The sequence below is a fragment of the Streptomyces sp. NPDC013157 genome (genome assembly GCF_042899865.1).
In the GTDB taxonomy this organism is placed as follows: domain Bacteria; phylum Actinomycetota; class Actinomycetes; order Streptomycetales; family Streptomycetaceae; genus Streptomyces.
In genome coordinates, this window is sequence record NZ_JBIBAK010000028.1 from 1 (window position 1) to 115343 (window position 115343).

At 69.8% G+C, this 115343-nt stretch carries 99 protein-coding genes and 5 pseudogenes; 60 read left to right on the plus strand and 44 right to left on the minus strand.

Going from position 1 to position 115343, the window contains the following annotated elements:
- Positions 1-328 precede the first annotated feature (328 nt).
- The gene (locus ACFY6U_RS48900) at positions 329-499 is read left to right on the plus strand and encodes a LuxR family transcriptional regulator (RefSeq protein WP_390049150.1); all 171 of its coding nucleotides are present in this window, start codon (positions 329-331) and stop codon (positions 497-499) included.
- 31 nt (positions 500-530) lie between these two features.
- Here ACFY6U_RS48900 and ACFY6U_RS48905 read toward each other — a convergent pair whose 3' ends face one another.
- Positions 531-1187: a DNA-3-methyladenine glycosylase gene (locus ACFY6U_RS48905; RefSeq protein ID WP_390049332.1), complete on the minus strand. Its 657-nt coding sequence runs from the start codon at positions 1185-1187 to the stop codon at positions 531-533.
- A gap of 462 nt (positions 1188-1649) precedes the next feature.
- Between ACFY6U_RS48905 and ACFY6U_RS48910 the strand changes: the two genes are divergently transcribed.
- Positions 1650-2915 (plus strand): TDT family transporter, encoded by a 1266-nt coding sequence (locus ACFY6U_RS48910; RefSeq protein WP_390049152.1) that lies wholly within the window; start codon positions 1650-1652, stop codon positions 2913-2915.
- 57 nt (positions 2916-2972) lie between these two features.
- Here ACFY6U_RS48910 and ACFY6U_RS48915 read toward each other — a convergent pair whose 3' ends face one another.
- Complete coding sequence (locus ACFY6U_RS48915) at positions 2973-5822, minus strand: multifunctional oxoglutarate decarboxylase/oxoglutarate dehydrogenase thiamine pyrophosphate-binding subunit/dihydrolipoyllysine-residue succinyltransferase subunit (protein ID WP_390049154.1); 2850 nt, start codon at positions 5820-5822, stop codon at positions 2973-2975.
- 223 nt (positions 5823-6045) lie between these two features.
- On the opposite strand from ACFY6U_RS48915, the pseudogene ACFY6U_RS48920 reads away from it, so the two are divergent.
- Positions 6046-6414: pseudogene (locus tag ACFY6U_RS48920) on the plus strand (DUF6884 domain-containing protein); the annotation flags it as partial.
- 140 nt (positions 6415-6554) lie between these two features.
- Here the strand turns inward: ACFY6U_RS48920 and ACFY6U_RS48925 are convergent.
- On the minus strand, positions 6555-7562 hold the full coding sequence (locus ACFY6U_RS48925; protein ID WP_390049156.1) for a GlxA family transcriptional regulator: 1008 nt from the start codon (positions 7560-7562) through the stop codon (positions 6555-6557).
- A 531-nt stretch (positions 7563-8093) separates the two neighbouring features.
- On the opposite strand from ACFY6U_RS48925, the gene ACFY6U_RS48930 reads away from it, so the two are divergent.
- On the plus strand, positions 8094-9581 hold the full coding sequence (locus ACFY6U_RS48930) for a CoA-acylating methylmalonate-semialdehyde dehydrogenase (RefSeq protein ID WP_390049334.1): 1488 nt from the start codon (positions 8094-8096) through the stop codon (positions 9579-9581).
- A 541-nt stretch (positions 9582-10122) separates the two neighbouring features.
- On the opposite strand, the gene ACFY6U_RS48935 is transcribed toward ACFY6U_RS48930, so the two are convergent.
- Entirely contained in the window at positions 10123-11241 is a 1119-nt protein-coding gene (locus ACFY6U_RS48935; RefSeq protein WP_390049158.1) for a fatty acid desaturase family protein, read from the minus strand.
- A 7-nt stretch (positions 11242-11248) separates the two neighbouring features.
- Complete coding sequence (locus ACFY6U_RS48940) at positions 11249-12304, minus strand: ferredoxin reductase (RefSeq protein ID WP_390049160.1); 1056 nt, start codon at positions 12302-12304, stop codon at positions 11249-11251.
- 86 nt (positions 12305-12390) lie between these two features.
- On the opposite strand from ACFY6U_RS48940, the gene ACFY6U_RS48945 reads away from it, so the two are divergent.
- The 3 genes and pseudogenes from ACFY6U_RS48945 to ACFY6U_RS48955 all read left to right on the plus strand — a co-directional run.
- On the plus strand, positions 12391-13530 hold the full coding sequence (locus ACFY6U_RS48945) for a helix-turn-helix domain-containing protein (protein WP_390049162.1): 1140 nt from the start codon (positions 12391-12393) through the stop codon (positions 13528-13530).
- A gap of 564 nt (positions 13531-14094) precedes the next feature.
- Positions 14095-14433: a thioredoxin family protein gene (locus ACFY6U_RS48950; protein ID WP_390049164.1), complete on the plus strand. Its 339-nt coding sequence runs from the start codon at positions 14095-14097 to the stop codon at positions 14431-14433.
- A pseudogene (locus tag ACFY6U_RS48955) lies at positions 14429-14596 on the plus strand (3-oxoadipate CoA-transferase); the annotation flags it as partial. The gene ACFY6U_RS48950 and the pseudogene ACFY6U_RS48955, both read left to right, overlap by 5 nt.
- A 108-nt stretch (positions 14597-14704) precedes the next feature.
- On the opposite strand, the gene ACFY6U_RS48960 reads toward ACFY6U_RS48955, so the two are convergent.
- Genes ACFY6U_RS48960 through ACFY6U_RS48975 form a run of 4 tightly spaced genes read right to left on the minus strand, consistent with a single transcriptional unit; the run spans position 14705 to position 19818 of the window.
- The gene (locus tag ACFY6U_RS48960; protein ID WP_390049166.1) at positions 14705-15520 is read right to left on the minus strand and encodes an ATP-binding cassette domain-containing protein; all 816 of its coding nucleotides are present in this window, start codon (positions 15518-15520) and stop codon (positions 14705-14707) included.
- Complete coding sequence (locus ACFY6U_RS48965) at positions 15517-17304, minus strand: dipeptide/oligopeptide/nickel ABC transporter permease/ATP-binding protein (RefSeq protein WP_390049168.1); 1788 nt, start codon at positions 17302-17304, stop codon at positions 15517-15519. Before ACFY6U_RS48965 ends, ACFY6U_RS48960 begins: the two co-directional genes overlap by 4 nt.
- Positions 17271-18215: an ABC transporter permease gene (locus ACFY6U_RS48970; protein WP_390049170.1), complete on the minus strand. Its 945-nt coding sequence runs from the start codon at positions 18213-18215 to the stop codon at positions 17271-17273. Before ACFY6U_RS48970 ends, ACFY6U_RS48965 begins: the two co-directional genes overlap by 34 nt.
- Before the next feature lie 10 nt (positions 18216-18225).
- Positions 18226-19818 carry an ABC transporter substrate-binding protein gene (locus tag ACFY6U_RS48975; RefSeq protein ID WP_390049172.1) on the minus strand — a complete coding sequence of 531 codons (1593 nt, stop codon included), beginning with the start codon at positions 19816-19818 and terminating at the stop codon, positions 18226-18228.
- A gap of 428 nt (positions 19819-20246) precedes the next feature.
- Between ACFY6U_RS48975 and ACFY6U_RS48980 the strand changes: the two genes are divergently transcribed.
- From ACFY6U_RS48980 to ACFY6U_RS48990, 3 genes are read left to right on the plus strand one after another with little or no spacing between them, the layout of a single operon-like run.
- Positions 20247-20864, plus strand: coding sequence for a TetR/AcrR family transcriptional regulator (locus tag ACFY6U_RS48980; protein WP_390049174.1), 618 nt, complete (start codon positions 20247-20249; stop codon positions 20862-20864).
- A complete protein-coding gene (locus ACFY6U_RS48985) occupies positions 20861-21658 on the plus strand; it encodes a sugar phosphate isomerase/epimerase family protein (protein ID WP_390049176.1) in 798 nt (265 codons plus the stop codon). Before ACFY6U_RS48980 ends, ACFY6U_RS48985 begins: the two co-directional genes overlap by 4 nt.
- A 31-nt stretch (positions 21659-21689) precedes the next feature.
- Positions 21690-21914: a hypothetical protein gene (locus ACFY6U_RS48990; protein ID WP_390049178.1), complete on the plus strand. Its 225-nt coding sequence runs from the start codon at positions 21690-21692 to the stop codon at positions 21912-21914.
- 169 nt (positions 21915-22083) lie between these two features.
- On the opposite strand, the gene ACFY6U_RS48995 is transcribed toward ACFY6U_RS48990, so the two are convergent.
- From ACFY6U_RS48995 to ACFY6U_RS49025, 7 genes are all read right to left on the minus strand, one after another.
- Positions 22084-24747 (minus strand): family 78 glycoside hydrolase catalytic domain, encoded by a 2664-nt coding sequence (locus ACFY6U_RS48995; RefSeq protein WP_390049180.1) that lies wholly within the window; start codon positions 24745-24747, stop codon positions 22084-22086.
- 63 nt (positions 24748-24810) lie between these two features.
- Entirely contained in the window at positions 24811-26163 is a 1353-nt protein-coding gene (locus tag ACFY6U_RS49000) for an MFS transporter (RefSeq protein WP_390049182.1), read from the minus strand.
- 257 nt (positions 26164-26420) lie between these two features.
- Positions 26421-28232: a beta-glucuronidase gene (uidA, locus tag ACFY6U_RS49005; RefSeq protein ID WP_390049184.1), complete on the minus strand. Its 1812-nt coding sequence runs from the start codon at positions 28230-28232 to the stop codon at positions 26421-26423.
- Positions 28233-28277: 45 nt separating this feature from the next.
- Positions 28278-29093, minus strand: a complete 816-nt coding sequence (locus ACFY6U_RS49010; RefSeq protein WP_390049186.1) for an SDR family NAD(P)-dependent oxidoreductase — start codon at positions 29091-29093, stop codon at positions 28278-28280.
- A 26-nt stretch (positions 29094-29119) separates the two neighbouring features.
- The gene (locus ACFY6U_RS49015; RefSeq protein WP_390049188.1) at positions 29120-30322 is read right to left on the minus strand and encodes a glycoside hydrolase family 1 protein; all 1203 of its coding nucleotides are present in this window, start codon (positions 30320-30322) and stop codon (positions 29120-29122) included.
- 488 nt (positions 30323-30810) lie between these two features.
- Positions 30811-31419, minus strand: coding sequence for a TetR/AcrR family transcriptional regulator (locus ACFY6U_RS49020; protein WP_390049190.1), 609 nt, complete (start codon positions 31417-31419; stop codon positions 30811-30813).
- A gap of 197 nt (positions 31420-31616) precedes the next feature.
- Positions 31617-32210 carry a TetR/AcrR family transcriptional regulator gene (locus ACFY6U_RS49025; protein ID WP_390049192.1) on the minus strand — a complete coding sequence of 198 codons (594 nt, stop codon included), beginning with the start codon at positions 32208-32210 and terminating at the stop codon, positions 31617-31619.
- A 97-nt stretch (positions 32211-32307) separates the two neighbouring features.
- On the opposite strand from ACFY6U_RS49025, the gene ACFY6U_RS49030 reads away from it, so the two are divergent.
- From ACFY6U_RS49030 to ACFY6U_RS49095, 14 genes are all read left to right on the plus strand, one after another.
- Entirely contained in the window at positions 32308-34626 is a 2319-nt protein-coding gene (locus tag ACFY6U_RS49030; protein WP_390049194.1) for a xanthine dehydrogenase family protein molybdopterin-binding subunit, read from the plus strand.
- The gene (locus tag ACFY6U_RS49035; protein WP_390049196.1) at positions 34623-35498 is read left to right on the plus strand and encodes an FAD binding domain-containing protein; all 876 of its coding nucleotides are present in this window, start codon (positions 34623-34625) and stop codon (positions 35496-35498) included. The genes ACFY6U_RS49030 and ACFY6U_RS49035 overlap by 4 nt, the downstream gene beginning before the upstream one ends.
- Positions 35491-35973, plus strand: a complete 483-nt coding sequence (locus ACFY6U_RS49040) for a (2Fe-2S)-binding protein (protein ID WP_390049198.1) — start codon at positions 35491-35493, stop codon at positions 35971-35973. Before ACFY6U_RS49035 ends, ACFY6U_RS49040 begins: the two co-directional genes overlap by 8 nt.
- Positions 35970-36587, plus strand: coding sequence for an SRPBCC family protein (locus ACFY6U_RS49045; RefSeq protein WP_390049200.1), 618 nt, complete (start codon positions 35970-35972; stop codon positions 36585-36587). The genes ACFY6U_RS49040 and ACFY6U_RS49045 overlap by 4 nt, the downstream gene beginning before the upstream one ends.
- 64 nt (positions 36588-36651) lie before the next feature.
- Positions 36652-37488 (plus strand): mycofactocin-coupled SDR family oxidoreductase, encoded by an 837-nt coding sequence (locus ACFY6U_RS49050; RefSeq protein WP_019074738.1) that lies wholly within the window; start codon positions 36652-36654, stop codon positions 37486-37488.
- A gap of 26 nt (positions 37489-37514) precedes the next feature.
- Positions 37515-38708 carry a cytochrome P450 gene (locus tag ACFY6U_RS49055; RefSeq protein ID WP_390049202.1) on the plus strand — a complete coding sequence of 398 codons (1194 nt, stop codon included), beginning with the start codon at positions 37515-37517 and terminating at the stop codon, positions 38706-38708.
- Positions 38705-38944 carry a ferredoxin gene (locus tag ACFY6U_RS49060; RefSeq protein WP_390049204.1) on the plus strand — a complete coding sequence of 80 codons (240 nt, stop codon included), beginning with the start codon at positions 38705-38707 and terminating at the stop codon, positions 38942-38944. Before ACFY6U_RS49055 ends, ACFY6U_RS49060 begins: the two co-directional genes overlap by 4 nt.
- A 124-nt stretch (positions 38945-39068) precedes the next feature.
- The gene (locus tag ACFY6U_RS49065; protein WP_390049205.1) at positions 39069-39758 is read left to right on the plus strand and encodes a TetR/AcrR family transcriptional regulator; all 690 of its coding nucleotides are present in this window, start codon (positions 39069-39071) and stop codon (positions 39756-39758) included.
- Positions 39759-39799: 41 nt separating this feature from the next.
- Positions 39800-40585 carry an SDR family oxidoreductase gene (locus tag ACFY6U_RS49070; protein ID WP_390049207.1) on the plus strand — a complete coding sequence of 262 codons (786 nt, stop codon included), beginning with the start codon at positions 39800-39802 and terminating at the stop codon, positions 40583-40585.
- Positions 40582-41358: an SDR family oxidoreductase gene (locus ACFY6U_RS49075; protein ID WP_381250565.1), complete on the plus strand. Its 777-nt coding sequence runs from the start codon at positions 40582-40584 to the stop codon at positions 41356-41358. Before ACFY6U_RS49070 ends, ACFY6U_RS49075 begins: the two co-directional genes overlap by 4 nt.
- Positions 41355-42194 carry an NAD(P)-dependent oxidoreductase gene (locus tag ACFY6U_RS49080; RefSeq protein ID WP_390049208.1) on the plus strand — a complete coding sequence of 280 codons (840 nt, stop codon included), beginning with the start codon at positions 41355-41357 and terminating at the stop codon, positions 42192-42194. The genes ACFY6U_RS49075 and ACFY6U_RS49080 overlap by 4 nt, the downstream gene beginning before the upstream one ends.
- Positions 42195-42232: 38 nt before the next feature.
- On the plus strand, positions 42233-43708 hold the full coding sequence (locus ACFY6U_RS49085) for an aldehyde dehydrogenase family protein (RefSeq protein ID WP_390049210.1): 1476 nt from the start codon (positions 42233-42235) through the stop codon (positions 43706-43708).
- Between the two features lie 160 nt (positions 43709-43868).
- Complete coding sequence (locus ACFY6U_RS49090; RefSeq protein WP_390049212.1) at positions 43869-44654, plus strand: carboxymuconolactone decarboxylase family protein; 786 nt, start codon at positions 43869-43871, stop codon at positions 44652-44654.
- Between the two features lie 156 nt (positions 44655-44810).
- Positions 44811-48503: a family 78 glycoside hydrolase catalytic domain gene (locus ACFY6U_RS49095; RefSeq protein ID WP_390049214.1), complete on the plus strand. Its 3693-nt coding sequence runs from the start codon at positions 44811-44813 to the stop codon at positions 48501-48503.
- Between the two features lie 57 nt (positions 48504-48560).
- On the opposite strand, the gene ACFY6U_RS49100 is transcribed toward ACFY6U_RS49095, so the two are convergent.
- Entirely contained in the window at positions 48561-49769 is a 1209-nt protein-coding gene (locus ACFY6U_RS49100; protein WP_390049216.1) for an MFS transporter, read from the minus strand.
- A gap of 95 nt (positions 49770-49864) precedes the next feature.
- On the opposite strand from ACFY6U_RS49100, the gene ACFY6U_RS49105 reads away from it, so the two are divergent.
- Complete coding sequence (locus ACFY6U_RS49105; RefSeq protein ID WP_390049218.1) at positions 49865-50437, plus strand: TetR family transcriptional regulator; 573 nt, start codon at positions 49865-49867, stop codon at positions 50435-50437.
- A gap of 488 nt (positions 50438-50925) precedes the next feature.
- Here ACFY6U_RS49105 and ACFY6U_RS49110 read toward each other — a convergent pair whose 3' ends face one another.
- Positions 50926-52104, minus strand: a complete 1179-nt coding sequence (locus ACFY6U_RS49110) for an amidohydrolase family protein (RefSeq protein ID WP_390049220.1) — start codon at positions 52102-52104, stop codon at positions 50926-50928.
- Between the two features lie 184 nt (positions 52105-52288).
- Positions 52289-52909 carry a hypothetical protein gene (locus tag ACFY6U_RS49115; protein ID WP_390049222.1) on the minus strand — a complete coding sequence of 207 codons (621 nt, stop codon included), beginning with the start codon at positions 52907-52909 and terminating at the stop codon, positions 52289-52291.
- 165 nt (positions 52910-53074) lie between these two features.
- Here ACFY6U_RS49115 and ACFY6U_RS49120 point away from each other — a divergent pair, with 165 nt between their 5' ends.
- The gene (locus tag ACFY6U_RS49120; RefSeq protein ID WP_390049224.1) at positions 53075-53659 is read left to right on the plus strand and encodes a TetR/AcrR family transcriptional regulator; all 585 of its coding nucleotides are present in this window, start codon (positions 53075-53077) and stop codon (positions 53657-53659) included.
- Between the two features lie 540 nt (positions 53660-54199).
- On the opposite strand, the gene ACFY6U_RS49125 is transcribed toward ACFY6U_RS49120, so the two are convergent.
- A complete protein-coding gene (locus tag ACFY6U_RS49125) occupies positions 54200-54667 on the minus strand; it encodes a hypothetical protein (protein WP_390049226.1) in 468 nt (155 codons plus the stop codon).
- 165 nt (positions 54668-54832) lie between these two features.
- On the opposite strand from ACFY6U_RS49125, the gene ACFY6U_RS49130 reads away from it, so the two are divergent.
- Positions 54833-55417: a TetR/AcrR family transcriptional regulator gene (locus tag ACFY6U_RS49130; protein WP_390049228.1), complete on the plus strand. Its 585-nt coding sequence runs from the start codon at positions 54833-54835 to the stop codon at positions 55415-55417.
- 269 nt (positions 55418-55686) lie between these two features.
- A complete protein-coding gene (locus ACFY6U_RS49135) occupies positions 55687-57063 on the plus strand; it encodes an alpha/beta hydrolase (protein WP_390049230.1) in 1377 nt (458 codons plus the stop codon).
- A gap of 91 nt (positions 57064-57154) precedes the next feature.
- Here ACFY6U_RS49135 and ACFY6U_RS49140 read toward each other — a convergent pair whose 3' ends face one another.
- On the minus strand, positions 57155-57799 hold the full coding sequence (locus ACFY6U_RS49140; RefSeq protein ID WP_316769265.1) for an XRE family transcriptional regulator: 645 nt from the start codon (positions 57797-57799) through the stop codon (positions 57155-57157).
- 195 nt (positions 57800-57994) lie between these two features.
- On the opposite strand from ACFY6U_RS49140, the gene ACFY6U_RS49145 reads away from it, so the two are divergent.
- The 15 genes from ACFY6U_RS49145 (at position 57995) to ACFY6U_RS49215 (ending at position 71348) form a co-directional block, all read left to right on the plus strand.
- Complete coding sequence (locus ACFY6U_RS49145) at positions 57995-58516, plus strand: flavin reductase family protein (protein ID WP_390049232.1); 522 nt, start codon at positions 57995-57997, stop codon at positions 58514-58516.
- A complete protein-coding gene (locus ACFY6U_RS49150; RefSeq protein WP_390049234.1) occupies positions 58513-59397 on the plus strand; it encodes an MBL fold metallo-hydrolase in 885 nt (294 codons plus the stop codon). The genes ACFY6U_RS49145 and ACFY6U_RS49150 overlap by 4 nt, the downstream gene beginning before the upstream one ends.
- A 1-nt stretch (position 59398) precedes the next feature.
- Complete coding sequence (locus ACFY6U_RS49155; RefSeq protein WP_390049236.1) at positions 59399-60619, plus strand: amidohydrolase family protein; 1221 nt, start codon at positions 59399-59401, stop codon at positions 60617-60619.
- A 109-nt stretch (positions 60620-60728) separates the two neighbouring features.
- Entirely contained in the window at positions 60729-61487 is a 759-nt protein-coding gene (locus ACFY6U_RS49160) for an ABC transporter ATP-binding protein (RefSeq protein WP_390049238.1), read from the plus strand.
- Entirely contained in the window at positions 61484-62353 is an 870-nt protein-coding gene (locus ACFY6U_RS49165) for an ABC transporter permease (RefSeq protein ID WP_390049240.1), read from the plus strand. Before ACFY6U_RS49160 ends, ACFY6U_RS49165 begins: the two co-directional genes overlap by 4 nt.
- A gap of 50 nt (positions 62354-62403) precedes the next feature.
- Positions 62404-63576 carry a hypothetical protein gene (locus tag ACFY6U_RS49170; protein ID WP_390049242.1) on the plus strand — a complete coding sequence of 391 codons (1173 nt, stop codon included), beginning with the start codon at positions 62404-62406 and terminating at the stop codon, positions 63574-63576.
- Positions 63576-64952: an FAD-binding oxidoreductase gene (locus tag ACFY6U_RS49175; RefSeq protein WP_390049244.1), complete on the plus strand. Its 1377-nt coding sequence runs from the start codon at positions 63576-63578 to the stop codon at positions 64950-64952. Before ACFY6U_RS49170 ends, ACFY6U_RS49175 begins: the two co-directional genes overlap by 1 nt.
- A complete protein-coding gene (locus ACFY6U_RS49180) occupies positions 64949-65734 on the plus strand; it encodes a creatininase family protein (RefSeq protein WP_390049246.1) in 786 nt (261 codons plus the stop codon). Before ACFY6U_RS49175 ends, ACFY6U_RS49180 begins: the two co-directional genes overlap by 4 nt.
- Before the next feature lie 11 nt (positions 65735-65745).
- On the plus strand, positions 65746-66177 hold the full coding sequence (locus tag ACFY6U_RS49185; protein WP_390049248.1) for a cupin domain-containing protein: 432 nt from the start codon (positions 65746-65748) through the stop codon (positions 66175-66177).
- Positions 66178-66179: 2 nt separating this feature from the next.
- On the plus strand, positions 66180-67721 hold the full coding sequence (locus ACFY6U_RS49190) for an amidase (protein WP_390049336.1): 1542 nt from the start codon (positions 66180-66182) through the stop codon (positions 67719-67721).
- Positions 67714-68478, plus strand: coding sequence for a cysteine hydrolase family protein (locus ACFY6U_RS49195; protein ID WP_390049250.1), 765 nt, complete (start codon positions 67714-67716; stop codon positions 68476-68478). The genes ACFY6U_RS49190 and ACFY6U_RS49195 overlap by 8 nt, the downstream gene beginning before the upstream one ends.
- Positions 68475-69542, plus strand: a complete 1068-nt coding sequence (locus ACFY6U_RS49200; RefSeq protein WP_390049252.1) for an acetamidase/formamidase family protein — start codon at positions 68475-68477, stop codon at positions 69540-69542. The genes ACFY6U_RS49195 and ACFY6U_RS49200 overlap by 4 nt, the downstream gene beginning before the upstream one ends.
- A gap of 225 nt (positions 69543-69767) precedes the next feature.
- Positions 69768-69971 carry a hypothetical protein gene (locus tag ACFY6U_RS49205; protein ID WP_316769242.1) on the plus strand — a complete coding sequence of 68 codons (204 nt, stop codon included), beginning with the start codon at positions 69768-69770 and terminating at the stop codon, positions 69969-69971.
- Positions 69968-70690 carry a molybdopterin-dependent oxidoreductase gene (locus tag ACFY6U_RS49210; protein WP_390049254.1) on the plus strand — a complete coding sequence of 241 codons (723 nt, stop codon included), beginning with the start codon at positions 69968-69970 and terminating at the stop codon, positions 70688-70690. The genes ACFY6U_RS49205 and ACFY6U_RS49210 overlap by 4 nt, the downstream gene beginning before the upstream one ends.
- The gene (locus ACFY6U_RS49215; RefSeq protein ID WP_390049256.1) at positions 70674-71348 is read left to right on the plus strand and encodes a formate dehydrogenase subunit gamma; all 675 of its coding nucleotides are present in this window, start codon (positions 70674-70676) and stop codon (positions 71346-71348) included. The genes ACFY6U_RS49210 and ACFY6U_RS49215 overlap by 17 nt, the downstream gene beginning before the upstream one ends.
- Before the next feature lie 145 nt (positions 71349-71493).
- Here ACFY6U_RS49215 and ACFY6U_RS49220 read toward each other — a convergent pair.
- A pseudogene (locus ACFY6U_RS49220) lies at positions 71494-72204 on the minus strand (acetyl-CoA C-acyltransferase); the annotation flags it as partial.
- On the opposite strand from ACFY6U_RS49220, the pseudogene ACFY6U_RS49225 reads away from it, so the two are divergent.
- From ACFY6U_RS49225 to ACFY6U_RS49235, 3 genes and pseudogenes are all read left to right on the plus strand, one after another.
- Positions 72203-73383, plus strand: a pseudogene (locus tag ACFY6U_RS49225) (aldehyde dehydrogenase). The pseudogenes ACFY6U_RS49220 and ACFY6U_RS49225 sit on opposite strands and share 2 nt — an antisense overlap.
- The gene (hpaD, locus tag ACFY6U_RS49230) at positions 73380-74381 is read left to right on the plus strand and encodes a 3,4-dihydroxyphenylacetate 2,3-dioxygenase (protein WP_390049258.1); all 1002 of its coding nucleotides are present in this window, start codon (positions 73380-73382) and stop codon (positions 74379-74381) included. The pseudogene ACFY6U_RS49225 and the gene hpaD overlap by 4 nt, the downstream one beginning before the upstream one ends.
- A 437-nt stretch (positions 74382-74818) precedes the next feature.
- Complete coding sequence (locus tag ACFY6U_RS49235; protein ID WP_390049260.1) at positions 74819-75532, plus strand: GntR family transcriptional regulator; 714 nt, start codon at positions 74819-74821, stop codon at positions 75530-75532.
- Here the strand turns inward: ACFY6U_RS49235 and ACFY6U_RS49240 are convergent, their stop codons facing one another.
- The 5 genes from ACFY6U_RS49240 to ACFY6U_RS49260 form a co-directional block, all read right to left on the minus strand.
- Complete coding sequence (locus ACFY6U_RS49240; protein ID WP_390049262.1) at positions 75533-76267, minus strand: SDR family NAD(P)-dependent oxidoreductase; 735 nt, start codon at positions 76265-76267, stop codon at positions 75533-75535.
- A gap of 73 nt (positions 76268-76340) precedes the next feature.
- Complete coding sequence (locus ACFY6U_RS49245) at positions 76341-77483, minus strand: thiolase family protein (RefSeq protein WP_390049264.1); 1143 nt, start codon at positions 77481-77483, stop codon at positions 76341-76343.
- A 24-nt stretch (positions 77484-77507) separates the two neighbouring features.
- Complete coding sequence (locus ACFY6U_RS49250) at positions 77508-79151, minus strand: class I adenylate-forming enzyme family protein (RefSeq protein WP_390049266.1); 1644 nt, start codon at positions 79149-79151, stop codon at positions 77508-77510.
- Positions 79148-80017 carry a fumarylacetoacetate hydrolase family protein gene (locus ACFY6U_RS49255; RefSeq protein WP_390049268.1) on the minus strand — a complete coding sequence of 290 codons (870 nt, stop codon included), beginning with the start codon at positions 80015-80017 and terminating at the stop codon, positions 79148-79150. Before ACFY6U_RS49255 ends, ACFY6U_RS49250 begins: the two co-directional genes overlap by 4 nt.
- A gap of 219 nt (positions 80018-80236) precedes the next feature.
- The gene (locus ACFY6U_RS49260; protein ID WP_316769190.1) at positions 80237-80779 is read right to left on the minus strand and encodes a flavin reductase family protein; all 543 of its coding nucleotides are present in this window, start codon (positions 80777-80779) and stop codon (positions 80237-80239) included.
- 351 nt (positions 80780-81130) lie between these two features.
- Between ACFY6U_RS49260 and ACFY6U_RS49265 the strand changes: the two genes are divergently transcribed.
- From ACFY6U_RS49265 to ACFY6U_RS49290, 6 genes are all read left to right on the plus strand, one after another.
- Positions 81131-81733, plus strand: coding sequence for a cysteine hydrolase family protein (locus ACFY6U_RS49265; RefSeq protein ID WP_390049270.1), 603 nt, complete (start codon positions 81131-81133; stop codon positions 81731-81733).
- 45 nt (positions 81734-81778) lie between these two features.
- Positions 81779-82639, plus strand: a complete 861-nt coding sequence (locus tag ACFY6U_RS49270; RefSeq protein WP_390049272.1) for a cupin domain-containing protein — start codon at positions 81779-81781, stop codon at positions 82637-82639.
- Positions 82636-83853 carry a DUF3500 domain-containing protein gene (locus tag ACFY6U_RS49275; protein WP_390049274.1) on the plus strand — a complete coding sequence of 406 codons (1218 nt, stop codon included), beginning with the start codon at positions 82636-82638 and terminating at the stop codon, positions 83851-83853. The genes ACFY6U_RS49270 and ACFY6U_RS49275 overlap by 4 nt, the downstream gene beginning before the upstream one ends.
- A gap of 31 nt (positions 83854-83884) precedes the next feature.
- A complete protein-coding gene (locus ACFY6U_RS49280; RefSeq protein ID WP_390049276.1) occupies positions 83885-84943 on the plus strand; it encodes an LLM class flavin-dependent oxidoreductase in 1059 nt (352 codons plus the stop codon).
- A gap of 23 nt (positions 84944-84966) precedes the next feature.
- Positions 84967-85854: an NADP-dependent oxidoreductase gene (locus ACFY6U_RS49285; protein ID WP_390049278.1), complete on the plus strand. Its 888-nt coding sequence runs from the start codon at positions 84967-84969 to the stop codon at positions 85852-85854.
- A 185-nt stretch (positions 85855-86039) separates the two neighbouring features.
- Positions 86040-87230, plus strand: coding sequence for a hypothetical protein (locus ACFY6U_RS49290; RefSeq protein WP_390049280.1), 1191 nt, complete (start codon positions 86040-86042; stop codon positions 87228-87230).
- A gap of 168 nt (positions 87231-87398) precedes the next feature.
- Here the strand turns inward: ACFY6U_RS49290 and ACFY6U_RS49295 are convergent, their stop codons facing one another.
- Both ACFY6U_RS49295 and ACFY6U_RS49300 read right to left on the minus strand, forming a co-directional pair.
- Positions 87399-88220 (minus strand): alpha/beta fold hydrolase, encoded by an 822-nt coding sequence (locus ACFY6U_RS49295; RefSeq protein ID WP_390049282.1) that lies wholly within the window; start codon positions 88218-88220, stop codon positions 87399-87401.
- 171 nt (positions 88221-88391) lie between these two features.
- Positions 88392-88610 (minus strand): annotated as a pseudogene (locus tag ACFY6U_RS49300) (acyl-CoA dehydrogenase family protein); the annotation flags it as partial.
- On the opposite strand from ACFY6U_RS49300, the gene ACFY6U_RS49305 reads away from it, so the two are divergent.
- Positions 88594-88863, plus strand: coding sequence for a hypothetical protein (locus ACFY6U_RS49305; protein ID WP_390049283.1), 270 nt, complete (start codon positions 88594-88596; stop codon positions 88861-88863). The pseudogene ACFY6U_RS49300 and the gene ACFY6U_RS49305 sit on opposite strands and share 17 nt — an antisense overlap.
- Positions 88864-88945: 82 nt before the next feature.
- Here the strand turns inward: ACFY6U_RS49305 and hmgA are convergent, their stop codons facing one another.
- From hmgA to ACFY6U_RS49335, 6 genes are all read right to left on the minus strand, one after another.
- Complete coding sequence (gene hmgA, locus ACFY6U_RS49310) at positions 88946-90283, minus strand: homogentisate 1,2-dioxygenase (protein ID WP_390049285.1); 1338 nt, start codon at positions 90281-90283, stop codon at positions 88946-88948.
- Positions 90284-90319: 36 nt separating this feature from the next.
- On the minus strand, positions 90320-91507 hold the full coding sequence (locus ACFY6U_RS49315) for a thiolase domain-containing protein (protein WP_390049286.1): 1188 nt from the start codon (positions 91505-91507) through the stop codon (positions 90320-90322).
- On the minus strand, positions 91504-92160 hold the full coding sequence (locus tag ACFY6U_RS49320) for a CoA transferase subunit B (protein WP_390049288.1): 657 nt from the start codon (positions 92158-92160) through the stop codon (positions 91504-91506). The genes ACFY6U_RS49315 and ACFY6U_RS49320 overlap by 4 nt, the downstream gene beginning before the upstream one ends.
- Before the next feature lie 58 nt (positions 92161-92218).
- Entirely contained in the window at positions 92219-92932 is a 714-nt protein-coding gene (locus tag ACFY6U_RS49325) for a CoA transferase subunit A (protein WP_390049290.1), read from the minus strand.
- A gap of 92 nt (positions 92933-93024) precedes the next feature.
- Positions 93025-94659 carry a bifunctional 3-(3-hydroxy-phenyl)propionate/3-hydroxycinnamic acid hydroxylase gene (locus ACFY6U_RS49330; protein ID WP_390049292.1) on the minus strand — a complete coding sequence of 545 codons (1635 nt, stop codon included), beginning with the start codon at positions 94657-94659 and terminating at the stop codon, positions 93025-93027.
- Complete coding sequence (locus ACFY6U_RS49335) at positions 94656-95666, minus strand: fumarylacetoacetate hydrolase family protein (RefSeq protein ID WP_390049294.1); 1011 nt, start codon at positions 95664-95666, stop codon at positions 94656-94658. The genes ACFY6U_RS49330 and ACFY6U_RS49335 overlap by 4 nt, the downstream gene beginning before the upstream one ends.
- Before the next feature lie 178 nt (positions 95667-95844).
- On the opposite strand from ACFY6U_RS49335, the gene ACFY6U_RS49340 reads away from it, so the two are divergent.
- A complete protein-coding gene (locus tag ACFY6U_RS49340; protein ID WP_390049296.1) occupies positions 95845-96642 on the plus strand; it encodes an IclR family transcriptional regulator in 798 nt (265 codons plus the stop codon).
- Positions 96643-96929: 287 nt separating this feature from the next.
- Here ACFY6U_RS49340 and ACFY6U_RS49345 read toward each other — a convergent pair whose 3' ends face one another.
- The gene (locus ACFY6U_RS49345; RefSeq protein WP_390049298.1) at positions 96930-98006 is read right to left on the minus strand and encodes a lipocalin family protein; all 1077 of its coding nucleotides are present in this window, start codon (positions 98004-98006) and stop codon (positions 96930-96932) included.
- 358 nt (positions 98007-98364) lie between these two features.
- Between ACFY6U_RS49345 and ACFY6U_RS49350 the strand changes: the two genes are divergently transcribed.
- Positions 98365-99030, plus strand: coding sequence for a TetR/AcrR family transcriptional regulator (locus ACFY6U_RS49350; protein ID WP_390049300.1), 666 nt, complete (start codon positions 98365-98367; stop codon positions 99028-99030).
- Between the two features lie 62 nt (positions 99031-99092).
- On the opposite strand, the gene ACFY6U_RS49355 is transcribed toward ACFY6U_RS49350, so the two are convergent.
- From ACFY6U_RS49355 to ACFY6U_RS49365, 3 genes are all read right to left on the minus strand, one after another.
- A complete protein-coding gene (locus ACFY6U_RS49355) occupies positions 99093-100166 on the minus strand; it encodes a lipocalin family protein (RefSeq protein WP_390049301.1) in 1074 nt (357 codons plus the stop codon).
- A gap of 834 nt (positions 100167-101000) precedes the next feature.
- Positions 101001-101621 (minus strand): TetR/AcrR family transcriptional regulator, encoded by a 621-nt coding sequence (locus ACFY6U_RS49360; protein WP_390049302.1) that lies wholly within the window; start codon positions 101619-101621, stop codon positions 101001-101003.
- Between the two features lie 593 nt (positions 101622-102214).
- Complete coding sequence (locus tag ACFY6U_RS49365) at positions 102215-102694, minus strand: MarR family winged helix-turn-helix transcriptional regulator (RefSeq protein WP_390049304.1); 480 nt, start codon at positions 102692-102694, stop codon at positions 102215-102217.
- A 112-nt stretch (positions 102695-102806) separates the two neighbouring features.
- Between ACFY6U_RS49365 and ACFY6U_RS49370 the strand changes: the two genes are divergently transcribed.
- The 4 genes from ACFY6U_RS49370 to ACFY6U_RS49385 all read left to right on the plus strand — a co-directional run bounded on the left by ACFY6U_RS49370 (position 102807) and on the right by ACFY6U_RS49385 (position 108991).
- The gene (locus ACFY6U_RS49370; RefSeq protein WP_390049306.1) at positions 102807-103562 is read left to right on the plus strand and encodes an SDR family NAD(P)-dependent oxidoreductase; all 756 of its coding nucleotides are present in this window, start codon (positions 102807-102809) and stop codon (positions 103560-103562) included.
- A gap of 466 nt (positions 103563-104028) precedes the next feature.
- Complete coding sequence (locus ACFY6U_RS49375; RefSeq protein WP_390049308.1) at positions 104029-106239, plus strand: MMPL family transporter; 2211 nt, start codon at positions 104029-104031, stop codon at positions 106237-106239.
- Between the two features lie 137 nt (positions 106240-106376).
- Entirely contained in the window at positions 106377-107039 is a 663-nt protein-coding gene (locus ACFY6U_RS49380) for an NAD(P)-dependent oxidoreductase (RefSeq protein ID WP_390049310.1), read from the plus strand.
- A gap of 437 nt (positions 107040-107476) precedes the next feature.
- Positions 107477-108991: an MFS transporter gene (locus ACFY6U_RS49385; protein WP_390049312.1), complete on the plus strand. Its 1515-nt coding sequence runs from the start codon at positions 107477-107479 to the stop codon at positions 108989-108991.
- Between the two features lie 138 nt (positions 108992-109129).
- Here ACFY6U_RS49385 and ACFY6U_RS49390 read toward each other — a convergent pair whose 3' ends face one another.
- The 5 genes from ACFY6U_RS49390 to ACFY6U_RS49410 form a co-directional block, all read right to left on the minus strand.
- Positions 109130-109846, minus strand: a complete 717-nt coding sequence (locus tag ACFY6U_RS49390) for a GntR family transcriptional regulator (protein WP_390049314.1) — start codon at positions 109844-109846, stop codon at positions 109130-109132.
- Positions 109847-109961: 115 nt separating this feature from the next.
- Positions 109962-110678 (minus strand): GntR family transcriptional regulator, encoded by a 717-nt coding sequence (locus tag ACFY6U_RS49395; RefSeq protein WP_390049316.1) that lies wholly within the window; start codon positions 110676-110678, stop codon positions 109962-109964.
- Positions 110679-110797: 119 nt separating this feature from the next.
- The gene (locus ACFY6U_RS49400) at positions 110798-112003 is read right to left on the minus strand and encodes an acyl-CoA dehydrogenase family protein (protein ID WP_390049318.1); all 1206 of its coding nucleotides are present in this window, start codon (positions 112001-112003) and stop codon (positions 110798-110800) included.
- Positions 112004-112327: 324 nt separating this feature from the next.
- The gene (locus ACFY6U_RS49405; protein ID WP_390049320.1) at positions 112328-113581 is read right to left on the minus strand and encodes a DUF3500 domain-containing protein; all 1254 of its coding nucleotides are present in this window, start codon (positions 113579-113581) and stop codon (positions 112328-112330) included.
- Between the two features lie 300 nt (positions 113582-113881).
- Entirely contained in the window at positions 113882-114070 is a 189-nt protein-coding gene (locus ACFY6U_RS49410; RefSeq protein ID WP_390049338.1) for a fumarylacetoacetate hydrolase family protein, read from the minus strand.
- Between the two features lie 804 nt (positions 114071-114874).
- Here ACFY6U_RS49410 and ACFY6U_RS49415 point away from each other — a divergent pair.
- Positions 114875-115126: a hypothetical protein gene (locus tag ACFY6U_RS49415; RefSeq protein WP_390049322.1), complete on the plus strand. Its 252-nt coding sequence runs from the start codon at positions 114875-114877 to the stop codon at positions 115124-115126.
- The last annotated feature ends 217 nt before the right edge of the window (positions 115127-115343 follow it).

Here is a 115343-nt window from a genome sequence, read left to right on the forward strand (position 1 = left end):
AGCCGACGACACCGTCCTGCCCACCGAACTCACCGCATAGCCTCAAAACGAGATCACCGAGTGGCCGTCGATACACCACTCCAGCGGACGTGACCGGCGTCGATTTGGTTCCCGGCCGCCTTTCGAAAGACGCGCCCATCCGGCGCCACCCCGAAGCGCTCTATGGGTTCGCGCAGCATGCGGACCAGGACAGGGGGAATCGGAACAGGTTGTGCGGCCTTGGCCATGGCCGCCTCAGGGAGTGGATCTCGTGGACGGGACCGTCGCGAAGGTAGATCTTGTGCTGCCCACTACCCGACGACGAGTACGTCCATCGTGCCCTCGCACGGTGGCGACTGCTGCTGTGCAGTCCAACAATGCGGAAGCCACCACCGAACTGTCCATCCCGGTGGGCACGGTCAAGACCCCACCTCGGCAACGTGAGACCAAGTCGTCCGCCCGAAACCGCGTGGAGATCGCCGCCTGGGCATGGGAATCCGGCCTCATGAACCGGCAGTGACCACGGCTTGTCAAGCGGGCTTCGTTGAACCTCAGCTGTCCGCCCCGAGTCGATGCCGGGCGCTGGGGTGCGCCCGGTAAGGGCTGACGCTCGGCTCGCCCAGGGTCCAAAAGCGCCACGGATACCCAGCGGCCGGGCCGCCGACGCCGGTCCGCGGCCCCGAACCGACATGCTCCCGGCACAGGCCCCCCGTCGGCCCCGCGAGGAACAGGTCGGCTGTGACGTCGCACGCCGACTGCCCGTCATGGCGCAGATCCACGACGCCCAGCGCCTGGGCGAGGTTGGCAGGGCCACGCGCCAGGTCCCGCGCCCGTAGACCAGGACGCCGACGCTGCCGCGCCAGCGCCGCACCGGCCTCGACCGCGCCCGCCCGGAGCAGCACCGAAGCGGGGCGCCGCCCCGGCCCGCACACCGCGTTCAGGCATCGATGGACCGCGTGCGTCCGGTAGACATAGAAGGTCCCCGGCTCCCCGAACTCCGCACGGTTGGTCGCATTCGGACCTCGGAACGCATGCGAGGCGGGGTCGTCGGGCCCCTCGTACGCCTCTACCTCAGTGATGCGCACCGCCGTCACACCGCCCTCGGAACGCGACACCACCAAGGCCCCCAGCAGTTCGGGAGCCACCTCCACGGCCGGCCGATCGAAGAACTCCCTGGACAACACAGGCGGCAACGCCGTGGCGCCCAACGGCTCTTCGAACACCGCCAGTTGCGTGTGACCGGTGCCGTTCGTGCTCCCCACCGACCGACTGTGTGCCATTGCCGCCTCCCGTCCAAGGACCAGGCCGCCGGACCTCGGCGCCTCACCCCACCTCAGCGGTGGCCCACCGCCTCGTCATGGCCGCACAAACGGCCACACGACGCTCGGAGAAGGACATCGAAGCAGTTCCCTGCGCCCGGACGGACGCACGTGGCCGTGCACGCCGCAGGCCGGACCGCTGGAGCAGAAGTACGGCACTGCCCGCCATGTCCCGGTGTGAGGCCGCTGTGGCACACGCTGTTCTGTGGCAGGAGTGGGAAGCCGCCATACCTTCGTGCCGAACGGGCCGACGGTCTCGGCCGCGACCCGCGAGCTGCTGGGCGTGGGCCGGCCGGCCGGCCGATCACCGATGGTGATGACCCGAGACGAGGAAAGAAGGCGTTCTACGCCGTGACACCCCACTCCCGCAGTACCCGAGCGGTCCCGTCCAAGGCCGACTCGGGCCTGAGGTGCCCCAGACATGCCCGTGCCCGGCAGCTGAAGGCGAAGGCGAGCAAGAGGGCACGTCCGCCGCTCGGTCCGAGCTGGTTCGCGGCCGTCATGGGCACCGGGATCGTCGCCAACGCGGCAGCCACCCTGCCGCGAACCTTCCCCGGCCTGCGGGACGCCGCCACGGTGGTCTGGTCGGCGGCTGCACTGCTGCTGGTCGTACTGACCGTCGGCTACGTCCGGCAAAGGACGCTGCGGGTGCACGTCGCCGATCCGATACAGGCCCAGTTCTTCGGGGCGCCGCCGATAGCGCTGCTCACGGTGGGCGCCGGGGCGCTGCTGCTCGGCCGACGGGTGATCGGAGCGTCGGCGGCGCTGGATGTGGACCGGGTGCTGTGGTCGCTCGGTACCGTGCTCGGTCTTGCCACTACCTGCACGGTGCCGTACCTCATGGTCACGCGGCACCGCTTCGCACCCGACGCGGCGTTCGGCGGCTGGTTGCTGCCCGTGGTGCCGCCGCTGGTCTCAGCCGCGACGGGCGCGCTGCTCATCCCTCGGACACCCGCCGGGCAGCCGCGGATGGCGATGCTGCTGGGCTGCTACGCCATGCTCGGGCTTGGGTCGGTGGCCGTGCTTCTGGTGCTGGCCATGGTGTACAGCCGCCTGATACACCATGAGGCGCCCGCCGGCGCGGTGGTGCCCACCGTGTGGATCGGGGTGGGGGCGTTGGCCCAGTCGGTGACCGCGCTGGGTACGCTCGCCACGGCCGCGCCAGGCGCGCTGCCGGCGTTGTACGCGCGGGGCGCCGCAGTCGTGGCGCTCCTGGGCGGGCTCGGTGTGTGGGGCTTCGCCATACTGTGGCTGGTACTCGCCACGGCGCTGACCGTACGAGAGATCCGAACGGGACTGCCCTTCGCACCCACTTGGTGGTCCTTCATCTTTCCCCTCGGAGCCTGCGTCACCGCGACTGGCGTCCTCGCCACCCGGACCGGCTCACAGCTGTTCGTCTGGACCGCCGTCTTCCTCTACGCCGTGCTCGTCGCCGCGTGGGCGGTGGTGGTCTGGCACTCACTGCGCCACGCCGCCGGCAACACGGGTGGACCGGAAGGCCCGGGGGACCCGGACAGCCCGAAGGAACTGGAAGAACCCGACGCGGCTCGCGAAGCCGTCACTGCGTCTCAGGCCGCACAACCGGCCTCGCTGATGACAGCCGTCGAGGACGCATAGCCGGACGGGGCGCGCTCACATGCGGAGGCGCCCCGTCCCTTTGTCGTCGGTGGATGCTCAGTGGAAGGCCGATGTCACCAGGGCCTTCTGCTCCATGGCATGCCGACGGGCGGAGCCGACGGCGGGGGCAGGTGCCTCCGGTCGGCTGACACACCCAAGGACGCGGTCTCCCAGCCGGTGCAGGCGCGGCCCGACGAAGAACCACGCTCCTTGGTTTTCGGGCTCCTCCTGCACCCAACGTACGTCCACACCGGCAGGAAAGCGGCTGAGTTCCGCCGCGAGCTCTTCCTCGGGGAACGGGTAGAGGCGCTCCACGCGGACGATCGCCGTGTCCGACAGGCCCGAGCTGTGCCGGTGGGCGTCGAGGTCGTAGAAGACCTTGCCCGAGCACAACAGCACACGCCTGACCCGGGCCGGGTCCACCGTGTGATCCGGTATCACCGGACGAAAGCCGCCATGTGTGAACTCGGCCAGCGTGGAGGTCGCGGCCTTCGTCCGCAGCATCGACTTCGGTGTGAAGACAATCAGCGGCCTGGTGTGGTCGCGCAGCCCCTGCTGCCTGAGGAGATGAAAATAGTTGCTCGGCAGGGAGGGCAGGGCGACGGTCATGTTGTCCTGTGCACACAGCTGAAGGAAGCGTTCGATTCTGGCGGAGGAATGGTCCGGCCCCTGCCCCTCCAGGCCGTGCGGCAGCAACAGCGTCACCGCGGAGCGCTGTCCCCACTTCTGTTCGGATGACGAGATGTACTCGTCGACGACCGTCTGAGCGCCATTGGCGAAGTCCCCGAACTGGGCCTCCCACAGCACCAGAGCATCGGGGCGCGCCAGCGAGTATCCGTACTCGAACCCCAGCGCCGCCAGTTCGGACAACATCGAGTCGTACGGTGCGAAGCCCTGGGCCCGCGGGCCGAGGGTGTTCAGCGGCGTGTGCTCCGCGCCGGTGCGCCGGTCGGTGAGTACGGCGTGGCGTTGGCCGAACGTGCCGCGACGCGAGTCCTGCCCTGCCAGTCGCACCGGAACCCCCTCCAGCAGCAGGGAGCCCATCGCCAGTGTCTCCGCGGTGGCCCAGTCGATCGCCCCGGTGTCGAGCATGGCCGTACGCCTCTGGAGCTGTGGCAGGACACGCGGGTGCACGGTGAAGTCTCGTGGCAGGTCGGTCTGCGAAGCGATGACGTGCCGGGCGGTCGCTTCGTCGATCGCGGTCACGGCCTGACGGTGGGCTGCCCGCTCCTCGGCGTCGCCGGAACGGAGGTCCTCGACGGCGTCGGAGGCGGGCAGGGCTCGGGTCTCGGCGAAGGCCCGCTCAAGATGCTCCTGGTAGTTCCGGTGTGCGCCTTCCACCTGCTGCTCGCCGACGTCCCCTCGACAGACCAGCGCCTCGGCGTACAGCCGGCGCACCGAAGCCTTGGCGTCGATGCGGTCGTACATCATCGGCTGTGTGATGGACGGGTCGTCGACCTCGCTGTGTCCGTGCCGCCGGTAGCAGACGAGATCGATCACGACGTCCTTGTGGAACGCCTGGCGGTAGTCGAAGGCCAGCTGCGCGACCCGGGCGACGGCCTCCGGGTCGTCACCGTTGACGTGGAAGATCGGGGCCTCCACCGACCTTGCGACATCGGTGGCGTACGTGCTCGAACGGCCGTTGGCAGGTGTGGTGGTGAAGCCGACCTGGTTGTTGATGATCACGTGGACCGTCCCACCCGTGCGGTAGCCGGGCAGCTGCGACATGTTCAGGGTCTCGGCGACCACGCCCTGGCCGGCGAACGCCGCGTCGCCGTGTATGACGACCGGCAGTACCGGGAAACGCTGGCCGCGGTCCCCGGCCAGGTCCTGCTTTGCGCGCACCACTCCCTGCGCCACCGGCCCCACGATCTCCAGATGCGACGGGTTCGCCACGACCGAGACGGCGATCGTGCCGCCTTGCAGGGCACGGTAGGTGCCCTCCGCGCCGAGGTGGTACTTCACATCCCCGGATCCCTGGACCGAACGGATGTCCACCGCGTCCTCGAACTCGTGGAAGATCTGCGCGTAGGACTTGCCGATGATGTTGGCCAGGACATTGAGCCGGCCGCGGTGGGCCATCCCGATGACGGCTTCCCCCACGCCTTCCTCGATGGCGCGGAGCAACAGGGCATCGAGCAGTACGATCGCCGACTCGCCGCCTTCGAGCGAGTACCGCTTATGGCCCACGTACTTGGTCTGCAGAAACGTCTCGAAGGCCTCTGCCGCACCCAACCGGTAGAGGATCTGCAACTGTTCGGCGCGGTCGGGCCGGCGCTGCGGTCCCTCGATCCGCTGCTGGATCCAGCGACGTTCGTGGGCGTCCTGGATGTGCATGTACTGAAAGCCGACGGTGCGGCAATAGAGCTCCTGCAGGCCGTCCAGCACGTCTTGAAGAGTCATCGCGACGTGCCCGGCGAACCCGTCCACGACGAACTTCTCTTCCCGGTCCACGTCGTGGAGTCCGAAGGCGGCGATGTCGAGCTCTGGATGTCCGGCGGCCGTCTGCGACGTAAGTGAGGACATGAGTGGGTCGGTGGCGGCCATCAAGTGGCCGCGCACTCGATACCCGTGGATCAGCGCCGCAACCCGGACCGCTTTGAACGCCGCCTCATCCCCGTCATCACCCCCCGTGGCCATGGCGGTACGTCCCTGTCGGCCTGTCAAGGAGGCCGGGGAGGCGAAGAAGTCCCTCCACGTCTGATCGACCGAGCCCGGGTCGTGCAGGTACCGCTGTCGTTGCTCGTCCACGACCCATTCATTGAGCCCGAATTCCAGTCGGTGGGCCATCGTTCGATCGGTGCGTGATTGCGACGTCACAGCTGGAACGCCTTCTTCCTCATTCGGAGCCGTCGGTGCCGGACGCGGTCGAGCTGTCATCCGCCTACGTGTCCAAGGACTTCGCATCCGTTGCGGAGGTCAACCCGTTCGCCCACGCCCTACTGACGACGCTAGGGTGCCGGGAGAGCTGAGCCAGAGAGCCAGACGGGCCGCAACTGCCTCATATCGGGACATCTGGCCGGGCGGCCGGTGTCCGCGTGGAATGCTGCCGCCGCACAGCCGAAGCGCAGGGTCATGGCATGTCCTGATCCGAGGGCTTCAAGTCCACTCGGCCTGAGAGCGCTGCTGTGTGAAGCCTGGTTGTGAGAAACGCAAGCCGCACCCCGCCCCTCTCACGGGCCGCTCGACAACCGGCCGTGCGCCGACACCTTGTACCCGGCTTGGTCGCCGCTGTCGCCGCGACCGCCGGCAACACCACCCACAAACAGCCAGGAGAGCAGCCATCGCCGCAAACGGCCATGTCGACTGTTTCCGACCGGAACTCGTTGTCATCCCCTGCGGTAGCCGCAAACCGGGATGGCCCGCGCGAGCGGCAGACATGTACCTCGGCTGTTACCACCGTGCGTGCCGCAAGGCAGCCGAAGCGCTGCAGCCCGAGCGTCTGCTCGTCCTCTCCGCGCGCTACGGCCTCCTGGACCTCGACCATGTCATCGAGCCGTACGACACCCCTGGTACGGCCGGTGCGACAACAGCCCGGCTTCTCCTGGAAAGGGTCGCACCGTCGTTCTCGGGCCGCCGTCGATCAGGGCCCTCCCGCTTCCGCGGTCTTCCACCGGCGACCAGCGCAACGGTCACGGACTACGCCGAGCCCGCCTCGGACGTGCCCACGCCGGTCGTCCGGAAACTGGCCCGGAACGCGCCAGGTGTCACACCCAGCTGCCGCACAAAGGCTCTGCGTAGCGACTCGGGCGAGCCGAACCCGGTGCGCCGCGCCACCACGGCCATGGGGTCATCACCGGTCTCCAGCAGCACCTGGGCCGCTTCCAACCTGATCTGCTCCACATACCTGGCCGGAGTGGTTCCCACCTCTTCGTGGAAGAGCCGGGTCAGATGACGGACGCTGAGGCCCGCCCCGCGGGCCATCGCCGACACTGTGTGGTTGGCCCCGGGCTTCTCGGCGACCGCGTCCAGGACCCGGCGGAGTATCTCCTGGCGGCTGTGCGGGGCCCGGGAGCGGACGCTGAACTGGGACTGGCCACCCGGTCGTTGCATGAAGACGACCATGTCCTTGGCGACCGCCCGAGCGACCTCCGCGCCGTAGTGATCTTCGACGAGCGCCAGGGACAGGTCGATACCGGCGCTGACACCCGCCGATGTCATCATCCGCCCGTCCCGCACGAAGATGGCGTCCGGCTGGACCTCCACGGACGGGAACCGCAGAGCCAGTTGCTGCGAGTTCTGCCAGTGCGTCACGGCACGACGGCCGTCCAGAAGTCCGGCCGCGGCCAGCAGAAACGCTCCCGTGCACACCGATGCCGTACAAAGGGCCTTCTCATTCAGCTGTCGGACGACATCCAGTAGGGCGTCGTCCTTGATCAGCGTCTCCCATTCCGGACCGCCCGGGATCACCAGAACGTCGCACGGCTCACGTACCTCATCGACACGCAGGTCAGCGATGAGGCGGGTCCCGGCGGAGGTGACCACCTCCGCCCCGTCCTCGGACGCGATCTGCACCTCATAGCGCCCGCCGAACTCGTTGGCCGACGCGAACACCTCGATGGGACCGGTCACATCGAGTAGCCGAACGCCCGGGAAGACGAACACGATCACGGTGAGCGGGCCCGTTCCTGGGCGCTTGTGGTTCATCGGATGCCTCCGGGCCGGGCGCGGTGCGGACACGGGCGACCTGTAGGGGGCGGCGAGTGTTCCAGGGGGGATCAGGGAGCCGATCACCGCCGGCCCGGACCCCGTTCGCAGGGTTTCCGTGCGTTCATTCTGCGCCTTCGACCAGAACCAGGACCACGACCGGCTTGCTCCCTGCTGGGAGGTGAATCCTCCCAGTCCGCCGCGACGTCGTCACGCCGCGTCCCCAGGCCGTATTCGAGCATGTGGCGAACAGGGCGGCACTCGGCAGGCGAGTGACCCACGCCACGACCGTACGGGACCTGAGGGAGGCACTTCGGGCCGGGAGGCTCCGCAGCGCCTGCACGTGCAAATCGGCTCGGTAGTTTCGATCTCAGCAGCCCTACCCGCACGGGCGTGGTGGGGCGTCCGCGTGGCCGCGGCTCCGGCCCGGCCGACCGCAGTCGAGGCCCGTGTGGTGTGCGACAAGAACCGTGCAGCCCGCCGCCGTCCCTCTTTGAAGGAGTTCCGCCGATGAAGACCGTCACCCACTAGATCGGTGGCAAGCCGTTCGGAGACGCTTCAGGCGCCTTCGGCACCTGGGGCCCCGTCACCGACCCCGCGACCGGAGAGGTCACCGGACAGGTCGCGATGGCCGGCGTCGACGAGGCCGACGCCGCGGTCGCCGCGGCGAAGGAGGCCTACGCCGACTGGCGCACGTCCTCGCTCGCGCAGCGGATCGCGATCCTCTTCCGCTACCGCGAGCTGCTGAACGCGCGCCGCGACGACCTCGCCGCGCTGATCACCGCTGAGCAGGGCAAGGTCCATGCGGACGCGCTGGGCGAGGTGGCCCGGGGCCTGGAGATCGTCGAACTGGCCTGCGGGCTCGGCATGGCGCTCAAGGGCGAGACGTCCACAGGGGTGTCGAGCCAGATCGACGTGGCGTCGGTCCGCCAGCCGCTCGGTGTGATCGTCGGCATCTCGCCGTTCAACTTCCCCGCGATGATCAGCATGTGGATGTTCCCCATGGCGATCGCCTGCGGAAACACCTTCGTCCACAAGCCGAGCAGCAAGGCCCCGTCCGCGTCCATGCTCCTCGCGGAACTCGCGGCCGAGGCGGGCGTGCCCGACGGGGTGCTCAACATCCTGCACGGCGACGCGGTCGCGGTGAACGCGCTGCTCGACCACCCGGACGTGGCGGCCGTGTCGTTCGTGGGCTCCACGCCGGTCGCCCGCCACGTCTACACCAGGGCGTCCGCCGGCGGCAAGCGTGTCCAGGCCCTCGGCGAAGCGAAGAACCACATGCTGGTACTGCCCGACGCCGACCTCGACGCGGCGGCCGACGCCGCCGTGACCGCCGCCTACGGCTCCGCGGGCCAGCGCTGCATGGCGGTCTCCGTGGTGGTCGCGGTGGGCTCGGCCGGGGACGCGCTGGTGTCCCGGATCGCCGAGCGGGCCACGAAGATCAAGATCGGCCCGGGCAACGACCCGACGTCCGAGATGGGTCCGCTCATCACCAAGGCGCACCGCGACGAGGTCGCGGACTACATCGCGGGCGCGGCCGCCCAGGGAGCCGACGTGGTGCTCGATGGCAGGGACTTCACCGTCGAGGGCCTGGAGAACGGGCACTGGATCGGTGTCTCGCTCCTCGACAAGGTCAGCACGTACTCGGACGCCTACCGGAACGAGATCTTCGGTCCTGTCCTGTGCGTGCTCCGTGCGGAGACCTACGAGGAGGCCATGGCCATCATCAACGGTTCCCCGTACGGCAACGCCAGCTCGATCTTCACCCGGGACGGCGGCGCGGCTCGCCGGTTCCAGCTGGAGGTCGAGGCCGGCATGGTCGGCGTGAACGTGCCGATGCCGGTGCCGGTGGGCTACCACTCCTTCGGCGGCTGGAAGGACTCGGCCTTCGGCGACCACCGCATGTACGGCAGCGAAGCCGTGCACTTCTACACGCGCGGCAAGGTCATCACGACCCGCTGGCCGGACCCGGCTGTGACGGCGGCCGGTGTGGACCTGGGCTTCCCCGCGTCCCACTGACCGCCGCAGGCCCGCACGCGCTGGTCGCGTCGGGTGGCAGTGCCGAGCCGCTCCATCAGCCGTGGTCCCCGCGTCCCGGTCGTCCTTCGGGACGGCCGAGGATCGCATCGTCCGCCACGCTGCGGCGCCGACTACAGGCGCTGCAGCGTGGCGGACCCCCTTCGGGGCGGCCGGGAATCGAAACGGCCAGGGCCCGCCCCCGTCCTACTTCGGCTCACCCGTCCACCCCGGCGGCAGCGCAGGAGCGGACGCAAGGGGCGGCGAGCATCGGTTCCGGCAGTGTCCACGTCACAGTCCATGCCCGAGTGCGCGTACGGACCCGACCACCGGCCCGACCACGGCAGGTCAGCGCACTACAACACCTCGCCGGGGGCTGTGTGCTGAGCTCCTGGCGCACGTCCAGGCAGCGCAGCAGGACACCGGGCTGCCCGGATCCCGTGGCGTACGGTCTGATGTCGCGGCCGCCCACCGTCCGCAACGGATCTCACCGAACCCGGTGGTGCCGCCGGTACGGCCGAAAGATCTGAACCCATACCGGGAATCAGGCCGCGACGAGCTCCTGCTCGCGCTCCGGCGTCTTGACCTTGGGCTTCTTGTTCGGCAGCGAGAGCCGGAAGACCTTGCGCCACGCGGAGAACACCTGCTTGGGCAGCGGCCCGGTGACGTACTCCAGCTCGTACTTTTCGAACAGCGCGCGCACCTTCACCGCGACCTCGGCGTACCGGTTGCTCGGCAGGTCCGGGAACAGGTGGTGCTCGATCTGGTGCGACAGGTTGCCGGTCATGAAGTGCATGGCCCTGCTGCCGCTGATGTTCGCCGAGCCCATCATCTGGCGCAGGTACCACTGGCCGCGTGTCTCGTCCTTGATCGACCGGCGCTCGAAGACCTGCACGCCCTCGGGGAAGTGCCCGCACATGATCACCGAGTGGGACCAGATGTTGCGGACCAGGTTCGCGGTGAACGTGGCGGCGAGCGTGGTGAGGAACGACGGGCCCGACAGCAGCGGGTGGATCACGTAGTCCTTGAGTACCTGCTTGCGGATCTTGCGGCCCACGGCCTTGGCCCGCGCGCGGAACTCCGGGTTCTTGCGGCGGCGCTTGTGCAGGTTCTTGCCGAGCTCCAGGTCGTACGCTGCGATGCCGTACTCGAAGAAGCAGGCGTTGATGAAGTTCCACAGCGGCTGGCCGAGGTGGAACGGGTGCCACTTCTGGTCCTCGTCGACGCGCATGATGCCGTAGCCGAGGTCGTTGTCCTTGCCGATCACGTTGGTGTATGTGTGGTGCAGCTCGTTGTGCGAGTGCTTCCACTGCTCGGACGGCGAGACGTGATCCCACTCCCAGGTGGTGGAGTGAATCTTCGGGTCTCGCATCCAGTCCCACTGGCCGTGCAGGACGTTGTGGCCGATCTCCATGTTGTCCATGATCTTCGCCACGGACAGCCCGGCGGTGCCGAGCAGCCACGCGGGCGGGAAGATCGAGAACAGCAGCACGCCCCTGCTGACCAACTCGAGCTTGCGCTGCGCCGAGATGACCTTACGGATGTAGGCAGCGTCTTTCTCGCCGCGGCCGGCGATCACCTCGTCGCGGATCGCGTCCAGCTCGCGGCCGAGCTCCTCGATCTGCTCCGCGGTCAGGTGGGCGGTGGGGTCGATGGCGGTCAAGGTGTTCCTACCGTTCGATGTCGCAAGGGCCCGCCGCGGCGGACACGCAGGTCTGGATGAGGACGCCCGGCTCGGCCTCGGTGATCTCGCCGGTGCGCAGGTCGCGGACGGCGCCCGCCTTGAGCGGCGTGACGCAGCCGAAACAGATGCCCATGCGGCACCCGGAGGGCATGAGCACGCCGGCCTCCTCGCCGATGTCCAGCAACGGCGTGGCGCCGTCCGCGTCGACGGTCTTGCCGGTGGCGCTGAACGTGACCTCGCCGCCGTCGCCGGCGACGACGATGCTGGGGCGGAAGCGTTCGGTGTGCAGGTGCTCTTGGACGCCGTGCTCGGTCCAGTGCTCTTCGGCGGCGTCGAGCAGGCCCGCGGGCCCGCAAGCCCAGGTCTCGCGCTCCGCCCAGTCGGGCACGAGTTCGTCGAGACGGGCGATGTCGAGCATGCCGTCTGTGTCGGTGTGCACCTCGGCGAGCCGCAGCTTCTTGTCCGCGACCAGGCCGTGCAGTTCGTTGCGGAAGATCACGTCTTGCGGCTGTGGCGCGCAGTGGACCATGACGACGTCGTCGAACTCGGTGTCGCGCAGCATGGCCATCACGGGCGTGATGCCGCTGCCGGCCGTCAGATAGAGCACCTTGGCCGGCTTGGTCTGCGGCAGCACGAAGTCACCGGTCGCCTGGTCGAGCTGGATCAGCGTGCCCGGAGTCGCCCTGCGGACCAGGTGGTTGCTGACCTTGCCGTCCGGGATCGCCTTCACGGTGATCGTGACGCGGCCGTCCTGACGGTTTGTCGGCGAGGTGATGGAGTAGGCACGCCACAGGCGCACCCCGTCGACGTCAACCCCGATCCGCACGTACTGACCGGCTGTGTGGCCGCGCCATCCCCGTCCCGGTCTGATCACGATGGTCGCGGCGTCACCCGTCTCGGGGTGCACGGCCTCGATGCGCCCGCGCAGGTCGGCGCCCGCACGCAGCGGGCTGACCAGGTCGAGGTAGTCCGACGGCAGCAGCGGCGTCGTGACCATCTCCAGCAGTTTCCACGCCCTGCTGCGGAGGGCTGTACTCGTCATGGCTCCAGCTTGCTGTGCCTCAGGGCGTAAGGTCCTAACCGCAGGGCGTAAATCTGGACGGCAGAATTGTTCGCAGGGAATAAGAAGTGAACCATGTGATCCGGAGGGCCAGCGAACTGGCCCTGGATGAGACGACGGTCACCGTACTTCGGGCTGGGCTGAAGGCCACCGCCGACGAGGTCGTCCAGGCGATCATCGATGAGGTCCCTCCCTACGCCAACGCCCTTACGGGCCACATGGGCGCCATCATCCGCCGAGCCGTCCGTACCGCCCTGGGGCACTATCTGGACCTCGCGAGCGGGAACGCCACGGGCGGCGACGGCGGTGACGCTGCCTACGAGCTCGGCCGCGGCGAGGTCCGGGACGGCCGTTCGATGGACGCCCTGCTCAGCGCCTACCGCGTCGGCGCCCGCGTGGCCTGGCGATGCCTGGCAGCGGGTGCCGTACCCGCAGGTCTGCCCGCCGCCGAGGTCGCCAAGTTCGCCGAACTGACCTTCGCCTACATCGACGAGCTCTCCGCCGCGAGCGCCGCGGGCCACGCCGACGAACTGGCCGCCCGGGGCAGAGCCCACGAGCGCCACCTGGAACACCTGGCCCGCGACCTCCTCGCCGGCGCGAGCCCGGACGTGCTGCTGGCTTCCGTTCAACGGGCCGGGTGGCAGCCTCCGGTTTCGCTGACCGCGGTCCTGCTGCCCGCCGCCCAGGCCCGGCCTGCCTACCGCACGCTCGACCCGAGCACCCTCGTCCTCGACGATCTGCCGGACGCCACCGGTGTGCTGCTCGTCCCCGATGCCGACCGACCACATCTCCTGCGGCAGCTCACCGAGCGCACCGCCGTGGTCGGCCCGCCCCGGCCATGGGCTCGTGCGTCCGCCTCGTACGCACGAGCCGCACGCGCGCGCTCCCTCTCCTCTGATATTCGCGACACCGAGGACCACCTGCCCGAGCTGGTGCTGAGCGCCGACGCGGACGCGTTCGCAGACCTGCGTGCCCGAGCCCTCGCACCGTTGCGGACCTTGCCCGTCGCGACCGCACGGCGGCTGGAGGATACGTTGCGGGCATGGCTGCTGCACCAGGGCAGACGGGACGAGGCGGCGGCGGCGTTGTTCGTCCATCCCCAGACAGTCCGGTACCGGATGTCGCAGCTGCGGGAGCTGTTTCCGGATCTCGCATCGCCACACCGGGTCCTCGAACTGACGCTGGCGGTCGGTCTCCGGGTCAGCTGACGCGTACTTCGACCGGCCACGACCGCATCCGCGAGCGGTCCAGGAATCGTGCCTCGTTCTCGGTGCCGTCAGCCGGCTCATGCGGCGCGGGAAGATCGGTATTGGCCAGCTGAGACCGGGGGTTGACGTGAAGACCAGACAAGGCCTCGGGAAGCCCGTCGGGGGGGGGGGGGGGCTCTGAGAAGCGCGGTGACAGATACGGCTCGACTGGATCCGGTGGACGACGCGCTCCGGCCCGCTCGTCGACGCGCTCATCGAGCATCTGGTCGATGAGCTGGGCCGCTACGCCGTGGAAGACGGCTTTCATGTCGTCGTGGAGGGCGCTGTCCTGGCACGAGCCGACCCACGGGCGCGCGGCGGGCTGCAGCCGGGTGACCGGCGGGGCGGCCAGGCCGGGTCACCAGGGGCGGGGGCCGGGCCGCTCCCGCCGGGGACCACCGTGGTTCTGCGACGGCCCCGTGCCTCCCTTCCGGCAGGTCAACCGGACGACCGACCGTGCCGGCCTGGCACACCGCACGAGGGATGATGGGGATGGAATGACGGAACGTGAGGTCAGGAGTATCCATGACGAAGCGGGTTCACCGACCCCGTGAGGACGCGGAGTTCGATTTCATCCTCGGGATGAGCGGAGTTCCGGTCCTCGCATACTTCACCGGGACATGGCCCAAGGCAATCGAGCCCTGCCGGGTGATGGACCTCGTCGTGGACGGCATCGCCGACGACTACACGGGCCGCCTGACGGCCGTCCGCGCCGACATCACGCGTTGTCCGGCCGCAACCGAGCGATACGGGATCACCGGAGCCCCGTCCTACGTCCTGCTGAAGGAGGGAGAGGCGGTGGCGCACGGCACGGGGCCCATGACCACCGCCGAGGTACGGAAGTTCCTGGACGGCCACCTCTGAGCGGCCGCTGCTCGTGCCCCAGTGCACCTATCCGCTCACCGGCCTCGGCTGCGTCAGCCGCGTCTACACCGACCACGGCGTCTTCGACGTCGGCCCCGACGGCGTACGCATCCGGGAGACGTACGGCGTCACCGCCGACGAACTCGCCGAGCGACTCGGCATCAGGCCGCCTTGCGGCCCGCGACACAATCCTGCTGAAAGCGCCGTGGCCCAAGGCGGCTTCCTGCCAACGGGTTCTGACGTGTTCGACTGATGCGGTACGGCGAACAGGTCACAGGCGTTGTCGCGCCTCGCGCCGCCGACGCTGTTCGGCCGGGTCCGCGACCGGCGCCGCGAGCAAGAGCCTTTCTGTGTAGGGGTGTTCGGGGGCCGTGGTGACCTGGGCCGCCGTCCCGGTCTCGACGATGTCGCCGTGGTGGATCACGCTCACGCGGTGACTGACGTGCCGGATGACCGCCAGATCGTGCGAGATGAACAGGTACGCGACGCCGGTGCGGCGCTGGATGCCGACGAGCAGGTCGAGGACGCGGGCCTGGGTGGTGAGGTCGAGTGCGGAGACGGGTTCGTCACAGACGATGAGCCGGGGGGCGGGTGCGAGGGCGCGGGCTATCGCCACGCGCTGCCGCTGGCCGCCGCTGAACTCCCGCGGCAGTCGCTGCGACGCGTCCTTCGGCAGCCCCACCTGGTCGAGCAGCTCCGCCACCCGGCGCCGGGCCTCACTCGTCTCGGTGCCCTGCACGATCAGCGGTTCACCGAGGATGTCACCGATGGTGAGGGCCGGGTTGAGGGAGGAGTACGGGTCCTGGAAGACGACCTGGATGTCCCGGGCCAGGGCACGGCGCTCCGCGCGCCCGGCGCGGGTGATGTCGCTGCCCCGGAAGCGGACCGTGCCGCCGCTGGGCGCGACCAGGCCGAGCACGGCCCGCCCGACGGTCGTCTTCCCGGAGCCCGACTCGCCGACGACACCGAGGGTCTCGCTCTGCCCCACGGTGAGCGACACGCCGTGGAGGACCTCGTGGGAGCGGGCTCTGAAGCCCCGCCCGGGGTAGGTGACGCGCAGATCGCTCACCTCCAGCAGTGTGGTCATCGCTTCTCCGTTTCGAGCGCGCCCGCCGGGGTGGCCGGCGGGTCGGTGCGAAGCGTGGTCTCGTCGAGGATCGAGTCGAGGAGCGTGCGCGTGTAGGGGTGCTGCGGTGCGCCGAACAGTTCTTCCGTCGTGCCGGTCTCGACGACCGTCCCAGCCCGCATCACGGCCACGCGGTCGCAGATGTCGGCGACCACACCGAAGTTGTGCGTCACGAGCAGGACGGCCATGTTCAGTTCCCTGCGCAGGTCGCGCAGCAGGTCGAGGATCTCCGCCTGAACGGTGACGTCGAGGGCGGTGGTCGGTTCGTCGGCGATGAGCAGCAGCGGTCGGCTGGCGACGGCGCCCGCGATGAGGACACGCTGTGCCATGCCGCCGGAGATCTGGTGCGGATAGGAGCGGAACGTGCGTCCGGGGTCGGGGATGCCGACCCGGGCGAGGAGTGCCAGGACCCGGTCGCGGGCCTCGCTCCTCGACATGGGCGTCGCCACGCGCACGCCCTCGACGAGCTGGGCGCCGACCGTGCAGGACGGGTCCAGGTTGGACATCGGTTCCTGGGGGACGTAGGCGATGGACGTTCCCCGTACCGCCCGCAGTTCGCGTTCGCTCAGGCCGAGCAGTTCGCGGCCGTCGAGGCGGATCGAGCCGCGGGTGACGACCGCCTCCGCGGGCAGCACGCCGAGTGCGGCGAACGCGGTCTGGGTCTTGCCGGAGCCGGATTCGCCGACCAGACCGAGGGTCTCCCCGGCCGCCACACTCAGGGTGACGCCGCTGACGACCTCCTTCAGGTCGCCGGCCGGTGTCGGGTAGGCGATCGCCAGGCCGTCGACGGTGAGCAGTCCGGAGACGGCGCTCTCGGTGGCCGGCGGCCGGTACGCGGTGGCGGTGACGATCCGGGCCGGCTTCGGGCGGCCGCCCTCCAGGGCGTCCCGCAGCGCGTTCCCGAGGAGCACGAGCGAGGCGGTGACGATCCCGAGGGCGAGGCTCGGCCACAGGAACTGCAGCGGCTCCTCGTAGAGGTTGCTGAACCCCTCGGAGATCATCGCGCCGAAGCTGGGCACCGTGTTCGAGCCGACGCCGAGGAAGGCGAGACCCGACTGGACGGCGATGGACGAGCCGGCGAGGAACGCGGTGCCGATGATCACCGGCCCGCGCACCACGGTGAGGACATGCCGGCGCAGGATGCGCCGGTCTGGGAGTCCGGAGACCCGGGCGGCGTCCACGTACAGCTCGTTCTTCACGCCGAGGACGAGATTGCGTACGAGCCGGTAGACACCCGGGGAGAGCAGTACGCCGAAGATGACCATGGTGGCCTTGTAGTCGCCCTTGGTCACCGGCATCAGCACGATGAGCAGGAGCAGCCCGGGGAAGGTCATGATCAGGCTGAACAGCCACTCGGCGACTCCGCGTACACGCCGCCCGAAGTAGCCGCCGACCAGACCGGACGTGATCCCGATCGCGAGGGCGATGCTCGTGCCGATGAGCGCCGAGACCACGCTCGTGTCGATGGAGTACAGGAGCCTGGCGAAGATGTCGCGGCCGCTCTTGTCGCCGCCGAGCAGATAGCCGTGGTCGCCGACGCCGGCGTTGACCGCGTCCAGGTTCGCCTCGTTGGCACCGTGGTCGCTGAGGACGGGGGCCAGCAGTCCGAGCAGGACGATGACGACGAGGAGGCTCGCGCTGACGACGGCCTGGGGGTCGGCGATCAGTCGCCGCAGGGTGGAGCGGCGCCGCGTGTCCGCATTGGGTGTGGTCAACTGACGATCCTCGCCTTCGGGTTGAGCCATCCGTTGAGGAGATCGACGACGAGGTTGACGGCCACGACGAGCAGCACACCGAAGAGGCTGATGCCCATGATGATCGGTACGTCGCCCTGCAAAGAGGCGTTGAACGCGTACTGACCGAAGCCCGGCAGGGCGAAGATCTGCTCGATGATCAGGGCCCCGCCGAGCATCTGGATGAACTCCAGGGACAGGACCGTGAGGGCCGGTCCGGCGGCGTTGCGCAGGGCGTGCCGCAGCACGATGGAGCGGGTGGGGATGCCCCGGGTGCGCAGGGTGCGGACGTAGTCCTTGCGCAGTTCGCCGATCATGGCGCCGCGGATCTGGGAGGTCAGACTGGCGACCCCGCCCATCATCAGGGCGACCACGGGAATGGCGATGGAACTCGCCCAGCGGGCCGGGTTCTCGCTGAAGTCCGTGTATCCGGTGGCCGGGAACACGTGCAGCCTGACGGCGAACACATAGACCAGCGCGATGGCGACGAGCAGGCTCGGGACGAGGTAGCCGGTCATCGCGGCGCCCTGCGCGAACCGGTCGACGGCGCCGCCGCGTGCGGCTGCGGCCACCCCCAGGGCGACGCTGATGACCGAGGTGGCCAGCAGCGCGACGACGACGATCGACAGGGTGACGCCGAGCCGGGCGGTGACCGCGGAGCGGACCGGTTCGCTGGTGAAGTACGAGGCGCCGAGATCTCCGCGGACGGCGTGCGAGAGCCAGTCGCCGTACTGCACCGCCAAGGGCCGGTCGAGGCCCATCCGGGCCTTCTGGGCGGCGATCTGCCCCGGGGTGGCGCCGTTGCCGAGGACACTGCTCGCCACGTCGTCGAAGGACGTGCTGAGCAGCAGGAAGGTGATCATGGTCACCAGGACCGCGAGCACGAGGCCCGCGGTCAGGCGACGCAGCACATAGACCGTCATGGGTGGCCGCTCACCCTCTGGACCGCGACGAGTCGGCGACGCCGAACTGCCGGACGGTGGACATCGTGGAGGAGCCGTCGCCCAGGTAGGTGATGCCCTTCTTGGTGGCCCAGTCGCTGCCCAGGTAGAAGACGGGCGCCAGCCACGCGTTGTCGACGCCGAACTCGTTGATCTCCCGGTAGATCCCGGCTGCCTTCGCCGGGTCGAGTTCCCGGGCGGCCCGTCCGAGGAGCTCGGTCAGCTTCGGGTCGGTGGTGTGGAACACATTGCGGAAGCCGGTGGGGGTGTAGAAGCTGCGGGTCATGACCGCGTCGGAGGCGAGGCCCTCCACGAGCAGGAACATGGGGTACTTGCCGGACGCGACGGCGGTGGTGGTCTGCTGGGCCGGCACCGGTTCCCAGGTGACCTTGATGCCGATGTCGGCGAGCGCCTGGGTGAACAGCGGCTCGAAGGACTTGGTGAAGACGAGGCTCGGCATGGTGACCTTGAAGCCGTTCGGGTAACCGGCCTCGGCGAGCAGCTTCTTGGCCCCGGCGACGTCGTAGGGGTACAGCTGGTTGAGCGCCTCGTCGTAGGCCTTGCTCTTCGGGTTGAACAGCTGGTCGGTGGCCTTGCCGGAGCCGCGCAGCACCTGCGTGACCATCTTCTGCCGGTCGAAGGCCATGTTGATGGCCTTGCGGACGCGCAGATCGCCGAGCGGCTTCAGCTTGGTGCCCGCCCTATCGGCCAGGACCAGGAAGGCGCCCGCGGTCGCCTGCACATGCGTGATCCGGAACCCGGCCGCCTTGAGCGCGGGCAGCTGGGAGACGTCGGCGGTGCCGGCGTTGGTCTCGCCCGCCTTGAGGGCGTTGGCGGACGCGGTCGGATCGGTGATCACCCGGATCTTGACCGTCTTGAAGGGGTACGCCTTTTTGTTCCAGTAGTCGTCGCGCCGGTTGAGGACGTACACCGAGCCGTTGACCGTGGTCTTCGGGTCCAGGGTGTACGGCCCCGAGCCGACCGGGTTCAGGGCGGTGCTCTTGTTCGCCATCGTCTTCGGGTCGCCGATCACACCGGGCGACGTCGACAGCGCGGCGAGCAGTGAGGCGTCGGGCTGCTTGAGCTTGATGACGACCGTCGAGGCGTCGGCGGCCTCGACCGAGGCGACGGAGGCCAACGACAGCTGGCTCTGCCCCGGCGTCGAGCGGATCCGCTCCAGGGTGGCCTTCACCGCGTTCGCGTCCACCGGGTCGCCCGAACTGAACTTCATGCTTGGGCGGATCTTCAGAGTCAGCGTGCGGCCGTCCTTGGAGTACGACCAGCTCTGCGCGGCGCCGGGGTGGAGTTCGCCCTTGTTGTCCTGGAGAAGGAGCGTGTCGAAGATCGAGTCCCAGACGTAGGTCTGCTGGCCCTCGACGAGCTGGGCGGGGTCGAACGAGTTGGGTGTGCCGAGGATGGACAGCGCGAGGGTCTGGCCTGCGCCGGAGTCCGACGCGGAGGTCGGGCTGCTGTCGCACGCCGAGGTGGCCGTGGCCAGCAGGGCGGCGACGGCGACGGCGGCCAGTGCCTGGGAGCGCTGTCGCGGCCGTGGCCCGGGCCGGGAAGGCGAGAAGCGGATGCGCATGGGTGGATTCCTTCGTCCTGGAACCTGGAGAGCCGAGGCCTTTGTCGGTGCGTCGGTAGGTCGGTGCGGTCATGCACGGGTGCACGAGCGGGGCGACACACGCGTGGGGGTGTGCGGCGGAGCCCTGAGTGACGTCGGCATGCGGTGGTGAACAGGGCCCGTTGCGCCGGTCGTTGATCCGCCGGTGCACCCTGTCACGCGAACAGTTACCACGTGGTCGAATTTCATTCGGAAGGTAAGCCCCGGCGGGAAGCGCGGGAAGAGTGGGGACCGCGTTCGTAACCAGAGCGTTATCCGGCGGGAACTCGCCACGTCCCGCCCCTTGCGCTCGGGGCCGCCGCCGCCCACACTCCGAGCAGGCCGCGAAATGTTAAGGGTTGGAAGGTTTTTGGAATGGTGATGCGGGATTCGGGAAGAGGAAGCGCACCGTGACCCCGGCCAAGGCCCGCGGCCCGTACACCAAGACCCCGGCGAGGCGGGCGGAGATCGTCCGGGCGGCGCGCGAGAGCTTCGCGGAACACGGGTTCACGAAGGCTTCGCTGCGGGACATCGCCGAGCGGGCCGGCATCACCCACGCCGGGCTGCTGCACCACTTCCGCACCAAGGACGACCTGCTCGCCGCCGTGCTCGCCGAACGCGACACCGAGGAACGGCGGTACGCCGAGTCGAAGGTCCCGGACATGGACCATCTGGCGCCGTACCTCGGCGACCTGCTGCGCCACCACCAGAAGGCCCCCGAGCTGATGCGGCTGTGGATCGAGCTCGCGGCGGCCGCCTCACGTCCGGAGCATCCCGCGCACGGCTACTTCGTGCAGCGCTACGCCTGGGGAAGCGATCAGTTCGCGCGGGGCATGCGCGGCAAGGCCGACCGCGGAGAACTGCATGAGGCGCTCGCCCCCGAACACGCCGCCACCCTGCTCCAAGCCGTGCTCAACGGCCTGCAGTTGCAATGGCTGCTCGACCAGGATCTCGACATCGTCGGCCCGGTCCGGGCCTTCATGAGGATGACCTTCCCGCAGGCCGCACCGCCAGAGGACGAAGAATGAGACCCGGCACTCTCGCCGTCCAGCTGTACAGCGTGATCGATGCCCTGGAGGCCGACCGCCCCGGCACGCTCGCGCGCCTGGCCGCGCTCGGCTTCCGTCACGTCGAGCCGTTCGCGCTCGGCCTGTGGAACACGCCTCCCGACGAACTGGCCGCCACCGCACGTGCGTTGCGCGCGGACCTGGACGAGGCCGGCCTCGGTGTCAGCTCGGTGCACATCGCCGTCTCGGCCGACGGCCAGGCAGCCGCGGTCGAGATCTGCCGCATCCTCGGCACGGACACCGCCTTCGTGCCGATTCCGTGGCTCGTCGACGGTTTCGACGAGCGGTCCCTGGAGAGCCACGACGGAGTGCGCGCCTTCGCCGGCCGTCTCAACGAGGCGGCACGGGAGATGGCAGGGGCGGGGATCCGGCTCGGCTACCACAACCACCACTTCGAGTGGGCCCGGCTGCCGGGCGGCGCCCACGCCTTCGACGTGCTGTGGGATCTGCTCGACCCCGAGGTCCTCGCCGAGGTCGACGTCTACTGGGCCGCCGTGGCCGGCCAGGACCCGGCCGAGGTCCTGGAACGTCTCGGAGAACGCGCCATGGCCGCCCACGTCAAGGACGGCCCCGCCACATTGGACACAGCGCAGACGCCCATCGGTACCGGGGACGTCGACATCCCGGCCGCGTTGCGCGCCGGGACCCATCTGCGCTGGCACATCACGGAGATCGACCGCACCGAAGCCGACCGCTTCGAACTCCTCACGGCCAACCGGCAAGCGCTCCTGGGGGGCGGCCTGACCGTCCCCTGACATCGTCGACCGCTCCGACGGGCGTAGGCTCGTGCCGGACTGGGCGCCGACCGGCGAGCGGTACCGGAGCGCCCCCCATCTCACCCCTGATGGTTCATGGGCCGCCTTCGCCGCCGAGTCGGGCGCGCGCCCGTCGTCGTGCCGGACTACCGGCTCGCACCCTGACACGGCCCGCAAATGGCTGCTCACTCACGCCGAGGAACTCGGCATCGACCCGCGCTGGGCCGTCGTCGGGGGCGAGAGCACGGGCGGCTGACTCGCCGCGGCGGGCGTGGACCCGTGTCGGGGAGATCGACCTGCTGGTTGCGCCCGACCGTCCCGTCACGGGGGAATCGTGGTGGGCCAGGGTGGCGGCGATGCGCGAGGCTCTGCCGGACGCCACGCCCTCCTTGGCTGCCGTCCGCGGGAAACGCGCGCCGGTCGGCTCAGCCTCCCTTCCCCACGCGGCGGGAGGCGCTGAACCTGCCGCAGGGCAGGGGTTCCACCGTGGTGCCGTCGGGGAAGACGACGCGTGCGGTGGTGGCCGGGGGGACGTCGACCGTGACGGTGAGTTCGTCGCCGTCCGTCCGCCACTCGACGGCGATCGTGCCCTGCGGGGACTCGTGCGTGCCCCGGGCCCACGGCACGGACGGGTGCGGGACGGGCGCGACCTCGAAGGACTCCCAGGCGACCGACCCCGGCGACTGCCGCAGGCCCAGGACGTGGGTGTGCAGGAAGCGGACCACCGCGCCCTTGCTGTAGTGGTTGAGGGATTCGTGCGCGGTGCCGGTGTCGTCGACGCCCTCCCAGTCCTCCCAGATGGTCGTCGCGCCGCGGTCGAGCATGTACAGCCAGGACGGCGCGGTGCGCTGGAGGAGCAGCTCGTAGGCGACGTCGGAGTGTCCGGTGTCGGCGAGGACGGGGAGCAGGTCGCCGGTCGCGAGGAAGCCGGTGCCGAGATGCGTGCCGGCCGCGCGGATCAGCTCGACCAGGCGCGTGGCGGCGGCCTCGCGCAGTGCACCGGGGACGAGGTCGAGCGACAGCGCGCGCACGTAACCGGCCTGGGTGTCGCCGACGGTGCGTCCGTCGGGGGAGAGGAACTCGGTGCGCCACGCGTCACGTACCCGCTCGCCGATCTCGGCGTAGCGGTCCGCGTCCTCGGTACGGTCCAGCACCCGTGCCACCTGGGCCAGGGTCACCGTCGAGCGGTACAGGAAGGCCGTGCCGATCTCGCCCTTGTCGGCCAGGAACCAGGCGACGGGATCGTCCTTGACCGGGTCGACACGGCTCCCGTCGGCCGCCCTCACCCGGGGCTCGGTCCACTCACCCCAGTGGAAGGAGCCGTCCCACAAGTACCGCTCGTGCGGCAGCGGTTCGGCCGAGCGCTCGGTCCGGGACCCGTGGCGGGCGGTGCGGGCGGTCATGAGCGCCCACTCCACCCAGCGGACCATCGCCTCCCAGTTCTCCGCCAGCACCTCCCGGTCGCCGTACGACTCGTACAGCTCCCACGGGACGGCGACGACGGCGTCGCCCCAGCCGGCCGAGCCGGTCATCATGGCGAACTGGTCGTCGAGGTGGTGTTTGATACGGCGTCCGTCGGGCGAGAAGTTGGCGATCCGGCCGTCGGGCAGCTGGTCGTCGCGGACGGAGCGCAGCCACTTGCGGCTGAAGCCCAGGACGTCGTACAGGCGTGTCGCGGTGGGGGCGAAGACCTGGTAGTCGCCGGTCCAGGCGAGCCGTTCACGGGTCGGACAGTCGGTGGGCACGTCGACGGCGTTGCCGCGGAAGCTCCATTCGGCGATCTCGTGGAGGCGGTTGAGATCCTCGTGTCCGCAGGCGAAGGTGCCGGTGCGGCGCAGGTCCGTGTGGACTACCCGCATGACGAGGCTCGCCGGGTCGAGCGGGGCGCCCTCGCGGCGGACCCGGACGTACCGGAAGCCGTGCACGGTGTGGCGCGGCTCGAACGTCTCACCGCCGCCCGCGGACACCACCTCGTCGCGCTGGACGAAGGGGATCGATGCCTGGCCCGGCCGGGTGGCGTCCAGGTGAGCGGTCGTCAGGTCGCCGTCGGGGCCGAGGTGTTCGCCGTGGTCGATGACGGTACGGGTCCCGGCCGGTCCGAGGTCGCTCAGAGTGATCCGGCCGGAGGCGTTCTGACCGAAGTCGGCGATCCAGAGCCCGTCCCCGATCCGCTGGACCGACTGTGCGGGGCGCGACTCCACGACCCGCACCGGCGGTGCCGGCGACCAGGTGATCGCGGGTGCCTCGACCCGGTCCACGAGGACGGGCCGTTCGGTGCCGGGCCCGACGCGGAAGTCGGTGGCCTGCCCGTCCATGAGGTCGGCCCGGGTGATGGCCGACTCCGCGCTCGTCCACGTCCCGTCGGTGCGGACGACCTGCCGTGTGCCGTCCTCGTGCACGAGGTGGAGTTCGGCCCGCGCGCCGGGCACCGTGCCCCAGCCGGCCGGTTGGCGGAAGGCGCCCACCTGGCCCCGGTACCAGCCGTCGGACAGCAGGACCTCGATCCGGTTGTCGCCCGTGACGACGGCGTCCGTGACGTCGTAGGCCTGGGCGTGGAGCGTACGGTCGTAGGAGGTGGCCCCGGGCGTGAGTTCGGCGGTGCCGGCCCGCTCGCCGTTGACGTACGCCTCGTACAGCCCGAGTGCCGTCGCGTACAGCCGTGCCGAGCGCACCCCGGCGCGCACCGGGAACCGGGCCGACAGCGCGTATGCGGGCTGCCTGCCGTATCCGCGGTCGCCGGACTCGGCGGGACTGATCCAGCGCGCCCGCCAGTCGGCGGCCAGCAGACCGCTCTCGAACGTGTGCCACCGCGACCACGGCGAACCGCCGTCGGCGCCGAGCGCCCGGACCCGCCAGGCCACCCGACGGCCGCTGTCCAGCGCCGCCCACGGCCAGGCGAGGAACCGGTGCCCGCCCACAGCAGTGGTCACAGCGGGCCGTGCCTCGCCGTCGACGGTGCACTCCACCTCGTACGCCACCGGGCGTGCCGCGTCCGATGGCGGCTTCCACGACAGCCGGGGCGCGGGCCCCGACACGGGGAAGCTGTCACCGCCGCTGTCGATGCCCAGGTCGTACGGTGCGTTGTGCATGCTGTGCCTTCTCCGAACTCGGTGGAACAGGATGTCTCTCGGGAGGCCGGCCCAGGGGCGGCGCTACCGGACAGACTTGATCTTGAACTTGACGACGAGGCCGCCGACCAGGGCCAGGACCGCGCCGATCAGGTAGAGCTGGGTGTAGTTCTTCTCGCCGCCGTCGCCGACGCCGAGGGTGATGACGAGCGGGGCGATCAGCGGGGCGACGGCGCTGGGGACCTTCTGCGCGAAGGCGACGACGGCGAGATAGCGGCCGGCCTCGGCCCGGTCCGGCAGGACGGCGAACACGATCGCCTGGTCGACGGCGCTGAACAACGCGATGGCGAACTGCATCAGCACCGCGCCGACGACCAGTTGGGCCAGCGAGTGGGCGAACGCCTCGGTGACCGCCCCGGCGACGAACACCGCGGAGCCGATCAGGGCGAACAGCTTGCGCCGGCCGAGCTTGTCGGAGAGGAAGCCGCCCCCGATGGCACCGCCGGCGGCGGCCATCACGCCCACGGTCCCGATGACCGCCACGATCCCGGCGACGTCCTTGACCGGCAGGTCGAGCCGCTGCGCGTAGAAGAAGGTGCCGAAGGTGGTGTTGAAGTACAGGCCCATGAAGAAGACGAAGCGGCCGAGCCAGTTCCAGCCGAAATCCGGGTACTTGCGCGGGTTGAAGCCGTAGCTGGCGACCACGTTCCGCAGCGTCACGCCGCCGGTGCGCACGAGCGCGCGGGAGTCGCCCTCGGGCTTGAACACCGGGAACAGGACCACCAGGGCGGCGCCCAGTACGCCCGGGACCAGGAACACCAGGAACGTGCTGGAGGCCACCCCGTACGCGAGACCGATGCCGATCACGGGGGCGATCTGGGTCATGACACTGGTCAGCGCCGAGACCCGGCCGCGCTGCTCCTCGGGCACCCGGTCCGCCTGGACGTTCTGGACGGCCTGCCCGGTCGTGGACCAGCCGATCATGCCGACGACCCATGCCAGGCCCAGCAGGAGGACCGACGGTGCGAGGGCCACTCCGACGAGCGCGACGGTGCCGAGCAGGGCGCCGCCGATCATGAAGGGGGTCCGGCGGCCGAGCCGGGAACGGGTCCGGTCGCTCCAGAGGCCGATCAGCGGGCTGAGGACCAGGTAGACGAACTGCGCGGACCCGGTGACGTAGCCGAGCTGTTCCTCGTGCCCGGGCGCCAGGTCGGAGATCCGCACCGCGAGCGAGTAGGAGAGGGGCACCATCAGGGCCAGGGAAGCGCCGAAACTGGCGATCATCAGCCAGAGGAGGTAGTCCCTGCCGACCTTCTGGAGCGGCGGTGCCTCGATCTCGGGCTCGGCGGGCGGCTCGGTGGGAGCCCCGGCGGCGTCCTGCGGCGACACCGTCAAAGGGGGCATCACCACGCTGACGTCTCGGTCGGCGTGAGGCATGAGGACTCCTTTGTCACATGGTCACGAGGGGTGGCGGCAGCCGGCGGCACGGTCGATGCCGTACCGCCGGGATCCCGGCTCGGGCGACGCCGGTGAGGGAGGGCAGGGGCCGCGGCGAACGCAGAACAGTGGTGGCTGTGGCGTTACGCCGACGGGTGCCGGGGTCGCGGCATGGGCCGCCTGCTCGGTCGCGCGGCGCAGCGGCAGCCCAGTGCTGAGCAACGGAAGCGCGATGCCGCGCGCCCCCCCCGTAGGTGTCAGCCGGCCGTGGCCTCGCCGGGCTTGCGGCCGCCCAGTCCGTGCCAGCGCCGGCGCAGGGCGGACGCGGCGGACTTGGGCTTGCGGTCGCGGGTGAACACGCCCTTCTTGTTGCCGTCGACGCGGTGGATGCCGGGCGAGGTCTGGAAGTCGGCGAAGTTCCAGACGTGTTCGCCGACGAACTCGGGGATGCGGTCGAAGACGCGGTGGTACATGGCGAGGAAGTCGCTCTGGTACTCCTCGCTCCAGGGGGTGTCCCAGACCGAGTGCAGGCCGGGCTGGGTGTCGGCGCCGTACTCGGACATCATGACGGGCTTGCCGAAGCGCTGGACCCAGCCGCGCAGGTCCTGCTCCAGATACCCCTCGGCGGTCGCGAGGTCGCCCGTGAAGAGGTACCAGCCGTAGTAGCGGTTGATGCTCAGCACGTCGAACAGGTCGCCGATCCGGTCGTTCTGCGGCGTCGCGAACATGACGGCGGCGTAGGTGAGGGGCCGGGTCGGATCGAGCTTGCGGGCCAGTTCGACCAGGGGCTCGAAGTAGTCGCGCGCGCCGTCCTCGTTGGAGGCCGGCTCGTTGGCGAGACACCACATCACCACGCTCGGGTGGTTCCTGTCCCGCTCGATCAGCTCCCGCAGGTGCTGGGCGTGGACGTCCCGTGTCGTCCCGCCGAAGTTCTCCGGCGCGAAGGTGGGGGTCGGCGGAACACCGGTGAGCCCGCCCTGGACCCCCAAGTTGAGGCCGACGGCGGCGGTCTCGTCGATGACGACGATGCCGTGCCGGTCGGCGAAGTCCAGGACTTCTTCGGCGTAGGGGTAGTGGGAGGTGCGGAAGGAGTTGGCGCCCGTCCACTCCATGAGCTGGAAGTCGTGGACGAGGTAGGCGTCGTCGTGGCCCTTGCCACGGACCGGTGTGTCCTCGTGTTTGCCGAAGCCGGTGAAGTAGAACGGCTCGCCGTTGATGAGGAAGTCGGTGCCCCGTACCTCGACGGTACGGACGCCGAAGGGCTGGGTGTAGCTGTCCACGGTCTCGCCGTCGACGGCCAGTTCCACGACGAGGTCGTAGAGATAGGCGGCGCCCGGCTGCCAGAGGGTGGCGTCCTCGATGCGCAGGACGCCCTCGGGGCCGTGGCCCTCCGCGACGGTCCGGCCGGCCTCGTCCACCGCACGCACCCGCACGGTGACGGTGTCGGCGTGCTCGCCGACGGTCTCCACGCGGTACTCGACGGTGCCGGCCGCGCCGTCCCGTCCGGTGACGACGGTGACGTCCTCGACGAAGGTCGTCGGCGTGCTGTACAGGCGGACCGGGCGCGCGATGCCCGCGTAGTTGTAGAAGTCGTGCAGATACGACTGCCGTTCGCGGCCGTCGGGGCCGGTCGTGACGGTGCCGGGCGGGATCGTCACGTTGGTCAGCCGGTTGTCGACGCCGACCGTCAGCCGGAACTCGGCGCCGGGTTCGACGACGCCGGTGAGATCCGCCTCGAACGGTGTGTAGCCGCCGGTGTGTTCGGCCACGAGCCGTTGGTCGACGTAGACCTGCGCGGCGTGGGTCACGGAACCGAAGCGCAGGACCACGCGTTCGCCGGTCCAGCCGCGCGGCACGCGCACGTCGCGCTGGTACCAGACGACTCCGACATGGTCACGGATCTCCGGGTCCACGAACAGGTCGTTGTAGCTGGCGGGCACGGGGACTTCGAGCGGTGGGGCGAGACGCGACACCCACGGGGTCGCGCCGGCCCGGGTGCCGAGAGCGAACCGCCACAGGCCGTCGAGGCCGACGAGGTCGCGGGTGGGGGTGGTGCGGGGCGAGAGCATGGGGTTCCTACCGGGTCGTCGGGGCGGTGGGGGGCGGTGCCGCGGTTACGAGGTCTCGCCGGCGTCGGCGAGGAGCGTGCTGCCCGTCATGAAGGCCGAGAGGTCGCTCGCGCAGAACAGCACCACCCGGGCGATGTCGTCGGGCACGCCGAGCCGGCCGAGCGGGCCCGGCTGCATCACGGACATGAAGGAGTCGGCGTCCACTCCGGCCGCGGCGGCCGCTGCCATGTTCCCCTCGGTCGGTACGAACGTCGGTGCGACGCCCAGTACGCGGATGCCGAACGGGGCGAACTCCAGGGCCAGTTGGCGGGTGAGGCCGCGTGCCGCGTGCTTGGAGCCGACGTACGCGGCGAGCCCGGGGGCCGTCCCGCGGAACCCGGCCGTGGAGACGACGTTGACGATGACGCCCCCGCCGCCGGCCTCGCTCATCCGGCGCGCGGCCTCCCGGGAGCCGAGGAAGACGCCGCGGGTGTTGACCGCGAACACCTCGTCGAAGGCTTCGGCGGACATCTCCAGCGCGGGCACGCTGGGGAAGATCCCGGCGTTGTTCACCCAGATGTCGATGCCGCCGAGCTCCCGGACCGCGAGGTCGGCGGCGGCCACCACGCCGTCGGGGTCGGTGACGTCCAGATAGGCGGCCAGGGCGCGGCCGGGGCCTCGGGCGCCGAGCTCCTCGGCGACGGCGGTGGCGAGGTTGTCATGGATGTCCGCGACGAGCACATCGGCTCCCGCCTCGGCCAGCCGCTCGGCGACGGCCCGGCCGAGCCCCTGGCCCGCGCCGGTCACGACGGCGCGCCGCCCGGCCAGGGAGACGAGTTCGGTCAGGGACTTGGACGAGACGTCGGGTACGGATATCTGCACGGTGTGTCCCTCCGGTGGAAGTGCGGTCAGATCCGGCCGCGGCGGGCGGTCTCGCCCAGCCAGAAGAGAGAGGGCTTGGGGCGGCGCTCGAACGTCTCGCGGTCGACCTCGACCAGACCGAAGGTCGGCGCCCAGTGGCCCCACTCGTAGTTGTCGAGCAGGCTCCAGTGCAGATAGCCGCGTACGTCCGCCCCGTCGGCGATCGCCTTGCCGAGGTGCTCCAGGGCCTCGCCCGTGTACGCGATGCGACGGGTGTCGTCGCCGGTGGCGATGCCGTTCTCGGTGATCAGGATCGGCAGGCCGCCGGTGACCTCGGCGGTGTGCCGCACCGCGATACCCAGGGCGTCGGGGCGGTAGGCGGTGCCCACGAGCGTGTTGTCCGGGTGCTGCGGGTGGGGCTCGATGCCGTCCAGATCGACCCACTGGCTCGAGTAGGACTGCACGCCCACGAAGTCGTCGCCGCGCGAGCCCGCCAGGTAGAGGTCCTCCCACACGTATTCGAGATCCCGCTTGTTGTTCTCCGCTCCGGGACGGGCCACGAAGGCGCGGTTGGCGACCGTCCAGCCGACCTTGGCGTCCGTCCGCTCGTGCAGCACCGTTCGCGCGGCCTGGTGCGCCTCGACGAGCCGCTGGCCGATCACCACGTCGGGGGCGGGCAGTTGCGGGCGCGGGCCCTCGTTGTCGAGGGTGGGGCTCTGCCACTCCCCGGCGGCCTGCGGGTTCTGGAAGGCCCGCGCCATGCCGATCATGATGGCCAGCATGTTCGGCTCGTTCATGGTGACGACCCACTCGACGCCTTCGAGGATCGGCGCGACCGTCTCGACGTAGGTCCGGAACCGGTCCACCGCACGGTCGCCGAGCCAGCCGCCTTCCTCCGCGAACCAGAGCGGGCTGGTGAAGTGGTGCAGGGTGACGACCGGTGTCAGGCCGAGTTCGAAGGCCGTTTCGATCATGCGCCGGTAGTGGGCGAGTTCGGCGCGCGAGACCAGGCCGGGGAGCGGCTCGATACGGGCCCATTCGATGCCGAAGCGGTAGGCGTTGAGCCCGGCGTCCGCGAGCAACTGCATGTCCTCGCGGTACCGGTGGTAGCTGTCGCAGGCGTCGCCGCTGCGCTCCATGCCCGGAACGCGCCCCTCGTTCGCCCAGAAGTCGCTGTTGAGGTTGTTGCCCTCGATCTGGTGCGGTGCGGTGGAGGCTCCCCAGAGGAACGCGGGCGGGAATTCGGTCATCGTCGACTGCTTTCCTGAGTGTCGGTGGTTCGGACCTCGTGGCACACCTGGGCCACGGTCCGGCCGTTCGGGCGCGGTGGGCAACGGCCCGAGCACGGAGGGGTGCTGAGGGTTGAGCGGGCTCTCCGGCAGAGCGGGTTGCGACCTTGCCGGTCCGTCGGTTCGTTGGTGCCAGGGGTGCGACCAACCAACTCTTACCGTGTGGTTAGTTTTCGTTGGGACGGTAGACCGGGATCGCAAGGGCGGGAAGGCTGCCGCTCGGCTTCGTGATCAGAACGTTATGTGGCGACGTCTCGGCCGGTGAGGGCTGCCGTCAGCCCGAGCGGGGCGGACGGAAGCGGTACACGTCCAACCCGTGGCGGCACCGCCGCTCCTGCGAGGAGCGCGGTTCGTGGCCGCCAGGTGTGAGTGAGATCCCCCGGGCCGCCCGCGAGGTCGTGCGCGGGCGGGCCTTCAGAGGGTGTGGGATGCGTTGCTCGGCGACGCGTTCACTGGTCGGCGCGGTCGCTCTCGAAGAGCAGGTGTACGAAGTCGGTGACCGGCCCGGCGATGTCGAGGTCCTGGTCCAGCACCCACTGCAGCTGGAGCCCATTGAGCACGGCGTGGAAGAGGACCGCCGCGCTCTCCGGACTGACGCCTTCGCGCAGCCTGCTGCGCGCGGCCTCGCTGTCGAGTCCCTCGGCGAACTGGGTGCGCCCGCGTTCGTAGCGCTCGACGAAGTAGGTGTGGGCGGGATGATCGGGCCGTGCGGCCGCGGCGGCGAGCTCGATCCACAGGCGCATCAGTTCGGGCGCCTTCTGGTGGTGGCGGATGAGCTCGCCGAGATAAGGGGCGAGCTGGTCCAGGCTGTCCACTGCTTCCAGGCCCTGCTGCCATTCCTCCGCGTCGCGTTCGGCGAGCACCTCGGCGAGGAGTTCGTCCTTGTTCCGGAAGTGGTGCAGGAGGCCGGCGTGGGTGATGCCGGCTCGTTCCGCGATGTCGCGCAGGGAGGCTTTGGCGTAGCCGTTCTCGGCGAAACTGTCGCGTGCCGCCCGTACGATCTCCGTCCTGCGGGCAGGTGTCTTGGCGTACGGTCCACGCGCTTTGGCCTGGCCCACGGTGCGCTCACTCTCCTCGACGAAGCCCGGTCCGGGACGGTCCTGCGCAGCTGCTGAGACCTTAAAGCTTCCCACATGGTCAAGATTCGCGTCTGCGCACCCTTCCCCAGTCTGCCGCGCGGGTCTAACGTCTGAACCGAAACCAACCGTGCGGTAAGAGTTGGCCGCCGAGTCGGTCGGGGAGCCGGCCGTGCCCTTCAGTCCTCGGCGGGGGCGCTTTCGTAGCGTTGGAGGAACTCTTCCACGAAATCGAGGGCCTCGGCATGCCGGGTGGTCATGCCCATCGTGTTCTCCATCATGAGGATCCGGCCGAGGGCGTTGGCCAGCATGAGCAGCACGGTGGGGGACACCCCCGGCGGCAGCTCGACGCCTGTCTCCGCGAGCCGTCGCGTGAGTACCTCCAGCTGTACCTCGCGGTAGCGCTCGGCGCGGGCGGCGAGTTCGGCGCGGATCGCCTTGCGGTGATTGGCCAGCGCGGTGAACTCCGTGGTCAGTGCGTTCCCCGGGTGACGGGTGACCTGCCACAGGGCGCGTATCGGCTGGGGGCCGTCCAGTCGGCGGGCCACCCGCTCCAACTCCTCGTCGCCCCGTCGTCGCAGCACCGCCAGGAAGAGATCGTCGAGGGTGCGGAAGTAGTACAGCACCAGCGCCGGGGCGACCTCGGCCTCGCGAGCCACCCGGCGCACGCCGACGGAGGCGTACCCCTCCTCGAGCATCAGCCGTTCGGTGACGTCGAGCAGGACCTGGCGCGTCTTCGAGTTCTCGGTGCCCATACGGCGAGGCGCAGTCATGCCGCTCATTGTCCTTGACGGCTCCGCGGGGTGCTGTTAAACAGTTGTTCAGCGCTCGTGTTAAACACTCGTTCAGCATGAACGGAGGGCACGGCTGATGGCTCCCTATACGGGCACCCGCACTCTGCGCGTCGAGGATCCGCGGCTGCTGACCGGCACCGGCACCTACGTCGACGACGTCGTACGGCCCGGAATGCTGCACGCCTGTTTCGTCCGCAGCCCCGTCGCACGGGCCCGCATCGCCGCGATCGACGTGTCGGAGGCGCTCCAACTGGACGGCGTGCACGCCGTGTTCGTCGCCCAGGACCTCAACCCCGGCGTACACGAGCAGTGGTACACGTTGAACGGGCGCGAAGATCCCGACACACCACGCCCGCCGCTGGCCGAGGACGAGGTGCGGTTCGTCGGCGACCCGGTGGCCGTGGTCGTCGCCGTGGACCGTTACAGGGCCGAGGACGCCGCCGAGTTGGTGGTCGTGGACTACGACGAGCTCCCGCCGGTCGTCGACTACGCCACCGCCCTGGAATCGACCGAGTCGGTCCACGCCACCCATCCCGGCAACCTGGTGGGCGAACTCGCCGGACGCCCGATGGAGGAACTCGCCCCCGTCTTCGAGGACGCGCCGCACGTGGTCGGCGTGACGATCCGTCAACAGGCGTACTGCCCGGTGCCGTTGGAGACTCGTGGCATTGTCGCGGAGTGGTCCGCGCCCGCCGGGGAGATGACGATCTGGGCGGCCACCCAGTCCCCGCACGAGGTCCGCTCCTTCTGCGCACGTCTGCTCGGTGTCGACGAGCACCGGGTGCGGGTGGTGATGCGGGACACCGGCGGCGGGTTCGGACAGAAGGTGCTGCCGCAGCGCGAGGACATGTGCGTGATGCTCGCCGCCACCAAGCTGCCCGCCGCGCTCAAATGGATCGAGGACCGTCAGGAACATCTCATGGCGGCCGGCCAGGCCCGCCACGAGCACGGCGAGGCGAGACTGGCCCTCGACGACGAAGGCCGGATCCTCGCCGCCACCCTCGACCACGTCCAGGACGCCGGCGCCTACCCGACCCCGTCCCCCGTCCAGAGCGGCCTCGCTGTCGGCCTGCTCTTCCCCGGTCCCTACCGCATCCCGCAGGGCACCTTCCGCTCCCGGTTCGTGTTCTCCAACACCAGCGGCCGAGTGGCGTATCGCGGCCCCTGGCAGTTCGAGTCGATGGCCCGCGAGGTCCTCCTCGACACCGCCGCCCGCCGCCTCGGCATGGACCCGATCGAGCTGCGCCGCCGCAACATGCTGCGCCGCGAGGATCTGCCGACGGCGAACTTCAACGGCATGCCCTACGACCACATCACCCCGTACGAGACCTTCGAGCAGGCCCTGGAGATGCTCGACTGTGCGGCGTTCCGGTGCGAACAGGAGCAGGCCCGCGCCCAGGGCCGCTACCTGGGCGTCGGCACCTGCACCTACGTCGAACCGACCGCCGGGGCCACCCCGTTCCACGGCACCGAGGGCGCGACCATCCGCATCGAGCCCTCCGGCAAGGTCAACGTCTACGTCGCCGGGGGATCGTGCGGCAACAGCCTGGAGACGACCGTCGTCCAGCTCACCGCCGACGCGCTCGGCGCGGCCATCGAGGACGTCAGCACGATCCAGGGAGACACGGCACTCACCCCGTACGGTGCCGGAACCGGCGGCAGCCGGTCGGGTCCCATGACCGCCGGCGCGATCGCCGAGACAGCGGCCGGATTACGGGAACGCATCCTCGCGATCGCCGGACACAGGCTCGAAGTCGCCGTAGAAGAACTGGAGTTGACCGGCGGCCGGGCATCAGTGAAGGGCGCTCCCGAGAAGGCGCTCACCCTCGCCGACATCGCCGACCTCGCCTACTTCCAGCCCCACGCCCTGCCACCCGGCATCCCGCCCGGCCTGGAGGCCAGCGGCCGCTACCGCACCCCGCACCTCATGATCTGGGCCAACGCCACCCACCTGTGCACCTGCGAGGTGGACGTGGTGACCGGCGCGGTGAAGCTGCTGAGGTACATCGTCAGCGAGGACTGCGGACCCATGATCAACCCCGGCGTGGTCGAGGGACAGATCTACGGCGGCACCGTCCAGGGAATCGGCGGCGCCCTCTACGAACACCTCGCCTACGACGGCGACGGCAACCCCCTCGCCACCACCTTCATGGACTACCTGCTCCCCACGGCCACCGAGGTGCCCGTCATCGAGCTCGGCCACATCGAGACACCCGGCCCAGGACCCGGCGGCCACAAGGGAGTTGGCGAGGGCGGCGCGATCGGATCCGCCCCGGCCGTGGTGAACGCGGTCGCCGACGCCCTCGCACCGCTGGGCGTGGAGATCGGCCGGCTGCCGCTGACACCCGCATCGATCGTCGAACTCGTGGAAGAGGCAGGGGCGGTGACCCCATGAAGCCGGCGGCCTTCGACTATCACGCCCCCACCACCACCGAGGAAACGGTCGCGCTGCTCGCCGAGTCGGGCGACGAGGCGAAGCTCATCGCCGGCGGCCAGAGCCTGGTCCCCATGCTGGCGCTGCGCCTCGCGGCCTTCGCGCACCTCGTCGATCTGCGCCACGTGGACGGACTCCGGGGCATCGAGCACCGTGACGGGACGGTGCGTATCGGTGCCACGACCACCCAGGCCACTCTCCAACGCTCCGAGGAAATAAGGGACTTGGTGCCGCTCCTCGCCCGGGCCACCCCGCTGATCGGCCATTTCCAGATCCGTAGCCGCGGCACCGTCGGCGGCTCGCTCGCCCACGCCGACGCCGCGGCCGAGTACCCGGCGGTGGCCCTCACCCTGGACGCCGAGTTCGAAGTGCTGTCGGTGCGGGGGCGCCGGGCCATCCCCGCCGCACGCTTCTTCACCGGGACCTGGACCACCGCCCTGGCCGAGGACGAGCTGCTCACGGCCGTCACCTTCCCGGTCTGGCGGCGGCCCCGGGGCTTCGCGATCGAGGAATTCGCCCGCAGAAGCGGGGACTTCGCACTCGCCGGTGCCGCCGTCGCCGTCGGCCTGGACGCCGGCGGACGGGTCGACCGGTGTGCCATCGGCCTGTTCGGACTCGGTCCGAGCGCATGCCGGGCCCCCACGGCGGAGGCCGGGACCATGGGTCGCCAACCCGCCGAGGACATGGCCGACGACATCGCACACCGAGCCCTGGCCGACCTCGACTCCATCCCGTCCGACCTGCACGGATCGGCCGGCTATCGCAGGCGCGTCGGCGCGGCCATGGTGGCCCGCGCCTGGCGGCGCGCCGTACGGGAGGCGGTCCATGGCTGACGACGTCGACATCCGGATACGGGTCAACGGCCTCCCACGCCGTGCCATCGTGCCGCCCCGGCTCACCCTCGCCGACTTCCTGCGCGTCAACTGCGGCCTCACCGGCGCGCACTTGGGTTGTGAGCACGGTGTCTGCGGCGCCTGCACGGTGCTGCTGGACGGCGAAGCCGTGCGCGCCTGCCTGGTGTTCGCCGTACAGGCCGACGGAAGCGAAGTCACCACCGTCGAGGGGATTGCCTCGCCCGACGGTGAACTGTCCGTCGTGCAGGCCGCGTTCCGTGAGCACCACGGGCTCCAGTGCGGGTTCTGCACCCCGGGCTTCGTCGTCTCGGTCACCGCCTTTCTCGCCGAGAACCCCAAACCCACCGACGAGGAGATCCGCGCCGCCCTGTCCGGCAATCTGTGCCGCTGCACGGGCTACCAGGGGATCGTGGCCGCCGTCCGGGCCGCCGCCGACCGCGAGGACTCCGTATGAAACTGGAGAACAGGCTCACCGTTCCCGCGTCCGTGGCGGAGGCCTGGCGGGTCCTGCTCGACATCGAACGCGTCACTCCGTGCGTCCCCGGTGCGACGCTCACCTCCCGCGACGGCGACAGCTTCCAGGGCCGGATCAAGGTCAAGCTCGGCCCCGTCAGCCTGACCTATCACGGCACCATCACGTTCCTTTCGCGGAACGAGGCGGACAGGACAGTCGTGCTGGAAGCCGGCGGAAGGGAGATCCGCGGCAACGGGACGGCCAGGGCGCGGGTGACGTGCCGACTGGTCGCGTCGGGCACGCACTCCACCGACGTCCTCGTGGACACCGACCTCGCGATCACGGGCAAGCCCGCCCAGTTCGGCCGCGGCACCCTCGCCGAGGTCGCGGGCACCCTCGTCGGGCGGTTCGCCGAGAACCTGGCCGCCGAACTCGCCGTAACCGAGCCGGATCCCGTGGCACGTCCCTCCGGTCCCGTCGTCGCCGAACCCATCGACCTCATCGACGCCGCCGGCGCCAGCGCCCTCAAGCGCATCGCACCGCCGGCCACCGCACTCGCCGCGCTGCTCCTTCTCGTGCTCCTGGTACGCGGCCGCCGACGCACCGACCGGTGACCAGGCCTCCCCGCCGTCGTCACCCCGCCCCAACCCGTCCCTTACTCAGGAAGCGAGGTCACTCATGCCCGGACGAGTAGAAGGCAAGGTCGCCTTCATCACCGGCGCCGCCCGCGGTCAGGGCCGCAGCCATGCCGTACGGCTGGCTGAGGAAGGCGCCGACATCATCGCCGTCGACGTGTGCAAGCAGCTCGACGGCGTCACGTTCCCGATGTCGACCCCCGAAGATCTGGAGGAGACGGTCAACCAGGTCCAGAAGCTGGGCCGTCGGATCCACGCCGTACAGGCGGACGTCCGCGACCACGACGCGCTCAAGGCCGCCGTGGACGACGGCGTCGCCGAATTCGGCCGGCTGGACATCGTCGCGGCCAACGCCGGCCTCGGCAGCGACGGCGCCACGCTCGACGCCATGGAGGAGAAGACCTGGCGCGACATGATCGACGTCAACCTGACCGGCGTCTGGTTGTCCGCCAAGGTCTCCATCCCGCACATCGTCGCGGGCGGACGAGGCGGCTCCATCATCCTGACCAGCTCCGTCGGCGGCCTCAAGGGCTACGCGAACATCGGCCACTACATCGCCGCCAAGCACGGCGTGGTGGGTCTGATGCGCACGATGGCGGGAGAGTTGGGGGCACACAACATCCGCGTCAACACCGTGCACCCCACCCAGGTCAACACCCCGATGGTGATGCACGAGGCCACCTACCGCATGTTCCGCCCCGACCTGGAGAACCCCACCGTCGACGACTTCGCGGCGGTGTCCCAGGGCATGCACATGCTCCCCACCCCGTGGGTGGAGCCGCTGGACATCAGCAACGCCGTGCTCTTCCTCGCCTCCGACGAGGCCCGCTTCGTCACCGGCGTGACCCTGCCGATCGACGCCGGCGCCCTGCTCAAGTGAGCCGCACACCACAGGGAGATGCGTCCATGACCACTGTCGACACCGTCTACTGGGACCCCTACGACCCGGCCCTCGCCCGCGACCCCTACCCCCTCTACGCACGCATGCGCGAGGAGGCGCCGCTCTACTACAACGACCAGCACAAGTTCTACGCCCTCAGCCGTCACGCCGACGTCCAGCGCGGCCTCGCGGACTGGCAGACCTACTCCTCGTCCCGCGGCGACATCCTCGAGATCATCCAGGCGGACATCGAACTCCCGCCCGGCACCCTCATCTTCGAGGATCCGCCCGTCCATGACATCCACCGCAAGCTCCTCGCCCGGGTGTTCACACCCCGCCGCATCGCCACCCTGGAGCCGCGTGTACGGGCCTACTGCCGGCGCGCACTGGAGCCGGTGACCGGCGCCGAGCGGTTCGACCTCGTCGAGGCCGTCGGCGCCGAGATGCCGATGCGGGTGATCGGCATGCTGCTGGGCATCCCGGAGGCGGACCAGCCCGCCATCCGTGACTACACCGACGAGACGCTGGGAACCGACGGCGGCGGGAAGATCAACCACGAGGACATCCTCAGTACGGACGCCTTCAAGGACTACATCGAGTGGCGCAAGCGGCACCCCTCCGACGACCTCATGACCGAGCTGATGACCGCCGAGTTCGAGGACGAGAACGGCGTCACGCGCACACTCACCGACGAGGAGGTCCTGACCTACTGCTCCGTGGTCGCCGGCGCGGGCAACGAGACCACGGGCCGGCTCATCGGCTGGTTCGGCGCGCTGATGGCCCGATACCCGGAAGCCCGCCGGGAGTTGGCGGCCGACCCCACCCTCATCCCCAACGCCATCGAGGAGATCCTGCGCTTCGAGCCGACCGGGCCGTTCACCGGGCGGTACGTCACCAAGGACGTGGAGCTGTACGACCGCACGGTGCCGGCCGGCAGCGCCGTCCTCTTCATCCAGGCCGCCGCCAACCGCGACCCGCGCCGCTTCGACGACCCCGACCGTTTCGACATCCACCGCGTCACCCAGCACATGAGCTTCGGCGTCGGCGCCCACTACTGCCTGGGCGCGGCCCTGGCCCGGCTGGAGGGCCGGATCGCGGCGGAGGAGATCCTCGAGCGGTTCCCCGGCTGGGACGTCGACTGGGACCACGCCGAACTGGCGCAGACCTCGACCGTGCGCGGCTGGAAGACCCTGCCGCTGGTCGTCGAAGGAGTCCGATGACGACCGAGCGGTGGAACGTCATCGTCGACACGCGGATGTGCGTCCGCACCGGGCTGTGCGCCGCCTCCGCGCCCGAGCACTTCGAACTCGACGAGAACGGCCAGGGGCATGCGAGGTCCGCCACCCTTCCGGCATCCGAAGAGGTGCTGGAGGTGGCCGAGTCGTGCCCGATCGAGGCCATCGGTATCCGGGGTGCGGACACCGGTGAGCGGGTCTTCCCGCCGCCGGGCTCCTGAACATTTCTCCAACTGACTGACTGCTAAGGCAGTTGACTTCACGCCACGACGAATCTAGATTCCTGTCATGCGGAAATGATGTTCTCGAATCTGTGTAACACAGCTCTCCAAGGGGTCTGGTGTCGTGGTTCAACCGTCCGTGAAGGAACAGATCGTCCTGGCCGCCGAGCGGCTCTTCGCCGAGCACGGCCTCGACGGGGTGTCTCTGCGTCAGATCAGCGCGGCGGCCGGGAACGGCAACAACACGGCGGTGCAGTACCACTTCGGCACGAAGGAACACCTCGTCCAGGAGATCTTCGAGTACCGGCTGCCGGAGCTGAACGAACGACGCAGGCTGCTGGTCGCGCGTCGGCGCCCGGACGATCTCAGGACCTGGGTGGAGTGCCACCTCCTGCCCGTCCTGGAACAGGGCGAACAGGAGGGCAGTCACTACCTCAGCTTCGTCGCGATGCTCCAGCAGCACGGCCGCCGGGACGTCTTCGAACGCCTTTCGGCCGAACTCGGCAAGCCCACCAACGACTTCGTCGAGCGGATCGGCACCCTGCTGCCGCACCTCCCCGAGCCGTTGCGCGGCCACCGCATCTCGCAGGCCCTGGCCTTCGGCGTGCATGCCGCCTCCGAACGTGAACGCACCCGGGCCCGCGGCGGGCACGTGCTGTCCTTCGCCGTCCATGTCGGGGACCTGCTGGACGGCCTGGTCGGCTTCCTCCAGGCCCCGGTGTCCTCGACGACCTCGTCCGTGATCGGCGAGACCGAGACCGGGACCGGGACCGGGGCCGGAGCGAGTGAACCGGCCCTGCCGCTTCATCCCTGAACAGCCGCCCTCCCACCCGCGAGCGGAGGAACGACGTCGCGATGAGTATCGATCTGCACAACGCCGTGGCGGTGATCACCGGCGCCGGCAGCGGGATCGGCCGTGCCGCCGCCCACGCCTTCGCCCGGCGCGGCGCGCGTGTCGTGGTCACCGACCTCGTCGGCGAGCGCGCGCACACCGTGGCCGGTGAACTCGGTGACCGGGGCGCCGCCGCGGAGTGCGACGTGACCAGCCTCGACGACCTGCAGGCGGTGCGGAAACTGGCCCTCGACCGCTTCGGCCGCATCGACCTGGTCATGAACAACGTCGGCATCCTGGCCGTCGGCCCCGTCGAGGACATTCCCCTGGACGCGTGGCAACGCGTCGTGGACGTCAACCTGTTGGGCGTCGTCCGCAGCAACCTCGTCTTCCTGCCCGTGTTGTTGGAGCAGGGATCGGGTCACGTCGTCAACACCGCTTCCACGGCAGGCCTGTTGCCCTACGGATTCGACCGCCTGCCGTACACCGCGACCAAGCACGCCGTCGTCGGCCTGTCCGAGGCGCTCGCCCTGTACCTGCGCCCGCGCGGCGTCGGCGTCTCCTGCCTGTGCCCGGCCGGCGTCGCCACCAACATCGTCGAGCAGATCAGTTTCTACGGGGAACCGGCACCGCCCCGAGGCCCCGACTTCCCGGTCCTGGACGCCGATTCGGTCGGCGAACTCGTCGCCGAGGGCGTCACCCACGACCGCTTCCTCATCCTCACCGCACCGCAGGCCGCCGACGAACTGCGCGAGCACGGTGCCGATGTCGACGCCTATCTGTCCCGTCTGACGAAGGATGCCCCATGAGCAGCACACTCGACCGGCTCCGCCTGGACGGCAAGGTCGCCGTCGTCACCGGCGGTGCCGGCGCCATCGGCCAGGTCTACGGCCGGGCACTCGCCGAGGCCGGCGCCGCCGTCGTCCTCGCGGACCTCAACGGCGAAGGAGCCGAGCAGGCCGCCAAGACACTGGCCGGCGACGGACTGCGCGCGCTCGGCGTGCAGGTCGACATCACCGACCGCGACTCCGCGGCCGACCTGGCAGCGAAGACCACCGACGCCTTCGGCGGCATCGACATCCTGGTGAACAACGCCGCGTTGATGGCCGAGATCCCCCAGGTCGACATCCTGGACCTGCCCACGGACTGGTTCGACCGCGTCATGCGCGTCAACGTCCTCGGCGCCGTCATCTGCGCGGGCGCGGTGAAGGCCTCCATGGTCGAGCGAGGCGGCGGACGCATCATCAACCAGGTCTCCGCAGGCGCCTTCATGGGCGGCGGCATCTACGGCGTCAGTAAACTCGCCCTGGTCAACATCACCGTCGGCCTCGCCCGCTCGCTCGGCCCACTCGGCATCAACGTCAACGCCATCGCACCCGGCCTGGTCGAGAACGAACCGGGCCTGCGCAGCCTCCCCGCCGACCACCCCGCACGCGCCGCTCTCACGGCCGCCATCCCGGGCAAGAAGTCCGCGCCCGCCGAAGACCTGCTCGGCACGCTGCTGCTGCTCGCCTCCCCGGCAGGCGAGTGGATCAACGGCCAGGCCATCAGCGTCGACGGCGGCTGGGTCACCCGGCTATGACGCGCGCCGGGACACGGGTTGGTTTCATCGGACTGGGCAGCCAGGGCGCGCCGATGGCCCGCCGTATCGCCGAGGAGTCGTTCCCCCTGACGCTGTGGGCGCGTCGCCGTACGTCCACGGAAGCCTTCGCCGGTACGGCCGCCACGGTGGCGGCAACACCGGCCGAGCTGGGGGCGGCGAGCGACATCGTGTGCCTGTGCGTCGTGGCGGACGCGGACGTCGAGGACGTCCTCCTGCGACCCGACGGCGTACTGACCGGCATGGCTCCCGGCGGGGTCGTCGTCCTCCACTCCACCATCCATCCCGACACCTGCCGACGCGTCGCCGACGAGGCAGCCAAGCGGGAGATCGCCGTGGTGGACGCTCCGGTCAGCGGCGGAGGCGCAGCGGCCGCGGAACGCAGGCTCCTGGTCATGGCCGGCGGACAGAAGGCGGACGTCGCCCGCTGCCGTCCGGTGTTCGACGCCTTCGCCGACCCGGTCATCCACCTCGGACCGCTGGGCAGCGGCCAACTCGCCAAGCTGCTCAACAACTTCGTGTTCACCGCCCAGGTCGGCCTGGCGCTGGACACCTTCTCCCTCGCCGACGGGCTCGGCATGGACCGCGCCGCGGTCGCACAGGTGCTCGCGCACGGCACCGGCGGCAGCCGCGCCGCGGCCGTCCTCGCCGCTTCCGGCTTCAACACCGACGGGCTGCGCCGGGCCCTGCCGCTGCTGCGCAAAGACGTCGGCCTCCTGCTCGACGTCGCCGACACGGCCCGCGCCCCCCGGCCCCGGACGCTCGCGGACCTCACCACACACACCCTGTCGACGCTGGACCGGAGTCCGGCGCCCTGACCACCGCCCCACCCGGACGACCCCAAGGCGGCACCGACATGACCACATCCCTGTCCCACGACCTCGGCACCACCGGCCCCCTCGTCGACGGCACCTGGCTCGACACCACGTCCGCCGGCCGGCAGGACCACATCAACCCCGCGACCGCCCGCGCCAACGGCACCGTCCTGCTCGCCGGACCACAGGAGGTCGACACGGCCGTCGCTTCGGCGAAGAACGCCTTCCCCGAGTGGCGGGCGATGTCCCCGGACCGGCGCCGCCGCATCCTCCAGCGCGTCGAGGAGCTGATGCTGGAGCGCGTGCCCGAACTCGGCCGGCTCAACACCCTCGAACTCGGCGTCCCCTTCCGTACCTCGGCGGGGCTGGCCCACCTGTCCGCAGGGTGGTTCGGCTACTACGCCGGCTGGGCCGACAAGCTGGAGGGCGCCACCATCCCGCCCAGCCCGCGCATGGTGCCGGGTCTCGACTACACCGTCCCCGAGCCGTACGGCGTCATCGGGATCATCCTGACCTGGAACGGCCCGATCATGTCGGTCGGCATGAAGGTCGCCCCCGCGCTCGCCGCCGGGAACTGCGTCGTCGTCAAGTCCCCCGACCTGGCCCCGTTCACCGTGGCCCGGTTCGCCGAGATCGCCCTGGAGGCCGGGCTGCCCCCGGGCGTGCTGCACGTCCTGCCCGGCGGCCCGGAGGCCGGCGAGCGGCTGGTCCGCCACCCCGACGTCGCGAAGATCTCCTTCACCGGCGGCATCCCGACCGCGAAGAAGATCCTCGACGCGGCCCGCCACACCCTCAAGCCCGTCCTGCTCGAACTCGGCGGCAAGACAGCCGACATCGTCTTCCCCGACGCCGACCTCGAGGAGGCCGTCGCCGAGACCGTCCGCTCCTGCTACACCCTCTCCGGCCAGGGCTGCAACCTCACCACCCGCATGCTGGTCCACCGCGAGGTGTACGACCAGGTGGTCACCGCCACAGCTGAGGCGGCCGGCGCCCTGCGCGTCGGAGACCCCTTCGACCAGTCGACCGCCCTCGGCCCGGTCGTCGGCAGGGCGGCCCACGAACGCGTCCTCGGCATGATCGAACGCGCCGCCAATGACGGCCGTGTCATCGCCGGCGGCCACGCCACCGACCCGTCCACGCTGCCCCCGGACAACCGCGACGGCTACTTCATCGACCCGACGGTCCTCGCCGACGTCGACCCGCACAGCGAGGTCGGCCGGCACGAGGTCTTCGGCCCCGTGCTGTCCCTGATCCCCTTCTCGACCGAGGACGAGGCGGTCGAACTGGCCAACTCCACGCCCTACGGCCTCGGCACCGCCGTACACACCCACGACGTGTCCCGCGTCCAGCGCATCGTCCCGCACCTCGAGTCGGGCACCGTCCTCGTCAACGGCGCCTCGGGCCAGCCGCCGGGTGCCCCGTTCGGGGGCTACAAGCAGAGCGGCTACGGGCGTGAAGGCGGCAAGGAGGGCCTCTACGAGTTCCTCCAGACCAAGAACGTCTTCATCCGCGCGTAAGGCGGCGCGCCATCCGGCCGCAGGAGGCCTGGATCGCCGACTCGTCGTTCCGGCAACGGCCTCTCAGCGACTCACACGCCCCTCCTCGTTCCGCCCAGCGTGCCGTGTTCCCGAGCCACATCCGGCCCGCCAGGGCCACCTCACAACCTACGGAGGCCTCATGGACGACACCCAGGCGGACCGCACCCTGGCAGAGGTCCTGCCCGCCCACGAACCACCCTCGGCTGCCACCCCGTTCGGCCGCGCCGCACGGGACTTCCTCTACGGCGAGGTCTGGTCACGCCCCGGTCTGAGCCGCCGGGATCGCCGCTGGGTCACCCTCACGTGCGTGGCCGCCGCCGACTCGCCCCAGCCCATCGAGGACCACGTCCACGCGGCACTCGCGAGCGGCGACATCGGCCTCGAGGCCATGCTGGAGTTCGTCCTGCACTTCGCGGTGTACTGCGGCTGGCCCAAGGCGTCCCACGTGGAGGGGGCCATCGCCCGGCAGTGGGACCGCATCCACCGCGAACGCGGCGAACAGACCCCTCCCTGGCCGCAGTTGGGCGACGACACCCTCGGTCCCGCAGCCTGGGACGAACGGCTCGCACGCGGCGTGGAGGAGTTCATCGACGTCAACCTCACGCCCGCACCGCCCCCGAACTCGCCGTACCGGCACGCCGGCATTCTCAACTTCGTGTTCGGGCACGTCTGGCAGCGCCCCGGGCTGACCCGGCGCGAGCGCCGGATCGTCACGGTCGCCAGCGTCGCCCTCGACGACTCGCCCGTCCCCCTCCAGACGCATGTCAGGGCCGCGCTCCACTCCGGAGACCTCGGCAAGGAGGAGATGGACGAGATCGTGCTGCAGTTCGCCGCGTACTACGGCTTCGCCAAGGGGGAGGCCCTCGCGGACGCGGTGGAGACGGCGTGGGCGTCCAAGGCCGACCTGGCCGGGCGGACGCACTGACCGGCTTCCGCACCGTGAGCCGTCGCTCCAGACCATTGTGTTTTGTCCGAACCCGTTCGTAAGCTTTCCGCATGGAAGGTATTGAAACGTTTCAATGCCTTGAGGGGGAGGGACACCCCTGTTTCCGGCGCTGTGCCTACGAAGGGAATCTGAGCCGTGACCGAGGAGAACAGACGTGCGCTGAGCCGCCGGCACATGCTCGGCATCATGACGGCCGCGGCGGCCGGGGCCTCGCTCCCGCTCGCCGCCGCGCCCAACGCCGAGGGAGCGGGCACGGCTGCATCGCGCGGGCACCGTGCCGCACCGGCGGACTTGCAGGTCAACTCGCGGGTCGCCCCCGTGGGAACGGAGACCCCACCGGCGTTCAGCTGGCTGCCTCCGGTGGCCGGACAGACGGCGTACGAGATCCAGGTCGGTACCGGGCCGGGCAGGGCCGACGTCTGGCGCAGCGGCAAGGTGGCGAGTTCGAACAGCATCGAGGTGGCCTACCAGGGCGAGCCGCTGGACTCTGGGCGAGCCTACTTCTGGCGGGTGCGGGCCTGGGACGAGACGGGAGCCACCGGCCCGTGGAGTGAGCCGGCGACGTGGGAGACCGGCCTGCTGAGGGGCGAGAAGGACTGGTCGGGTGCGCGGTGGATCGGCGGACGCGAGACACGGGACCACGACTGGAAGGACCTGACCGGAACCGTCGTCTTCCGCGGCGGCCCCGACACCGCCGGCGGGCTGGCCCTGCTCCTGCGCGCCGAACCCGTCGGCAAGACCTGGGGCGAGGGCCTCAACTGGACCGTCCGGCAGAGCGGCGACGACATGCAGCTGGTCATGAGGACCAGCCACTACGCCGGCAACACCTGGGTGGACGACGGCACTTCGGAGCCGGACTGGGGCGTGGACCACTACGACCCGCAGAGCGAGACCAACCCCACCACCGCGGGCACCCGCAGCGTCCCGGTCGGCACGGTCACCCTCCCCGCCTCCACCGGACTGACCAAGGACACCTGGGCCACGCGTGACCACACGGTGGTGGTCGCCGTGACCGGCCTCACCGTGACCACCACCGTGAACGGCGTCGAGGTCGACAGCCGCACCCTCACCGGCGACCAGATCCGCCGTCACGGCAGCTTCGGCTTCGCCGGCGGCACCAGCGCCACCGTCCGCAGCGTCAAGGTGACCGGTACCGGAGCCTCCGACTTCTCCGTCGACCTCACCACGGGCGCGAACCCGTTCGAGAACGGCATCGGCACTCTCGCCGGCCTCACCTTCCCCCCGAAGAACCCGTTCATCCCGTCCAAGAACAGCGTGCTGCCCATCGCCAACCCGGCACCCGTCCTGCGCCGAGCGTTCGCCCTTCCCGAAGGCCGCCGCATAGCCAAGGCCCGGCTGCACCTGAGTGCGGCAGGCAACGTCACGTTCACCGTCAACGGCGACCCGATCACCGTCGACGGCGAGCGGGCGACCACGGGCCGGACCAACGTGCCCAGACTGCTCACCGACCAGAGCACCTACGACCGCACGGTCCTCTACGACACCTTCGACGTGACCGAACTGCTCCACGCCGGACGGGAGAACGTCGTCGCCGCGGAACTCGGGCGCGGCTGGTACGGCCTGACGACGCCCCAGGAGTGGTACTGGCAGCTCGCGCCCTACGCCGGCCAGCCGCGCCTGCGCGCGAAGCTCGTCGTGACCTACACCGACGGTTCCGCCACCACGCTGATCACGGACAAGGACTGGCTCGGCGCGGACGGGCCCACGACGTTCGACTCCGTCTACTCGGGCGAGAAGTACGACGCCCGGCGTGCGGAGGAACTGGGGGAGTGGCGCTCGGTCGGCTACCGCGCCGGTCGCGAGTGGCGCCCGGCCACCGTGCTGATCCCGCCGGGCAGTTGCTCGGGCCCCTCACCGAAGTACCACGGCGCGCTGCCCGCCACGACGATTCCCGACGGCTTCAGATCCGCCGTCATGAGGGCGCACGAGGCGGAGCCGGTGCTGGTCGGCCAGACGCTGCGCCCGGTCTCCCTCACCGAGACGGCCCCCGGATCGGGGACCTGGGTCCTGGACTACGGCCAGATCCTCACCGGCCTCGTCCGCCTCCGGCTCACCGGCATACGCCAGGACAAGGAGGGCCTCACCCTGCGGATGCGCGGCGGCAACCGGATCAGCGCGGGCGACGGCACGGCCGCCTCCCCGCTGTCCGTCGAGGAGGAGAACTTCCAGCACGACGCCAACCTCCAGACGCACTACTACACCCTCGGCGAGCGACCGACGCAGACCTGGGAGCAGCAGTTCAGCCACTTCGGCTTGCGCTACCTGGAAGTGATGAACCTGGAGGCGGTCCTGGGACGGGCCCCCGACCTGAAGCGGGACGCGGACCTGCTGACCGTAGGCGTCGCGCGCACCGGTTTCGCCCGCACCGGCACCTTCACCACGGACAACGCCCTGCTCAACCGCCTTCAGCGCAACCTGGAGTGGGCCGAGCAGAACAACCTCGTCCAGAAGCCCACCGACACCCCGTCACGCGAGAAGAACGGCTGGACCGGCGACGCCATGGCCAGCTCCGAGTCCGAGTCCCTCACCTGGGACGTCAACGCCGTCCTCACCACCTACCTGCGCCACTTCCCCGACAACCAGATCTCCACCGGCCAGCTGCCCATGTTCGTCCCCGTCGCCAAGGGCGGCTACGGCTACGACCGCACCCCCGGCTGGAACGCCACGTGGAAGGCGGTACCGGCCTGGGACTCGGCGTACTTCGTCATCCCGTGGGAGCTGTACACGTACTACGGCAACAGCAGCCTCTTCGCCGAGCTCTACGACCACCAGGACACGCTCCTGACGTACTACGAGACGCTGTTCACCGCCGAGAACGACTACAAGTTCGAGGCCTCGCTCGGCGCCTACTCCGGTACGGAGAGCCCCGGCAGCAACGCCGTCATCAGCCTCGCCTTCTACATCCGCTTCTGCGACTACATGGACGAGGTGGGCCGCAGGCTCGGGCGCACCGAACGCGCCGCCCACTACGCCCAGTTGGCGCACACGCTCCGCAAGGCGTTCATCGCCAGCTACTGGGACACGGCACAGGGCCACTTCACCCAGGGCAGTGTCTCCAGCGAGAACGCCCTGGCCATCGCCTTCGACCTGGTTCCCGGCTCCGACCTGGACACCGACGACCCCCGCCACCTGTCCGGCACCAAGTCGCTCGCCGAGAACAACAAGGCCCTCGCGAAGCTCCTCGCCGACCGCATCGTGGCGGCGGACCACCATCTCCAGAACGACATGTACGGCTCGCGCTACGAGTTCAACATCTTGAGCGAATACGGCTACACGGACGTGGCGTTGAAGGCGGTCACCCAGACCGGCATCCCCGGCTACGTCTACCAGATCGCCAAGGGCGCCACCTCGCTGTGGGAACAGTGGACCGACCGGCTCTCGGTCGACCACCACTACCGCTCCAACGTGGCCACCTGGTTCTACCAGAGCCTGGCCGGCATCAAGCCCACCTCGACCGCCTACCGGACGCTGCGGATCCGCCCGTACATCCCCTCGACCCCGGTCAACAGCCGGGTGCCGGAGAACACCGACGACACCGACCTGTCTCCCGCGACCCTCGACCACGTCAGTGCCTCGATCGACACCGTGCGCGGCACGGTGTCCTCGGAGTGGGGACGCCGCCCGGACGGCCGGATCGACCTCGCGGTGACCGTCCCGTACAACACCGAGGCCGAGATCTGGGTGCCCACCCAGGGCAAGCCCGTCAGCGCGCCCCGGGGTGCCGCCTTCGTCCGTGACGACACCTCGGGCGGCGCGCCCTACAAGGTCTACCGGGCGCATGCGGGCTCGTACCGCTTCAACGCGTGACCTGGCCGGTTCCCTTCTGCGTAGGTCCCGCAGAAGGGAACCCGGCAGCAAGGGTGTTCACCGCGTTGTGCCGATCGGCTGGAGCTGGGCGTCCCGGTCGTCCTGCCGACCGGGACGGCCGACCGGATATGCGGCGAGGGCGAGGAGTGCGGCGAGGGCGATGAGGCCGCAGACGGCACCCCAGCCGAACTGGACGTAGGCACGGGTGCCGAGCCATGATCCGGCACTGCCGCCGAGGAACGTGCAGGTCATGTAGCCGGTGTTCAGACGGCTGCGGGCCTCTGGCCGCAGGGCGAAGATGCGGGCCTGGTTGGCGACCTGGCCGCACTGCACCGCCACGTCCAGCAGGAGCAGTCCGGCGGCCAGGGCCACGAGTCCCGCCGCTCCGCCCAGTGAGCCCCCGGTGAGCACCGCCGCCGCGGCGAGGGCGCCCAGGATGCACCACAGGTTCACCCGGTCGGCACCGAGCCGGTCCACCCAGCGCCCGGCCGCGGGCGCGCAGAACATGCTGCCCGCCCCGATCAGGGCCAGCAGGCCCACCGCCTGTGTCCCCATGCCGTACCGGGGGCCGGTCACCAGGAGGGCCAGGGCGGTCCAGGCGGCGCTGAACCCGCCGAAGACGGTGAACTGGAAGAGCACGGAGCGCTGAAGCTCCTTCTCGGTGCGCAGCATCCGCAGAGTGTCGGCGAGCAGGGTCGGATAGCGATCGTGCACGGCCGGGACGTCGTTGGGCAGGGCGAGGCCGAGGACGACGGCGAGCAGCCCGGTCAGCACGGCGGCGACGAGGTACGGAGCGCGCCAGCCCAGGTGCTCGCCCAATACGCCGCCGAAGGTGCGGGCCAGCAGGATGCCGCCGATGAGGCCGGCCTGCAGGGTGCCGATCACACTGCCCCGTCGATCGGGCTCGACCAGACCGGCCGCCATGGGCAGCAGGAGTTGCGGGACCACGGTCGCGATGCCCACCACGGCGCCGGCCGCGAGAAGCGGGCCGGTGGCCGGGGCTAGACCGGCGACCAGGAGGGCGAGGCCGGTCGTGGCGAGCAGTCCGGTGACCAGCGGGCGGCGGGGGAGGCGGTCGCCGAGCGGCACCAGCAGGAAGATGCCGACGGCGTAGCCGAGCTGGGTCACCGTCGCGACGATCGCCGCAGTGGCCGGGGCGACCCCCAGTCCGTCGGCGATGAGCGGGGTGAGGGCCTGGGGGAAGTAGACGTTCGCGACGCCGACACCACAGGCCAGCGCCATCAGCAGGGGCAGCTTGCGAGACATCGTTCCTCTCAACCGAACGAACTGGATGGTTCGATTACGAGGCTGACATGTCGGCCTTGGATTCGTCAAACGAACCAGTTCGTTACCCTTGATGCATGGCATACGACTCCACGGCGACCAAGGAACGCATCCTCGCGGCGGCGACGGCGGAGTTCGCCGCCCATGGGGTCGCCGGTGCCCGGGTGGACCGTATCGCCGCCGGGGCCAAGGCCAACAAGCGTGCGATCTATGACTACTTCGGGGACAAGAACAAGCTCTTCGCCGTCGTCCTCGAACGCGTGCTGGCCGACCTTGCCGAGGCCGTCCCCCCGAGCGACGACCTGCCCGGCTATGCCGAGCGCCTCTTCGACTACCACCGCGCTCACCCGGAGGCGCTGCGGCTGGTGATGTGGGAGGCCCTGGAGATCGGCGAGCAGCCCGTCCCGGCGGAAGAGGCCCGCACCCGCCACTACCAGGACAAGATCGACGCCGCCGAGTCCGCCGGTCCGGGCGGCGACGCGCGTACCCGCGTGTTCTTCACCCTCGCCCTGGCCGGCTGGAGCATCGCCATGCCCCAGCTGCGGCGGATGGTTCTCGGCCCCGACTACAGCCTCGACGACCTCCGCGTGGACGTCGCCCGGGCGGTACGGACCTTGCCGACAGATGCGGCGCCTCCTGGCTCGGCGTAGCAGTTGGGTTGGCAGGAGTGGTCCGCTTCGTCGGGCAAGAGGGAGTTGGCTGGTGTGTTCCCCAGGCCCTCCGTCTCGGCCCGCCTTGTCCTGCCCCTGCCGCCCCACTGTGCGTCGCGCGTGCGCAGCCCGTTGATCAAGGTGGCCATGATGCGCGCGCCGGTAGCACCGAAGAGATGTCCCGGTGCGACGGCTCACCGTGCACGTTGAGCCTGTCCAGCGGATGCGGACCAGATACGTGGCGAGGGTGATGAGGGTGCAGACGGCACCCCGGCCGAGCTGCCATGATCCGGCACTGCTGCTGAGGAACGTGCAGGTCATGTAGCCGGTGTTCAGACGGCTTGATCCGCTGCAGGAGAATCGGCATGGCTGCAAGGTCGGCGCACACCGACAGGGGGCAGCCGTAAGGGATGCGCAGGTCGGTCTGTGTCGAGCGGCGGCCCTACGGCGCGTCCTGCGGTCCGGGTGGGCCCGCCCCCCGGGTCAGTTCAGGTGGCCGGTTGCGACCGGTCCACTCGACGGCCCGCCCGGTACACCGCCCGGACGTCCCGTATCGCGGTGATGTCGTGCGCCGGGTTGGCGCCGACGGCCAGCAGGTCGGCGTCGTATCCGGGTGCGAGCCGTCCTTTGCGGTGCCCCAGGCCGCAGGAGTCGGCCGCCAGTGAGGTCACGGAGGCGAGTGCGGCGGTGTTGGTGCCGACCCGCGAGGCGAAGTAGACGAGGTCCCTGGGCAGGACGTCGTGCGGCTTGAACGGGCCGACCCCGGCGTCTGTGCAGCAGACGACGCGCACGCCTCGCGCGTGCATGGCCGCCATGTTCTCCCACATGGGTTCGAGCACCGCCAGCACCTCGGCGGGCATCCCGTCGATCGGTTCGACGACGGTGCAGCCGACGAACACGCCCGCCTCGGCCATGGCGTCGACGGTTCGCGGATCGGGGCGCACCCCGGAGCGGGTGATGAAGGTGCAGTGTTCGATCCCGTCCACGCCGGCCGTGACCGCGTCGGCGATTCCGGCCGCACCGTGGGCGTGCGCCGTGACGCGCAGGCCGAGTTCGTGCGCGGTACGGGTGATGGCCCGCAACTCGGCCAGGGTGTACTGCGCGCTGCCGGGGTCCGAGCCGGCCGTGGTCATGCCGCCGGTGGCCATCACCTTGATGAGGTCGACTCCGTGCCGGGCGCGTTGCGTCACCGCGCGGGCGGCCTGCTCGGCGCCGTCCGTCTCGCCGCCGAGATACCAGCAGTGCCCGCCGGTGCGGGTGATGGGCGGTCCCGCGGCGAGGATGTGCGGGCCCTCCACGTACTCCTGCCGCAGGCGCAGCGCCAGATACCCGCGATCGCCCAGGTCACGCACGGTGGTGATGCCGGCGCGCAGGGCCTGGGCGGCATGGGTGCGCATGCGGGCCAGGACCGTCGCGTCGTCGTCGCCGAGCATCTGCTTCTCGGTGTGGCCCAGGGGGTCGAACGCCAGATGGCTGTGGGCGTCGACCAGTCCGGGCAGCAGGGTGACGTCGCCCAGATCGGTCAGCGGCACCCCCTCGGGCGGGGCGGCGCCCGAAAGGTCGACGCCGGTGATCGTCCCGTCCGCGACGAGGATCATGACGGGGCCGTCGTGCACGGTGTGTCCGTCGAAGAGGCGGTGGGCGCGGACTGCTGCGCGGCGCTTCATGGTGAGGGTCTTTCCCTTCGCAGGTCGGCAGGGCCTGGAGCGCCGGGGACCGTGCCCGGTGTCGGATGACGCGGTGAAGCGGTCGGGGCGGACCGGGGGGGTATCGGCCCGCCCCGACCAGCGGGGCACAGGGGAGACGCACCGCGGTGCGGTCCGTGCCCCGCGTCGCTGGCGCTCGCGCCGGTCACACGGCGAGCGTGTCCCTCGGGGCCGCGTCGTCCTCCTTGCGTCCGCCGCGTCGGCCGAGCTTCTGCGCGATCTCGGCGCGCTTGTGGGCGCGCCTGGCCTTCGCCTCTTCCTTGCGGATCCGCTCGGCGGCCTCCTCCATGGCCTTCAGCTCAGCTCGTACGGAGTCGGTGGGGCGGCGCTCGAGGACGGCGTCGTAGCGCATGGCCAGCAGGTCCAGGGCCTGGGTGTCGCTCTCCCTGACCTCGGCCATGAGGGCCGTGCCGCCGGGCGGGACGTGCTGGACGAAGGTGCCGACGGCGGTGGTGGCCTCCTCGGCCCGCTTGTAGTCGTAGCCTCCGCCGATCAGCGCGCCGACGCCTACACCCATCAGGACGCCGAGAGGTCCGCCGAGGATGCCGACCAGCGAGCCGACCAGCCCGCCGACCGCCGTGTTGCGTCCCTCCTCGGTGTCCAGTCCCTCCGGGACACGCACCGCGCCGTCCTCGAGGCGCTCGATCAGCACGGCGGCACGGACCTCCGTCGTGGCCGGGCTGAGGTACTTCAGGTCGCTGAGCGCCTGGTAGGCGGTCGCACGATCGGCGAAACGCAGGGTGACGGCGTTCTCGTTCACGGACATGAGCTCTCCTTCGGTCGGCGGACCCGCAAAGGGACCAGGTCTGGCAGGGGAGGGCCACGGCGCCTGCTTCGGCGGGACTTCCGTGGCCATCTGTGAGACAGTATGTATCGAAGAGAGGTTGTGAGTCAATGCGTCTCACAAGTCGCCCGAGGAAGAGGTGTTCCGATGCTCCGGACCAACGACGACCCCCGCGCTCTGCGCAGCCGCGCCGCCGCCCTGGCCGCCGCCACCGAACTCCTCGTCGAAGGCGGCCCCGAGAACGTCACCCACGCCACCGTCGCCAAACGAGCCGGAATCGGCCGCGCCACCGTGTACCGGCACTGGCCGGACCAGCAGGCCCTCCTCCTCGACGCACTCGCGGGCGACATCCGCCCCCTGCTCTCCTTCGACGACGGCCCCGTCCGTGACCAGCTGGTGACCCAGGCGGGACAGATGGCCCACCGTCTCAACCAGCCAAGCGCCGTGTCGATCCTCGCCACGGTCATCCAGCGGGCCGAGCGGGACGAGGGTGTGCGGCGCCTCCGCGAGGAGATGTTCGGCCGGGCCGACGAAGACCTCACCCGCGCGCTGGCCACCGCCGTCGAACGCGGCGAACTCCGCCCCGGCGCCCAGGACCACGCCAGGGATCTCGTCGCCCGCATCATCGGACCCTTGTTCTTCGAGCGCTTCCTGCACGGCGTGCACCTTGAAGAGGACCTGGTGGTCGGTCTGGTCGACGCCGCGCTCGCGCCCTGGCTGCCGAACGCGTGACCGCGTCCGGCATGGTCCGACGCCGGACGCTCACCGGAGCGGCTGCCGACTCGTCCACGCCGCTCATGTTCGCTTCGGCCACCTCGCCCGAGCCGCGGGCCGGACTCCGTATGGTGTCCGCGCATGCTCGGCGCGGGGGGCGGCGCCCCGGGCACAAGGCGCCGATCGGCACCGTGCCGTCCTCGGCCCCTTGGTCGTTTCGCCGGACCGTGCTCGGTGGCCGGTTGACCGACTGCACGACCGGTGCCGCCGCTTCTGTGGCGACCTGTCGGCCGGCGTCGTGGGCGCCTGCCGTGCAGAGTCGTCGCGGGTCACTCTCGACGACGCCGGCCGCACGTTGGCGGCGTCCGCGGTGACGTGCACGGTCCGCGTGACCACCGGGGCCGCACGGAGCAGGCCCGTCAACGATCACGGTCCGGAAGGTGAGCGGGTGCCGTGGGAACACGCGGGGTGAAAGCGCGGTGAGGGTGACCCGTATCGGGTTCACCCTCACCATGCGGGGTGGGGGAGGTGCCCCGCGTCTGTGGCCCCCCGCCCCGGCTACGCGGCGCTCATCCGCCTCGGCGCCGTCGCGCTGTCCGAGGGCCTCCGTGCGGCTTCGGCGCGCTCGCCGTCGAACCAGTGCGTCGCCGCTTCCTCCCCGGTGCCGTCGTCGGCACCTTCCGTCGCGTGCAGACCGCCGCGCAGGGAGTCGGCCGGGAGACGCTTGAGGGTTGCGCCGTACCACAGTGCCAGCATGTCCAGGGTGTCGGTGCCGGTTTCCCTGACCTCGGCGAGGATGACCGTGCTGTCAGCCGGGGCGTGGGCGATGCAGGTGTCGGCTGCCGCCGCCCGCCCGGCCGCACCGTTCACGCCTTCGGTGACGCGCACCGCGCCGTCCTCCAGGCTCTCGATCAGTACGGCACCAAGGACCTCGGTGTCGGCGGCGCTGAGGTTCGTCAAACCGCTCAGTGCCTGGTAGGCGGTGGCGCGGTCGGCGAAGCGAAGAGCGATGACGTTCTCGTTCATGGGCGTGAACCGTTTCCTCGGACCCGGCGGCAGACCCACGGCGGACCTGCGACTGACGGTGCTCGATCGGCAAGGCGGTTGCCCGCCCGGCTGTGAGACAGTATGTATCGAAGAGAGGTTGTGAGTCAATGCGTCTCACAAGTTGCCCGAGGAAGAGGTGTTCCGATGCTCCGGACCAACGACGACCCCCGCGCTCTGCGCAGCCGCGCCGCCGCCCTGGCCGCCGCCACCGAACTCCTCGTCGAAGGCGGCCCCGAGAACGTCACCCACGCCACCGTCGCCAAACGAGCCGGAATCGGCCGCGCCACCGTCTACCGGCACTGGCCCGACCAGCAGGCCCTCCTCCTCGACGCACTCGCGGGCGACATCCGCCCCCTGCTCTCCTTCGACGACGGCCCCGTCCGTGACCAGCTGGTGACCCAGGCGGGACAGATGGCCCACCGTCTCAACCAGCCAAGCGCCGTGTCGATCCTCGCCACGGTCATCCAGCGGGCCGAGCGGGACGAGGGTGTGCGGCGCCTCCGCGAGGAGATGTTCGGCCGGACCGACGAAGACCTCACCCGCGCGCTGGCCACCGCCGTCGAACGCGGCGAACTCCGCCCCGGCGCCCAGGACCACGCCAGGGATCTCGTCGCCCGCATCATCGGACCCTTGTTCTTCGAGCGCTTCCTGCACGGCGAACGGCTCGACGACGGCATCGTGGCGGGCGAGGTCGACAGCGCCCTGGCTCCCTGGCTGCCGAACGGGTGACAGGCCGTCAGGAGACCATCACCCGGCTCGCCGTCCCCACCGCCCCCGACATCCACGGCTCGTCGACACCCCGCGGCCCGCACTCCCGCCACTCTCGCCTTCGTACGGCTGGGTCAACGTGCCGCGTCACGGCGGTACCCCGGCGCCGGGCCCGCACGGGACTCGGGAGAAGCTGGGGATCAACGGTGTCTCACACCCCCCAACGCCAAAGGAGAGAACCGAAGATGACGAACCGTCCGACGCGAGGGAATCCGTCCCGCAGGACTCTGATGAGCGCGACTGTGCTGAGCGGTCTCGCCCTGGCCGCGGGCACCACCGGGACCGCGCGGGCGGTGTCCGCCGACGAGCAGGCCCCCACCGGCCGGGCGGCAGCTCCCGAGTCGTACACCGCGATACCCGTCGCCCCTGGTGGCGGCCCCGCCCCCACCGACCGTGTGCACGTGCTCAGGATCGGCCCCCGGGGCGCGGCCACCGTGCTGGTCCTGGTGCCGGGGATGTTCGGGGCCGCCAATGACTTCCGGCTGATGGCGAGGGATCTGGTCGCGTCCGTGCCCGGGGTGCAGGTGTGGGCGTTCGACCGTCGGGAGGAGAGCCTGGCCGATCGGGCCGGGTTCGGCGGCTCCGACCCCGCCGCCTACTACCTCGACGGTCACTACCGATCCCAGGACCCGGCGGCCTCCGCCTTCGCCGCCGGGTGGGGGCTCTCGCTCACCCTGCGCGACCTGCGCACGGTCGTGCTGGCCGCCCGGGCCGGCGGTACCCGACGGGTGGTGCTCGGTGGGCACTCCTGGGGTGCGACCACCGCACTGGCGTACGCCGCCTGGGACTTCGCGGGGAGCCCCGGGTTCCGGGACCTGGCCGGGCTCGCCGTGATCGACGGCGGGGTGCTCGGGGCGTTCGACGGGACCGGTACACCCGTGCAGGACTCGCCGGAGGAGGTCCGGCAGCGGCTCGCGGCGATCAAGGGCGGGGCCGTGTTCGACATGACCCTGAGCGGGGTCGGGCTGGGCAGCCGGGCCGAGAGCACCCAGATCTGGTACCAACTCGCCGGGTGGTACGCCCGCAAGGACCCGGGCGGCCGTTCCGTGCTCCAGCCCCGGCTGCCGGACGCGCTGCGGCCCTCGTTCCCGGTGAGCAACGCGGCCCTGCTCGGCCTGCTCGTCGACGCGGGGTTCGGCTGGCCCAACGACATCACCGTCCACTCCGGCCACTTCGCCGAGAGCGCGGACAGCGATGGCGTACGGGGGTGGGTCGATGACGGGATCACGCCCCTCTCGCGCGTCGCCGAGGCGTACGCCGGTCCGGTGCCCGGTGTCTGGGAGTGGTACTGGCCCGCCCGGCTCTCCGTGGACCTCGACGTCACCGACGTCTACGCCGACACCGACCTCACCCGCTCCCTGGACCTGCGGTTGCACCACGGCGCCGGCATCGACGTACCGCTCTACGCCTTCGCGACCAGCTACTCCAAGGGCACGGTCCTGGAGGGCGCCCGCAAGGTCGCGGCCGGCTCCCGGGTGCCGTACGGCGTCTACGAGTCGGACAACGGCATGAACCACCTGGACCCGCTGTTCGCCGCGACAGACCACAACACGGCTACCCGCGGCCTCGCGGAGTTCCTGCGCACGGAACCCTCCACGCCCCGCTGAGGCGAGCCGAACCGGGACGACGCGGGCGTCCCTTCCCTCAGCCGGATGCCCTGCGGTCGGACGCCTGTGAACGCGTCCGGCCATGTCTGCGTCAGGGATGGCGGTCGGCTTCGCCCGTCGCGTTCTGGACGGTGAGGAGCCGTACCCGTGAACCGTCACCGACGGCGCGCCAACGGTGGGGAGTCCCTCCGCGGTAGTAGATGCTGTCTCCCGGCCCGAGCACGTGGAGGCGGGGCCCGTCCGCGGTCTGCAGGTCGATCTCGATCTCGCCGGCCACGACGTAGACGAACTCGTCACCGGGGTGGTCGAAGTACTCGTCGAACCGCTCTCCGACCCCGGTGTACTCCACGGGGTGGACGGAGTAGGCGGGGGCCCCGAGCATGCGCGCCGTTCCGCCGCCGCGGTTGGCCACGGGCAGCCCCTCGCCCGAGCGCACCAGGTGAACGGAGTCGGCCGAGGTGCCGGGATGCGGCACCGCCGCCACGGTCATGAGTGCCTGCTGGGTGGTACCGAGGGCGCGGGCGATGCGGTGCAGGGATGACATGCTCGGGCGGGTCAGCCCCCGCTCCAGCTGGCTGAGGAACGGGTGGGAGAGCGCGGCGCGCTCGGCCAGTTGGACGAGGGTCAGGCCCCGCTCCTTGCGCAACTTGCGGATCGCGCTGCCGAGTTCGGCGCGCAGAGGTGCGTCCGTGTCCCCGGCGGCGGGCGACGTGCTGTGGGCGGGTTGGGCGGGCATGGCAGGAATCCTAAGGGGCGAGGTCGGCGGGCCGTTGAGGTCCCGGAAGCGGCCAGGGAGAGGTTTTACGCCGGTGAAACACCGGGGCTCTACGCTCAATGTTGATGACACGAACATTCTAGATGTCGTCGAGTCCATCGAGTCGCACGGGTCGTACGTGCCTCCTCGTCCCGCCCAGTCCCTAGGGAGCCCTCCATGGCCGCGGCCACCTCCGACCGTTCCGTCGCCTGCCCGCCGGACTCCGCCTTCCTCGACGCCATGTCCGCCCTGGCCGGGGGCGTCTGTGTCGTCACCGCCCTGACCTCCGAGGGGCGCCCGGTCGGCTTCACCAGCACCGCGGTGATGAGTCTGAGCCGCGAACCGCAACTGCTGGCCATCGGGGTGGGCCGCGGCGGCCGTTCGCTGCCCACGCTGCTCGCCGGCGGCCGGTTCGCGCTGAACATCCTGCACTCCGGCGGCGAGCATGTCTCCCGGCGCTTCGCCGACCGCACCGCCGACCGGTTCGCGGACCTGGAGTGGTCGGCCGAGGCGCGCGGCGGGCTGCCGCTGCTGCTCGCGCACAGCTCGTACGCGGTGCTGTGCCGCGTCGTACGCGACCTCCCGGCCGGGGACCACCACCTGATCGTCGCGGCCGTCGAGGACGTGGTGACCGGAACCGGCGGACCGACCGCACTCGTGCACCACGACCGCCGCTACCACGCGCTCGGTGCCGCGTGAGCGGCCCCGAGTGGTTCCGGGTCGCCGAGACCGGCCCGGGCGCCTTCGTGATCGGCGAGCCCGGCCACGTCAACAGCTACCTTCTGCTCGGCGACGAGACGGCCCTGCTCTACGACACGGGCATGGGCATCGCCGACATCGGCGAGCAGGTGCGGCGGCTGACCGGGCTGCCGATGCTGGTCGTCAACTCGCACCATCACTTCGACCACCGCGGCGGCAACGCCTCCCTGGCCGCGTACGCCGAGGACATCGCCGTGCACGCCGACGGAGCCGCCCTGCACACGGCTCCGGCTCCGTACGAGTGGCTGGAGGCGTACGCGCACCTCGCGCACGACCTGCGCAAGCGGTACGCGGAGTTCCACGCCCTGGACACCGGCGGTTTCTTCCTGACGGACTCCCGCGTCGAGGTACGGCCGGTCCCCGACCTGGCCGACTGGCGCATCGAGGCCGTACGCCCGACCCGCCTGCTGCGCGAAGGAGACGTCCTCGACCTGGGCGGTCGGCGCCTACAGGTCCTCCACACCCCCGGGCACTCCCCGGACGGCATCTGCCTCTGGGAGCCGGAGACCGGGCTGCTGCTGGCCGGGGACACGCTGATCAGCGGTACCTTCTTCGCCCATGTGCCGGGCGCCGACGTGGCCGCCTTCGCCGACTCGACGCGCCGCCTCGCGGAGTTGCCGGTCACCACCGCGCTGCTCGGCCACAACCTGCGGCACCGGGAGTCGGCGGACTTCGTGGGCCGGGTCGCCGAGGCGTTCGCGGCCGTACGGGACGGCCGGACCCGCCCGTACGCCTCCACCGACATGTTCGGCGTCCCTGTACGCCGTCATGACTTCGACGGTTTCGCGGTGCTCACCGCGCCGCACGGAACGGACCGCTGACATGCCGCCTCTGCTGCTGCGCGGCGCGCGGCTGCCCGACGGAGACGTCCGTGACCTCCTGCTCGACCCGGACAGCGGTCTCGTCGCCCGGGTCGCCCCACCCGGCCTGCTTCCCCCCGGCCCCCAGGAACTCGATCTGACCGGGTATCTGCTCCTGCCCGCCCCCGCGGAACCGCATGCCCACCTGGACAAGGCCCTGACCTGGGACCTGGCGGGTGCCCTGCCCGGAGACCTGCCCTCGGCCGTCACCGCCTGGCGCGCGTACGCCGAGCGGGTCACCGAGGAGGACGTGTTCCAGCGCGCCGGGCGGGCCGTCGACGAGCTGTGTGCGAACGGCGTGACGGCCGTCAGGACCCACGTGGATCTCCTGACGAACGACGGCGGCCACACCACCGGTGATCCGCTTCGCGGACTGCGCGCCCTGCTTCGGCTGCGCCGACAGCTCCGGGGGCGGGTACGGCTCCAGATCGCCGTCCTGCACATCGACGCCCCCGACGAGTTGCTGCACCAGGCGCTCGACCTCGGCGCGGACCTGCTGGGCGGCTGCCCCCACCTGTCCGCCGACCCGACCGCGTCCGTGGAACGCACCCTGCGCATCGCCGCCGAGCACCATGTCGGGGTCGACCTGCACGCGGACGAGACCCTCGACCCGGGCGCGGGGGACCTGCGCTTGCTCGCCCGTGCCGTGCGGGAGCGTGGCTTCGTCCCGGGCGTCACCGCGAGTCACTGCGTCAGCCTGGGCGTGGTGGAGCCGGACGAGGCGGCCCGTACGGCCAAGGAGGTCGCGGCTGCCGGGATCGGCGTGGTCGCCCTCCCGCTGACGAACCTCTACCTCCAGGGCCGCGGCCGCCCGTCGTCCACCCCGCGCGGGCTCACCGCCGTACGCGCGCTGCTGGACGCGGGCGTGAGGGTCGCGGCCGGTGGTGACAACATAAGGGACCCGTTCAACCCCGTGGGCCGGGCGGATCCTCTGGAGACGGCGTCCCTGCTGGTCACGGCCGGTCATCTCGCCCCGGACGAAGCGCTGTACGCGGTCACCGCGGGCGCCCGCACCGTCCTCGGCCTGCCTGCGGCGGGACCGCACGAGGGTGCTGTCGCCGATCTTCTGGCGGTGCGTGCGCAGACCGTGTCGGAGGCTCTCGGCGCGTCCTGTCCCGAGCGGCTCGTCTTCGCCGGCGGGCGGCTGGTCAGCCGTACGTCGGTGGTCCGCGAACTCTACTGAGGCCGGCCAACGCCGGGTCCTGACGAATGGATACGGCCGTGACACTGGCCGGAAACAATCAATGTTCATGCTATCAACATTCCGCACTGTGGCACTGAAGGGAGCTGATGTGCCGACCATCGCTGAAGAGACGCTCGACGCGACGCTGCGATTCGAGAGCGTCGACAAACACTTCGCCAACGGGACCACCGCCCTGACCGGCCTCGAACTCTCCATCGCCCCAGGTGAGTTCGTCGCCGTCGTCGGCCCCTCGGGCTGCGGCAAGTCCACCCTGCTCCGCCTCGCCTCCGGCCTGGACACCGCTTCCGGCGGCACGGTCCACGCCCCCACCGACTCGGTCGGCTACGTGTTCCAGGACCCGACCCTGCTGCCCTGGCGCACCGTCCTCGCCAACGTCGAACTCCCCGCCGAACTCACCGGGACCCCCAAGTCCGAACGGCGCGAGCGGGCGCTGGACGCCCTTCGGCTGGTGGGTCTGGAGGGCTTCGAGAAGCAGTTGCCGGGGCAGTTGTCCGGAGGCATGCGGATGCGTGTGTCCCTGGCCCGCGCCCTCATGGCGCGGCCCTCGCTGTTCCTCCTCGACGAACCGTTCGGCGCCCTCGACGAGATGACCCGCCTGCGTATGCAGGAGGAACTCCAGCGCATCTACGCCGAGACCGGCTTCGCCGCCCTGTTCATCACCCACTCGGTGACCGAGGCCGTCTTCCTGGCCGGCCGGGTCGTGGTGATGTCGGCACGCCCCGGGCGGATCACCGCCTCCTTCGACGTCCCCTTCTCTCATCCCCGCCCGGCCGGGCTGCGCTACGACCCCGAGTTCGGCCGTATCGCCGGCGAGGTCTCCGTCGCACTGCGTGGAGGGTTCCAGTGAGCGCCGACGTCACCGCCCCGGCCGAAGTGGCCGTAATGGCACCGGAGTTGACGAAGACCGCGCGGCAGGCCCGTCGGCGCCGGATCCGGCCCGCCACCGTGCTCACCCCGCTCGGCTCGCTCGGCGCGGCCATCGGCGTCTGGTACGCCGCGAGCTACCTGCTGCTCAGCCCCGACCGTCGCTTCCTCGTCCCGCCCCCGCAGCAGGTCCTGACCGTGTCCTTCCTCGACTGGACCCATCTGCAGCCGATGCTCCAGGCTCTGTGGCTCACGGCGCAGGTCGCGCTCGTCGGGCTGCTCATCGCCTCCCTGCTGGGGGTGACGGCGGCGGTGCTGATGAGCAGGGCCCGCTGGCTGGAGCGCTCCCTGTACCCCTACGCGGTCATTCTGCAGACCGTGCCGATCCTCGCGATCGTGCCGCTGATCGGCCTCTGGTTCGGCTTCGGCTTCACCAGCCGGGTGGTCGTCTGTGTTCTGATCGCCCTCTTCCCGATGATCGCCAACACCTTGTTCGGCATCCAGTCGGTCGACCGTGCCCACCACGACCTGTTCACCCTCCAGCGGGCGAGCCGCTGGGCCCGGCTGCGCAAGCTCGAACTGCCCGCCGCCCTCCCCTCGGTCTTCACCGGTCTGCGCACCTCCTCCGGCCTGTCCGTGATCGGCGCGATCGTCGGTGACATGTTCTTCAAGCAGGGTGAACCCGGCATCGGGACCCTGCTCGACGTCTACCGCTCCCGGTTGCAGTCCGAGGACCTGTTCGCCGCGATCATCCTCGCCTCGCTCTTCGGCGTCGCGGTCTTCGCCGTCTTCACCCTCGTGGCCCGGCTCGCCGTGGGCTCCTGGCACGCCTCAGCCGACCGGCCGTAGCCCGCTCCCGCCTCTCCCTCCTCCTCGCCCGTCCCTCAGGGAGTTCAGTCATGCCCTCTTCCGCCAGACGCGTCGCCGTCGTATCCGCTTCCTCCGTGATCGCCCTGGTATCGGTCACCGCCTGCGGCGGTGGCTCCACGGCCTCCACCGGCTCCGCCGACAAGCTCCAGGCGGCTCCCGCCGCGCAGAACCTGGCCGGCGTCTGCCCCAAGACGGTCGTCGTCCAGGTCGACTGGGAGCCCGAGGCCGAACACGGCCCCCTCTACAACCTCGTCGGCCCCGGGTACACCGTCGACACCGCCAAGAAGCGGATCACCGGACCCCTGGTCATCGGCGGCAAGGACACCGGCGTCGACATCCAGATCCGGGCCGGCGGCTCCGCCATCGGCTACCAGACCGTCCCCTCGCAGATGTACGTCGACAAGAGCATCACCCTCGGCACGGTCACCACCGACGTGGCGATCACGGCGTCCGCCAAGCAGCCGGTCACGGCCGTCGCCGCACTGATGAAGAAGAGCCCGCAGGTCCTGATGTGGGACCCCGCCACCCACCCCGACTGGAAGACGATCGCCGACATCGGAAAGTCGAACGCGAAGGTCGTCTACGTGGACGGCAGTACCTACGCCTCGCTGCTGGTCTCCAAAGGCCTGATCAAGAAGAGTCAGCTGGACGGGAGTTACGACGGTGCGCCCGCCCGCTTCGTGTCCAACCCGAGCATTGCCCAGCAGGGCTTCGCCACCGCCGAGCCGTACATCTACCAGCACGAGGTGTCGGCCTGGAAGAAGCCGATCAGGTACCAGCTGCTCGCGGACGTCGGCTACAACGTCTACCCGGAAGCCCTCTCGGTGCGCAGCGGCGAGCTGAAGTCGCTCAGCCCCTGCCTGAAGAAGCTCGTTCCCGTCCTGCAGCAGTCGGCCGCCGACTTCGCGGCCAAGCCGTCGGCGACCGTCAAGCTCATCGCCGACCTGGTCCAGCAGTACAACACCGGCTGGGTCTACTCCGAGGGCACCGGCACCTTCGCCGCGAAGCAGATGGTCAAGCTCGGCATCCTCGGAAACGAGGCCGACGGAAGCGTCGGGAGCTTCGACACGAAGCGCGTCGCCTCCGCCCTGAAGACCTTCACCCCCCTCGTCGAGCAGAGCGGCGCCAAGGTCAAGGCGGGACTGACCGCGCAGGACCTGGCGACCGACGAGTTCATCGACCACTCGATCGGACTGAAGTGATGACGACCGCGAACCTGTCCGCACTCACCGAACCCGCCCACGACGTACCGGCTCCGGGCATGACGGAACGCCGGCCCACGCCGGGGATCGAGGAGTTCTGCGCCGAGGCCACCGAACTCCTCGGCACCGCCGGGGTGATCCGCGACCCGGCGGCACGGGAGAAGGCCTCCTGCGACTGGGCGCACATGTCGCCCATCCTGTCCGCGCGACTTCCCGCCGGACACGCCGAGGCCGTCCTGCGCCCCACCGCGCACGAGCAGATCCCGGGCATCCTGGCCCTGGCCCACCGCCACCGCATCCCCCTCACCCCGCGCGGCAAGGGCACCGGCAACTACGGCCAGGCGATCCCCCTGTACGACGGCGCAGTCCTCGACCTCACCGGCTGCGGCCGGATCCTCGACGCCGGCGACGGCTGGATCCGCGCCGAGGCCGGGGCGAGGATGTCAGACCTCGAAGGCCACGCCCGCACCCTGGGCCAGGAGCTGTGGATGTTCCCGTCCACCTTCGGCACCACGGTCGGCGGCTTCCTCTCCGGCGGAAGCGGCGGCACCGGGTCCCTCGTGCACAAGACCAACAGCGATGGTTTCGTGCAGGAGCTGACGGTCGTGCCCTGCACGGCGAACGCCGAGCCCTGCACCGTCCGGGACGCGGAGGCACTGCCGTACATCCACGCCTACGGCACCACCGGGATCATCGCCACCGCGACCGTACGGCTCCAGCGCGCCCGCACCTGGACGGGCCTGTTCGCGGCCTTCGCCGACTGGGCGTCCGCCACCGCCGCGCTGTCGGCACTCGTACGCCTCGAACCGGCACCGCGCCTGGCCTCGCTGGACGAGGCCGGCCTCGTGGGGGTCTACCGGCCCGACCCGGCGCTGGACCCCACGGCCCTGAGTGTGCGCGCGATCATCGAGGAGGAGGCCGTAGACCAGGCACGGGCGATCGTCCGGTCGCACGGCGGCAGCGTCCTCGACATCCGGCCCGCACCGGACGGCCCGGCGCTGATCAGCTCGATGTCCTTCAACCACCCCACGTACCACCTCATGACGGCCGAGGACGGCTGGTTCCATCTGGAGATCGGCGGTGACGTCCTCCTCGGTGACACCACCGAGATCCGGAAAGTCTTCCCGGACACCCTGCTCCACCTGGAGGGCATGCGCTCCGGCACGGTCGGCATGCTCATGGCCCGCTACCAGGACGAACAGACCGTCTACGACGGCACAGCCGCCCTGGAAGCCCTGGGCGTCCGGGTGCACAGCCCGCACAACTGGTACGTCGACCGCCGTCTGGACATGGTCCGGGAGACGGCTCTTACCACCGACCCGCTGGGCCTGCTCAACCCCGGCAAGATTCCCGCCACTTCGCAGGAGACGCCGTGACCTTCACCCGTTTCATCGACCTCAGCGGCCCGGAGATCGAGCGGTTCGGCGAGGAGACCGTCGCCGTGCTGCCGGTCGGCGCGATCGAGCAGCACGGGCCCCATCTGCCTGTCGCCACCGACTACTACATGGCCGAAGCCGTCGCCGAGGGCGCCGCCCGGCTCGCGGGGGAGAGCTGCGACATCACGCTGCTGCCGGGCCTCGCCTACACCAAGTCCGACGAGCACGCCTGGTCCCCGGGCACGCTGTGGCTCAGTGCCCGCACCCTGCTGTCCGTCCTCGACGACCTCGGCCGCTCCCTGGCCGCAGGCCCCGTACGCAGACTCGCCTTCCTCAACGCGCACGGCGGCAACAGCGCCCTGCTCGGTGTCGCCCTGCGCGAACTGCGCACCCGCCACGGCCTGCGCACCTTCCTGCTGCACGCCTCCCTCCCCGCCGACCAGGGCGGCACGTCCCCGGCCGCGGAGTTCGGCATGGGCGTGCACGGCGGACACAAGGAAACCGCCGCCATGCTCCACCTCCACCCGGACCTGGTGGACATGACACAGGCGCGCCGCAGCGTCCCCGAACACCTCACCGCGTACGAGCACATCGGCTTCGGCAAGCCGGTGTCCTTCGGTTGGACGAGCGACGACTTCGCCACCGGCAACGGCCTCATCGGCGATCCCACGGGAGCCACGCCCGAACTGGGCCGCAAGCTCCTCGACGCGTCCGTCTCCGCGGCCGCCGCCGCGTTGCGGGAATGCGCGCGCTTCCTGCCCGACCGCCCCTTGACCTCCTGAGGGAGCCCTCCATGGCCACCCCCCCGCTCCACACTCCCCTGCGCAACGTCACCGCCCACCACATCACCGCCGGCGACACCGTCAAGCTCGCCGTGCTCACCGGCCCCCGGGACGGCTCGCCCACGACGGTCGTCTTCGAGGTCTGGGAACCGGGCGGCGCCCAGCCCCTCAACTGGCACCCCGAGTCCGTCGAGACGTTCGTCGTGCTCGCCGGCCAGGGCCGCGCCGCCAGCGACGAGCACGAACGCGACCTCGCCCCCGGTGACGTCCTGGTCCTGCCCGTCGGCTCCAAGCACCGCATCGTGAACACGTCCGCCACCGAACGCCTCTACACCCTTACTGTGATGGCCCCCGACGAGGGCTTCGCGGATCTCATCGAGCGTGGACCGGTCGCCGCCCTGGACGAGCAGGATCTGGCCGTCCTGCGAGCGGGAACGCCGTGAGCATGGATCTCCTCGCCGCCTTCTGGGCCTACGAACAGGCGCTCGCCGCCAACGACCTGACCGGGCTGGACCACTGGTTCCTCGACGCGCCCGACACCCTGCGCGCCGAGGGCGACAACGTCCTGGTGGGCCACACCGCCATCGCCGACTTCCGGCGGGGGAGGGGAGGGGCTCCCGCCCGGGTGGTCGAGCGGGTGCACGTGGTCCGTCCGGCGGCCGAGGTCGCGGTCGTGACCGCCGAGACACGGCGGCAGGACGGTACACGCGGGCTCCAGACGCAGGTGTGGCAGCACACCGGCGCCGGGTGGCGGATCGCCGCCGCGCACGTGAGCGCCGTATCCGCGCCGACGCCGGACGACCGCCCGGACCCGGCGGTGTGGCGGGTCGCCGACGGGCCGCTCGTGGCGTCCACCGGACAGGGCCCGGTCGCCCATGTCCGCCTCGCGGTGAAGGACCTGTTCGCGGTGGCGGGACAGCGCGTCGGCGCGGGCAACCCCGCCTGGCTGGCCGAGGCCCGCACAGAGCCCGAAAACGCAGATGCCGTGCGGCAGTTGCTCGACGCGGGTGCCGAACTCACCGGCATCGCCCAGACCGACGAACTCGCCTTCAGCCTCGCCGGCACCAATCCGCACTACGGCACCCCCGCCAACCCCGCCGCACCCGGCCGGATCACCGGCGGCTCCAGCAGCGGCCCGGCCGCCGCCGTGGCCCGCGGCTGGGCGGACCTGGGGCTGGCCACCGACACCGCCGGATCGATCCGCGTTCCCGCCTCCTACTGCGGCCTGTACGGCTGGCGGCCCACCCACGGCGCCACCCCCGACGGGGGCCTGCTGGCGCTGGCCCCCTCGTTCGACACCGCCGGACTCCTGGCCCGCGACCCCGTCCTGCTGCGGACGGCGGCGGAGGCGCTGCTGACACCGGGTGACACCACCGCGCCGATCACCCAGTGCAGGGTGGACGAGGAACTGGTCTCGCTCGCGGAACCCGAGGTCCGCGCCTCCTTCGAGGCCGCCTGCCGGGCACTGACCCTGCGTACGGCGCTGCCCCTGGCGCATGCCCGCACCGGAGCCGCCGAGCACCTGCAGGAGTGGTTCGCCGCCTTCCGCACCGTCCAGGCCGCTGAGGCCTGGGAGCAGCACGGCGCGTGGATCACCCGTCACCCGGGCGCGCTCGCCCCGGACGTCGCGGCGCGCTTCGAGAACGGACGCCGGGTGAGCGCGGCCGAGCGGGCGCAGGCGGAACAGGTCCTGTCCGACGCGCGGAAGGCGCTGGACGCCGTACTTCCGCCCGGGACCGTCCTGCTGCTGCCCGCCACGAGTGGCCCCGCCCCGCTCGCCGACGCGCCGCCCGAGGAGGTGGAGGCCGTCCGTGCCGCCACCCTCCGGCTGACCTGCCTCGCCTCCCTGGCCGGACTCCCGGCGGTCGTCGCCCCGCTGCTGCGGGTGCGCTCGTTGCCCGTGGGGCTGTGCGCGCTGGGCGCCCGGGGCACCGACCGAGCCCTGCTGGACTTCATCACCGATTCGAGGAACCCCGCGCATGCCTGAGGCCCACGGCCTGATCGGGCCCAACTCCCGCAACGTCTGGCGGTCGGACGGCAAGACCGTCGTACTGGCCCGCCCTCACCGTGACCCGCACCCGGTCACCGTCGAGGCCCTGCCACAGACGGTGACCGCCGACCTCGCCGCGACCGCGCTGATCGTCGTCGACATGCAGAACGACTTCTGCTCGCCCGACGGCTGGCTCGCCTCCATCGGCGTGGACGTGACCGCCGCGCGTGCCCCCATCCCCGTCATCGCGGGCCTGCTGCCCCCGCTGCGCGGCGCCGGCGTCCCCGTCATCTGGCTCAACTGGGGCAACCGCCCCGACCGGGCCAACCTCCCGCCCGGCGTACTGCACGTCTACGACCCGGACGGCATCGGCGGCGGCATCGGCGCCCCGCTCCCGGGCGGCCGGGTACTGGAGCGGGGCAGCCCCTCGGCCGCGATCGTCGCCGGGCTGGAGACCGCGGACGGCGACCTCCACGTCGCCAAGTACCGGATGAGCGGCTTCCAGGACACCGAGCTGGACAGCGTGCTGCGCAACCTGCGGGTCGACACGCTGCTGTTCGCCGGCGTCAACGCCGACCAGTGCGTCCTGGCCACCCTCATGGACGCCGCGAACCTCGGCTACGACGTCGTCATGGTGGAGGACGCGGTGGCCACCACCTCGCCCGCGTACTGCATGGACGCCACCCTCTACAACGTCCGCCAGTGCTTCGGGTTCACCCTCACCGCCGGAGCCCTGCGGGAGGCCCTGAAGTGAACCTCCTCCAACCCGGACTCGGCCTCCTGGACGGTGACCACTACCTCGCCGCCGACCCGACCCGCGTGCACTGGGGCCTGCTGCCCAACGCCACCGCGAAACCGGCGCTGACCGTCCGCTCGGGCGAGACCGTCACCTTCGACACCATCAGCCACGAGGGCATCCTCGAGGACCAGGGCCGCGATCCGGCCGCCTTCTTCGGGTCGTCCGGCATCGCCGCGAACGGCCTGCTGCACGACGCCGTCGAACTGGCCGCCTCCGCACGCGAACACCTGCCGCTCATGCACGGCCCGCACGTCGTCACCGGGCCCGTGGCACTGATCGGCGCCCGGCCCGGCGACGTACTGGAGGTCGAGGTCCTGACCCTGCTCCGCCGCGCTCCCTACGGAGTGATCAGCAACCGGCACGGCAAGGGCGCCCTACCCGGCGAATACCCGCAGACACCTCTGGGCGAGCCGGTCAGCCTGGTCGCCACCGTGGGCGAGGACGGCCGGGGGCGGCTCCCGGTGGGCGACGGCCGCCAACTCGCCTTCCCGCTACGCCCGTTCCTGGGCATCATGGGCGTCGCCCCGGCCACCGAATCCCCCGTCCACTCCGTCCCGCCGGGCCCGCACGGCGGCAACATCGACGTCCGCCACCTCGGCACCGGCGCCCGGCTCTTCCTCCCCGTCCAGGTCCCCGAGGCCCTCTTCTACGTCGGCGACCCGCACTTCTCCCAGGGCGATGGCGAAGTCGCCCTCACCGCCTTCGAGGCCCCCCTGCGCGCCACCCTCCGCCTCACCGTCCACACGGACCCGGCGACCCGCTCCCTGGCCGCCCGGCTGCGCGCACCCTTCGCGGAAACGCCGTCCGAGCACATCGTGCTGGGCCTCGACCGCGACCTCGACGAGGCCCTGCGCAACGCCGTACGCGACGCACTCACCCTCCTCACCGACCGGTTCGGCATCCCCGGCCCCGTCGGCCTCGCGTACCTCAGCGCGGCCGCCGACTTCCACGTCTCCCAGGTGGTCGACATCGTCAAGGGCGTCCACGGCCGCATCTCCAAGGCGGACCTGATGTGCTGAGCCGTTGTCGTCCCCGGGGTGGGCCGACCAGTGCTACCGGTGAGTTTGGCGTATGAAGTTGAGCGTTGTACTTATTGAGCTCCGTCTTCCGGTATAGCGTGACTGTGAGCGGATGATCAACATCCTCATGGCCCACGCTCCAGACACACCGGCCCGGTGCCGGCGGGGTCGGGTCCGGCGTACTGACCCGCGTGAGTCTTCGACAGCTTCCTGGGAGCACACGGTATGAAGATCTGGATACGGTTGGTCGTCGGGGTTCTGCTGCTCTTCTTCGGTGTGGTGTGGAGCCTGCAGGGATCCGGGGCGGTCGGCGGCAGCGGCATGTCCGGGCAGGCCCAGTGGCTGGTGATCGGGGTGTTCGTGGCCGTCGTCGGCGCGATCCTCCTCGTCGGCGGAGTCAGGAAGCTGCGGGCGGGAGAGAGGGCTTGACCGAGAACGCGGACCGCGAGGGCAGGCCGGTCGGGCGACGGGTCATCCTCGGCATCCTCGGACTCGGCGCCGTCGCGGTGCCCGTCGGCGGGCGCCTGCAGGATGTGACGGACGGCCTGCTCGCCACGGTGAGCAGCAAGGACCCCACCGGCCTGACCGGGCTGCTGCCGGGCGGCGGGGGTTTCCGCTTCTACTCCGTGGCCGACAGCATCCCGCATCGCTCTTCCGCCGACTACCGGCTCACGGTGAACGGCCTCGTCGACCGCCCGGCGACCTACACACTGGAGCAGCTGAAAGCCATGCCGCGCACCCGTCTGGTCCGGGACGTCCAGTGCGTCACCGGCTGGCGGGTGCCGCAGACGCCTTTCGCCGGGGTGCGGCTGTCCCACCTGCTGGCGACGGCCGGGGTGAAACCGCAGGCGAAAGCCGTGCACTTCACCTGCTTCGACGGCGTGTACACCGAAAGCCTCACCCTGGAGCAGGCGCGGCGCCCCGACATGCTCGTCGCCTACGAGATGCAGGACAAGGCGGTCACCGCCGCGCACGGCGGTCCCGTACGGCTGTATGCCGCGCCGATGTACTTCTACAAGTCGGCGAAGTGGCTCGCCGGGATCACGGTCACCGACCGGGTCATACCCGGCTACTGGGAGCCGCGCGGCTACGACATCGACGCGTGGGTCGGCAGGTCGAACGGACGCGACGATGACTCGACCGGCTGAACCGTCCGAGCTGATACGGCGCTTCACCGCCGCGGAGCGCTGGATCCACCGCACCACGGCCGCGCTGATGGGCACCGCCCTGGTCACCGCCGCCTTCCTCTACCTGCCCGCACTGGCGGAGCTCATCGGCCGGCGAAGCCTGCTGGTGACCGTGCACGAGTGGGCGGGCGTCATCGTGCCCGTTCCGCTGCTGGCCGGGCTGGTCTCCCGGGCCTTCCGCGCCGACCTCGTCCGCCTGAACCGGTTCGGCCCACACGACCGCGGCTGGCTGCGGGCGACGCTGCGCCGGCGTCCTCACCGGTCGGGGAAGTTCAACGCGGGTCAGAAGCTGTACGCGGCAGTGATCTCCGGAGCCGTGTTGGTGATGATCGGCACCGGCCTCATCATGTGGTTCCCGCGTCTCACCCCGCTGTTCCTGCGCACGGGGGCGACGTTCGTCCACGACTGGCTGGCCCTGCTCATCGGTGCCCTGGTCTGCGGTCATATCTGGATGGCGTCCAACGACCCCGAGGCGCGCACCGGCCTGCGCACCGGCCTGGTGTCCCGCTCCTGGGCCAGGCGCCATCACCCTCTGTGGGAAGCCGAACAGCCCGGCGAGCAGCAGCCCGCGCAATCCGTCGGCGCAGCTGCCGAGAACGACGACGGGCCCCTCGACTGAGAGGGGACCCGGTTGCCGAAGCGACCGGCCTGCTGCGGCGGACCGGTCGCGTCGGCCACGACGGCCAGGACCCGACCGACTTCCTCCTCGCGTCCGTCCGAGGCCGGTCGGGCCGACAGGCGACCCCACGCAGGCTACGGGCCACTCAGCTGAGGCGTTCCAGCACCATGGCCATGCCCTGCCCGCCTCCGACGCACATGGTCTCCACGCCCCACTGTGCGTCGCGCGTCCGCAGCCCGTTGATCAAGGTGGTCATGATGCGCGCGCCGGTCGCACCGAACGGATGTCCCAGCGCGATGGCCCCACCGTGCACGTTGAGCCTGTCCAGCGGTATGCGGAGTTCGCGCTGAGAGGCGATGACCTGAACGGCGAACGCCTCGTTCATCTCGAACAGGTCGATGTCCCCGACCGACAGGCCGGCGTGCGCGAGAGCCCGTCGGGTGGCCTCGACCGGCCCCAGGCCCATGATCTCGGGGGACAGGCCGGACACACCGGTGGCCACGATCCTGGCCAGGGGAGTGACGCCGAGCTCCCGCGCCCTGACATCGCTCATGATGACCACGGCGGCGGCTCCGTCGTTCAGCGGGCAGGAGTTTCCGGCGGTGACCGTGCCGCCCGGCCGGAAGGCCGGCGCAAGACCTGCGAGGGCCTCGTACGTCGTGCCGGGGCGCGGGCTGTCGTCGGTCGCGATCACCGTGCCGTCGGCCAGCCGGACAGGGGTGATCTCGCGGGCGTGGAACCCGGACTCGACGGCCTCGGCGTACGGCTGCTGGCTGCGCAGGGCGTAGCGATCCTGCTCCTGACGGCTGATTCCGCGGAGGCCCGCCACGTTCTCGTACGACTCGGGTCTGCCGATCACCCAGGCCAAGGGCCAGGCCCGGCGCGCCGCGGAGAACTTCCGCTACTTCGCCGACGTCATCGTCGCGCTCGGAGGGGAGGCCTTCCGGCAGGGAGAGGAGCAGTTCAGCTACGTGGTCCGCACCCCGGTAGGGGTCGCCGGCCTGATCACCCCGTGGAACACCCCGTTCATGCTGGAGAGCTGGAAGCTCGCGCCGGCCCTCGCCGCCGGTTGCACGCTCGTCCTCAAGCCCCCCGAGTGGACGCCGCTTTCGGCTTCGCTCTGGCCGGAGATCTTCGCCGAGGGGGTGTGCCGGCCGGAGTCGTGAACATCGTCCACGGCATCGGTGAGGAGGCCGGGCAGGCCCTCGTCGACCACCCGGACGTACCCCTGGTCTCCTTCACGGGCTCGACCGACACGGGGCGCCACATCATCCGTTCCTCGGCCGAGCACCTGAAGACCACGTCGATGGAGCTGGGCGGCAAGTCCCCGGTCGTCGTCTTCGCCGACGCCGACATCGAGGCGGCCCTGGACTCCGTGGTCTTCGGCGTGTTCTCGCTCAACGGCGAGCGCTGCACGGCGGGTTCCCGGGTGCTCGTCGAGCGCCCGCTGTACGAGGAGTTCACCCGCCGCCTCGCCGAGCGCGCCGAGCGGGTCAAGGTGGGCCTGCCGTCCGACCCCGCCACCGAGGTGGGGGCACTGGTCCACACGGAGCACTACGAGCGCGTCCTGAACTACGTCGAGATCGGCCGGAAGGAGGCCCGGCTGGTGGCGGGCGGCGTACGCCCGGACCACCTCACCGAGGGCAACTATCTCCAGCCGACCGTGTTCGCCGACGTGTCCCGTGACGCCCGTATCCTCCAGGAGGAGATCTTCGGCCCCGTCGTGGCCGTCGCGCCCTTCGACGACGAGACCGAGGCGATCGGGCTGGCCAATGCCACCCAGTTCGGCCTGGCCGCGTACATCTGGACCTCGGACCTCAAGCGCGGCCACCGCATCGCGCACGCCGTCGAGTCCGGCATGGTCTGGATCAACTCGCGCAACGTACGCGATCTGCGCACCCCCTTCGGGGGAGTCAAGGCCTCCGGTGTGGGCCGCGAGGGGGGCGCCCACAGCATCGACTTCTACACCGAGTCCAAGATCGTCCACGTCGCGCTCGGTGACGTCCACACCCCTCGATTCGGAGCCGCCTCATGAGCACCCCGGCACCCGACGTCGTCCGCTCCGCCTACGCCCAGCTGGCCGTCACCGACCTGGCCAGGGCCCGCTGGTTCTGGGTGGACATGCTCGGATTCCACGTCCAGTACGAGGATGCCGACTCCCTCTACCTGCGCGGGACCGACGAGCTCACTCATCACTCGCTCGTGCTGCGCAAGGGTGAGATCGCCGCTCTCGACCACATCTCCTACCGCGTCAGCACCCCCGAGGACGTCGACAAGGCGGAGAAGTTCTTCCGCCAACTCGGCCGTCCCGTCAAGCGGTTGAAGAAGGGCGAGGGCACGGTCGGAGTCGGGGAGGCCGTACGCGTCGTCGACCCGCTCGGCTTCCCGGTCGAGTTCTTCCATGAGATCGAGCGTGGTGAGCGCCTGATCCAGCGGTACGACCTCCACCGCGGCGCCCAGATCGCCCGCCTCGACCACTTCAACATCTGCACCCCTGACATCCCCGCCGCATACGCCCACTACAGGTCCCTCGGCTTCGGCTGCTCGGAGACCATCGAGGGTGACGAGCACGAGCTGTACGCCGCCTGGATGTACCGCAAGCAGACCGTCCACGACGTGGCCTTCACCGGTGGCGCGGGCCCCCGCCTGCACCACCTCGGGGTGGCCACCCACGAGTCCCACCAGGTGCTGCGCACCGCGGACATCTTCGGCGCGCTGCACGCGGAGAAGCACATCGAGCGCGGGCCCGGCCTGCACGGTGTCTCCAACGCCTTCTACGTCTACCTGCGCGATCCCGACGGCCACCGGGTGGAGATCTACACCTCCGACTACTACACCGGCGACCCGGACCACGAGACGTACCGGTGGAACGTCCACGACGACCGCCGCCGTGACTTCTGGGGCAACGCGGTGATCGAGTCCTGGTTCAAGGAGGCGACCCCGGTCCTCGACCTCGACGGGCGGCAGCAGCCGGTGAGCAGCTCCCTGCTGGACGAGTCCGCCGTCCAGGTGGGGGCCGACGGACTCGGCTGACCGCGTGGAACATCAAGGCGATCGAGGGCGCCGGACTGTTCAAGCTCTTCGTGCCGAAGCGCTATGGCGGGGCGCCGACCCGCCCGGAGGCTGCCCGGTGTTCCCGGTGCGCGATACGGAGATCCGGCCAAGTTCCTGTGCCGCAAGGCCGCGGGTGGTGAACGCGGGCACGCGGCAGAGGAAGCGGCGGGTGCGTCGCCGTCTCTGCGCCCGCGGTGTGGGCGGCGGCGAGTTCGGTGAATGCGGCCACCGCCGGCCGACCGTGCCATATCGTCGCCACGTGGGCCCGAAGAGACCGGTAGTGCCACATGGAAACGCGGAGCGAGATCACAGTGTGGTCGGCGGGAAAAAAGCCGAATAGTTCGAACGAATTACAGTGCCGAAAAGTTGGCTGCGGAGCCGTCCGGTATGCACGGATCTTCGTTTATAATACAGCCATGACGATGATGGGGGACGGCAGGCAGAGCAAGGCACGGTCGATGAGCGACAAGGCCTATGAGACGCTCCGCGAGGCCATCGTGAGCTGCGAGCTGGCGCCGGGGACATGGATCAAGGCGGCCGAGCTTTCGGAGTCGCTCGGCCTGGGCCGGACGCCGACGATGCAGGCGCTGCAGCGCCTGGAGGCGGCCGGGTTCGTCCGTCCGGTGAAGCGCAAGGGCTGGCAGGTCACGCCGATGACGCTGCAGAGAGTCCACGACATTGTCGAAGCCTTCGAACTGACCGCCCCTTCGCTGGTGGTGTTGATCATCCGCAATGCTACTGACGAGCAGATCGCCGCGTTGGGTGAAAAGGTGATCAGGTCGGCACCGGGGCGTCCCGCGATTGAAGTCAAGCCTGACTTGAAGGCAGCCCCGGTCCGTTATCTCGTGCAGATTTGCGGCAATCCGGTAATGACGGAAATGGTGCTGCCCTTGGCGACGCATATGGAACGAGTTCTCAGTTTCGGACTGCTGCATGATGATAATCTTTTGGACCCCACTTACGTCCGCTGGCGCAACGTCCTTTTGGACGCTATGGCGGCCCGCGACGAGAAACGTGCACGCGAGGCGGTCCTCAAAGTGATCCACGTCGGCGCGACGGAGATCAACCGGATTCTTCAGGGCGCGGAGTCCATCCGGTCGGTTCCCCTGCACATCGAACGTGCCTCCTGATCAGATCGAGATCCCGCCGTCGACGGGCAGGACGACGCCGGTGACGTACCCCGCTTCACGGGAGGCGAGGAAGCCCACGGCGGCGCACATCTCGGAAGCGTCACCGAACCTGCCCAGCGGGATGCCCGCCGCCAGTTCGGCCTTCTTGTCCTCCGGGATGGAGGCGACCATCCGGGTCTCGGCGTTGGGGGAGATCGCGTTGACGGTGACCCCGAACCGGGCCAGTTCCTTGGCCGCCGTCTTGGTGAATCCGATGATCCCCGCCTTGGCGGTGGCGTAGTTCGCCTGACCGGTGTTGCCGTGCAGGCCCGTGTAGGAAGTGACGTTGACGACGCGGCCGTAGCCCCGGGCTCGGAAGTGCGGAACGCAGGCGCGGGTCAGCCGGAAGGTGCCGCCGGCGTGGATGGCCAGGACGCTCTCCCAGTCGTCGTCCGTGAGCTTCCACAGGACCTTGTCGCGCAGGATTCCGGCGTTGTTGACGACGACGTCGATCCGGCCGGTCTCGGCGATGATCCGCTCCACGGCCTTGTCGATGTCCTCGGTGCTGCTGACGTCACCGGGAACGGCCCGTGCTCCGACCTCGGCCGCGGCCTTGCGGACCTCCTCGCCGTCGTAGTCGATGAGGAAGACGTCGGCACCGGAGTCCGCGAAGAACCGGCCGAGTTCGAGACCGATACCTCGCGCGCCGCCGGTCACGATCACGGACTGGCCGGTGAAGTCGAAGGACAGGTTCATCGCGAGTTCTCTCCTGAGAAGGGGGGCTTCGTGCTGTTCGTGTGGTTCCTGCAGTCCGTAGGGGTTCACGCCGTCAGACAAGTTCGAGAAGCGTCGCGTTGGCCTGGCCCCCGCCCTCGCACATCGTCTGCAGGCCGTACCGGATGTTCTCGGCGCGCATGTGGTGAAGCATGGTGGTCATCAGCCGGGCCCCCGATCCGCCCAGAGGATGGCCGAGTGCGATGGCGCCGCCGCGAGGGTTCACGCGGGCCATGTCCACGTCGAACTCCGCCGCCCAGGCCAGCACCACCGAGGCGAAGGCCTCGTTGACCTCGAAGACGCCGATCTCGTCGAGGCTGACTCCCGACTTGGCCAGTACCTTGTGTGTCGCCGGGATCGGGCCGGTCAGCATCGGCATCGGCGCGGAACCGGTGACGACCGCCGTGTGGATGCGGGCGAGAGGCGTCAGCCCCAGAGCGGCCGCCGCCTCGCTCGTCATCATCAGCAACGCGGCCGCTCCGTCCGAGATCTGCGAGGAGTTGGCGGCGGTGACGCGGCCGTCCTCGCGGAAGGCCGGGCGGAGCGTGCTCAGCTTGTCGAGGGTCCCGCCGCGTCGTATGCCCTCGTCCGTCGTGACCATCGTGTCGGCCGCCACGATGGGTTCGATCTCTGTGGTGAACAGTCCGGCATCCGTGGCGATGGCCGCGCGCTCGTGCGAGGTCAGCGCAAACTCGTCGAGCTGGGTCCGTGACAGCCCCCACGCGTCGGCGATCATCTCGGCGCCGATGCCCTGGTTCGGGAACTCGGCACCGTAGCGCTTGGTATATCGCTCACCCAACGGATTGCCGGTCGCGGCCGCGGACCCCATGGGAACCCGGGACATGTTCTCCACACCACCGACGACGACCACGTTGTAGTAGCCGGCTATGAGTCCCGCGGCTCCGAAGTGCACGGCCTGCTGCGAGGAGCCGCACTGACGGTCGACCGTGGTCCCCGGTACGGACTCGGGCCAACCCGCTGACAGAACCGCGGTGCGGGCGATGTCGAAGGTCTGCTCCCCGACCTGGCTGACACATCCCCACACCACGTCGTCGACGAGCGCCGGGTGGATTCCCGTGCGTTCGACGAGAGCTTCGAGGACGTGGGCGGACAGGTCGGCCGGGTGGATGGACGACAGCGCACCGCCGCGCTTCCCCACCGGGGTGCGCACGGCGGCGACGATGACGGCGTCGTTCATGATCTGCTCATTCCTTCTCGGTCCTCACCGCAGCTCGCGCCGCAGGATCTTGCCGGCCGGGCTCCTGGGCAGTTCGTCGACGATCTCGACGACACGGGGGTACTTGTAGGCCGCCAAACGCTCCTTGCAGAACACGATGAGGGCGTCCGGACTGGTCGTTCGCCCGGACTGCAGGGACACGAACGCCTTGACCGTCTGGCCGCGGTATTCGTCCGGGACGCCGATCACCGCGGCCTCACGGACGGCGGGGTGGCCGAGGAGGACGTCCTCCACCTCCCGGGGCCACACCTTGTAGCCGGAAGCGATGATCATGTCGCTCTTCCGCCCGACCAGGTAGAACCAGCCGTCCTCGTCCATCATGCCTAGGTCACCGGTGTGGAGCTCGCCGTCGACGAGCTTGTCCGCCGTCTCCGCCGGCTTGTTCCAGTAGCCGGGGGTGACCTGCGGACCGGAGACGACGAGTTCGCCGGTCTCTCCCGGCGGCAGCTCCGTGCCGTTGTCGTCGATGATGCGCACGGACGTGTTGAAGACGGGCACGCCGACCGACAGAGCTCGCGTGTCGGGATCGACGGGCGCCGACACACCCAGCGGCACGGCGTGTGTCGGCGAGGTGGTCTCGGTCATCCCGTAACAGTTGTGGATGTCCATCCCGGTGCGGGCCAGGATTTTCTCGCGCAGCTGAGGTGCGATCGGTGCGCCGCCGGAGTAGACCACCCGCAGCGACGCGAAGTCGTCCTTTGTCGCTCCGGGCAGTCCGGAGAGATGGTTGAAGGCGGTGATGGCGCCGACGGTGAACGTCGGCCGGTGCTCGCGGATCGCGTCCAGGACGACCCTACCGTCGAAACGGTGAGCGAGCACGAGTTTCGAGCCGATCACCAACGAGACGCAGACGTGCCCGACGAGCCCGGTGATGTGGAACAGCGGAGCGATACCGAGGACGACGTCGCCCTGGCTCAGCTTCATCCACTCGCGGTAGGTGTGGGTGTTGAAGGCCAGGTTGCCGTGAGCGTTGATCGCCCCCTTCGGTACTCCGGTCGTGCCGGAGGTGTAGGTCAGGACCGCCGCCTTCTCGGCGTTCACGCTGACTGGTTCCGGCTTGCGGTCACCGTGTCGGGCGAACACGTCCGTCAGCCGGAAGGCCCCGGAGACCGCCGGCTGCTCCGCGACGGGGATGACGCGCTCGTCGTCACGTTTCTGGTCGTCGCGTGCGGAGGCCACGAAGACCTGCCGTACCTCGGTCTGCCCGCCGTCGAGCACCTCACGGGCAACCGATACGTACAGATCGTCAAGGCTCAGCAGGGCCGTCGCGCCCGAGTCCCTGAGCAGGTGGGACAGCTCGCGCGCCTTGTTCATGGGGTTGATGAGAACCGCGATACCACCGGCTTTCCAGGCGGCGAGGAGGCCGACCACGAACGCCGGGTTGTTCTGGGTGTAGAGCGCGAACCGGTCGCCGGCGACGAAGCCGCCCTCCGCCAGGGCCATCGCCAGGGCGTCCGAGCGCTGGTCGAGGTCTCGGAAGGACACAGCGCCGTCGAAATAGGCGATCGCGGTTCTGTCGGGGAACCTGGAGACGGTGGTCGCGAACAGTTCGAGCATCGACTCGGACTCGGGAGTGATCTGCCTCGGGAGATCACCGGGATACGTGTTCAGCCAGGGACGCCGGTTCACCGCGCGTCCTCCGGTGCCGCCACGACTTCGTTCCGGAGGACCCCGACGCCCGACACTTCGATCTCGGTCACGTCGCCGGGGGCGAGGAAACGCGGCGGCTTCGCCGCCAGTCCGACACCGCCAGGCGTTCCGGTGGCGATCACGTCGCCGGGGGTCAGGGAGGTGAACCCGGTGACGTACCCCAGAATCGCCGTGAAATCGAAGACGAGCTGGTCCAGCGTGGCGTCCTGCCGCAGCTCGCCGTTGACCCGGGTGGTGAGCCGCACCGATCCGAGGTCGTCGAACTCGTCCAGCGTGACCAGGTACGGACCGAAGGAACCGACGCCGCGGAAGTTCTTGCCGGGCAGCCACTGGCTGTTGTGCAACTGCCAGTCCCGTGCGCTCAGGTCGTTGTAGGCCGACAGTCCCGCGATCGCCGCCCGGGCGTCGGCGTCCGTCTCGATCACCGACACATGACGGCCGATGACGATCGCGACCTCTCCCTCGTAGTCCAGCTGCCTCGTGTTCGGCGGATGGACGACGGGCTGTTCGTGTCCGACCTGGGTGTCGGCGAACCGGCTGAAGACGGTGGGGTGTTCGGGCTTGTCGACGTGGCCGGTCTCGTCGCGGTGGTCGACGTAGTTGACGCCCACGCACAGGATCTTCGCCGGGTCCGGGACAGGCGGGAGGAACTCGATCTCGGCCAGGGAGTGGGTGGCCTCGCGGCCCGCGCTGAGCCGCTCCAGCCGCCCCGTGAGATCGCGTTCCAGGAGCTCTCGGATCGAGGTGGCCTCCCCGCCGAGCGTCTCGGCGCCGTCGATGACGCCCTCGGCCGAGAGAACGCCGAACGACACCTTGTCGCCGATGCGGTACGTGAGCAGCTTCATCGGTGCTTCTCCTCATGGATTCCGGCGCGCGGTTGCGCCGTGTCGAGGCCGACGCCTTCGACGGGGGACCGCCCGTTCGTCGGGGTCCTCCGTCGAGACCGGCCGGTCGGGGGCATCGGCGGTGCGGACGACCACCTGCGATCCTTCTTGCGGTGTGAGCGGCGAAGCTCCGCCAGCAGCGGCCTACGCCCCGTGAACCTCCGGCGGGACGTACGGCGTTCAGGCCGCGGTCGGCCCGACGGCGCCCGTGTAGCGGCGACGGTGGAACACCAGCGGTGTCTCCTCCGGCGCGGCATCGAGGTCGGCGACCTCACCGATGACGATGAAGTGGTCCCCGGCCTCGTGCAGGGTCGTGATCCGGCAGTCGATCCACGCCGCCACTCCCTCCAGCACCGGCGAGCCGGTCACCGGTGCCGGACGCCAGGACAGGCCGGCGAACTTGTCGGCGCCACTGGTGGCGAACGCCTGGGAAACGTGCTGCTGGTTCACGGTCAGCACGTTCGCGCAGAAGGCGCCGGCCTGTCGTATCCGGGGGAAGCTGCTCGACGTCGCCGCGGGCAGAAACCCGACCAGTGGTGGATTCATCGACACCGAGAGGAAGGTGCCGACGGCCAGCCCGACCGGCTCGCCGCGGTCCAGGGCGGTCACCACGACAACACTGGTGGGCACCGCGGAGAGGACGTCGCGGAAACGGGCGGCTTCCAGGGTCGCCCCACTCCCGGCAGAGCCGCTCGGTGAGGCCGGTAGTGATGTCCATGCCATTGTTGCAGTCCTTTTCCGGTCAGGCGGGGACCATGTCGCCGCCGCAGGCACGCGCGGCGGGCAGATCCCCGGGCGGCTGACAGCTCGAAGCTGCGGCGGACCGATTCGAGCGAAGTCACAACGCGCTGAGACTTGGGTCCACCTGGCCGATCCCGGCCAGGTGGATCAGATACCGGGGCGCGCGCGAACCATCCGGCGACGCCCTTGAGGAGCCAATATGAACGTAACACAGACATGTCTGTCTTGAAAACAAACATTTCTATTGACAGTGGTGGACTGTCATGTTGCGATCTGAAACATGGTTGCTCAGCGGTCAACCGGACGCCCGCGGGCCTGCCAGTCGGAGGACACATGACCGAGTTCGATCCAGCCCGTACCGCCGTGATCAACATCCACTGGCAGTACGACATCGTGAAACCCGAGGGTGCTTTCGGACCGTTCTTCGCCGAGGGCGTGCAGCGGCACGGTGTCATCGCCAAGAACCAGCTGCTCACCCGCGCGGCCCGAGCCGCGGGAGCCTCCGTCATCCACATCCGGACGGCCTTCCGGCCCGGCTATGGCGATCTGATCATCAACTGCCCTCTGCTGGCCCTGGTGGAAGAGCGCAAGGCCCTCGTCGACGGAACGCGCGGCGCTGATCACATCGACGAACTCAGCCCCGAGCCCGGCGAGTTGGTCATCACCCACACCCGCCTCACCGGCTTCCACGGCACCGACCTCAACGGCATCCTGCGCGGGAAGGGCATCGACACCGTCGTCCTCTCCGGGGTCGCCACCGACCACGCCGTCCAGGGCACCGCCCGCGAGGCTGCCAACCACGGCTACCGCACCCTCATCGTCTCCGACGCGTGCTCGGCGGCCAGCGACGAGTCGCACCAGGCCGCCCTGGACACCTTCACGCTGCTGGGCGAGATCGTCACCACCCAGGACGTCGAGGCCGCCTTCTCCCGCTGAGCCGCGCACACCACGAGACCCACACGACGACGCAGGAGTAGGCCGATGCCGCCCATCACACCGCCGACCCGCATGCAGTACGTCCGCCCCTTCGACCCGGACCAGGCCATCGACACGGGGTTCCCCGGCTACCGCGCGCAGTTCCTCTCCCATCTGGAGAGCGCGATCCTGATCAACAGCCACATCGAGGAAGGAGGTTGTGGCCCCGGTCTGCACTACCACCACGTCGACCAGCTGTACTACCTGGTCGAGGGCACCATGAACGTGCAACTGGGGCACGAGGTCCAGCACATCAGTGCCGGCACCCTCGTGTTCATCCCGGCGGGGCTGGCACACCGCAACTGGAACGACGGGCCGGGAGCCGAGACCCACTTCGAGATGCTGATCCCCGCTCCCGGGCCGATGGCCCAGCTGGCGTACATGGTGGACTCTCCCGACGATGTACCGGCCACCCACCGCACCGACCACCCCGGATACACCCGGCGCGTCGATCCCGACGCCCTGGACGAGCCGATGCCGGGCCTCAAGATGGTCGCTCTGGCCGGTCCTGCGACCGGCGCGCGGCACACCGTCGTCAACTACATGGAAGTCGCTCCCGGCGGGGCCGGGCCGGGCACTCATATCCACGCCTTCGACCAGTACTACCTGGTGCTGGAGGGGGAACTGACCGTCGAGATCGCTCTGGAGAAGCATGTCGTCGGCCCCCGCACGCTGGTGGTGCTGCCCGCGGGCGTACCGCACCGGCAGTACAACGCGGGCACGGTGGCAGAGAAGCACATCTCGGTTCTCTCGCCCGCGCCGGAGCCGGTGAAGCCCTGGGACAGCGGTGTCGACTTCAGCGCCAACGGCCACGATGCCACCGGCCCTCAGTCCGTCTTCGAGCAGGTCGGAGCGGGGCGGTCATGACCGATCTGCGCGGTGGGTACCGGCCGCGCCCGGAGCGCCTGGCGCTGAAGCGGGGCGCGGTGGACTTCTCCGACGACGCCGGTGTGGCGGCGATCATGAAGCTCGTCGCGGGCGCGGAGCTGCCGCCAGTGGGGGAGACCGCCGGCGATCCCTTCGTGGGGATCACGACCGACGGGCAGCCCCTGACCGACCTCTTCACCCTGACCGACGAAGGTGCACCGACAGAGCAGGCGGTGCACAACGCACGGGGTTATCTGGATCAGCTCACGGCAGAGCAACAGGCGCTCGGCGTGCTGCCGGTCGACGCCACCGAATGGCGGGTGTGGTCCAACGCGTTTCTGACGTTCCCCGAACACGGCCTGCTGTTGCAGGAGTTGCCCGGGCGCGCGCGTGAGGCGGCGCTGTCGGTGATCGAAGCCACCGTCAGCCCCGAGGGCTACGAGCTGCTGCGCGAGGCGATGCGTCTCAACGCCGAACTGGGCACGTTTGTCGGCAAGTACCCGGACACACTCACCGAGTACTGCTACCGGTTCACCCTGTTCGGCGAGCCCTCGCTCCAGAAGCCGTGGGGCTGGCAGCTCGCGGGGCACCACATCGATCTCCACGCGGTCTTCATCGGCGGCCAGTTGGTGCTCACACCGACCTTCCTCGGCGTGGAGTTCGGCGGTGAGGCCGTGTTCTCCGACCATCGCGAGCGCGCCCGGGAGTTCATGGAGTCCCTGAGCGCGGCGCAGCGCGACCGGGCCCTGCTGTACGGCTCGATGCTGTCCGCGGACCTTCCGCCCGAGCTGTCCGGCATCGTCGACGGCCGCCACCGCGCGGCAGCGGGCCGGGACAACCGTGTGCTCCCCTACGTCGGTCTGGCGGGCGACCGGCTGACGCCGGGCCAGCGAGAGCTGCTGCTGTCGCTCACCGACCCCTACCTGGAGAACCTGCCCCCAGAGCCTCGTGCGCACCGCCGCAACCAGATCGAGCGCTTCCTCGACGACACCCACCTGGGGTGGATCGGGACGTGGGAACCCCACGCGCCCTTCTACTACCGGGTGCACAGTCCGGTCGTGCTGATCGAGTACGACAACCACGCCGGCATCTTCCTCGACAACGACGAACCGGAGCCGTACCACGTGCACACCATCGTGCGCACCCCCAACGGCGGTGACTACGGCAAGGACCTGCTGCGTCAGCACTACGCACACCAGCACCCACACACGTGACGGAGTAACGCGTCACGGAAGGAGAACCGCCATGGACGTCGGTTTCCTGTTCAACATCCGCCGTCACCCCGAGGAGCAGCGCAGCCTGCGGCAGGTCTACCAGGACCACATCGACGACGTCGTACACGCCGAGCGGCTCGGGTTCACCCACGCCTGGGCCGGCGAACACCACTTCGCCTGGGACCAGGCGACGCCCGGACTCTTCCCGGTACTGGCCGCGGTGGCGCAACGGACCAGCAGGATCCGTATCGGCACCCATGTGACCGTGCTGCCCTACCACCATCCGCTCCGGGTGGCCGAGGACGCCGCGGTGCTCGACATCCTCTCCGGGGGCCGGTTCGAACTCACCGTGGGCGCCGGGTCGTTCTACGAGGAGTTCCGCTCCTACGACGTCGACGCCGCCGAACGCTTCGGGCGGCTCTTCGAAGGGCTCGACGTCATCCTCAAGTGTTTCACCGAGGACGAGTTCAGCCATGCGGGCAAGTACTTCACCTTCCCCGGCGTGCGGATGACCACCAAACCGCTGCAGGAGAGGCTGCCGGTCTGGGTCGCCGCCAGCGGTCCCGTAGGAGTGAAGCGCGTCGCGCGCCGAGGACTGAACGTCGCCGGCGCCTCCGCGTTCGGTCCGCAGCTCATGGAGCTGTTCGACAGCGAGTTGCGCGCCCACGGGCACAACCCCGCCGACCATGGGTCGGGGCTCCTGTCCATGGTGCACGTCGCCGACGACGAGGACCGGGCGTGGGCCGAGGCCGCCCGCGGAGTCCACCACTGGCTCACCTTCCTCGCCGGCCACGAATGGGTCGGGCTGGAATTCACCGGCGGCAGACTCGACGTGCCCGCACCCGACCGACTGCGCGACTGGGCCGCCGACTCACCGATCCCGTACCACGTCGGCACACCGGACCAGGTGGCCGAGTCGCTGCTCCGGCGGGTCCGGTCGGCACGCAACACGAACCTCGCCCTGTCCTTCCGCCAGGTGTTCATGGACACGGCCGCGGTCCGCCACTCCATGGACCTGTTCGCCGAACACGTCATGCCCGAACTCCGGGCCTGGCAGCACCCCACAACCACCGCCGCTTCAGACGAGTGATCAATGATTTCAGGAGACATGCCATGCGTGCTGCAGTAGTGAACAGCTTCGGCGGACCCGAGGTCGTGGAGGTCGTGGACACAGAGGTGCCCGAGCCGGGGGCGCGGGAAGTGCGGATCAAGGTGGCCGCGGCCGCGCTGAACCCGTGCGACGTCGCGGCGCGGTCCGGGGTCTACGGGGGAGAGGGACAGCGGATAGGGCTCGGCTGGGACGTCGCCGGGACGATCGACGCGGTCGGCGAGCAGAGTGACTGGAAGGTCGGAGACAACGTCGTTGCGCTCCTCTTCGGCCTGGTCAAGCCGCTGGGCACCCATGCCGAATACGTCGTCGTACCCGCGGGCGCCGTCGCCGAGGCGCCCACGACGATGGACTCGGCGCACGCCGCGGCTCTGCCGCTGAACACGCTGACCGCGCTCCAGGCCCTGGACCTCCTGGAGTTGACGGAGGGACAGTCGGTCCTGGTGACCGGCGCCGCGGGTGCCGTCGGCGCGTACGCCGTGCAGCTCGCCGCCCGCCGCGGGCTCGTGGTGACGGGCCAGGCTCGGGAGGGCGACGAGGAGTTCGTACGTTCGCTGGGGGCGGTGCACGTCACGAGCGGGGAGCCGAAGAGCGTCGACGCGGTCCTCGACGCGGCGGTCCTCGGTGAGCAGGCCCTCGCATGGGTGCGGGACGGCGGCGCCTACGTCGGCCTCCTGCCGCCCTTGGTGCCGCCGGCGGAGCGTGGCGTGCGGACCCGTGCCATCGAGGTGAACGCCGACGGGGCGAGCCTGGCCGAGCTGGTCCGGCTCGCGGACGAAGGGGCGCTGACCCCGCGGGTGGCCGGGACCTACGCCCTGGAGGACGCGGCCAAGGCGCACGCCCGGTTCGCGGAGGGCGGGGTGCGGGGGCGGTTGGTGCTGCTGCCCTCGTAACGCTTGGTCCTGCGCACCCTTGACGGCCTGGCGGATCTCCTGCCTGCCGCGAATGCGCCCGCCGTGACAACGGCCGGGCACGTGTTTCAGACCGCATCACAGAAAGGTTCGGCCGAGCCGAACACGGGAGGGCCGCTCCCGCGGCCCTCGCCCTGACAGCACCGTTCTCACGGATCGAGGTTCCCATGACCACCACTACTGACCTGGCCGACGTGGCAGGCACCGACTCCGCCGCCGGCCGCGACCGGCTGCTCGCCACCCTGGACGCGATTGCCGACGACCTCCAGGCGGAAGGCCCGGCCTGTGACGACGCAGGCAAGCTCACGGAACGCACGATGGAGTTGCTGCGAGACAGCGGCCTCAGCTGGATGTATGTCAGCAAGGACCTGGGTGGCTTGGCGGTGACTCCCAGCGACTCGGCTCAGGTCCTCGAACGCTTCGCCTACATCGACGGGTCGATCAGCTGGACAGGAGGAATCTTCGCGGGCGTCGGCTACCTCACGGCGTTCTTCGACAAAGCCGTCGAGAAATCACTTCTGGCCGACGGGGTGCCGAACTTCTCCGCGACCGCCTACCCCAGTGGACGTGCCGTCCGGGTCGAGGGCGGCTACCGGCTCACCGCGTCCTACTCGTACTGCAGCGGGCTTCCGAACGCGGACTATGTGCTGTGCAACTCCCTGGTCTTCGACGGCGACCAGCCCGTCCCCGGCCCGCCGTTCATGTTTCTCGTACCGGCCTCGGCGACCACCCTCCGGGGCAACTGGGACACGATCGGGCTCCGCGGCACCGGCTCCGTCGACTTCACCGTGACTGACTACTTCGTTCCGGATCACCACGCGGTCCCGCTGTTTCCCGACACCGCCGCCGGCCTGCTGGCAGTGGTTCATCTCGGACGCCAGACGTGGGCGTCCGGCACCACCCGTCGACTCCTCGACGAGATCGCCGCCTTCGCGAGCCGTGATCCCAAGCCCGGAGCGACCCGGCTCGGGGACAACCCGGTCTTCCGCACCGAATACGCGGACTTCGAACTGGCCTACCGCTCCGCTCGCGCGCTCGGGGCCGAAGTCTTCGCCGAGGTGGACGCCTCGGCGGCACGTGGGGAGCCCCTCAGCCGTCGGCAGACCAGTCTGCTCGCCGGCGCCAGCGTGCACATGCACGACATCTGTCGGGATGTCGCCCTGTGGGCGTTCAACAAGGGCGGAGGCACCGCACTGCGCGCCGGAACTCTTCAGCGCGTCATCCGCGACGCCATCTCCGGTTGTCAGCACGCGGTGATCAGCCGCAGCCAGCTGGCGGACATCGGTCATGAACTCATCGGCGCGCCGCCGGAGCTGCAGTGGATGGGAACGGCACTTGTTGTGCCTCCCGGCCTGTGACCGCGCCGGTTCATGAAGTGGCGGCCTGATCAGTGACAGGACTGGCGACGTTCCGCACTCGACGTGCGGGCGTCGCCTTCTCTGATCCACCCGGGGCTGTGCACTGAAGTGGGCGGTTGGTTCGAGATCCCGAACCAACCGCCCACTTTCATGGCGCTATGGCGTGACTCACGGGGTGACGAGGGTGGCGTCCGGGGGAAGCTGGAAGTCCGATCCGTGAGCGAGGAAGTCCGCTACGAGGGCGCCCAGATCCTCGGCGCGGTCGCCCTGCACGTCGTGTGCGGCATCGTGAAGGAGGACGAAGCTGCAGTCGGGCATGAGACGGGCGAAAGTGCGTCCGTTCTGGGGTGGGATCAAGCCGTCCTTCTCGCCGAACACCACCAGCGTGCGAACAGAAAGTTCAGGCAGACGTTCGGCGATCTGCTTCGAGTAGTCGGGGTTCGCTCCCTGGAGCCTGGAGATCAACGCGAACATCCGAGCCTGGGAGTCGGGGTGAGGCGGTACGAAGACCGGCTCCCGCTCGGGGTGGACGCGAACCTTGGCAAGGGCTTCCTCAGGTGTGCCGTTCCCCGGTGAGGGGTCGGCCCCTTCGTGGAACGTGCCCGGTGTGTCGAGGACAAGAGAGGCCACCCGTTCCGGGTGATCGAGGGCGATGTTGAGGGCGACGTCGCCGCCCAGCGTGCTTCCGAGCAGATGGAAGCTCTTGAGCCCGAGGCCCTGGGTCGCCTGGTGGACGGTGTCGGCCAGTTCCGTGAGTGTCAGGTCGCGGCCGCCGTCGGGCTCGTCGCCCCAGCCGGGCAGTGCGAAGAGGATGACGTCGTACTGCTCGGCGAGGCGGTCAAGCATGGGGGTGAAGCGGATGCCGACGGCGCTGTGGATGACGACGAGGGTGTCGCCGGAGCCGGCGCGGAAGTACCGGATGGGGTGACCGTCGGCTTGGGCGACGCCTTCGGTGAAGGCGGAACCGTACTTTGCGGACGCGGATGTCATTTGGGGCCAACTTTCGATCACGTGGAAGCTGGGTGATCCTGCTCGTGAATCCTTGGAGCCGCCCGTTCCCGACGACGGCTTCCGTGGAGTAGGCGGTCTCAGAGGCTCCAGAGGAGCATTGAGACATGTTTAAATGACCTTACGTAAATATTTCAATTGGGTTCTAAAGTGTCAAGCGTCTGACGGGTGGCTCGCGATGACGTTGCGCTGGATCTCGTTCGTGCCCTCGCCGACGATCATCAGCGGGGCGTCGCGGAAGTACCGTTCGACGTCGAATTCGGTGGAGTAGCCGTAACCGCCGTGGATGCGAACGGCGTTGAGCGCGATCTGCATCGCGGTCTCGGGTGCGAAGAGCTTGGCCATGCCCGCCTCCATGTCCACGCGGCGATGTTCTCGCCCTGCGCGCCAAGGTGCTCGGCACTGGGAGGCGGACACGACGATCACGTGTGGTGGAGTGACGGTCCAGCCCGGGGACATCGTGGTCGGAGACGACGATGGTGTCGTCGTCATCCCGGAGTACCTCGTCGTGGATCGCGGAGGGGAATCCGGCCGAGGGGCTGTTCCCTCCTCCTGGTCGCTGGAAGCAGGAGTTCGACAAGTGGCGCGAGAGTCTCTGACGACGCCGGGCAGCCGGCGACGCTGACTGTCCGTCCCGAGCTGGTCACTTCACAAACACTTCCGGCCCGCCATGGGACGCGGGCCGGAAGATGAGTCGTACGACGGTGTCAGCCCTCGAACTGGCGCTGGAGGCCGTCCCAGACCGCGTCGTAGTCCCCCTGAAGGGTCGGCAACGCGAGGGCGGCAGAGGTCGGGATGAGGGGCAGCCGGGTCTCGAACAGGAACGTGAGCCCGTTGTCGATCTTGCGCGGCTTGAGCTCTGCCGTGCTGGCGGTCTCGTAGGTCTCACGGTCGGGGCCGTGCGAGGCGAAGCAGTTGTGCAGGCTGGCGCCGCCGGGGAGGAAGCCTTCGGCCTTGGCGTCGTAGGTGCCGTGCACGAGCCCCACGAACTCGCTCATGACATTGCGGTGGAACCACGGCGGACGGAAGGTGTTCTCGGCGACGAGCCAGCGGTCCGGGAAGATCGCGAAGTCGGCGTTCGCCGTCCCGGGGATTCCGCTGGGCGAGGTCAGCACGGTGTAGATCGACGGGTCCGGATGGTCGAACGAGATCGTGCCGATCACCATGTAGTTGTTCAGGTCGTACTTGTAGGGCGCGAGGCTGCCGTGCCAGCCGACGACGTCGAGGGGGGAGTGGTCGTATTCGGAGACCCACAGGTTGCCGAGGTACTTGTTGAAGACCCGCACCTCCTCGTCCCGGTCCTCGAAGGCCGCCGTCGGGTAGAGGAAGTCCCGGTGGTTGGCCAGGCCGTTGGCACCGATCGGGCCGAGTTCGGGCAGCCTGAAGATCTGCCCGTAGTTCTCCAGGACGTATCCGCGGGCCACGCCGTCGGGCAGCTCCACCTTGAAGCGGAGGCCGCGGGGGAGGACGAGGATCTCGCCGGGGGAGACGGCGAGGATGCCGAGTTCCGTGGCGACGCGCAGACCGCCCTGCTGCGGGACGATCAGCATTTCGCCGTCACTGTTGACGAAGTACTCGCGGTCCATCGACCTGGCCGCGGCGTACATGTGGATGGCGACACCCGACTGCGCGCGTACATCGCCGTTGCCGCCGATGGTGAACAGCGACTCGACGAACGTCTTCGGCTCGGCGGGGAATTCGTAGGGGTCCCACCGCAGGCGGTTGGGGGAGGGAGCGGCGTTCGCGATCGGGCTCGCGGTCAGGCCGCCGGCATCGACCTGCCGGAACGGGGAGTGCTTCGCGGACGGTCGGATGCGGTAGACCCACGTACGCAGGTTGTCCTGGCGTGGCGCGGTGAACGAGGTGCCGCTCAGCTGCTCGGCGTAGAGTCCCAGAGGCGCCTTCTGCGGGCTGTTGCGGCCCTGCGGGAGAGCCCCCGGGACGGCTTCGGTGACGTGCTGGTTGCCGAAACCCGAGAGATACGCGAGGTCGCGTGCGGAAGCCGGTCCGGTGATGTCGGTGAGTGACCTGTCAACTGTGGTCATGAGTACCTCCGTTAGGTGTTCGGGGCCCGGGACGGCTCAGGTCGCCTCCAGGACGCTGACGTAGTTGGCCACCGCGAGCCCGCCCATGTTGTGCACGGCGGCGCGACGCGCTCCCGGCAGTTGCATGTCACCGGCGGTGCCGGACAGTTGCATCGCGGCCATCACGTGCTGGGAGACCCCGGTGGCGCCGACCGGGTGGCCCTTGCTCTTCAACCCTCCGGAGAGGTTCACCGGCAGGCTGCCGCCCCGGAAGACGGTGCCCTCGTCGAGCGCGACGCGTCCCTTGCCGCGGGGTGCGATCCCGAGCACCTCGTACATCACCAGCTCGGCGATCGTGAAGCAGTCGTGCAGCTCGATCAGGTCCAGGTCACCGAGTTCCACGCCGGCCATGCCTTTCGCGCGGTTCCAGGCGGCGGCGCTGCCGGCGAACTCGACCGGGTCGCGTTTGCCTGCGGGCAGGAAGTCGTTCGCCTGGCCGAAGCCGATCAGCCGGACCGGGCTCTGGGCCGCACTGCCGCTCGGCCTGGTCGTGAGGACGAGGGCCGCCGCGCCGTCGGAGACCGGCGAGCAGTCGGTGCGCCGCAAGGGACCGGCGACGACGGGGTTCTTGGGTGACGTCGTGGCGCAGAACTCGGGGGTGAGCTCCTTGTGGAGGTGGGCCCACGGATTGGCCAGGCCGTTGCGGTGGTTCTTCGCCGCGATCTGCCCGAGAACATCGTCCGTAGCGCCGTACCGCTGCCGATAGGCCTCGGCGACCTTCGCGAACAGCCCGGCGAAACCGGTGCGTGACTCCTGGCCGGCCAGCTCGTAGTCGGCCCCGAGCAGGGCGGCGCCGACCTGCTCCGCCGGGGCGTGGGACATCTTCTCGGCGCCGATCACCAGGACGGTCCGGGCGGTGCCCGCGAGGAGGGACTTGATACCGCCGTGGACGGCCGCCGAGCCGGATGCGCAGGCGTTCTCGACCCGGGTCGCGGGTACGCCGAACAGGTCGTCGGAGATCTGCAGGGCCAGGGACGAGGCGAAGGCCAGTGGCCACAGGCCCGAGTTGAACTGGCCGAACCAGATCTCGTCGACGTCCCCGGCGTCGATCCCCGCGGCGGCGACCGCGTCGCGGGCGGCTGCGACGACGAGGTCTTCGAGGGACTGGTCACGCAGTGAGCCGAAGCGCGTGTGCCCCCAACCGGAGATGACGATGTCGGTTCCGAAGGTCTGGGCGAGAGTCATCGGGCAGCCGCCTCGTACGCGGAGCCGACGGTGAACTCGGCCTCGGTGGTGGCACGGACCTCGTCGACCGTCACCCCCGGGGCGGTCCGGGCCAGCAGCAGGCCGCCCTCGACGACGTCGAAGACGGCGAGGTCGGTGATGACACGGTCCACGACGCCGACACCGGTCAGCGGGAGGGTGCACTCGCGGACGATCTTGGAGGATCCGTCCTTGGCGCGGTGGGTCGTCAGGGCGATCACGCGGCGCGCTCCCGCGACCAGGTCCATGGCCCCGCCCATGCCCTTGACGACGGATCCCGGGATGCTCCAGTTGGCGAGGTCTCCGGAGCCCGACACCTGCATGGCTCCGAGGATCGTCAGGTCGACGTGCCCGCCGCGGATCATCGCGAAGGAGGCGGCCGAGTCGAAGACGCTGCCGCCGGGCAGCACGGTGACCGTCTGCTTGCCCGCGTTGATCAAGTCGGCGTCCTCGTCCCCCTCGTAGGGGAACGGGCCCATGCCCAGGAGACCGTTCTCACTCTGGAGGGTGACCTTCACGCCCTCGGGGAGGTGGTTGGCGACCAGGGTGGGGATGCCGATGCCGAGGTTGACGTAGGCACCGTCTCTCAGTTCGGAGGCGGCGATGGCGGCCATCTCGTCGCGGGACCATGTCATGACAGCTCCTCTTCTTCGCACGCGGCTCTTCTTCTTGCGCGGCTTGCGCGGTACACGCTCACGCGGACGTCTCGGTCCGCTGCCGCGTGGTGCGTTGTTCGATGTGCTTGACCCGGCTCGACGTCCGTACGACGCGCTGCACGTAGATGCTCGGCGTGACCACGTGGTCGGGATGGATCTCGCCCTCCTCGACCACCTCGTCGACCTCGGCCACGGTGACCCGGCCGGCCGTCGCGACGACCGGGTTGAAGTTGCGGGCGGTGTAGCGGTAGACGAGGTTGCCGGCGGTGTCCGCGCGGTGGGCGCGCACCAGCGCGAGGTCGGCGACCAGGCCCCGTTCGAGCACGTACTCGACTCCGTCGAAGGCCTCGGTCTTCTTGCCCGCCGCGACCTCGGTGCCCACCCCCGTGCGGGTGTAGAAGGCGGGGATCCCGGCGCCGCCCGCACGGAGCCGTTCGGCCAGGGTGCCCTGCGGGTTGAACTCCACCTCGAGCACTCCGTCGAGGTACTGCTGCGCGAAGAGCTTGTTCTCACCCACGTAGGAGGCGATGACCTTGCGGACCTGACCGCCCTCGATGAGGACGCCGAGGCCGATCCCGTCCACTCCCATGTTGTTGGAGATGACGGTGAGATCCCGGACGCCCGACGCGCGGACCGCCGCGATCAGGTCGTCCGGGATGCCGCTCAGGCCGAACCCGCCTACGGCCAGGGTCATCCCGTCGGACAGCAGATCGTGCAGCGCCTCGGTGGCGGTGGGGTGAATGACAGCCATGTCGGTTCCTTTCACGATATGCGGCTCCGCCGCGTGGGAGCGACCAGCCCCCACCGGCCCGCAGGTTTGTCACCGTTCTTCCAGCGGAGCGCTCAGTGCCGTTCGACGACCGGCTCGGACGCGAGCACCTCTCCCCGCAGGCACAGTTCCTCCACGAGCCCGAGGGCCGCGCCTTGGGAGGTGGCCGTGCCGTAGACGTAACGGTCGGGCCGGACGACCGCCCAGGAGATTCCCAGCCGGGAGGCCCAGTCCACGAGGGTGCCGTCGAGGTCGACCACCTCCGTCACCGCCGCGTCCTCCGCCCTCGCCGCCGTACGGCCGTTCTCGCCACCGGACGATCTCCTGACGGCCACGTGCCGGGCACCGAGTGCTCGGCACGCGCTCTCGAAGAACCGCCCGGAGTCGTCGCCCGCGCCGGCCCCGGGGGTGTCGTCGTTGCCGATGCTCACGACGGCGAACCAGTCGCCCAGTACCTCGTCGAGGCGGACCCGGTCACCGCTCGCGTCCCTCACCCACGGCTGGGGGAACTGGGTGCCGGCCGCCACGTTCGGCGGCGACGCGATCAGCCCTGCCGACAGCGGCGGTATGACCTGCTGCCGTGTGGGGTCCGGACGCAGCCGGCGTGCCTCACGGAGCCGGGCGTCCCGAGCCCTCGCGCGGTCCGGATCGAGTTCGCCGATGATCTCGCCGAACGACTTCGCGAGCCCGACGACCTCGGCCACGTGCGGACGCATCTCGGCCTCGTAGGTGTCCAGCACGTGTTCGGGCCAGCCGCGCTTGGCGACGGCGTCGAGTTTCCAGGCGAGCCCGGCCGCATCCCGGATTCCGGAGCACATGCCCTGCCCGAGAAAGGGCGGCATCTGATGAGCCGCGTCGCCGGCGAGCAGGATGCGTCCGCGTCGCCAGTTGTCGGCGACCAGAGCGTGGAACCTGTAGACGGCGACCCGTGCGATCTCGAGAGCGTCGACATCCACGAAACGGGACAGGACCCTTCTCAGCACGGCATGGTCTTTGAAGTCCTGGGGGTCCTCCGACGGAAGCACCTTGATCTCCCAGCGCCGGAGCGAGCCCGGTCCGATGATGAAGGAGCCCGGCCGGGAGGGCCGGCAGTACTGCGTGGCCCTGGGGGGAAGGTCGGTGTCGGCGACGAGGTTGGCGTCGACGATCACCCACCACTCGTCGAAATCGAGATCGGTGATCGTGGGCTCGACGAGTGAGCGGGTCCGGCTCCTCGCGCCGTCGCAGCCGACCAGGAACTCCGCCTCGACGCGTTCCGTCTCTCCGTCGCGCTCCAGGACGACCACGACGGAGTCCGCGTTCTCGGCCGCGTCGACCAGCGAGGTCCCCGGTCGTTGTTCGACGTTCGGGTAGCGCTCCAGCTCCCGCCTCAACCGGGCTTCGAGCCTCGGCTGGTAGAAGAGGAAGTTGGCTTCCCAGCCCAGCGGGTGCGGAGGCGGAGCCGGGTAGAACGTCTTGATGAGCCCGCCGTCGACGCCGAGGTAGTCCGATCCCGGATGAGGGATGCACTCCTGTGCGACCTCGTCGGCGACGCCGATGGCCTGGAAGGTTCTCATCACCTCGTGGTCGGCGGTGATGGCCCGGGGCAGCGGGTAGACCTCGTGCGCGGGGTCCGCGATCAGGACCCTCCACCCCCTGCGCGCGAGGAGGTTGGCGAGAGTGATCCCGGTCGGGCCCATGCCCGCGATCACCGCGTCGTACCGCTTCATCGCCGCTCGCCCGCGGGCTCGCCCGTCTTGTTCAGCGCCGTGATGCGGTGCTCGAGCGGGCCGAAGACCGACTCTCCGTCGGCGAAGGCCTCCATTTCGAGCACGTCGCCATGAAGGAGCCAGGGGGTGCGTACGGCGCCGTAGGTCGCCGTCTCCCAGATGCGCACCTCGGCGAGACATCCGTGCCCGCTCTCGGCGCCCTCGTTGGAGACCGCTCCCGCGCCGAGGACGGTGCCGGCGGCGAGGTCACGCGTACGAGCGGCATGGGCGATGAACTGCGGGTACGTGAAGTACATGCCGGTGCCCGAGTCGGGTTCGCCGACGATCGATCCGTTGCGGCTGGTCCGCACCCGCAGGTGGACGCGCTCACCGTCCCACCGGCTGCCGAGCTCGTCGGGGGTCACCGCCGCGACGGCGAACCCGTTGGTCGGCTTCGCCTGGAGGAACCCGAAGCCCTTGGGAAGCTCGCTCTGCGTCAGGGTCCGCAGCGTGTAGTCGTTGAGCAGGACGAACAGCTTGATGTGGGCCGCCGCCTCATCGACGGTGGTGCCCATCGGGACGTCGTCGAGCACCACCGCGATCTCGGCCTCGTAGTCGAGACCGAGCTCCTCCTCGGGGATCACCATCTCGTCCCGGGCCTTGAGGAAACGGTCGGACAGGCCCTGGTACATCAGGGGCTCCGTCTCCCAGTTCGGCGGCATTTCCGCGCCTCGGGCGGCCCGCGCCTTGCGCATGTGGTCGAGGTAGCCCGAGCCGTCGAGGAACTGGTGGCTCCTGGGAAGCGGACTTGCCATCTCGAGGTCGGCGACGAGCAGGGCGCCGGTGACGCCGTCCCCGTCGAGGGCCTCGCTCAGCTTCCGCAGCGGCTCCTCCACCTCGGTCCAGTTCTCGAGCGCGGCCTGGAGCGTCGACGCGATCCCGGTCGCCGGTACGGCACGGGTCAGTGTGCGATCGAGGACGACGAGAGTGCCGTCACGACCTCCTTCAACCAAACTGCCCAGCTTCACTGTGCGGTCCTTCCCCAGTCGTTCGGCTTCGCGCCCCATTGAAGAGACCGGTCGCGCAGCTGTCAGGAGCAGTTTCCGTTTATCGGAAAGGCGGTTTCTCCGCCTCTTTCGCGTGGTTGCTGCCCTGTCGCATCGCTGCTCTTGACTTCGGATGTTCTGGCGATCCACTATCCGGACCATGCCGCAGACAGGAGCCGTGGGCTCGCTCAAGCGTGGAGTCGTCGTACTGAAGGCTCTCGCGAGCGCCGGGCCCGGCGGTCTCGCGCTGACCCAGATCGCCGAGCGATGCGGCCTGCCCCACTCGTCCGCCCACCGAGTGCTGAGCCAGCTCCGCGAAACTCATCTGGTGCACCAGGACTCACCCGACGGCATGTACTCACTCGGACCGCTCGCCTTCGAGCTCGGTGTCGCCGCCGCCCAGCAGTTCGACATCCGGGGCCGGAGTCGTCCCGCGCTGATCACGCTCGCGACCGAACTGGGTGACACCGTCTTCCTCATGATGCGCAGCGGGTCGGAAGCCGTCTGTCTGGAAGTCGAAAGCGGCCCGGCGCCCATTCAGGTCGTCACCCTGCGCATCGGCAGCCGCCGTCCGCTCGGTGTGGGCGCCGCCGGACTCGCCATCTTCGCGGCCATCGAGCAACCGGAACGCGACGACGTGCTGCGCGACGTCGTGGAGCAGATCGAGCACGACTGGGGGATCACCGAACAGACTCTCGACGAGCTCGTCGCCCGGACCCGACGCCAGGGCTTCGCCCACATCGAGGACCAGATCACGGTCGGTGTCGCCGGGGTGGGCGTGCCGATCCGCGACCTGTTCGGGCAGCCGATCGGCAGCGTCGGAGTCGCGGCACCGATCAGTCGCATGCCGCCGGCCCGGGTCCGGGACGTGGCCGACGCCGTGGGACGCGCGGTCGGCCACATCCAGACCCGACTCTTCGCACACGGACCACGCGTCAGGCGAACCAGGGGATCGTGATCTCGGCGAGCGCGCATGCGGGCTGCCGCTCGATCTCGACGCCGGCCCCTTGCGCGGGCCTGGTCACCGACCAGGGGTCCCTGTGGTTCTCGCTGAAAGACAACGCCGGGCCGTGGGGCGACCCCTGATCTCCGTCTCGATTCTGGAGAAGGGCGCCACCGCCCGTACCGCTGCCGAGCAGGAGGCCCACACCCGCGTGGCCCACCTGATGAGGCTCGGCGCCGCCCCTGGGGGGGGCGGCGCCGAGAACACCGGCGAGGCCTCGTGCGGTCAGACCGAGGTCACGGTTACTTCGAGGGGGCGACCTCGATGTAGGTGGTGCCGGTGACCGGGCGGTGGTCGTAGGTGCCGGTGATGGCGGCGCCGCCTTCGTAGCGGGGCCCGGTGATCACCAGTTCCTGGTCCTTGGCGTAGGTCTTGACGTTCAGCTTGGCGTGCTCGCCCGGGATGGTGACCTTCCAGCGGGTGGGGTAGTTCTTGCCGGTGGTCGGGCTGGTCCAGAGGGTGGAGTTGTCGGGCGTGAGGGTCGCCTCGGCGACGGTCTGCGTGCCGTCGGGCTTCAGGACGGTCGCCCAGGTGTTCTCCTTGCTGTCCTCCGTCTTCCAGAGGCTGACCTTGTCACCGTTGGACAGGTTGAGGTTCATCCAGCCCCATGAGGCTTCGCCCGCGGCGATGTCGGGGAGGGGGCCCCACTGGCGGTCCAGCCAGGACTGCCCGCGAACCTTGTCGGTGCGACCGTTGAGCGTCAGCGTGCCGGAAGTGTCCATGGTGGGGAGCGCGTACTCGTAGTTCGGGTACTTGGCGTCGCCGAACATGGGGAAGTAGCCCGTGCCCATGTTGTAGAGGACGTTGCCCTGCGGGCGGAAGGTGACGTCGATGGTCCCCTCGGGGACCTTGGCGCGCAGCTTCTGCTCCTTGGCGTCGCCGGTCCAGCTGATGTTGTCGGTGTGGATGTCCACGCCCTGCTTGTCGGACAGGCCCGCCCGGGCCGGGAGGGTGGCCTCCGACCTGGTGTACCAGCCGGTGTCCTCGTCGGTGATCGACACAGCTGAGGAGGCTCGCCCCTGCTTGGCGTCACCGGCGCTCAGGTAGTGGGCCAGGAATCCGTAGTGGTGGCCTCCGGCGGTCACGTGGGCGGTCACGTACCAGGACTCGTTGACCCGGTCGGGGTTGGCGGTGAGGTCGGCGGCGGGGTCGACGGCGACCGGGAGGCTGGTCTGGTTCAGCCCCTTCCCGGAGGAGGTGCTGTGCGCCGCGGCCGTGCCGGAGGCTGTGGTCGCGGTGGCCGTTCCGCCCGAGGCGAGGGCGAGCGAGGCGATGAGTGCGGCGGTGACGGCGGTCGCGCCGACAGTGGTCTTGCGCATGATGACTCCTTGTGCAGATGTCCTGCACGGATTACATGAATGTACGAAACGGTTTCGTACTATCGATGAATGCAGTTGTGGGCGGAAGGAAAACCCGCGGGCGCCGGATGGGCGCCGCGCCGGCTCGTCGGCGGGCGGCGCCTGTCCTCGGGCGCCCGCATCGGCCACCCGAAGAAATATCCAACACCTGTAGGATTATTGATATGGTGGCCCGTGTCAAGCCGGTGTCCGGGCAGGGGCCACTGCGTCGGATCCGGGGCAGGCGCTGACCTGGGACGGTGCTCAGCTGTGCCGACAGGGGCGGCTACGCTGGTGCGATTGACGGGCACACGCCCGCACGGCCGACTGAGGAGGACACGTGGGAGGCAAGCCGACCACCACGCGACGCCCGGGGCGTCCCGGCGCGGATTCCGCCGAGGTGCCCTCGGCGCCGGACGTGCTGCTGCGGGGCCTGGAGGCGTTCGCGGAGCTGGGATACGACCGGGCGTCCGCGCGGGAGTTCGCACGCCGTCTCGGGGTCGGCCCCACCTTCATCAACGACCGCTACGGTTCCAAGGCGGCCTACTGGCGCGCGGTGGTGGATGCCGCCCTGGGGGCTCAGCTCACCCGCATGGTGCCGGCCGCCCCGGGGAGCGACGACGAGGACGTGGTGCGGCAGTTCGTCAGGGAGTTCTACCGCACCACCATCGGTGAGCCGTACCTGGCCATGTTGATGGCGGATGAATCCGCGCGGGACACCGAGCGGCTGGACTACCTCTACCAGAGCTACATCGAACCGACGCTCGCCCTCGTCGCGCCCAGCATCGAGAGGCTGATGGCATCCGGGCGCGTGGCGCGGGTCTCGATCGACATCGTGTTCTTCGCCATCATCGCTCCGGTGTCAGGACTGGTGCAGGAGCCGCTCGCCCGGCGCGTGGGCGGCTACGAGCACATGACGCAGGCGGACCGTCTCGCCAAGGCGGAGGCCCTGGCCGCACTGGTGATGGACGGCCTACTGGCCCCGGGTGACGCAAAGCACCGGTAGCGAGGTGTGAACTGGCATGTTCCGCGTGGGAGGACTACTGCTTCTAGCCGTCCAGGACGTGGTCAGCGCCTCCAGTCGCCCACCTGCTCGGTGTAGTTCTTGCCGGTGACCTTCTTGCCCTCGTAGACACCGGTGTAGACAGCCGGTGCCTCGTATACGCCGTTGCCGGCCTTGTCCGCGGCCTCCTGGTCCTCGGGGCCGTTGACGCGGACGGTGAGACGGGTCTTCAGCGAGGGGATCCCGACATGCCAGCGGGTGGCATAGGTCTTGCCGGTCTTGGTGCTGGTCCAGGTCCTGTCCACGCCGTCGGCCAGGGGCTTGACCGCCGCCAGGTCGTAGGAGCCGTCCGGATGCAGGACGGTGGCCCAGGAGTTCTCGCTCTTGCTGTTCACGGTGTCCCAGAGGGCGAGCGTGTCGTTGTTCGGCAGGCGGACGCTCATCCAGGTCCATCGCATGGAGGGATCGTCCACGGGGGTCTCGCCCCACTGCCGGTCCAGCCAGCTCTCTCCGGAGATCTTCTGGGTCTTTCCGTTCAGCGTGAGGGTGCCGCTGGTCCGCATCGACGGCAAGGCGAATTCGTACTGTGTGTCACCCAGCATCGACCAGGTGCCGGTCCCCGCATAGTTCAGGGCCGGGCCCTTGGGGGCGAGCTTGATGTCGAGGCCGCCCCACGGGGTGGTGGCCTTCAGCGACATGCGCTGCGCGTTGCCCTTCCAGGTCAGGCCAGGCATCTTGATGTCCAGCCCGCTGGTGCTCCAGTGGTAGTCGTTCTTGGCGATCGGGACGCCGTACCTCTTGTACCACCCGCTCGTCTCGTCCGTCACGACGACCGAGAGCGAGTACTGATCGATGTTGGGCTGACGCAGCGTGATGACGTGAATGCCGAAGTCGTGACCGCCGGCCTTCACCTCGCTGTTGACGTAGATCGAGTCGGTCCAGGTCTTGCCGCTGGTGGCGGGTTGGGCGGCGAGGCCGGTCGCGGGGTCGAACGCTGCCGGTATCCCCTTGTCGGTGGTGACGTCGGCCGCCCTGGGCGATTGGGGCGCGGCCTGGGCGGCGGGCAGCGCCGCCAGGCCGACCATGGCTGCGGTGGCGGCGGAGACGATGCCCAATTTCGCCCGCTTGTTCATCTTCATGAGTGTTCTCCCTGGGATGCGGGGGATGACTGTCGAGCCATTCACTCAACGCTCGTAGAGTGATCATAGGTATGCGTGGGCAGTTCGCTCAATATTTGTTGAGCAAAATGGAGGGGTGACGTGGAACACCTCGGCCCCCTCGCGCGAAACCCCGGGTCTCGTCGTCTGGTGGTGCGCGATCAGAGGCGGCACCGCATGGTTCTGGCCGAGGAGGGGGCCATTGCCCGGCCTGCCGCGGGCCGGCTGTGGGAGGGGGACGCCGGTTCGACGCTGGTGGCCGCCGCGGGTTGGCGGCGGCCGGACGACGGTGGGACCATCCTGGGACGGTACGGCTCAGCGATGCCGTTGACCGCGCGGGCTTCCGGTGACAACTGAACATCCGGACGCCGCGCTTGACCCGCGGGAACGCTCTTGCTCGCCGGTGGCCGCGGTGGTGTGCGGCGTCCGGCGAGCAGGGGTGGCTGGGTCCCCGCCGGCTCATCTCGATCGAGCTCCCCGTCGGGTGCACTCCGGCGGGTCCCGGTCGGTCCGCGGCGGCGGTCCCGGTCGGTCCGCGGCGGCGGCCCGAGTTGTTCATCGCCTCCGACCATGCCGGGCCTGGCCGTGCTGGGCTTCTCTGGCCCGGCCCGAAGGCCACGCCGGCTGTTCAGCAGGCCTCCGGTCGCCGGTCCGTCCGGCGGTGTGTTCGTTCACGCCCGATGCGGGCGGCGGATCAGATGGCCAGCCGCAGGGCGACATGCGCCGGCCGCACACAGCACAGTCGGCCCCACCTCTGGTGTCTCGGGGCGGCGCTGGTCGCCCCCGTCACGGCTGCAGGCGTGGCTGGGCGAAGCCTCAGTCAGCTTTCTGATGGCCCTTCAGCGCTGATTCCGGCAAGAGTGCCTCGACGGCCGGTCGCAGATGGGCGACGAGATCATCGACGCTGGCCTGCTCGACGGCGGAGGCCTTCAGTACGTAGCGCGTGATGGCGACACCCAGCGTCAGCGCACCGACCAGCTGGCCACGCAGCTCGCTCGAGTCGTCGTCGAACGCGCCCGAAACGCCGCTGTGCTCGGCGATGGCCGCTACGTTGAAGAGTTTCAACGCCTCCTCGGCGCTCTCGTCGTGGGTGAGCATGGAGCGAAAGGTGGAGGCGGTCGCCTCCGGCCGTTCGTCCATGCGCTCCAACACCGCCCGGATCAGCCGCTCGCTCAGTTCCTCGGCCGGTCCTGCCGCCACCGCCGCCATGTCCAGATCCAGCTGCACCGCGGCCCGGAACAGCTCCTGCTTGCTGCCGAAGTGCTGCATTACCAGCGAAGGATCGCACCCCGCCCGATCGGCCACCGCCCTGATCGTCGCCTTCTGGTAGCCAGACCTGGAGAACTCCTGCCGGGCGGCATCCAGGATGGCCGAACGTGTACGGGCGCGGCGCTGCACTCTGGTGTTGATCGAGGTACCAGACATCACATCACCCATTCACTCAACGCATGTTGAAAATTATCCCGGCGCGCCTGCGATGACTCTATATCCGTTGAGCCAATGGGTGCTCCACAGCGACAGGGTTCAAGAGAATGAGCTCGCCGCCTTGGAAGAAAGGCTGGTAGTCCAGGGCGGGACGGGCGACCCAGGTGCGGAAGGCCGCGAGGGTGCGCGCGCTGCCCGCCCGACCGGGGCAGCCCTGTTCGCCTGCTTCGCCGCCAGGGCGGAGTCCGCACGCGACTACATCCGTGACAAGATCCTCGAAGGCCGGGAGACTGCCCCTACGACAAAGCGGTCGGCGGCGTCAAGCTCTCCGACCACGACATCACCGTCACCGCCCGCGCCTGCGCGATGACGAACGCCTCTCCATGCGCGAGATCGCCTGCTGCTCGTCATCCGCGTGGGCAAGAAGCGCGGCCGGCCCGCCCAGCCCCGGCCACCGTCATGCGCATGCTGCGCGAGCACGACGAACGGACGGCCGCGCCGGAACCCACGCGCCGACCCCGCACCAAGTCCTGACGTCGCCTTTTCGGCGAGAACTGCCGAAACCTCGTGACAAGACGACACTCGGCGCGGGGCCCCGGCGCTGCTCAGCAGTCGGTGTCGGGGGCGAGCGCCTCGCGCTGAGCCGTCTGGGCCACCCGCATGAGGAGACGGCGGAGGTGGTGGGCTTCGTCCTCGTCGAGGTCGGCGAGCAGGCGTGCCTCGGCGAGGGAGAGGCCGTGTTGGGCGCGTTCGAGGTGGGCGCGTCCCTCTTCTGTGATCAGAACCTGGCGGGCCCGTCGGTCGCGCGGGTCGGGCTTGCGCGTGATCATCTGACGAGCCTCGAGATCGTCGAGCAGATAGGTCACGACGGTGCGGTCGAGGTTCACCTGTTGCGCGAGGGCGAGCTGGGACGGGGGCTCGCCGTGGGCCAGGGCGACCAGGACGAGGTAGCCCCGCGGCCCGCCCGGCAGGTCCGCCACCGAACTGGTGGCCATGCGGCCGAAGGTCGAGGAGACCATGCGGATCGCCCACCCCAGCTCCGATTCGAGCCCGGCTCCGTTGGCAGAGGAAGGGGATGCGGTCATTCGGTAAATGTACCGCACTTGCACAGCCCGCCAGATGCTCTTGTCAATAGAACATCTGTGATGCATAGTTTCTGGCCTGACCCAACCTGCGCGGACAGGAAGTGAGAACGTGATGAGTGCCAGTGCCCCGCTGCAGGGCAGCACCGCTCTGGTGACCGGAGCCACCGCGGGCATCGGTCGTGCCGTGGCTCAGCGACTGGCCGAGCAGGGCGCGGAGGTCGTCCTTCACGGGAGGGACCGCACCCGCGGCGAGGCCCTGGCCAAGACCATCGAGCAGGCGGGCGGATCCGCCCGTTTCGTCGCCGCGGACCTGGCCGACGCCGAGGACACGCTGCGGTTGGCCTCGGAGGCGGGCGACATCGACATCCTCGTGAACAACGCGGGTGTCTTCACCGCCTTCACGCCGACCGCGCAGACCGACGCGGCCGCCTTCGACCTGCACATCGCGGTCAACACCCGGGCCCCGTTCCTGCTGGTCGGCGCCCTTGCCCCGGCCATGGCCGCCCGGGGGCACGGCTCGATCATCACGATCGGGTCGAGCTCTGTCAGGACCCCCGCGCCGATCGGCGCGGCCTACGGGGCCTCCAAGGCCGGCGTGGAAATCCTCACCCGGTACTGGGCCACCGAGTTCGGTGGCAGCGGGGTACGGGTCAACACCGTCTCACCCGGTCCGGTGGTGACCGAAGGCCTCTCCGCCGCGCTCGGGGACCAGATCGCCGTACTGGACCAGGCCAGCGCCAGAGGCCGGGCGGGCGAGCCGCGCGAGATCGCCGAGATCGTCGCCTTCCTCGCCGGCCCCGCGAGCAGCTACATCAACGGCGCGATCCTCTTCGCCGACGGCGGCGAGACCAGCCGGCTGCCGGTGTGAGGAAACCGCCGGGGAGGCCTTCTCGACCGGCGCCACCCGGGCCCGTCGGCGGTGCCGTCGCCAGCCGCCTCGCGGGCGTACGGGCATCACGTCACACGCCTGTCACCCAGGTCGCAGCGGTCGCTCCCGAGTTCCAGGACCTGACCCCGGTCTCAGGGTCTGCCGGAACGCCTGGCACGGCGACACCGCCGACACCCGACCAGGCGCCTCCAAGCCGCACCACACGCGAGAAGCAGCCGAGGCGTCGAAGCTCTCCTGGCCGAGGAGAAGGCCCGGTGTCCCGCCGCCCTGTCGACGAGTGCCACCCAATGACCTCGCCATCGCCCGCGCGCGATGACCGGCTCCGGCTCCGTGCGGAGTATCACGACCCCCGCACAGAGCAGGAGCGTCCCTGCCGGCGGCGAACCGGCCGCTTCCGTTTGTCGGCACCCGCCGAACTGCCCACCCCCTGAACGTGGAGCCCGAATTGTCCACTCTCGCACGCTGGTGCTATCAACACCGGCTCGTCGTCGTCCTGCTCTGGCTCGGCGCACTCATCGGACTCGCCGCGGTGTCGCAGGGCGCCGGGAGTGCGTACAACAACAGCTTCTCGCTGCCCAACACCGAGTCCACCCGGGCCCTGGACCTGCTGAAGTCGTCCTTCCCGGCGCAGGCAGGTGACTCGGACACCGTGGTCTGGTATGTCGAGACCGGCTCGGTGCGCGACAGCGCGACGAAGGCGCGGATGACGGGCACGCTGGACAAGATCTCCAAGCTGTCCGAGGTCAGCGATGTCACCAGCCCCTACGACCCGCAGGGCGCGGCCCAGATCAGCAAGGACGGCCGCACGGCCTACGCACAGGTGAACTTCGCCAAGGTCCAGCAGGACCTCGACAAGTCGGACATCCAGCGGGTGATCGACACCGCCGAGGCGGCCAGGACCGACGGCCTGCAGGTCGAACTGGGCGGCCAGGCGATCCAGAGCACCGAGCAGACACCGCCGGCCACCAGCGAACTCGTCGGCGTCCTGGCGGCCGCCGTGGTGCTCTTCCTCGCCTTCGGCTCGCTGTTCGCCATGCTCTTGCCGATCCTGACCGCGGTAGCCGGGGTCGGCACCGCCATCCTCGCCACCGGCCTGCTCAGTCATGCGACGACCATCGGTGAGATCGCCCCGACCCTGTCCGCCCTCATCGGCCTCGGTGTGGGCATCGACTACGCCCTGTTCATCGTCACCCGACACCGCAAGGGCCTGCAGTCCGGGCTCGACGTCCAGGAATCCCTGGTCAGGGCGGTGAACACCTCGGGACGCGCCGTACTGTTCGCCGGCGGCACCGTCTGCATCGCCCTGCTCGGCATGTTCGTCCTCCAGACCAAGTTCCTCAACGGAGTCGCCGTCGCCTCGGCGCTGACGGTGGCGCTGACCGTGCTCGCCTCGGTCACCCTGCTTCCGGCCCTGCTGGCACTGCTCGGCGCCCGGGTCCTCGGCCGGCGGGCACGGCGCCGGCTGGCCGCGGGCGAGCCACTGCCCGAGAACGCCACATCCGGCCCCTGGGCCCGCTGGGCCGCTCTGGTGCAACGGCGCCCGCGGGTGCTGTCCCTGGTCGCACTGGTGGTGATGGTCGTCCTCACCCTTCCCGTGTTCTCCCTGCGCCTGGGGTCGTCCGACGCGGGCAACAACCCGGCGTCCACCACCACGCGCAAGGCCTACGACCTGTTGGCCGACGGATTCGGCCCCGGCTTCAACGGGCCGCTGCAACTGGTCGCCCAGGCCCCCACGGCCGCGGACAAGGCCGCCCTGACGAAACTGTCGGCCCAGTTGGAGAACGTCGAAGGGGTCGCGAGCGTCGCCGCGCCACCCATCCGGCAGGGCTCCACTGTGGGCATCGTCCAGGTCGTTCCCACCACCTCCCCCCAGGACAAGCAGACCTCCGACCTGATCGATCACCTGCGTGACGAGGTGATCCCCGCGGCCGAAAAGGGCACCACCCTCAAGGTCTACGTCGGCGGAACGACCGCGATATTCAATGACTTCGCGACCGTGCTCACCGGCAAGCTGCCGCTGTTCATCGCGGTGATCGTGGTCCTCGGCGGGCTGCTGCTCCTGCTCGCCTTCCGCAGCCTGCTGATTCCGGCCGTCGCGGCGGTGATGAACCTGCTGGCCGCCGGAGCCTCTTTCGGGGTCCTGATCGCGGTGTTCCAGTGGGGCTGGGGCTCGGACGCCATGGGGCTCGGCCGGGCAGGTCCGGTGGAAGCCTTCCTCCCCGTGATGATGATCTCCATCCTGTTCGGTCTGTCCATGGACTACCAGGTGTTCCTGGTCAGCCGGATGCACGAGGAATGGGTGCACACCAAGGACAACGCCCGAGCGGTGCGGGTCGGCCAGGTGGAGACCGCGCGGGTCATCACCGCTGCCGCCGCCATCATGGTCTGCGTCTTCATCGCCTTCGTCTTCGGCGGCGAGCGCACGATCGCCGAGTTCGGCATCGGCCTGGCCTCCGCGGTCGCCCTGGATGCCTTCATCCTGCGCACCATCCTGGTCCCCGCGTCCATGCACCTGTTCGGCAAGGCCAACTGGTGGCTCCCGGCCTGGCTGGACCGCAGGATGCCCCACCTCTCCGTCGACCCGCCCGACGAGCCCCTCCCGGCCCCGTCGCCGGGCAGCCCGGCGACGGAACCCGAGCCGTCCACCCACCCCTGAAGACCGTCCTGCACAACCCGGTGGACACGGCGCCTTAAGTTCATCGCCTCCTCCACCGGGCCGCAGCGCCACCGCTCCCGTCCCGCGACCGCCCAAGCCACGTACGTCGTCCGTCCCCACCTAGCCAGGTGACCTCCATGACCAATCTGCTGGTTCTCGGCGGCAGTGGCCGCACCGGAATCCATGTGCTCGTTCATGCCGTGGCTCGCGGCCACCGGGTCCGCGCGCTGGCGCGCAACCCCGACGCCGTCCGGGCCCCGGTCGGTGTCGAGCTGATCCAGGGCACGCCCTCGAACATCGACGACCTCCGCAAGGCAGCCCAGGGCAGCGAGGCGGTGATCAGCGCGCTCAACAACTCCCGCGCCTCCGACAACCCCTGGGCCAAGCCCGTCAGCCCGCCCATGTTCATGACCGACGCCATCCGCAACGCCCTGACCGTGATGGGTGAGCAGAACATCCGCCGGATCGTCCTCACCTCCACCCAGAACTCCGGAGACGGCAGGGACCGGTTCAACCCGGCTTTCAAGGCCCTCGTCAAACTCTCCAATCTCAAGGCCGCCTTCGACGACCACGACGGGGTGGACGAGGTCGTGCGCGCCTCCGACACCGACTGGACCCTCGTGCGGGCGGTCCTGCTCGCCGACAAGCCCGTCGTCACCCCGGTACGGGCCGCCGAGGCCGGGACCGAGAAGCCGGGCACCCGGATCAACCGCGGTGACCTCGCCGGCTTCCTCCTGGACACCGTCGAGCAGGGCACGTGGATCCACAAGGCGCCGGTCGTCTGGAACACGCAAGGCTGACCACCCTGCGCACGTCATCTCTGCGGTGATCGGAGGACAAACATGTCCTCCGATCACCGTCTTGGGTGTGGGCACCTTGCCTCGCCGCCGTCGCCCGCGCCGAATCCCAACACGAACGGGTCTCGCACCTGATCCTGGACGCACTGCCACATCACCACCGGCCGCTGGCACGGTGGCTCGGCGCAGGGGGTGGCCGGGAACGTACCCTCCCTAGGGTGTCATCGAAGCCGGAGAGGCCGCCGAGGGCCACGGAGTTCTGGTCGCGATGGAGAAAGCCGCCGGTCACCAGGCCCAGCCGCGCCACCCCACGCTCGCGCAGGGTTCTCTCGGCAGCGAGGCCATTCTGAGATGTCAAATCCTGCATGACAAGAGACCAACCGGACTAGTTGACATCGCGGAAAGATGCACTGATATTTCAAGGAACTCACGACGTTTCAATGAAGACGCGTTCGGAGGACCCCTTGAGTTCGTCCACTCCCGTCCCCGCCGCTGCGGGCTCCATCCGCAGTGCCGGATGGACTCCGCGGCTTGTCCTGTCCCTGATCTCCCTGGTCTGCCTCGTCGAGTCGGCGGCGTTCGCCAACATAGCCACCAACACCGCGATTCCGCGGATCATCGGACACTTCAACACCACCCAGGGTGGTTGGCTGGTAACGGTCAGCGCGCTGGCCGGGGCCGCTTCCTCCCCACTGTTCGGCAGGCTGGCCGACCTGTACGGCAAGCGCCGGATGATCCTGATGTCGCTGGTCGTGGCCGGGCTCGGCGAGATCCTCGCGGCGGCCGCTCCCGCGTTCTGGGTGATGATCGTCGGCCATGTTCTGCTCGGCGCGCTCACCGCCCTGCTGTTCCTGTGCTACTCGCTGATCCGTGACGTCTATCCGAAGAAGCTCGTTCCCTTCGCGGCGAGCGTGTCGGTGACGGGCATGGGGCTGCTGCTCGTCGGTGCGCCGTTCCTGATCGGCGCGCTGATCGATCACTTCGGGTTCCGTTCGATATACGTGTTCAACCTCGCGTGGCTGGTCGTGATGGGCGTGCTCCTGGTGCTGACCACGCCGGAGACGAGCGTGCGCCGTCCCGTGCGCATGGATGTACTCGGTACGCTGCTGTTGGCCGGCGGTGTCACCTTGATCTTGCTGGCGGTGAGCAAGGGCGCGGACTGGGGGTGGAGTTCGGCCCGCGTCATCGGACTGCTGGTCGGCGGAGCGGCTGTGCTCGCGGTCTATGTCCTCGTCTCGCTTCGGACCCAGGAACCGGTGCTGAACCTGCGGGTTCTGTTCCGCAGGACCGTCCTGTTCGGCGTGCTGGGCGGGGGTCTGGGCAACAGCCTCGCGCTGGTGCTGACGACCGTGCTGGCGTTGCTGGCCATGACACCGCGGACGTTGGGCGGCACCTACGGCCTGGGCTTCTCGGCGACCCACTTCGCCCTTGTGACGGTGCCGTTCACCCTCGCCAGCGTGGTGGCCGGAGTCGTGGTCGGCGTGCTGGTCCGGCGGGTCGGTCCCCGGCTGCTGATGTATCTGGGCCTGGGCCTGCTCACCGTCGGCTCGCTGGTGCTGATGTCCGCGCACGACACGCTCGGGAAGATGCTCGTTGCGTGTGTGATCGCGGGTCTCGGGTCCGGTGCGGCGATTGCCTCCATGCCGAACCTGGTGATCGCGGGCACGTCGGCGTCAGAGCAGGGGGCGATGTCCTCGGCCGGCGGGCTCAGCTCGGGCCTCGTCGGCGCCGTCATGACCACAACGGTGTTCGCCATCATGACGCCCACCGCGACATCCCCGGCGCCCGGTGTGCTCATCTACGGCGACTCCGGTATCACGACCGCCTTGCTGGCCGTCGCCGGTGTCGCGTTCGTGACCCTGCTCATCGGTGTGCTCTTCCTGCGCCCCCACGACGGAGGCGTGGCCGAGAAGCAGGCGATGGCACCCGTCGAGGAAACCGCGCTGGCTGTGTAAGGCAACTGGCTCGTCAGGCAACTGGCTCGGCCGAACGGTCCCATGACCGCCACGGCCGAGCCAGTTGCCTGACGAGCCGCCGCTGCGAGCACCCAGCGATCCGGAACCGTGGCTCCCTCTCCAGCGCCTGACTGTGGATCAGTCGCGCATCGAGGTGATCTCGCTGGTGACGACGGACGGCCAGCGGGTCAGGATTCGCAGGACACGTGCGTGCAAGTCGCCGATGTAGTCGCGGGCACGCGCGGCGGCGGCATCGCCGTCGCGGCATTCGATGAACTCGACCCATTTCGCGTCGATCGAGGGACCGGTCATCGAGGTGTCGGACTCGGCGATGATGAGCCCCAGGACGCGGGTGATGTCGTTCTGCAGCCGGTCGTGGATCCTGATCAGGTAGTCGTTGTCGGTCGCCGCGGCAAGACAGGCGAAGCCCGCGGCGACCGCCTCGACCCGTCGCATGGGCTGCTCGTCGGCCTCGTCGGCCCCGTCGCTGCCGGGTATTATCGCCGGGGAGAGCGCGTCGACGATCTGCCGGCGCTGTTCGGCGGTGGCGTCCTGCACACCGAGCCGGACGGTCTCGGGTCCTACGATCCGCCAGAGCGTGAACAGATCGTCGACGGACTTCAGGGTGAGCGGGGTCACCTGATAGCCCTTGCGGGGCACCGTCCGGACGAGGCCCTCGTGGCTGAGGCGGGTGAGCGCGTCGCGGATCGGCGAGATGCCGAAGCCGGTGGTCTCGGCGAGCGAGCGTTCGGTGAGGCGCTGGCCTGGGACGAACCGGCAGGACACGATGTCGGCCCGTAGCTGTCGGTAGGCGGCGTCGCCTAGGGACAGGGGTTCGGACGAGGGCACTGACACGCTGCTCGCTCCCGCGATCGAGAAACTCTGTGATATCCCAGCGAACCGATGATAGCGCTCACTGGCGAACACCGAGCGGGTCCGTGCCTCATCCGACGGCGTGGTGTGGCGTGCGTCAGCGCCACAGCGGAAGCACCGCGCCGTCGTCGGTCTTTGTCCCGTCAGTCAGCAAGCGCACAGCCGACGCGTGGGTTGCCGCCGTGACCTGGCGGGTCAGCCGCGTGACCCCGAGCGCGTCGCGACGGTCGATCAACGAGTGCCATGTCACGCCTGCGGCCTGGAGGGTGTCGACGCAGTCTGCCGAGAGGAGGATCAAGGTCAGGACACGCCACAGCTCGCACGAGAGCGACCGGTAGGCCTCGATGAGCCGGCCGTTGCGGGAGGCGCTCGCGATCAGGTCGAAGCTCCGTTCGGTGATGTCGATGAACCGCACGACCCGATCCCGGTCCAGTGGGCCGGCGAGCACGGCGTTCCCGTCCACCATCAGCTGTCGCAGTTGGGCGGTCTGCGCCGGGTCGGCCCGGCTGGCACCCAGCGCGGCCATCTCCGGGCCGAGCAGTGCCCAGACGGTGAACAGATCGTTGACCGACTTCAGGGTGAGTGGGGTGATCCGGTACACGTTGGGGGACACCACCTGGACCAGACCGTCACCCACGAGGCGCGTCAACGCGTCACGGACCGGGGACAGCCCCAGTCCGAACTCGACGGCACTGGCGCGCTCGGTGAGCGGCTGGCCGGGAACCAGTTCGCAGGTCATGATCCGGGTCCGCAGCATGTGGTACACGGCCACGGACGACCGGGCATCCGTCGCCAACGCACGTCTCTCCGTCATGGTCCCGCCTTTCGGCCGAACGTTGCGCGACCGGTGCAGCGTGCCACACCGGCGTGGCCTACCGAACGGTCATGCTACGACGGCCTCTCTGAAGTGTCATAGTGCGAGTCAGGAATGTTTTATGGGAACCGGCGGAGCTCGCGGCGCGCGAGGGACATCTTGTGGACTTCGTCCGGCCCGTCGGCGATACGTAGCATGCGGGCCTGGGCGTACAGCTCGGCCAGGGGAAAGTCCTGGCTCACGCCACCGCCGCCGTGCGCTTGGATCGCATGGTCGATGACCCACGTGGCCATCCGCGGTGCGGCCACCTTGATACCCGAGACCTCGATCGCCGCGCCGCGGTTGCCGACGGTGTCCATCAGCCATGCGGTCTTCAGCACCAGCAGACGGGTCGTCTCGATGCGGATGCGTGCTTCCGCCACCCAGTCCTGGAAGACGCCCTGCTCGGCGAGCGGTCTGCCGAAGGGGGTGCGCTCGTGGGCTCGGGTGCACATCAGGTCGAAGGCGCGTTCGGCCATGCCGATCAGGCGCATGGCGTGGTGGATCCGGCCGGGGCCGAGGCGGGCCTGAGCGATCGCGAAACCGCCGTGCAACTCGCCCAGGAGGTTCTCCCGAGGGACCCAGACCTCGTCGTACAGGATCTCGGCGTGGCCGCCGTGACCGCTGTCGGAGTAGCCGAACACACTGGTCGATCGCAGGACGTTCACCCCGGGGGTGTCGAGCGGGACCACGACCATGCTGTGGGTGCGGTGGCGTTCTCCGCCCGGATCCGAGCGGCCCATCACGATGGCCACCTTGCACGCCGGGCTCATCGCGCCGCTGGACCACCACTTGCGGCCATTGATCCGGAAGCCGTCCGCGTCCTCGGTGATCAGGGTGTCGATGTTGTTCGCGTCCGAGCTGGCGACCAGGGGCTCGGTCATCGAGTAGACGGAGCGGATCTCACCATCGAGCAAGGGCTTGAGCCACCGCTTCTGAACCGACGGCGTGGCGAAGTGCGCGAGGATTTCCATGTTGCCCGTGTCGGGCGCGGAGCAGTTCAGCGCTTCCGGCATGATCCACGGGCTTCGACCGGTTATCTCGGCGACATGTGCGTATTCGAGGTTGGTCAGGCCCGCGCCCCGCTCTCCGGGAAGGAAGAGGTTCCACAGGCCACGGTCACGGGCGGCCTTCTTGAGCTCCGCCATGACCGGCGGGGTGTCCCACGGCCCGATCTCGGTCTTCTGCTGCGCATAGACCGGTTCCGCGGGGATGACGAACTCGTCCAGGAACTCGGTGGCTCGTAGCTTGAGATCCCGGATCTTCTCAGTCTCCGTGAAATCCATGGCTGTTCCGTCTGTCCTCTCTATTGCACGCTCAGCGGCTGCCTGCGGCGGGTTGACGCGAAGTTGTCATACGGCTTTTCGGGCCCGCGACCGACAGCGAGGCGATCGGTCAGCCGTGTCCGGGGCGGATGGCGGCGCCGACACAGACGACGCCCTCCTCGACTTCTTCATCGCTCTCCCCCTCGTCACGGGACATGTGGCCCGCTGAGACGAGTTGGACCCCTGGTCCGGCGGGAGCGTCGTCGCTGACCTGCGTATTCCGGTGCCTTGATCGGCTACACCACGGCGGGACGCCATCGGGCGGTGGATCGCGAACTTCCTTCCCTAGGCGGGTCCTTGGAGATGGTGCGGCGTCCCCGTCGCGCGCCGGACGAGTTCGGCTCCGTAGTCATTGCCGTTCGGCGTTCGGACGACGGTGTGGGTGTGGAACTTCTCAGGCTCCGTGTTCGCGAGGAACACGCCCGCGTGATGGTCGAACTCGACGAGGACGACCGGGCTCTGTACGCGGTAGTAGAACGTGTCCTGGTCACCGCGTCCGCCGATCCAGCAGAAGTAGGTCTCGTCGAGATGGCGGCGGACGTCCGCCATCCGTGCCTTCCTGGGCCCGTCGGGCTGGTAGTCGAGGAAAAGGGCCACCAGATCGATGAGCGCATCCCGCTGAGCCGGGTGGAGTTCTGTGCCGGGGACCCCTTCGTAGGGGATGACCCGGTTGTCCTGGAACGCTCCGGCCAGGTGGAGTTCGTCGGCGGGGTGCAGCCGCCCTGGGGGCATGTCCGGGTCCCGCTTCTGGTGGAACAGCACTGCCTGTTCGGCCTGGCCGGGCGTCAGGGTCCTGACGAAAGCGAGCCCTGCCCGTTCCTGTTCGTCGAAGAGTGACAGTCCCTCGTGCTCGCCGCGGTCGACGAGGTTCGGCTCGGAACCGAAGAACACCGGCGTGAGCACTTGCCGGCCGCCGATCAGCAGGCAGTTGACGGCCAGGTGGTGTCCCCAGAGGTTCCAGCCCCACGGCTCGGTCACGGACGGGGTGCCGAAGATGTTGATGTTGTAGCTGTGCTCGTTGAGGATCCGGGGCAGACCAACGAGCTCGCCCAGGAACCCGTTGACCCTCATGATGTCCCGGACCTTCCGGTAACCCGCGGGGCTCAGACACGCCGCGACGAGCCGGAAAACCTGATCGCGAATCTCCTCGTCGACCTCCTCCAGCCGGATGCCGAAGGGGTTGAGGCAGAACTCCGGGTTCAGCCAAGCCCGCCACACCCGGCTGTGGAGGAGGTGCAGGACGCGGCTCCGTTCGTCGGCGCTGAGCGTGCCGAGGAGTGCGACGGCGGCGTCGACCGCCGCGTCGTTGTCCGCGCCCTCGTCGCCTTCTGTGCCGAAGAGCTCCGGCACGGTCCGGCCGTCTGTGGTGATCCCACGGAATTCCGTGTTCTCGAACAGCGCCGTCCACGCCGAGGCGACTTCATCGGCCACCGGGTTCTGCCTCACGGCGTCGAGATAGGTGTACGGATCACACGACCGGAACGCGCTCAGCCGTGGATGCTCGAGAGGGAAGAGGTGGTCGCGGAAGTCGCTGGACATGTCGCCTCCGGGAGTGGGGGTGCGAGACAGCACCGGCTCGCGCCCAGGAGCATCCGGCCCACCCGCGTGACGCTCCCGGAACGGCGGGCCCCACTTTGCCACAGGTCCTCTCGATGGTCCACTGGTCCATTTTGTGGACCGAAGGTTGAAATGAAGGGCGCAATGACAGCGACAATGGAGTCCGCCGAACTCGGCTCGGCAGGGGAAGGCGACTACTCCTGCCGGGAGAAGACCGCAGGAACAACGGCGTCCAGGCCGAGCGGTTCCCGAGGGGATTTCGACGGTTCTCCCCGCCCGCGATCATGTTGCGCGGATCCCGAGGCGCCTGCCCTCGGTCTGCACTGCATCGCCGGGCCGCAGCAGCCGGGGAGGCCGGCGGGCGTAGCCGGAGGGGGTGCCGGTGCTGAGCAGGTCACCGGGGTGCGGCGTGGGGGTGCGTGAGATGCGGGGGGCCGGCTGGCCGGGGGCGGTCGGCGTAAGCCCCGGAATTCGTCAACTGTGCGGGTCTCGTGAGGTCTTCTCGACGAAGCCGCCTCGTGGTCGGTGCGGCCGGAGTGCTGCTGAGTGTCGGCCATGGAATCCGTGCGGATGCGGTCAGAACTGGTACGGCCCGAAACGGCCCCACGCGACCATGGCCGGCAAGGCTGTGAAGTGAAGGTTCGCAGCGGCCTTCGCGGCTTCGGAGCGACGGAGGTGGACGACGGACCCGCCCCCGGCCGGCACGATGCCGCCGAGAGCGGCCAAGGGGGTCAGTACCGGTGCGATGTCGGTGGCACCCGGGAGGATTGGCCGACGCCCACGAACGCATCGAGCAGCCCGATGAGCTTCACGGAGGTGCCGGAGTACTCTTCGACCCGGCCGAGGCGGTCTTGGCGAGTTCTTCTCTGTCTCGCAGGATCTTCATGCCCCTGAACAGAACGAAGGAGGCGGCCAGATAGGCCTGGAAAACCCGCAACAGCACGTTCACGAGGACCCCAAGGCGACGGGAACGCCGATGCGCCGACAGCGATAGGAGCCGATGGGACGGTCGTAGGAACGGCCCGGCACAAGACAACCGACAGCGCAGCAGCTGTTCAAAATTGGACAACCGCACGCCGGCACTTGATTTGCATTTCAAACACTGTTTGGCTGAGTTGGTCCAGGTGGTCTCACGATCGGCAATCAAGCCTGGGAGGCATCGTGCGGCGCAGTGGTGCACTGAGGGGACGAGGGGTCAGCGGTTTCAACTCCTTGGTCGTGAGACTCCGTTCGTCGGATCGGTGGGGGAGGTGGATCCGTCGCCATCTCACCGTCGTGACGTACACGGGGCGGCGGTCGGGGCGAACGTTCAGCACTCCGGTGGCCTACCGGCGCAAGGGCGACATCGTCACGATCGCCGTGGCCTTCCCCGACGCCAAGAAATGGTGGCGCAACTTCACCGGAGACGGTGGCCCGATATCGCTCCAGCTGGAAGCGACGGATCGGGAAGGCCACGCCGTCGCCCAGCGAGGCGACAAGGGCCGCGTCCTCGTCACCGTACGGCTGAACGACACACCGCGGTCATGAACGACCGCCGGTGTCGCGGTGAAAACGTCGTGTCCGAAGGCGATTTGGTGGCAGTCCGGGCCCGGAATGCCGCGGCACGGCAGTGTGCGTCCGCGTGCGGGACGCTGTCGGCTCGGGTGCAGTGGTACGCACATCCGCTCGCCGACGGCGCGGTGCTGACCGAGTCACAGGTCCGGCGGTTCCGATGCGCGAACACGCCTGTCGGCAGGCGACGTTC

Bases quoted from the DNA above. Each gene is read 5' to 3' on its own strand.
- ACFY6U_RS48915 (WP_390049154.1), bottom strand. From the start codon at position 5,822: ATGCGAAGTCCTTGGACACGTAGGCGGATGACAGCTCGACCGCGTCCG.
- ACFY6U_RS48925 (WP_390049156.1), bottom strand. From the start codon at position 7,562: ATGAACCACAAGCGCCCAGGAACGGGCCCGCTCACCGTGATCGTGTTC.
- ACFY6U_RS48940 (WP_390049160.1), bottom strand. From the start codon at position 12,304: ATGACGAGTACAGCCCTCCGCAGCAGGGCGTGGAAACTGCTGGAGATG.
- ACFY6U_RS48950 (WP_390049164.1), top strand. From the start codon at position 14,095: ATGACGAAGCGGGTTCACCGACCCCGTGAGGACGCGGAGTTCGATTTC.
- ACFY6U_RS48960 (WP_390049166.1), bottom strand. From the start codon at position 15,520: ATGACCACACTGCTGGAGGTGAGCGATCTGCGCGTCACCTACCCCGGG.
- ACFY6U_RS48965 (WP_390049168.1), bottom strand. From the start codon at position 17,304: ATGGCTCAACCCGAAGGCGAGGATCGTCAGTTGACCACACCCAATGCG.
- ACFY6U_RS48970 (WP_390049170.1), bottom strand. From the start codon at position 18,215: ATGACGGTCTATGTGCTGCGTCGCCTGACCGCGGGCCTCGTGCTCGCG.
- ACFY6U_RS48975 (WP_390049172.1), bottom strand. From the start codon at position 19,818: ATGCGCATCCGCTTCTCGCCTTCCCGGCCCGGGCCACGGCCGCGACAG.
- ACFY6U_RS48985 (WP_390049176.1), top strand. From the start codon at position 20,861: ATGAGACCCGGCACTCTCGCCGTCCAGCTGTACAGCGTGATCGATGCC.
- ACFY6U_RS48995 (WP_390049180.1), bottom strand. From the start codon at position 24,747: ATGCACAACGCACCGTACGACCTGGGCATCGACAGCGGCGGTGACAGC.
- ACFY6U_RS49000 (WP_390049182.1), bottom strand. From the start codon at position 26,163: ATGCCTCACGCCGACCGAGACGTCAGCGTGGTGATGCCCCCTTTGACG.
- uidA (WP_390049184.1), bottom strand. From the start codon at position 28,232: ATGCTCTCGCCCCGCACCACCCCCACCCGCGACCTCGTCGGCCTCGAC.
- ACFY6U_RS49015 (WP_390049188.1), bottom strand. From the start codon at position 30,322: ATGACCGAATTCCCGCCCGCGTTCCTCTGGGGAGCCTCCACCGCACCG.
- ACFY6U_RS49025 (WP_390049192.1), bottom strand. From the start codon at position 32,210: ATGACTGCGCCTCGCCGTATGGGCACCGAGAACTCGAAGACGCGCCAG.
- ACFY6U_RS49030 (WP_390049194.1), top strand. From the start codon at position 32,308: ATGGCTCCCTATACGGGCACCCGCACTCTGCGCGTCGAGGATCCGCGG.
- ACFY6U_RS49035 (WP_390049196.1), top strand. From the start codon at position 34,623: ATGAAGCCGGCGGCCTTCGACTATCACGCCCCCACCACCACCGAGGAA.
- ACFY6U_RS49040 (WP_390049198.1), top strand. From the start codon at position 35,491: ATGGCTGACGACGTCGACATCCGGATACGGGTCAACGGCCTCCCACGC.
- ACFY6U_RS49045 (WP_390049200.1), top strand. From the start codon at position 35,970: ATGAAACTGGAGAACAGGCTCACCGTTCCCGCGTCCGTGGCGGAGGCC.
- ACFY6U_RS49050 (WP_019074738.1), top strand. From the start codon at position 36,652: ATGCCCGGACGAGTAGAAGGCAAGGTCGCCTTCATCACCGGCGCCGCC.
- ACFY6U_RS49055 (WP_390049202.1), top strand. From the start codon at position 37,515: ATGACCACTGTCGACACCGTCTACTGGGACCCCTACGACCCGGCCCTC.
- ACFY6U_RS49060 (WP_390049204.1), top strand. From the start codon at position 38,705: ATGACGACCGAGCGGTGGAACGTCATCGTCGACACGCGGATGTGCGTC.
- ACFY6U_RS49070 (WP_390049207.1), top strand. From the start codon at position 39,800: ATGAGTATCGATCTGCACAACGCCGTGGCGGTGATCACCGGCGCCGGC.
- ACFY6U_RS49075 (WP_381250565.1), top strand. From the start codon at position 40,582: ATGAGCAGCACACTCGACCGGCTCCGCCTGGACGGCAAGGTCGCCGTC.
- ACFY6U_RS49080 (WP_390049208.1), top strand. From the start codon at position 41,355: ATGACGCGCGCCGGGACACGGGTTGGTTTCATCGGACTGGGCAGCCAG.
- ACFY6U_RS49085 (WP_390049210.1), top strand. From the start codon at position 42,233: ATGACCACATCCCTGTCCCACGACCTCGGCACCACCGGCCCCCTCGTC.
- ACFY6U_RS49090 (WP_390049212.1), top strand. From the start codon at position 43,869: ATGGACGACACCCAGGCGGACCGCACCCTGGCAGAGGTCCTGCCCGCC.
- ACFY6U_RS49100 (WP_390049216.1), bottom strand. From the start codon at position 49,769: ATGTCTCGCAAGCTGCCCCTGCTGATGGCGCTGGCCTGTGGTGTCGGC.
- ACFY6U_RS49105 (WP_390049218.1), top strand. From the start codon at position 49,865: ATGGCATACGACTCCACGGCGACCAAGGAACGCATCCTCGCGGCGGCG.
- ACFY6U_RS49110 (WP_390049220.1), bottom strand. From the start codon at position 52,104: ATGAAGCGCCGCGCAGCAGTCCGCGCCCACCGCCTCTTCGACGGACAC.
- ACFY6U_RS49115 (WP_390049222.1), bottom strand. From the start codon at position 52,909: ATGTCCGTGAACGAGAACGCCGTCACCCTGCGTTTCGCCGATCGTGCG.
- ACFY6U_RS49120 (WP_390049224.1), top strand. From the start codon at position 53,075: ATGCTCCGGACCAACGACGACCCCCGCGCTCTGCGCAGCCGCGCCGCC.
- ACFY6U_RS49125 (WP_390049226.1), bottom strand. From the start codon at position 54,667: ATGAACGAGAACGTCATCGCTCTTCGCTTCGCCGACCGCGCCACCGCC.
- ACFY6U_RS49130 (WP_390049228.1), top strand. From the start codon at position 54,833: ATGCTCCGGACCAACGACGACCCCCGCGCTCTGCGCAGCCGCGCCGCC.
- ACFY6U_RS49135 (WP_390049230.1), top strand. From the start codon at position 55,687: ATGAGCGCGACTGTGCTGAGCGGTCTCGCCCTGGCCGCGGGCACCACC.
- ACFY6U_RS49140 (WP_316769265.1), bottom strand. From the start codon at position 57,799: ATGCCCGCCCAACCCGCCCACAGCACGTCGCCCGCCGCCGGGGACACG.
- ACFY6U_RS49145 (WP_390049232.1), top strand. From the start codon at position 57,995: ATGGCCGCGGCCACCTCCGACCGTTCCGTCGCCTGCCCGCCGGACTCC.
- ACFY6U_RS49155 (WP_390049236.1), top strand. From the start codon at position 59,399: ATGCCGCCTCTGCTGCTGCGCGGCGCGCGGCTGCCCGACGGAGACGTC.
- ACFY6U_RS49170 (WP_390049242.1), top strand. From the start codon at position 62,404: ATGCCCTCTTCCGCCAGACGCGTCGCCGTCGTATCCGCTTCCTCCGTG.
- ACFY6U_RS49175 (WP_390049244.1), top strand. From the start codon at position 63,576: ATGACGACCGCGAACCTGTCCGCACTCACCGAACCCGCCCACGACGTA.
- ACFY6U_RS49185 (WP_390049248.1), top strand. From the start codon at position 65,746: ATGGCCACCCCCCCGCTCCACACTCCCCTGCGCAACGTCACCGCCCAC.
- ACFY6U_RS49190 (WP_390049336.1), top strand. From the start codon at position 66,180: ATGGATCTCCTCGCCGCCTTCTGGGCCTACGAACAGGCGCTCGCCGCC.
- ACFY6U_RS49195 (WP_390049250.1), top strand. From the start codon at position 67,714: ATGCCTGAGGCCCACGGCCTGATCGGGCCCAACTCCCGCAACGTCTGG.
- ACFY6U_RS49205 (WP_316769242.1), top strand. From the start codon at position 69,768: ATGAAGATCTGGATACGGTTGGTCGTCGGGGTTCTGCTGCTCTTCTTC.
- ACFY6U_RS49215 (WP_390049256.1), top strand. From the start codon at position 70,674: ATGACTCGACCGGCTGAACCGTCCGAGCTGATACGGCGCTTCACCGCC.
- hpaD (WP_390049258.1), top strand. From the start codon at position 73,380: ATGAGCACCCCGGCACCCGACGTCGTCCGCTCCGCCTACGCCCAGCTG.
- ACFY6U_RS49235 (WP_390049260.1), top strand. From the start codon at position 74,819: ATGACGATGATGGGGGACGGCAGGCAGAGCAAGGCACGGTCGATGAGC.
- ACFY6U_RS49240 (WP_390049262.1), bottom strand. From the start codon at position 76,267: ATGAACCTGTCCTTCGACTTCACCGGCCAGTCCGTGATCGTGACCGGC.
- ACFY6U_RS49245 (WP_390049264.1), bottom strand. From the start codon at position 77,483: ATGAACGACGCCGTCATCGTCGCCGCCGTGCGCACCCCGGTGGGGAAG.
- ACFY6U_RS49255 (WP_390049268.1), bottom strand. From the start codon at position 80,017: ATGAAGCTGCTCACGTACCGCATCGGCGACAAGGTGTCGTTCGGCGTT.
- ACFY6U_RS49260 (WP_316769190.1), bottom strand. From the start codon at position 80,779: ATGGCATGGACATCACTACCGGCCTCACCGAGCGGCTCTGCCGGGAGT.
- ACFY6U_RS49265 (WP_390049270.1), top strand. From the start codon at position 81,131: ATGACCGAGTTCGATCCAGCCCGTACCGCCGTGATCAACATCCACTGG.
- ACFY6U_RS49270 (WP_390049272.1), top strand. From the start codon at position 81,779: ATGCCGCCCATCACACCGCCGACCCGCATGCAGTACGTCCGCCCCTTC.
- ACFY6U_RS49275 (WP_390049274.1), top strand. From the start codon at position 82,636: ATGACCGATCTGCGCGGTGGGTACCGGCCGCGCCCGGAGCGCCTGGCG.
- ACFY6U_RS49280 (WP_390049276.1), top strand. From the start codon at position 83,885: ATGGACGTCGGTTTCCTGTTCAACATCCGCCGTCACCCCGAGGAGCAG.
- ACFY6U_RS49285 (WP_390049278.1), top strand. From the start codon at position 84,967: ATGCGTGCTGCAGTAGTGAACAGCTTCGGCGGACCCGAGGTCGTGGAG.
- ACFY6U_RS49290 (WP_390049280.1), top strand. From the start codon at position 86,040: ATGACCACCACTACTGACCTGGCCGACGTGGCAGGCACCGACTCCGCC.
- ACFY6U_RS49295 (WP_390049282.1), bottom strand. From the start codon at position 88,220: ATGACATCCGCGTCCGCAAAGTACGGTTCCGCCTTCACCGAAGGCGTC.
- ACFY6U_RS49305 (WP_390049283.1), top strand. From the start codon at position 88,594: ATGTCCACGCGGCGATGTTCTCGCCCTGCGCGCCAAGGTGCTCGGCAC.
- hmgA (WP_390049285.1), bottom strand. From the start codon at position 90,283: ATGACCACAGTTGACAGGTCACTCACCGACATCACCGGACCGGCTTCC.
- ACFY6U_RS49315 (WP_390049286.1), bottom strand. From the start codon at position 91,507: ATGACTCTCGCCCAGACCTTCGGAACCGACATCGTCATCTCCGGTTGG.
- ACFY6U_RS49320 (WP_390049288.1), bottom strand. From the start codon at position 92,160: ATGACATGGTCCCGCGACGAGATGGCCGCCATCGCCGCCTCCGAACTG.
- ACFY6U_RS49325 (WP_390049290.1), bottom strand. From the start codon at position 92,932: ATGGCTGTCATTCACCCCACCGCCACCGAGGCGCTGCACGATCTGCTG.
- ACFY6U_RS49330 (WP_390049292.1), bottom strand. From the start codon at position 94,659: ATGAAGCGGTACGACGCGGTGATCGCGGGCATGGGCCCGACCGGGATC.
- ACFY6U_RS49340 (WP_390049296.1), top strand. From the start codon at position 95,845: ATGCCGCAGACAGGAGCCGTGGGCTCGCTCAAGCGTGGAGTCGTCGTA.
- ACFY6U_RS49345 (WP_390049298.1), bottom strand. From the start codon at position 98,006: ATGCGCAAGACCACTGTCGGCGCGACCGCCGTCACCGCCGCACTCATC.
- ACFY6U_RS49355 (WP_390049301.1), bottom strand. From the start codon at position 100,166: ATGAAGATGAACAAGCGGGCGAAATTGGGCATCGTCTCCGCCGCCACC.
- ACFY6U_RS49360 (WP_390049302.1), bottom strand. From the start codon at position 101,621: ATGGGTGATGTGATGTCTGGTACCTCGATCAACACCAGAGTGCAGCGC.
- ACFY6U_RS49365 (WP_390049304.1), bottom strand. From the start codon at position 102,694: ATGACCGCATCCCCTTCCTCTGCCAACGGAGCCGGGCTCGAATCGGAG.
- ACFY6U_RS49370 (WP_390049306.1), top strand. From the start codon at position 102,807: ATGAGTGCCAGTGCCCCGCTGCAGGGCAGCACCGCTCTGGTGACCGGA.
- ACFY6U_RS49380 (WP_390049310.1), top strand. From the start codon at position 106,377: ATGACCAATCTGCTGGTTCTCGGCGGCAGTGGCCGCACCGGAATCCAT.
- ACFY6U_RS49385 (WP_390049312.1), top strand. From the start codon at position 107,477: ATGAAGACGCGTTCGGAGGACCCCTTGAGTTCGTCCACTCCCGTCCCC.
- ACFY6U_RS49395 (WP_390049316.1), bottom strand. From the start codon at position 110,678: ATGACGGAGAGACGTGCGTTGGCGACGGATGCCCGGTCGTCCGTGGCC.
- ACFY6U_RS49400 (WP_390049318.1), bottom strand. From the start codon at position 112,003: ATGGATTTCACGGAGACTGAGAAGATCCGGGATCTCAAGCTACGAGCC.
- ACFY6U_RS49405 (WP_390049320.1), bottom strand. From the start codon at position 113,581: ATGTCCAGCGACTTCCGCGACCACCTCTTCCCTCTCGAGCATCCACGG.